This window comes from Sphingobacterium detergens (genome assembly GCF_003610355.1).
GTDB lineage: Bacteria > Bacteroidota > Bacteroidia > Sphingobacteriales > Sphingobacteriaceae > Sphingobacterium > Sphingobacterium detergens.
Genome location: NZ_RAPY01000002.1, coordinates 1 through 115,343 on the forward strand (window position 1 = coordinate 1; position 115,343 = coordinate 115,343).

At 40.6% G+C, this 115,343-nt stretch carries 94 protein-coding genes and 2 tRNA genes (1 of these 96 running past the window's edge); 61 read left to right on the plus strand and 35 right to left on the minus strand.

Annotated elements, in window-relative coordinates:
• The 3 genes from DFQ12_RS28290 to DFQ12_RS12070 all read left to right on the plus strand — a co-directional run.
• The coding region (locus tag DFQ12_RS28290) for a hypothetical protein (protein ID WP_208642542.1) at positions 1–270 on the plus strand (270 nt) is incomplete at its 5' end.
• Positions 271–630: 360 nt separating this feature from the next.
• Entirely contained in the window at positions 631–1,518 is an 888-nt protein-coding gene (locus tag DFQ12_RS12065; protein WP_244211733.1) for a DUF4886 domain-containing protein, read from the plus strand.
• Positions 1,519–1,527: 9 nt separating this feature from the next.
• Complete coding sequence (locus DFQ12_RS12070; protein WP_120259329.1) at positions 1,528–2,031, plus strand: DinB family protein; 504 nt, start codon at positions 1,528–1,530, stop codon at positions 2,029–2,031.
• An 89-nt stretch (positions 2,032–2,120) separates the two neighbouring features.
• Here DFQ12_RS12070 and sucD read toward each other — a convergent pair whose 3' ends face one another.
• Together sucD and DFQ12_RS12080 are read right to left on the minus strand one after the other, a co-directional pair.
• Positions 2,121–2,993: a succinate--CoA ligase subunit alpha gene (sucD, locus tag DFQ12_RS12075; RefSeq protein WP_077438675.1), complete on the minus strand. Its 873-nt coding sequence runs from the start codon at positions 2,991–2,993 to the stop codon at positions 2,121–2,123.
• A 90-nt stretch (positions 2,994–3,083) separates the two neighbouring features.
• Positions 3,084–3,617 carry an RNA methyltransferase gene (locus DFQ12_RS12080; protein WP_120259330.1) on the minus strand — a complete coding sequence of 178 codons (534 nt, stop codon included), beginning with the start codon at positions 3,615–3,617 and terminating at the stop codon, positions 3,084–3,086.
• Positions 3,618–3,730: 113 nt separating this feature from the next.
• Here DFQ12_RS12080 and rpsT point away from each other — a divergent pair, with 113 nt between their 5' ends.
• A complete protein-coding gene (gene rpsT, locus DFQ12_RS12085; RefSeq protein ID WP_046671646.1) occupies positions 3,731–3,985 on the plus strand; it encodes a 30S ribosomal protein S20 in 255 nt (84 codons plus the stop codon).
• 142 nt (positions 3,986–4,127) lie between these two features.
• Here the strand turns inward: rpsT and DFQ12_RS12090 are convergent, their stop codons facing one another.
• Both DFQ12_RS12090 and DFQ12_RS12095 read right to left on the minus strand, forming a co-directional pair.
• Positions 4,128–4,979, minus strand: a complete 852-nt coding sequence (locus DFQ12_RS12090; RefSeq protein ID WP_120259331.1) for a 3-keto-disaccharide hydrolase — start codon at positions 4,977–4,979, stop codon at positions 4,128–4,130.
• A 39-nt stretch (positions 4,980–5,018) separates the two neighbouring features.
• Positions 5,019–5,852 (minus strand): AraC family transcriptional regulator, encoded by an 834-nt coding sequence (locus DFQ12_RS12095; RefSeq protein WP_120259332.1) that lies wholly within the window; start codon positions 5,850–5,852, stop codon positions 5,019–5,021.
• A 434-nt stretch (positions 5,853–6,286) separates the two neighbouring features.
• On the opposite strand from DFQ12_RS12095, the gene DFQ12_RS12100 reads away from it, so the two are divergent.
• Entirely contained in the window at positions 6,287–7,780 is a 1,494-nt protein-coding gene (locus DFQ12_RS12100; protein WP_120259333.1) for a succinate CoA transferase, read from the plus strand.
• Positions 7,781–8,101: 321 nt separating this feature from the next.
• Here DFQ12_RS12100 and DFQ12_RS12105 read toward each other — a convergent pair whose 3' ends face one another.
• Both DFQ12_RS12105 and DFQ12_RS12110 read right to left on the minus strand, forming a co-directional pair.
• Positions 8,102–8,821: a DNA alkylation repair protein gene (locus DFQ12_RS12105; protein ID WP_208642543.1), complete on the minus strand. Its 720-nt coding sequence runs from the start codon at positions 8,819–8,821 to the stop codon at positions 8,102–8,104.
• A gap of 17 nt (positions 8,822–8,838) precedes the next feature.
• On the minus strand, positions 8,839–9,336 hold the full coding sequence (locus tag DFQ12_RS12110; protein WP_120259334.1) for a DinB family protein: 498 nt from the start codon (positions 9,334–9,336) through the stop codon (positions 8,839–8,841).
• A gap of 214 nt (positions 9,337–9,550) precedes the next feature.
• Between DFQ12_RS12110 and DFQ12_RS12115 the strand changes: the two genes are divergently transcribed.
• Complete coding sequence (locus tag DFQ12_RS12115) at positions 9,551–10,612, plus strand: alpha-L-fucosidase (protein ID WP_120259335.1); 1,062 nt, start codon at positions 9,551–9,553, stop codon at positions 10,610–10,612.
• Between the two features lie 141 nt (positions 10,613–10,753).
• Here the strand turns inward: DFQ12_RS12115 and DFQ12_RS12120 are convergent, their stop codons facing one another.
• Positions 10,754–12,238 (minus strand): alpha-L-fucosidase, encoded by a 1,485-nt coding sequence (locus DFQ12_RS12120; protein ID WP_120259336.1) that lies wholly within the window; start codon positions 12,236–12,238, stop codon positions 10,754–10,756.
• Positions 12,239–12,673: 435 nt separating this feature from the next.
• Here DFQ12_RS12120 and DFQ12_RS12125 point away from each other — a divergent pair, with 435 nt between their 5' ends.
• The 6 genes from DFQ12_RS12125 (at position 12,674) to DFQ12_RS12150 (ending at position 22,881) form a co-directional block, all read left to right on the plus strand.
• Positions 12,674–13,192, plus strand: a complete 519-nt coding sequence (locus DFQ12_RS12125) for a hypothetical protein (protein WP_120259337.1) — start codon at positions 12,674–12,676, stop codon at positions 13,190–13,192.
• Between the two features lie 69 nt (positions 13,193–13,261).
• Complete coding sequence (locus DFQ12_RS12130) at positions 13,262–13,840, plus strand: RNA polymerase sigma factor (RefSeq protein ID WP_120259338.1); 579 nt, start codon at positions 13,262–13,264, stop codon at positions 13,838–13,840.
• Between the two features lie 62 nt (positions 13,841–13,902).
• Complete coding sequence (locus DFQ12_RS12135; protein WP_120259339.1) at positions 13,903–15,150, plus strand: FecR family protein; 1,248 nt, start codon at positions 13,903–13,905, stop codon at positions 15,148–15,150.
• 189 nt (positions 15,151–15,339) lie between these two features.
• Positions 15,340–18,717 (plus strand): SusC/RagA family TonB-linked outer membrane protein, encoded by a 3,378-nt coding sequence (locus tag DFQ12_RS12140; RefSeq protein WP_120259340.1) that lies wholly within the window; start codon positions 15,340–15,342, stop codon positions 18,715–18,717.
• Positions 18,718–18,729: 12 nt separating this feature from the next.
• Positions 18,730–20,163, plus strand: coding sequence for a RagB/SusD family nutrient uptake outer membrane protein (locus DFQ12_RS12145; RefSeq protein WP_120259341.1), 1,434 nt, complete (start codon positions 18,730–18,732; stop codon positions 20,161–20,163).
• A 327-nt stretch (positions 20,164–20,490) separates the two neighbouring features.
• Positions 20,491–22,881, plus strand: coding sequence for a PDZ domain-containing protein (locus tag DFQ12_RS12150; protein WP_120259342.1), 2,391 nt, complete (start codon positions 20,491–20,493; stop codon positions 22,879–22,881).
• A gap of 220 nt (positions 22,882–23,101) precedes the next feature.
• Here DFQ12_RS12150 and DFQ12_RS12155 read toward each other — a convergent pair whose 3' ends face one another.
• Positions 23,102–23,734, minus strand: a complete 633-nt coding sequence (locus tag DFQ12_RS12155; protein WP_120259343.1) for an MgtC/SapB family protein — start codon at positions 23,732–23,734, stop codon at positions 23,102–23,104.
• Positions 23,735–24,006: 272 nt separating this feature from the next.
• Between DFQ12_RS12155 and DFQ12_RS12160 the strand changes: the two genes are divergently transcribed.
• The 3 genes from DFQ12_RS12160 (at position 24,007) to DFQ12_RS12170 (ending at position 31,251) form a co-directional block, all read left to right on the plus strand.
• A complete protein-coding gene (locus DFQ12_RS12160) occupies positions 24,007–26,061 on the plus strand; it encodes a CBM96 family carbohydrate-binding protein (protein WP_120259344.1) in 2,055 nt (684 codons plus the stop codon).
• A gap of 548 nt (positions 26,062–26,609) precedes the next feature.
• The gene (locus DFQ12_RS12165; RefSeq protein ID WP_120259345.1) at positions 26,610–29,690 is read left to right on the plus strand and encodes a SusC/RagA family TonB-linked outer membrane protein; all 3,081 of its coding nucleotides are present in this window, start codon (positions 26,610–26,612) and stop codon (positions 29,688–29,690) included.
• Between the two features lie 49 nt (positions 29,691–29,739).
• The gene (locus DFQ12_RS12170; RefSeq protein WP_208642544.1) at positions 29,740–31,251 is read left to right on the plus strand and encodes a RagB/SusD family nutrient uptake outer membrane protein; all 1,512 of its coding nucleotides are present in this window, start codon (positions 29,740–29,742) and stop codon (positions 31,249–31,251) included.
• 276 nt (positions 31,252–31,527) lie between these two features.
• On the opposite strand, the gene DFQ12_RS12175 is transcribed toward DFQ12_RS12170, so the two are convergent.
• Positions 31,528–32,670, minus strand: coding sequence for a peptide-N-glycosidase F-related protein (locus DFQ12_RS12175; RefSeq protein ID WP_120259346.1), 1,143 nt, complete (start codon positions 32,668–32,670; stop codon positions 31,528–31,530).
• A 649-nt stretch (positions 32,671–33,319) separates the two neighbouring features.
• Here DFQ12_RS12175 and DFQ12_RS12185 point away from each other — a divergent pair.
• The gene (locus DFQ12_RS12185; protein WP_120259348.1) at positions 33,320–34,927 is read left to right on the plus strand and encodes a TlpA family protein disulfide reductase; all 1,608 of its coding nucleotides are present in this window, start codon (positions 33,320–33,322) and stop codon (positions 34,925–34,927) included.
• A 132-nt stretch (positions 34,928–35,059) separates the two neighbouring features.
• On the opposite strand, the gene DFQ12_RS12190 is transcribed toward DFQ12_RS12185, so the two are convergent.
• Both DFQ12_RS12190 and DFQ12_RS12195 read right to left on the minus strand, forming a co-directional pair.
• Entirely contained in the window at positions 35,060–36,259 is a 1,200-nt protein-coding gene (locus DFQ12_RS12190; protein WP_120259349.1) for a hypothetical protein, read from the minus strand.
• Between the two features lie 23 nt (positions 36,260–36,282).
• Positions 36,283–38,691, minus strand: coding sequence for a TonB-dependent receptor (locus DFQ12_RS12195; protein WP_120259350.1), 2,409 nt, complete (start codon positions 38,689–38,691; stop codon positions 36,283–36,285).
• Between the two features lie 396 nt (positions 38,692–39,087).
• On the opposite strand from DFQ12_RS12195, the gene DFQ12_RS12200 reads away from it, so the two are divergent.
• Both DFQ12_RS12200 and DFQ12_RS12205 read left to right on the plus strand, forming a co-directional pair.
• Positions 39,088–40,857 carry an erythromycin esterase family protein gene (locus tag DFQ12_RS12200; protein WP_120259351.1) on the plus strand — a complete coding sequence of 590 codons (1,770 nt, stop codon included), beginning with the start codon at positions 39,088–39,090 and terminating at the stop codon, positions 40,855–40,857.
• 74 nt (positions 40,858–40,931) lie between these two features.
• The gene (locus DFQ12_RS12205) at positions 40,932–42,119 is read left to right on the plus strand and encodes a hypothetical protein (RefSeq protein WP_120259352.1); all 1,188 of its coding nucleotides are present in this window, start codon (positions 40,932–40,934) and stop codon (positions 42,117–42,119) included.
• 76 nt (positions 42,120–42,195) lie between these two features.
• Here the strand turns inward: DFQ12_RS12205 and DFQ12_RS12210 are convergent, their stop codons facing one another.
• A complete protein-coding gene (locus DFQ12_RS12210) occupies positions 42,196–42,801 on the minus strand; it encodes a helix-turn-helix domain-containing protein (RefSeq protein WP_120259353.1) in 606 nt (201 codons plus the stop codon).
• A 1,424-nt stretch (positions 42,802–44,225) separates the two neighbouring features.
• Between DFQ12_RS12210 and DFQ12_RS12220 the strand changes: the two genes are divergently transcribed.
• From DFQ12_RS12220 to DFQ12_RS12230, 3 genes are read left to right on the plus strand one after another with little or no spacing between them, the layout of a single operon-like run.
• A complete protein-coding gene (locus DFQ12_RS12220; protein ID WP_120259355.1) occupies positions 44,226–45,089 on the plus strand; it encodes a TlpA family protein disulfide reductase in 864 nt (287 codons plus the stop codon).
• A 12-nt stretch (positions 45,090–45,101) separates the two neighbouring features.
• Entirely contained in the window at positions 45,102–48,302 is a 3,201-nt protein-coding gene (locus tag DFQ12_RS12225; protein ID WP_120259356.1) for a SusC/RagA family TonB-linked outer membrane protein, read from the plus strand.
• 10 nt (positions 48,303–48,312) lie between these two features.
• A complete protein-coding gene (locus DFQ12_RS12230; protein ID WP_167457262.1) occupies positions 48,313–49,659 on the plus strand; it encodes a RagB/SusD family nutrient uptake outer membrane protein in 1,347 nt (448 codons plus the stop codon).
• Positions 49,660–49,749: 90 nt separating this feature from the next.
• Here DFQ12_RS12230 and DFQ12_RS12235 read toward each other — a convergent pair whose 3' ends face one another.
• The 4 genes from DFQ12_RS12235 to DFQ12_RS12250 form a co-directional block, all read right to left on the minus strand.
• Positions 49,750–50,097: a hypothetical protein gene (locus tag DFQ12_RS12235; RefSeq protein ID WP_120259358.1), complete on the minus strand. Its 348-nt coding sequence runs from the start codon at positions 50,095–50,097 to the stop codon at positions 49,750–49,752.
• Positions 50,098–50,242: 145 nt separating this feature from the next.
• On the minus strand, positions 50,243–50,713 hold the full coding sequence (locus DFQ12_RS12240; protein ID WP_120259359.1) for a MauE/DoxX family redox-associated membrane protein: 471 nt from the start codon (positions 50,711–50,713) through the stop codon (positions 50,243–50,245).
• Positions 50,714–50,861: 148 nt separating this feature from the next.
• Complete coding sequence (locus DFQ12_RS12245) at positions 50,862–51,485, minus strand: Crp/Fnr family transcriptional regulator (protein WP_120259360.1); 624 nt, start codon at positions 51,483–51,485, stop codon at positions 50,862–50,864.
• Between the two features lie 503 nt (positions 51,486–51,988).
• Positions 51,989–52,996, minus strand: a complete 1,008-nt coding sequence (locus DFQ12_RS12250) for a helix-turn-helix domain-containing protein (protein WP_120259361.1) — start codon at positions 52,994–52,996, stop codon at positions 51,989–51,991.
• Positions 52,997–53,692: 696 nt separating this feature from the next.
• On the opposite strand from DFQ12_RS12250, the gene DFQ12_RS12255 reads away from it, so the two are divergent.
• The 8 genes from DFQ12_RS12255 to DFQ12_RS12285 all read left to right on the plus strand — a co-directional run bounded on the left by DFQ12_RS12255 (position 53,693) and on the right by DFQ12_RS12285 (position 59,283).
• Entirely contained in the window at positions 53,693–54,622 is a 930-nt protein-coding gene (locus DFQ12_RS12255; RefSeq protein WP_147420400.1) for a hypothetical protein, read from the plus strand.
• 124 nt (positions 54,623–54,746) lie between these two features.
• Entirely contained in the window at positions 54,747–55,193 is a 447-nt protein-coding gene (locus DFQ12_RS12260; protein WP_120259363.1) for a hypothetical protein, read from the plus strand.
• Positions 55,194–55,943: 750 nt separating this feature from the next.
• Positions 55,944–56,576, plus strand: a complete 633-nt coding sequence (locus DFQ12_RS12265; RefSeq protein ID WP_120259364.1) for a fibronectin type III domain-containing protein — start codon at positions 55,944–55,946, stop codon at positions 56,574–56,576.
• Positions 56,573–57,031, plus strand: coding sequence for a DUF5675 family protein (locus DFQ12_RS12270; protein WP_120259365.1), 459 nt, complete (start codon positions 56,573–56,575; stop codon positions 57,029–57,031). The genes DFQ12_RS12265 and DFQ12_RS12270 overlap by 4 nt, the downstream gene beginning before the upstream one ends.
• Before the next feature lie 28 nt (positions 57,032–57,059).
• Positions 57,060–57,434, plus strand: a complete 375-nt coding sequence (locus DFQ12_RS12275) for a hypothetical protein (protein WP_120259366.1) — start codon at positions 57,060–57,062, stop codon at positions 57,432–57,434.
• Positions 57,421–57,588 carry a hypothetical protein gene (locus tag DFQ12_RS28130; RefSeq protein ID WP_167457263.1) on the plus strand — a complete coding sequence of 56 codons (168 nt, stop codon included), beginning with the start codon at positions 57,421–57,423 and terminating at the stop codon, positions 57,586–57,588. Before DFQ12_RS12275 ends, DFQ12_RS28130 begins: the two co-directional genes overlap by 14 nt.
• A 370-nt stretch (positions 57,589–57,958) precedes the next feature.
• Positions 57,959–58,225 (plus strand): PqqD family protein, encoded by a 267-nt coding sequence (locus DFQ12_RS12280; RefSeq protein ID WP_120259367.1) that lies wholly within the window; start codon positions 57,959–57,961, stop codon positions 58,223–58,225.
• A 35-nt stretch (positions 58,226–58,260) separates the two neighbouring features.
• Positions 58,261–59,283 (plus strand): bestrophin family protein, encoded by a 1,023-nt coding sequence (locus DFQ12_RS12285; protein ID WP_120259368.1) that lies wholly within the window; start codon positions 58,261–58,263, stop codon positions 59,281–59,283.
• Between the two features lie 84 nt (positions 59,284–59,367).
• Here DFQ12_RS12285 and DFQ12_RS12290 read toward each other — a convergent pair whose 3' ends face one another.
• Positions 59,368–59,826 carry an Lrp/AsnC family transcriptional regulator gene (locus DFQ12_RS12290; RefSeq protein ID WP_120259369.1) on the minus strand — a complete coding sequence of 153 codons (459 nt, stop codon included), beginning with the start codon at positions 59,824–59,826 and terminating at the stop codon, positions 59,368–59,370.
• A gap of 174 nt (positions 59,827–60,000) precedes the next feature.
• On the opposite strand from DFQ12_RS12290, the gene DFQ12_RS12295 reads away from it, so the two are divergent.
• The 4 genes from DFQ12_RS12295 to DFQ12_RS12305 all read left to right on the plus strand — a co-directional run bounded on the left by DFQ12_RS12295 (position 60,001) and on the right by DFQ12_RS12305 (position 63,977).
• On the plus strand, positions 60,001–61,209 hold the full coding sequence (locus tag DFQ12_RS12295; protein ID WP_120259370.1) for an aminotransferase class I/II-fold pyridoxal phosphate-dependent enzyme: 1,209 nt from the start codon (positions 60,001–60,003) through the stop codon (positions 61,207–61,209).
• Positions 61,210–61,445: 236 nt separating this feature from the next.
• A complete protein-coding gene (locus DFQ12_RS28135) occupies positions 61,446–61,622 on the plus strand; it encodes a hypothetical protein (RefSeq protein ID WP_167457264.1) in 177 nt (58 codons plus the stop codon).
• Between the two features lie 37 nt (positions 61,623–61,659).
• Complete coding sequence (locus tag DFQ12_RS12300) at positions 61,660–63,318, plus strand: FISUMP domain-containing protein (RefSeq protein WP_120259371.1); 1,659 nt, start codon at positions 61,660–61,662, stop codon at positions 63,316–63,318.
• Between the two features lie 224 nt (positions 63,319–63,542).
• Complete coding sequence (locus DFQ12_RS12305; RefSeq protein ID WP_120259372.1) at positions 63,543–63,977, plus strand: DoxX family membrane protein; 435 nt, start codon at positions 63,543–63,545, stop codon at positions 63,975–63,977.
• Positions 63,978–64,121: 144 nt separating this feature from the next.
• Here DFQ12_RS12305 and DFQ12_RS12310 read toward each other — a convergent pair whose 3' ends face one another.
• The 3 genes from DFQ12_RS12310 to DFQ12_RS12320 form a co-directional block, all read right to left on the minus strand.
• A complete protein-coding gene (locus DFQ12_RS12310) occupies positions 64,122–65,414 on the minus strand; it encodes a DUF3108 domain-containing protein (protein WP_120259373.1) in 1,293 nt (430 codons plus the stop codon).
• A gap of 416 nt (positions 65,415–65,830) precedes the next feature.
• Positions 65,831–67,624: a cytochrome-c peroxidase gene (locus DFQ12_RS12315; protein ID WP_120259374.1), complete on the minus strand. Its 1,794-nt coding sequence runs from the start codon at positions 67,622–67,624 to the stop codon at positions 65,831–65,833.
• Between the two features lie 90 nt (positions 67,625–67,714).
• A complete protein-coding gene (locus DFQ12_RS12320; protein ID WP_120259375.1) occupies positions 67,715–69,193 on the minus strand; it encodes a PhoX family protein in 1,479 nt (492 codons plus the stop codon).
• Between the two features lie 294 nt (positions 69,194–69,487).
• On the opposite strand from DFQ12_RS12320, the gene DFQ12_RS12325 reads away from it, so the two are divergent.
• The 8 genes from DFQ12_RS12325 to DFQ12_RS12360 all read left to right on the plus strand — a co-directional run bounded on the left by DFQ12_RS12325 (position 69,488) and on the right by DFQ12_RS12360 (position 80,447).
• On the plus strand, positions 69,488–70,066 hold the full coding sequence (locus DFQ12_RS12325) for an RNA polymerase sigma factor (RefSeq protein WP_167457265.1): 579 nt from the start codon (positions 69,488–69,490) through the stop codon (positions 70,064–70,066).
• A gap of 71 nt (positions 70,067–70,137) precedes the next feature.
• Complete coding sequence (locus DFQ12_RS12330) at positions 70,138–71,172, plus strand: FecR family protein (protein ID WP_120259377.1); 1,035 nt, start codon at positions 70,138–70,140, stop codon at positions 71,170–71,172.
• A gap of 48 nt (positions 71,173–71,220) precedes the next feature.
• Positions 71,221–74,757, plus strand: a complete 3,537-nt coding sequence (locus tag DFQ12_RS12335; RefSeq protein WP_120259378.1) for a SusC/RagA family TonB-linked outer membrane protein — start codon at positions 71,221–71,223, stop codon at positions 74,755–74,757.
• A 12-nt stretch (positions 74,758–74,769) separates the two neighbouring features.
• On the plus strand, positions 74,770–76,254 hold the full coding sequence (locus DFQ12_RS12340; protein WP_120259379.1) for a RagB/SusD family nutrient uptake outer membrane protein: 1,485 nt from the start codon (positions 74,770–74,772) through the stop codon (positions 76,252–76,254).
• Between the two features lie 36 nt (positions 76,255–76,290).
• Positions 76,291–77,568 carry a M43 family zinc metalloprotease gene (locus tag DFQ12_RS12345; RefSeq protein WP_120259380.1) on the plus strand — a complete coding sequence of 426 codons (1,278 nt, stop codon included), beginning with the start codon at positions 76,291–76,293 and terminating at the stop codon, positions 77,566–77,568.
• Positions 77,569–77,590: 22 nt separating this feature from the next.
• Entirely contained in the window at positions 77,591–78,712 is a 1,122-nt protein-coding gene (locus DFQ12_RS12350; protein WP_120259381.1) for a TlpA family protein disulfide reductase, read from the plus strand.
• A gap of 19 nt (positions 78,713–78,731) precedes the next feature.
• Positions 78,732–79,898 (plus strand): TlpA family protein disulfide reductase, encoded by a 1,167-nt coding sequence (locus tag DFQ12_RS12355; protein WP_120259382.1) that lies wholly within the window; start codon positions 78,732–78,734, stop codon positions 79,896–79,898.
• Between the two features lie 3 nt (positions 79,899–79,901).
• On the plus strand, positions 79,902–80,447 hold the full coding sequence (locus DFQ12_RS12360; RefSeq protein ID WP_147420401.1) for an SRPBCC family protein: 546 nt from the start codon (positions 79,902–79,904) through the stop codon (positions 80,445–80,447).
• Positions 80,448–80,566: 119 nt separating this feature from the next.
• Here DFQ12_RS12360 and DFQ12_RS12365 read toward each other — a convergent pair whose 3' ends face one another.
• The 3 genes from DFQ12_RS12365 to DFQ12_RS12375 all read right to left on the minus strand — a co-directional run bounded on the left by DFQ12_RS12365 (position 80,567) and on the right by DFQ12_RS12375 (position 83,073).
• Positions 80,567–82,057: a M56 family metallopeptidase gene (locus DFQ12_RS12365; protein ID WP_120259384.1), complete on the minus strand. Its 1,491-nt coding sequence runs from the start codon at positions 82,055–82,057 to the stop codon at positions 80,567–80,569.
• Positions 82,054–82,428, minus strand: a complete 375-nt coding sequence (locus DFQ12_RS12370) for a BlaI/MecI/CopY family transcriptional regulator (protein ID WP_120259385.1) — start codon at positions 82,426–82,428, stop codon at positions 82,054–82,056. The genes DFQ12_RS12365 and DFQ12_RS12370 overlap by 4 nt, the downstream gene beginning before the upstream one ends.
• 252 nt (positions 82,429–82,680) lie before the next feature.
• The gene (locus tag DFQ12_RS12375) at positions 82,681–83,073 is read right to left on the minus strand and encodes a group III truncated hemoglobin (protein WP_120259386.1); all 393 of its coding nucleotides are present in this window, start codon (positions 83,071–83,073) and stop codon (positions 82,681–82,683) included.
• A 181-nt stretch (positions 83,074–83,254) separates the two neighbouring features.
• Here DFQ12_RS12375 and DFQ12_RS12380 point away from each other — a divergent pair, with 181 nt between their 5' ends.
• On the plus strand, positions 83,255–83,821 hold the full coding sequence (locus DFQ12_RS12380; protein ID WP_120259387.1) for a hypothetical protein: 567 nt from the start codon (positions 83,255–83,257) through the stop codon (positions 83,819–83,821).
• Positions 83,822–84,064: 243 nt separating this feature from the next.
• Here the strand turns inward: DFQ12_RS12380 and DFQ12_RS12385 are convergent, their stop codons facing one another.
• Complete coding sequence (locus DFQ12_RS12385) at positions 84,065–84,601, minus strand: ExbD/TolR family protein (RefSeq protein ID WP_120259388.1); 537 nt, start codon at positions 84,599–84,601, stop codon at positions 84,065–84,067.
• Between the two features lie 386 nt (positions 84,602–84,987).
• Between DFQ12_RS12385 and DFQ12_RS12390 the strand changes: the two genes are divergently transcribed.
• Entirely contained in the window at positions 84,988–85,503 is a 516-nt protein-coding gene (locus DFQ12_RS12390; RefSeq protein ID WP_120259389.1) for a methylated-DNA--[protein]-cysteine S-methyltransferase, read from the plus strand.
• A 14-nt stretch (positions 85,504–85,517) separates the two neighbouring features.
• Here the strand turns inward: DFQ12_RS12390 and DFQ12_RS12395 are convergent, their stop codons facing one another.
• The 5 genes from DFQ12_RS12395 to DFQ12_RS12415 form a co-directional block, all read right to left on the minus strand.
• Positions 85,518–86,297: a LuxR C-terminal-related transcriptional regulator gene (locus tag DFQ12_RS12395; protein ID WP_208642545.1), complete on the minus strand. Its 780-nt coding sequence runs from the start codon at positions 86,295–86,297 to the stop codon at positions 85,518–85,520.
• 368 nt (positions 86,298–86,665) lie between these two features.
• A tRNA-Ser gene (locus tag DFQ12_RS12400) sits at positions 86,666–86,753 on the minus strand.
• A 355-nt stretch (positions 86,754–87,108) separates the two neighbouring features.
• The gene (locus DFQ12_RS12405) at positions 87,109–87,324 is read right to left on the minus strand and encodes a bacteriocin microcin (RefSeq protein ID WP_147420402.1); all 216 of its coding nucleotides are present in this window, start codon (positions 87,322–87,324) and stop codon (positions 87,109–87,111) included.
• A 574-nt stretch (positions 87,325–87,898) separates the two neighbouring features.
• A tRNA-Ser gene (locus DFQ12_RS12410) sits at positions 87,899–87,983 on the minus strand.
• A 93-nt stretch (positions 87,984–88,076) separates the two neighbouring features.
• Complete coding sequence (locus DFQ12_RS12415) at positions 88,077–88,961, minus strand: bestrophin family protein (protein ID WP_120259391.1); 885 nt, start codon at positions 88,959–88,961, stop codon at positions 88,077–88,079.
• Positions 88,962–89,028: 67 nt separating this feature from the next.
• Between DFQ12_RS12415 and DFQ12_RS12420 the strand changes: the two genes are divergently transcribed.
• From DFQ12_RS12420 to trxA, 3 genes are read left to right on the plus strand one after another with little or no spacing between them, the layout of a single operon-like run.
• Entirely contained in the window at positions 89,029–89,877 is an 849-nt protein-coding gene (locus tag DFQ12_RS12420) for a glycoside hydrolase family 25 protein (RefSeq protein WP_120259392.1), read from the plus strand.
• A gap of 8 nt (positions 89,878–89,885) precedes the next feature.
• Positions 89,886–90,614, plus strand: coding sequence for a rhodanese-like domain-containing protein (locus DFQ12_RS12425; RefSeq protein WP_120259393.1), 729 nt, complete (start codon positions 89,886–89,888; stop codon positions 90,612–90,614).
• A 2-nt stretch (positions 90,615–90,616) separates the two neighbouring features.
• The gene (gene trxA / locus DFQ12_RS12430; protein WP_104385868.1) at positions 90,617–90,913 is read left to right on the plus strand and encodes a thioredoxin; all 297 of its coding nucleotides are present in this window, start codon (positions 90,617–90,619) and stop codon (positions 90,911–90,913) included.
• A gap of 99 nt (positions 90,914–91,012) precedes the next feature.
• On the opposite strand, the gene DFQ12_RS28140 is transcribed toward trxA, so the two are convergent.
• The 3 genes from DFQ12_RS28140 to mqnC form a co-directional block, all read right to left on the minus strand.
• Entirely contained in the window at positions 91,013–91,168 is a 156-nt protein-coding gene (locus tag DFQ12_RS28140) for a hypothetical protein (RefSeq protein WP_167457266.1), read from the minus strand.
• A gap of 153 nt (positions 91,169–91,321) precedes the next feature.
• Positions 91,322–91,882, minus strand: a complete 561-nt coding sequence (scpB, locus tag DFQ12_RS12435) for an SMC-Scp complex subunit ScpB (protein WP_120259394.1) — start codon at positions 91,880–91,882, stop codon at positions 91,322–91,324.
• A gap of 9 nt (positions 91,883–91,891) precedes the next feature.
• Positions 91,892–93,016 carry a cyclic dehypoxanthinyl futalosine synthase gene (mqnC, locus tag DFQ12_RS12440; protein ID WP_120259395.1) on the minus strand — a complete coding sequence of 375 codons (1,125 nt, stop codon included), beginning with the start codon at positions 93,014–93,016 and terminating at the stop codon, positions 91,892–91,894.
• 417 nt (positions 93,017–93,433) lie between these two features.
• Between mqnC and DFQ12_RS12445 the strand changes: the two genes are divergently transcribed.
• The 8 genes from DFQ12_RS12445 to DFQ12_RS12480 all read left to right on the plus strand — a co-directional run bounded on the left by DFQ12_RS12445 (position 93,434) and on the right by DFQ12_RS12480 (position 106,393).
• Positions 93,434–96,739, plus strand: a complete 3,306-nt coding sequence (locus DFQ12_RS12445; protein WP_244211734.1) for a SusC/RagA family TonB-linked outer membrane protein — start codon at positions 93,434–93,436, stop codon at positions 96,737–96,739.
• Between the two features lie 33 nt (positions 96,740–96,772).
• Complete coding sequence (locus tag DFQ12_RS12450; RefSeq protein WP_120259396.1) at positions 96,773–98,485, plus strand: RagB/SusD family nutrient uptake outer membrane protein; 1,713 nt, start codon at positions 96,773–96,775, stop codon at positions 98,483–98,485.
• A 123-nt stretch (positions 98,486–98,608) separates the two neighbouring features.
• The gene (locus DFQ12_RS12455) at positions 98,609–99,928 is read left to right on the plus strand and encodes a D-alanyl-D-alanine carboxypeptidase/D-alanyl-D-alanine-endopeptidase (protein ID WP_244211735.1); all 1,320 of its coding nucleotides are present in this window, start codon (positions 98,609–98,611) and stop codon (positions 99,926–99,928) included.
• Positions 99,929–99,938: 10 nt separating this feature from the next.
• On the plus strand, positions 99,939–101,237 hold the full coding sequence (locus tag DFQ12_RS12460) for an MFS transporter (protein ID WP_120259398.1): 1,299 nt from the start codon (positions 99,939–99,941) through the stop codon (positions 101,235–101,237).
• A gap of 20 nt (positions 101,238–101,257) precedes the next feature.
• On the plus strand, positions 101,258–101,986 hold the full coding sequence (locus DFQ12_RS12465) for a (Fe-S)-binding protein (RefSeq protein WP_120259399.1): 729 nt from the start codon (positions 101,258–101,260) through the stop codon (positions 101,984–101,986).
• 24 nt (positions 101,987–102,010) lie between these two features.
• A complete protein-coding gene (locus tag DFQ12_RS12470; RefSeq protein ID WP_120259400.1) occupies positions 102,011–102,901 on the plus strand; it encodes a TIM barrel protein in 891 nt (296 codons plus the stop codon).
• Positions 102,902–103,145: 244 nt separating this feature from the next.
• Complete coding sequence (locus tag DFQ12_RS12475) at positions 103,146–104,720, plus strand: peptide MFS transporter (protein ID WP_120259401.1); 1,575 nt, start codon at positions 103,146–103,148, stop codon at positions 104,718–104,720.
• A gap of 83 nt (positions 104,721–104,803) precedes the next feature.
• Positions 104,804–106,393 carry a peptide MFS transporter gene (locus tag DFQ12_RS12480; protein ID WP_120259402.1) on the plus strand — a complete coding sequence of 530 codons (1,590 nt, stop codon included), beginning with the start codon at positions 104,804–104,806 and terminating at the stop codon, positions 106,391–106,393.
• Positions 106,394–106,479: 86 nt separating this feature from the next.
• On the opposite strand, the gene DFQ12_RS12485 is transcribed toward DFQ12_RS12480, so the two are convergent.
• On the minus strand, positions 106,480–107,772 hold the full coding sequence (locus DFQ12_RS12485) for a hemolysin family protein (protein WP_120259403.1): 1,293 nt from the start codon (positions 107,770–107,772) through the stop codon (positions 106,480–106,482).
• A gap of 147 nt (positions 107,773–107,919) precedes the next feature.
• Positions 107,920–109,266: a Gfo/Idh/MocA family protein gene (locus tag DFQ12_RS12490; RefSeq protein WP_120259404.1), complete on the minus strand. Its 1,347-nt coding sequence runs from the start codon at positions 109,264–109,266 to the stop codon at positions 107,920–107,922.
• A 232-nt stretch (positions 109,267–109,498) separates the two neighbouring features.
• On the opposite strand from DFQ12_RS12490, the gene DFQ12_RS12495 reads away from it, so the two are divergent.
• A complete protein-coding gene (locus tag DFQ12_RS12495; protein WP_120259405.1) occupies positions 109,499–110,605 on the plus strand; it encodes a phosphotransferase enzyme family protein in 1,107 nt (368 codons plus the stop codon).
• Between the two features lie 73 nt (positions 110,606–110,678).
• On the plus strand, positions 110,679–111,326 hold the full coding sequence (locus DFQ12_RS12500; RefSeq protein WP_120259406.1) for a carbohydrate-binding family 9-like protein: 648 nt from the start codon (positions 110,679–110,681) through the stop codon (positions 111,324–111,326).
• A gap of 26 nt (positions 111,327–111,352) precedes the next feature.
• On the opposite strand, the gene DFQ12_RS12505 is transcribed toward DFQ12_RS12500, so the two are convergent.
• Positions 111,353–111,691: a DUF2853 family protein gene (locus DFQ12_RS12505; RefSeq protein WP_120259407.1), complete on the minus strand. Its 339-nt coding sequence runs from the start codon at positions 111,689–111,691 to the stop codon at positions 111,353–111,355.
• Positions 111,692–111,918: 227 nt separating this feature from the next.
• Between DFQ12_RS12505 and DFQ12_RS12510 the strand changes: the two genes are divergently transcribed.
• From DFQ12_RS12510 to DFQ12_RS12530, 5 genes are all read left to right on the plus strand, one after another.
• Positions 111,919–112,167: a type B 50S ribosomal protein L31 gene (locus DFQ12_RS12510; RefSeq protein ID WP_077437478.1), complete on the plus strand. Its 249-nt coding sequence runs from the start codon at positions 111,919–111,921 to the stop codon at positions 112,165–112,167.
• A 78-nt stretch (positions 112,168–112,245) separates the two neighbouring features.
• Entirely contained in the window at positions 112,246–113,412 is a 1,167-nt protein-coding gene (locus DFQ12_RS12515; protein WP_167457267.1) for a putative sugar nucleotidyl transferase, read from the plus strand.
• A 12-nt stretch (positions 113,413–113,424) separates the two neighbouring features.
• Positions 113,425–114,192, plus strand: coding sequence for a triose-phosphate isomerase (tpiA, locus tag DFQ12_RS12520; RefSeq protein WP_120259409.1), 768 nt, complete (start codon positions 113,425–113,427; stop codon positions 114,190–114,192).
• Between the two features lie 9 nt (positions 114,193–114,201).
• Positions 114,202–115,041, plus strand: coding sequence for a 50S ribosomal protein L11 methyltransferase (gene prmA, locus DFQ12_RS12525; RefSeq protein ID WP_120259410.1), 840 nt, complete (start codon positions 114,202–114,204; stop codon positions 115,039–115,041).
• Between the two features lie 7 nt (positions 115,042–115,048).
• Positions 115,049–115,343: the beginning of a Mur ligase family protein gene (locus DFQ12_RS12530; protein ID WP_120259411.1), read on the plus strand. 1,076 nt of this gene lie beyond the right edge of the window; 295 of the gene's 1,371 nt are visible here — the first part of the coding sequence; it begins with the start codon at positions 115,049–115,051; the stop codon falls past the right edge of the window.

Sequence of the window (115,343 nt, forward strand, 5' to 3'; positions counted from 1 at the left end):
AGGTGGGAGAGTAGGTCGGTGCCTTTTTTTACACGGAAGCCCTTGCTGGAAACAGTCAAGGGCTTCTTTCGTTTACATACTTCCCAAAAGGTTCCAGAAGGACAATGGCACCGCGATAAAGTCCACCGGGGTGACACTCGGAAAAGCGGCACAGATGTTCCGCAACCCTATTATCTGGTACAAAGCTGTATGGCTCTGGCCCAAAAGCCACACTGGAATCCACTCCCAAAAGCCACACAAAAGACTCAGCTCAGGAATAGTACTATCTAGTACAAACCTATATAACTATGATCTAAGGTGCTGCATTATACTTTCGTTTAGTGACTTTTCAAAAGGTATCCATTTAGATATTTTCCAACGAACAATGGCTCCGCTCCCGAAAGCTACACAGAGATAGGGCTCTTAAAAGCTATACAGATGTTCCGCAACCGTACTATCCGGTAGAAATCTGCATGGCCATGATCGAAGGTGCTGCGTAATACTTTCGTTTATATACTTTCCAGCAATCAATGGTTTGCAGCGGAAGTTTCGGTAAAAGTTTCATGCGCTACAGACTTTACTGTTTTTCCCTTTATACGATTAGCAATTCTACGAGATATTAGCTAATTTAGTCATTACAGCAATGTATATATGATGAAAGTTAAACAGATATCCTTACTCAGTATTTTACTTGTATTTTTCCTTATCGGCAATAGTCTAAAAGCGCAGGCACAGTCATTGGATGACGGTGTTTTGCGTATATTGGCTATTGGGAATAGCTTTTCGGAGGATGCGATTGAGCAGAATCTTTATGAATTAGCCAAAGCGGGTAAGAAAAAGATCGTTGTCGGTAATCTTTATATTGGTGGCGCCCCATTAAGCTTACATGTAAGTAATGCGAAAGGAGATAAACCGGCTTATCGCTACCGGAAGATCAATCTGGACGGTCGGATGTCAGAACGAGCAAACCAACGACTTTCTGAGGCTTTGGTGGATGAAGCTTGGGATTACATCAGTTTCCAGCAGGCGAGCCCTCTGTCGGGAGATTACGATTCCTATGCCAAGGATTTACCACTTTTGTATGATTATGTCACAAAGCATGTAAGCTATCCCGAGACAAAATATATCTTGCATCAAACATGGGCTTATCAAAATGGTTCGCCCCATGAAGGCTTTGTCCGCTATAACCGTAATCAGAATACGATGTACACGGCTATTGTAAACACTTCTCAGGAAGTTTTTAATTGGGGTAATTTTGATGTATTGGTGCCCTCGGGTACAGCTATACAAAATGCACGGTCAAGCTATTTAGGCGATCAATTCACACGGGATGGTTATCATCTTAATCTGGATTATGGACGTTTTGTCGCAGCCTGTGCCTGGTATGAGGCACTATTTAAAGAAAGTGTTGTCAGTAATGCATTTTTGCCACTTAAAGTGACCTATATTGAAGGGCAGATAGCAAGGGAGGCCGCACATCAAGCGGTGGAGTCTCCTTATGAGGTCACTGTATTGAAGGATTTTCAATTAATGAAATAATATATTTATATGAGTATCAAAAAAAGCTATTTGATCGAATTGGATCACGAAACAAAAAACACCAAGCGTATTTTGGATCGGATACCAGATGAAAAACTGGATTGGCGCCCGCATGAAAAATCGATGAGTCTAGGAGAGCTCGCGGCCCATGTTGTGGAGTTGCATAGTTGGGTGTCCAAAGCGATACCAAAGGATGCATTTGATTTTAAGGTAGATTATCATCCACTGAAAGTATCTTCGGTAGAAGAACTGAAATTGATTCTTTCCGAAGGGTTGGAAACCAACAAGACTACCATAGAAAATATAGCGGAAGAAGACTGGTTTAAGGACTGGGTATTAAAATCTGGAGATTATGAAATAGCACGGCTACCACGCGCTGGCGCGATACGTTTTATTGTTAACAACCATATTGTCCACCACCGTGGACAACTGACTGTATATTTGCGGTTACTTGGCATTCCGGTACCCGGTTTATATGGGCCTTCGGCAGATGAACCGATGCCCAGCATGTAATATCATTTTGGATATAATATAGAAAAGCAGATATAAAAATAAAGGGGATCAATTTGATCCCCTTTATTTTTATATGCTTGATTGCCTAGTTATTTAGCCAATTCTTCTGCGATTGCTTTTCCGATTTCAGCTGGAGATTCAACTACACGGATACCACACTCACGCATGATTTTCATTTTTGCAGCAGCAGTATCATCAGCACCACCAACGATTGCACCAGCATGGCCCATACGACGTCCCGGAGGCGCTGTTTGACCAGCGATAAATCCTACAACAGGTTTAGTACCGTGTTCTTTGATCCAACGTGCAGCTTCAGCTTCCATTCCACCACCGATCTCACCGATCATGATGATAGCTTCAGTTTCTGGGTCGTTCATTAATAATTCAACAGCTTCTTTAGTTGTTGTACCGATGATAGGGTCACCACCGATTCCGATAGCTGTTGTGATTCCTAATCCAGCTTTTACAGTTTGATCTACTGCTTCATAAGTTAAAGTTCCTGATTTAGAAACGACACCTACGTTACCTTTTTTGAAGATAAATCCTGGCATAATACCGATTTTAGCTTCACCTGCAGTGATGATACCAGGGCAGTTAGGACCGATCAAACGAGATTTTTTGTCGCTTAGGTAAGATTTTACCTGGATCATGTCTTTTGTAGGGATACCCTCAGTAATACATACAATCACTTCGATACCAGCAGCGGCAGCTTCCATGATTGCATCTGCAGCAAATGCTGGAGGTACGAAGATAATAGAAACATTAGCTCCTGTAGCGTCTACTGCATCTTGAACAGTGTTGAATACAGGACGGTCTAAGTGTTGTTGACCACCTTTACCAGGAGTCACACCACCAACTACATTTGTTCCGTACTCAATCATTTGAGTCGCATGGTAAGTACCTTCGTTTCCAGTGAAACCTTGAACGATTACTTTTGAATCTTTATTAACTAATACACTCATTTCTTCTTTAAATTTTGCACACAAATCTACTATTTTGCTTTCTAAAATGGAAGCAATGTGGATAGGAATATGACCTTTATTGATAAATTTTTAGTTCAGATTGCGTTTTTGGATAAAATCCCAAAGGATAATGCCAATTGCGACAGATACGTTAAGTGAATGCTTGGTGCCATATTGGGGAATTTCGATACAAGTATCGATTTTTTCCATGACTTCTTCATCAACACCATTGACCTCATTTCCAAAAATTAATGCATACTTTTTATCCGACTTTGGCTCAAATTGATGTAACATGACACTATCATCTGCTTGTTCAACGGCAATGATGGTATAACCTTCTGCTTTTAGCTGATCTACGACGTCAGTAGTATCTTTATGGTATTCCCAAGAGACGGATTGTGTAGCACCTAAAGCTGTTTTTTCGATTTCCCGATGTGGAGGGGTGCCGGTAATGCCACATAAATATATTTTTTCAATAGCAAATCCGTCTGCGGTACGGAAGGCCGAGCCGACATTGTGCATACTGCGAACATTGTCCAAAACGATTGCGATAGGCGTTTTTTCTTGTTTTTTAAACGATTCAACATCTGTACGTTGAAGTTCATCCATCGATAATTTTTGCATGTCGCAAATATACTAAACCTAAAAAACAAAATAGATTTTGAATATTGAAAATAAGGTGTTATTTTTGCAGTCCGAATTACAAGAAAAAATTGAATAAAAATTAGCTAAAAAAAATGGCAAATCATAAATCAGCGATCAAAAGAATTAGAGCAAACGCTACTAAACGTTTAAGAAACCGTTACCAAGCAAAAACAACGCGTAACGCAATCAAAAAATTACGTCATACAACTTCTGCAGAAGAAGCAAAAACATTGTTACCACGCGTAATTTCTATGCTTGATCGTTTGGCAAAGAAAAATGTGATCCACAAGAAAAAAGCTTCTAACAACAAATCTAAGTTAACTAAATTCGTTAACGGTTTAGCGTAAGCTTTCTGTATAGATATTGAGGGGTACAGCTCGCTGTATCCCTTTTCTTTATGTTATATACTTTGGATTTCTCTTTCCAAGCGAATAGTAATAAAAAAAGCATCAATAGTGATGCTTTTTTTATTTTATTAGTGATAGATGATTATTGCTTTAAATTAGGCAATAACTCTGCAATGACTTTTTTCAACTTATTGGGATCTTTCATATAAGGTTCCAGGTCATATAGCTCCACTTTTTTGAAGTCGATCGGATGACTTTCACTCTGCAGCGAAATACTCCCTTTCTTCAATAGTTGGCCATCTTTTTTTACAGCAGGATCAAAGGCTGTAACATTGCCGCCACCGATTTGAGGTTTAGTGTATTGCATTACCACTTTGTCCTCAAGGATATGTTGTACAAGTGAATCTCCCAATACCAGAAAATCTGCTGTTACCCATTGGTCACCAGCATAGGTTTTGGATGTAGAGCTGATACAATGTGGAGTAAATAATTTGTTATCGATGACAACATTTGTTCCTGGTGTACAGAGATTGCTCGTTGTACGTTCGTCCTTACCATTGCCACCTAGGAGTTGTCCTTCGATGGATATTGGGAAATCTTGATCTACACCCATTGTTTTTGGATCCTGTCCATGCAACATGGCACCGCTATTGCGCCAAGCCCAACCTTCACCACCTGGTGCCTGTTCGCCTACAAAACGATAGGTGACACGTAATAAATAAGCTGAAAATTCTTTATTAAAGAACAAATGGCCGTATTGAAAATTGAAGTTATCGTAACCATCGTATCTGACTTTCAATAAACCATCTTCGACACGGAATGTGTTTTTATAGTTATCTCCAACCTTGTGGTTTCGGATTTTTGGGGTCCAGTTTTTTAAATCTTTCCCATTGAACAATTGAATGGGTTTGGGTTTTTTGTCTTGAGAATTGCCAAATACGGAAGTGCTGAGTAATAAAATTCCAGCACCATAGATAATATGTTTGAATTTCATCCTGAATTAGGTTTATTGACCTAAATTAGGGAAACATTTTTAAATAAGCAATTCTTTTTGTTTGACATACTCACTGGGGCGAATACCTACGACTTTATTAAATGTATTACTAAATGTGGGCAAGCTGTTATATCCAACTTTCAAAGCCACTTCATTGACACTTAGTTTTTCATCCAATAACAACTTGAGTGCAGTCAACATTCTCAGGATGGTATAGTATTGGATAAATGACATATTCAATTCCTTCTGAAAGAGTCTCGCCAATGTACGTTCGCTGATATTAAAGAGGCTTGCAAGTTTTTTGAAGCTTACATTTTCTTCGATATTCTCTTCCAGATAAGTAACGATATCTTTTAATTTTGGATGGCTTGGATAAGGCAATGCCAAGGGAAGTTCGTGTAGCGATAATTCAGGGAGAATAAGTTTAAATGCCGTAGCTAAGCTATATTTAGGTTCTTCAACAGGGAATATATTACCATTCCAACGATTGGTAAACATGATCAATTCAATCAGTAGATCGTTTACTGGGTAGATGCCCATTTTGCTGTAGAATGCGGTATCATTATTCGTTTTTGGAAAATAGAGATTACGCATCACTACCTCAGGAGTACTTGGATGAATACTATGCTTTACACCAGCGGGAATCCATAGATAATGTCGGGCCGGCAGAAAATATGATTTTTCATCTGTTTTTATAAAGACGACTCCACCCTCTGTATATAAAAATTGATCCTTTTCATGACAATGCTCAGTGATATGATTTTCAGCTATGATGGCGTGATGGCAATAGATGCTATCTTGAAATGAATCAACCTCCGTCATATAGTAGCGGTTGACATATTTTGAATCGCTCGTTGTATCTTTTATGTTCATTTTTTCCTATAAAACTACGCTGCAAAGGTAAGACTTTTTTACTAGACCTGACCTTCTTACTGTTAAAGTGAGTGTATGCTTACAATAAAATTGCAATTAAATAGCTAGAGAGTTAGTATTTACTTACTTGGTTTTAAATTGATTTTTTTTAATTCGTTGAAAGCTAGGTTGATATGAATTATATTTCTGTTTTTATAAAAATAACTGGAAATATATTTTTATTTATTTCACTGAACAGCAGTGTATTACGGTTGTTTCGTCTCCATTGAATAATTTTGTGTCGAATGGTAATAAATTCACTGTATAAAAAAACGTTAAAATTGTTTGTTTAAGAAATGTTCACTGACGTTTAATATCTTTTAAAATAGCGGATATAAATAGGTTTCAATTTCTTAAGTTTACATGAATAGCATACAAAATAAAATTATAAGGATATGGCTTACGAAAGGATAAAAATTCAGAGCTTACACGATAAGGTTATTACAGCTGTCGAAGCTGCGAAATTATTTCAGGATGGTATGGTCGTCGGGTCGAGTGGTTTTACAAAGGCAGGCGATAGTAAAGTCGTATTACCAGCATTGGCAGATCGGGCCAAAGAAGATCCTTTGAAAATAACGTTGATTACAGGGGCTTCTTTAGGTCATGGTACAGACGGAAAACTGGCAGAAGCCGGAGCGCTATCCAAACGCATGCCTTTTCAAGTGGATCGTACCCTTCGCAATAAGATCAATGCTGGAGATGTTCTTTTTATAGATCAGCATTTAAGTGAGACTGCAGAGCTGTTACACAATAAAAATCTGCCACAGGTCGATATTGCCGTTTTGGAAGTTGCCGCGATCGAATCCGATGGTAGTATCGTTCCAACGACTTCGGTCGGTAACTCCGCTACTTTTGCCGCATTGGCTAAACAGGTTATTTTGGAAGTCAATACCGCTATACCGACCACGATTAAAGGGATACATGATATTTATCAGGCAGAAGATTATCCACGTCGTAATGTAATTCCTATTGTAGCGCCCGAAAATAAAATCGGTCGAAAAACAATTCCATTGGATCCCAGCAAGATCGTGGGTATCGTATTTACCAATGAGCTTGACAGTCCAGCAGATATTGCTGAGCCAGACGCCAAAACAACAGCAATAGCGAAACATATATTGGCGTTTTTTGAAAATGAAGTTGAATTGGGACATCTATCCGAAAGCTTGATGCCATTGCAGGCTGGGATCGGAAAAGTAGCCAATGCAGTACTTACAGGCTTTATACATAGTAAATTCCATAATTTAACAATGTTTTCTGAGGTATTGCAAGATAGTACATTTGATTTAATCGATGCTGGTAAGCTGGATTTTGCGTCAGCTTCTTCCATTACCGTATCAGAGGAATGTTACTCACGCGTATTTGATCATTTGGACAAATACCGTGACAAGATTGTACTCCGTCCTCAGAATATTTCAAATACACCGGGCTTAATCAAGCGCTTGGGTATTATTGCGATCAATACAGCAATTGAATTTGATATTTATGGGAATGTAAATTCGACACATACTTCGGGTACCAATATTATGAATGGTATTGGTGGATCAGGAGATTTCGCGCGAAATGCTTACTTAAGCATCTTCGTCACGCAAGCGGCTTCTAAGGGCGATGTCATTTCCCATATCGTTCCAATGGTGTCCCATGTGGATCATACAGAGCATGATGTTGATATTTTAGTGACAGATTATGGTTTGGCCGATTTACGTGGTTTGGCGCCGAGGGAACGCGCAAAAGTTATTATTGAAAATTGTGTACACCCTGACTTCAAAGCGCAACTATTGGATTATTACAATCGTGCCTGTGAAAGGGGAGGGCATACGCCACATTTATTGGAGGAAGCATTCAGTTGGCATATCAACTTAAGAGAAAAAGGAACCATGAAGAAAGACTAGCCGCACATATTGCTGCAGGTTATAAAAGAATAGGGCTAGCTGAATCCTCAGTAGCCCTATTCTTTTATAATTTGGTACATATCCTCCCGAGGGCATTTCAAATATTCTACTCCTTAGGATGCTGTTTTAGTTTTCCAACAGTATTACTAATAAAATCATTATTCCGCTTACTGTCTCGTTCTAAACCTTCGATTCCCAATAGCGAGGCAGTTTCGAGGGAGACCCATCTTACCTTTTGCGAGCTTTTTTCAAAAATAAGCGTAGTAGCTCTTTATGGTATCTGTATGTGTTTGCCTATCTGTGAGACTTTCTCGGCGTTATCTATAGTGATGTTGCTACTTTGTTCCGATTGAGACCGATGGTAATTTTCGTCCTGAACCATTGCCTGATCTCCGGCAATTCAATCTGTTTTCGGTAGCGTTCTATAATTGTCGGATGGAATTTTGCGATCGTTTTAGCTCCCCAACCGATTCCCTTTTTGATGTGGAAATCTGTAGCATCGGATAGCGAAAGCAAAAGCCTGAACATTATTTCCGTAAATTTTGGTGAAAGGCCTTTCTTTACCGCATAATGTGTCGCTACACCGATCGTACGGACAATCCACTTGTCGGAATATTGGGCCAGGTGTTTCAACAAAGGGATTGTTTTTTCTGGATAGGTAAGGAGGGCATGACCAAGTACACGCTCACCTACGATATCGCAGACATACCATTGGTCTCCGCCTACAATATAAGCGCATGCTCTTTGGATCGACTCTTCAAGATATAAAGGTAGGCGCAGTTGTAGCATCATACCCGCCAATACATAACTTCCCATTTCTTTGGTTGCGACCAGTATATCCATAACGTATAGTTGTTCATCCTCGGGTATCCATAATGCCATTTCCTTTGCTGCGAATTCCAAAAGAGGAAAGCTAACCTTCTTTTTCAATAAACCTTCATATATGACTACAAGGAGCGCATCCTGTCCCTGCTGTTCCCAACTTTGTTTAGCCTGCTCCAGGATTTCCCTTACACGAACCTTACTGGTCATTTTTTCCATTTGCACGATCTGATTTATTATTTTTGATCTTTATAGATATTCCAAAAATTATAATCCGTCATTGGAGCATCTGTTATACCGATATTCCGACCGATTGTGACGATCTGCCCACGATGGTAGGTACCATGGATGATTAGATGCTGAATATATTCATATTTTGAAAAATCGCACTGGAACCAAGGCGATTCGACTTTCACATTTTTTTCTAGATCCTGCTCCGATAGGCCTTCTACATAATCCTGGAGTTTCTGTGAACTGTCTTTGATGGCCTTGAAAATATCCTCTTTTGTACTGAATGTTTTTTCGAAATCAAAGTCATTACATTCTGAGATATGACTCCACCAATACTCCTGCGTCTGCCATATATGGTTCAATGTTTTTAAGATCGTCGGAAAGCTCGATGGGACTTCTTGATTGAGTTGCTCATCTGACTTGGTACCTAACCAATCTAGATACTTGTTGACTACCCAGTTGTTGTACTGTACGCTTTTGGTGATTAATGTTTTTAAGCTCATAATTATTGGTTTATAGTTTTGTAAATCTTTTAAAACTTTTTACGTAAATATAAATCTTTCCAAACAGATTTGCGATATTTAGATAAAGTATGGAATACTTCATGCTGATTATTATTCGTGAATTGATCAGGTATTTTCTTTGGTTAAAAAGGGAAACCCGCTAGCCTTATATTTGCTTTGACAATTCGTGTAACCAATTATAAATTACGAAATAATGAAAAAATTAACAGGTCTTGCACTCGCTCTTATTGCCTTGCTGTTTAATAGTAAGGTACAAGCTCAAATCAATTATTTAAACCAATCCAAAGCAGACTTTGACAAACATATGCAATGGTTTAGAGAAGCCAAATATGGAATGTTTATCCATTTTGGACTCTATAGCCAATTGGGTGGAGACTATAGGGGAAAGCCAATTGAAGGCTATGCCGAATGGATTCAGGCAGGGGCAGATATTCCTAAGGAAGAATATGCCCAGTTGATCCATAGCTGGAACCCGTCGCATTTTAATGCGGATCAAATCGTCCAGTTAGCCAAAGATGCAGGTATGAAATATCTGGTAGTTACGACCAAACACCATGAAGGGTTTTGCTTATGGGATTCAAAATATACAGATTATGATATTGCTTCAACACCAATGAAGGGGCGGGATCTCATACAGGAATTGGCTACTGCCTGTAAGAAAAAAGGAATCCGATTTGGTACTTATTATAGTATTATAGACTGGCACCACGATTCACAGTATCGTAATAGCGATGGAAAAAACGGTTGGGACAAATGGGGACAGGTCGCGATGAAACCAGATCAGAGGGCTGTTTATATACAGTATATGAAAAATCAGTTGAAAGAATTGATTGTCAAGTACGATACTGATATGCTCTGGTTTGATGGTGATTGGGTTAATTGGTGGGATATGGCTGCTGGACAGGAACTCTACCAATATTTACGTGAGTTAAAGCCATCTCTTATTATCAATAATCGCGTAGCCAAACGTGAGCAATTCAAACGTGACTTTGGTACACCAGAGCAAGAGCACCTCAGTGCGAAAGTAGATTATGATTGGGAGGCTTGTTATACCTTGAATAACTCATGGGGATTCAAACGATCGGACAGTGCCTGGAAGAGCCCGGAGGAAGTAAACAAAAAGTTGGTGGAGATTAATACACAGGGCGGAAATTTATTGTTGAATATAGGCCCAGACGGAAATGGTGAGGTTCCTGCGATAAGTAAAGAGATATTGCTGAAAGCGGCGGCGGAGCGAAAAGGTCAAGCAAAATAAACGATTAACAAACTGTATTAGAAAGAACCAGACTCATCGTGAATCTGGTTCTTTTTTATTACGCCCTCCCAATCTTAATTATCGAAAATAGCGTCATTTTCCTTATTTGAATACATCACAATAAGTTAGTTGACTATTCCGTTATTTGTCAATAACATTAATCTCATAAATGGACGGTAAGCCGCTTGCTTTTGTGATATTCAATCGTAGCTTTTCTGTTTGATAAGCTCTCGGTAACCGAATGACCTTACAATCGCCCATAGATTCAGCACCCAAATAAATTGTCTCCCAGTTGCCCTTATTAAAAACTTGTATTTTATACTCCTGAATTCTATTGATTCTGATATTGGAAAACCCATCCCCTAGATTTTTGGTATCCTGATATTCAAAGATGCTGATTTTGTTAAATTTTTTCTTAGGATCCAATTGAATGTCAACTGTTGCTATTGTATCGCTGGCCATCCAGCGGCTTTCTAGGCTTCCATCAGTAATATTTGAAGCGGCGTAGTTCACTTTTGTATCCTGTGCGGTTGAGCTTGCGGTCACGGGTGCTTTTGCCGAAACAAACTGACCGTTTTTAGGCAAGGGTTGTCCTTTTTTTAGCCCCAGTCGTTTTCCTAATTCAATAACGGCATTCGCTTCATATTCGCGGATACGACCCGTTTGATCAGGAGGGACATTGACGACTAGGCAGTTGTCATTATCTGTACTCCAGTAGAACAGTTCTTCCAGTTCGTCGACCGACCGGATCGGCAATTCTGTCGATTTTTGAAACCAGTTCCAGCGACTGCTCAAACAGATCGTATGCTCATAAGGGAGATAATAGGACTGGCCCTTATGCAGATATTGTTTTTTGTCATAACGGGTGATCAACTTAGGATCCCAAAGACGGAAATCGGAGGGAAAATATTGAAAATAATATTTATTATCCTCGGTCATAGTTGATGGTAAGGCGGCATTTCGTTCACCTTCTTTATAAACGATCGTATGGTTAACGCTGATGGCGCAGTTCGGACTATAGGATTTTACCAGCTTGTACAGTTGGTCTAGCCCCCAATTATCAGGTTGACGATCCCAACCACCATCCAACCATAGTTCACTAATGTTGCCATATTTGGTAAAGAGTTCTGTCAGCTGGTTTTTCATATAATCAATATACTTTTGGGGATCTTTGTCTTTGTAAGATGGTTCTTTGCGATCCCACAGGGAATAATAGATTGCGAAATCCAGACCATATTTTTTACAGGCATCGGATACAGCCTTGACCACATCTGTTTTCACCGGTGAGGCGGCGACATCATAATCAGTGTATTTACTATCCCATAAACAGAAACCGTCATGATGTTTTGTAATTAATAGGACATAACGGAATCCCGCATCCCGAGCTGTACGTACCCATTGATCCGGATCGAGCTGTGTTGGGTTATATTTTTCTACGGGAATGCTTCCATCTGACCATTCCATATCAGTAAAGGTGTTGACGCCAAAATGCATAAACATGCCATAGCCACGTTTGATCATTTCTTTCTGGGCTTGATTCGGCTTGTTCCCGGGTTGTTGTACCTGTGCCTGACCTAGGGTGGCTAGACCAAGACATAGCGCGATGAAAAATAGTGTTTTGTTCATAATTTATTTGGTATACATTTAATTTCTTCAAACTTAGGTCTATTCTTTTTCAGATCACCGTATTCGACTGGATACCGGATTTCTATATAGAAAGACGATTGGAAGTCGAGATTGTCCCTGAAAAAGTGAAAATAACTTAAAAAATGAATAACAATATCTTTTTATCACTTTTTACGGGACATTTTGAACATTCAACCGTCAATAAGAGAGTAAGATACTAAAAATATGGAATCATTATCAAAGCTTCGGATGTATGCAAATTCCAGAAATGGAGTTAGGGAGAAATTTGTTCCTGATCTATTGTTTTCTCTTAATTATTTTAAAATTAAGACCTGAAGAAAGTCGTTTGTAAAAAGCAAACGACTTTTATTTTTATCTTTATTTTCAGCATGATTTTATTTGCCTCTCTTAAAATAATAAGCAATTTATCTACAGATGGAAATAGAAGAGATTTTTCAAGACAAATCGATAAAATTAAAAAGTAAGGTGGCAATTCTTGGAGCAGGTTTGCTCGATGGTGGTCTATCCCTCCAATTGCTATTGGAATATGCAGATCAACAAAATGCTGTTGACAAAGCGACTTGTCTAGAAGCTATTGAATATGCGACGAAAAATAACCCGGGAATCGGTAACAGCGCACTATTGAAATACTTGACAAATGTATTAGGGGGCAGTGAACCGAGAATAAAATGGGAAAGTGCTAAAATCATCGGTAATATCATTCGGCTTTTCCCAGATCAATTGGATAATACTGTCGCTAGTTTATTGAAAAATACGCGTAATAGTGGAACGGTTGTTCGTTGGGCTACGGCCTATGCCCTAGCCGAAATAATCAAGTTAAAAACTGTTCAAAATGATTTTTTAATCCCCGAAGTGGAACTCCTTTGTGAGTTGGAGGAAGATAATGGTGTAAAGAAAAAATACTTGGATGTTTTAAAAAAGATAAAAAAGTAGCATTTTTAACAGGAAAATACCTTATTTCAATCGTCTTACTATGATAAATTGCTTTATTGATTAGCTCAAATGGATTACAATTATTTTGAAGACTTTAAGGCTGGAAACCAGCGGGTGCTAGAATTTTGCATTCAGCAAAATAGGTCATCCCTATTGTTTTTCGCCTACAAATTTATTCGAGATGAAACCGTATGTGAAGAAATTGTTGCTGATAGTTTCTTTAAACTTTGGCAGCATCGTGCACGGATGACTGATCTGAGCCATATTCAATATTTCCTGTTTAAAACCACGAAGAATGCCTGTCTGAACCATATTGAAAAGGAAAAATCATCGCCCTTTGTCTACCATGGGCTTGAGGGGATAGACCAACAAGACGATCGAAATATACAATTCGATATGATTTATGCTGAGTTTATTCAATTATTATGTGCCGAGTTGGATAAACTGCCAACACAGCAAGCACAAATCTTTAGATTGAGTTATTTGGAAGGTTACAGTACGGAGGAAATCTGTACATTATTAAACACCACCGCTAATAATGTGTTTTACGCCAAATCTAAGGTGCTAAGTCATCTTAGACAGCGATTTGGACGGAATGATATGTTATTGGCATTGTTCCTAGCCCCCTATCTTTTTCAGCATCTTTAAAAAAAGTAAAATATTCACTAAGGTTTTGCTCAGTTTCCGGTTTATCTATAAAAACCACGATTATGACTGTGCCTAGAGATATTGCATACCTTATTTTTCATCACTTTCAGGGCGACCTTACGGATTTGGAGCAGCATGAGCTGCAGACTTGGCTCAATTCGGATCCACAACATCGTGTGTTCTTTGAGCAACTCGCAGAAAATAGCGGATGGAAGCAAGATCTAGCGATTTGGCATCGTCTGAACAATAACACGAAAAAAAGCCAAGATGATCAGATGCTCCTGACAAAAGTGATGGAGAAAGTCCAAGCAATGGAAGAGCCTGTGCAAACTATGAAAGTCTCCGCTTTGTGGTGGTATACGGCTGCGGCGATTTTGCTTTGCTGTTTCTCCATTTACTTCATCGTACAAAAGGGACAATCGGATAAACAGGACCAAACATTGACCTATAAAAATACCGAAGATATAAAACCGGGAAAAAGCGGTGCTCGCTTGACCTTACCAGATGGTACTGTTATCGCACTAAAGTCAGACGATCAAGGCATCCAAATGGGGGAGGAAATTCAGTATGTAAATGGTGATAGACTTGCCACGACAGATTTGACTAATACAAAGATCGCAGCTAATACGCCACTAACATTGGAGGTTCCTGTAAAGAATTTTTATAAAATAATCCTTTCCGATGGTACTCAAGTCTGGGTTAACTCAGGTTCTAAGTTGCATTACCCGCTACGATTTGATAAAAATAATCGCGTGGTTGAACTTGAAGGGGAAGCTTATTTTGAAGTCGCCAAACTCACATCAAACAATGCTGTTCGTGGAGCTAAACCTACCCGTATCCCTTTTTTAGTAAAAACCAAGGGGCAGTTGTTGGAGGTTTTAGGGACGAAGTTTAATGTAACGGCTTATCCTAATATTAAGACCACGAAGACAACTTTATTGGAAGGTAAAGTAGCCGTATCCGCAGCAGGATATCCTTCGAAATCAGTCTTATTGATACCAGGGAAACAAAGTTCATTTGATGGTAATGCCTTTCAAATCAAAGAAGTTGATGTGGATCAGGCCATCGCTTGGAAAGATGGGTTATTCTATTTTGATGGCGAAGATGCAAAGGAAGCTTTTGAGCAATTGGGTAAATGGTATGATATCGATATACAATACATAGGCAAAGAACCGCGTGTTGCTTTTTTCGGAACAATTGAGCGAAATAAGAGTTTAAAAACAGTAGTTGAAATATTGCAAAAAAGCGGGGTCAAATTACGCTTGGAGGGGAAAGCCGACCGTACACGCCTGATGATTGAAGGGGAATAACAATAAAATAAGGGGAAATTCTATAGAAAGGAGGTCATTTCGGAAATACAATAACCAATCGAATAGGCCAAGAAAACAACTGAGCGATGCTGGACACATCACTCAGCTAAATTGTTTGACGGGCTTGCACCAGTGTATAACACTGGACTTATTAACGTGAATTAAATAACCAATCAAACACACAAAGATATGTTTTTTAAACCATATACTGGACGGGCTATGTATCGTCCAGCGATCCGATTATTACTCTATATGAAATTAACGGTTATGCTATGTATTGCTGCTGTCCTACAGACCTTCGCAAGTGTCAAAGCACAGAAGATTACCGTAAACGCGCAACATGAAACTTTAAAAAAAGTGATGAAATCCATTCAGAAGCAACAGGGGTATCGCTTCTTCTTTCGCGGGGCACAAATTGCCAATATTCCGATTACTGCGCGTATTGAGGAGGCCAGTTTACAACAAGCTATGGATATGATTGTCGCGGGAAAGAATTTGCAGTGGACGCTCGTCGATAAGATGATTGTGATCCGCGAAGCAGAAAAGACGGTTCCAGTCTATACCTATGTACAGCATGAAATCACAGGAGTCGTACAGGACAACAACGGTAAGCCGATTGCGGGGGTTACTGTGCAGATTAAAGGAACAAGCAATCGTACCCAGACGGATGCTAGTGGCCGATTTAAACTGAGTGGAGCGGCGCAGGCTATCTTGCAAATCTCTTCTGTGGGTTACATGACGCAGGAACTGTCGACAAACGGTAAGAATACAATACAAGTTGTGCTGCAAAATTCCAATATGGACATCGGTGAAGTTGTCGTCATAGGTTACGGGGCTGTCAAAAAGTCTGATTTGACAGGATCCGTATCGAGCATAGGATCCAGTCAAATTACACAGGTCAATACCGTTTCCAATGTGGCGCAGGCATTACAGGGGCAAGCCGCTGGTGTTCGGGTCAATCAGGCCTCAGGACAACCCGGTGAAGCAATGAAAATTCAGATCCGAGGTATCAATTCACTTTCCGCCAGCAATGATCCCTTATACGTAGTGGATGGTATGCCCTTGGATGGCCTATCGGCACAGTTGAACCCAGAGGATATCGAAAATATTTCTGTACTGAAAGATGCCTCTTCAACCGCGATCTATGGTTCCCGAGGAGCCAATGGGGTTATTATGATTACCACAAAAAAGGGAAAAAGTGGCAAGACACAAATTGGATATAGCAACTATTTCGGTGTACAAAACTTGCGGAAACGTATTGATGTGCTCAATGCACAGGATTTTGCCAATCTGCAAAACGAAGTAACCCAAAATAATAATATCACCAAAAATGAAAACAAACCTTTGCCATGGACTGACGAACAGATCCGCAACCTAGGTAAAGGGACCGATTGGCAAGATTTGGTGTATCGTTCGGCAATGGTCCAAAATCATGACCTTAACCTTAGTGGAGGTAATGATGCGACAAAGTATTACACTTCTTTTGGTTATCTTAACCAAGATGGTATTATCCGAAATTCTGGATTTCAACGTTTATCCTTTCGGGGTAATATCGAGCACCGACTTTGGGACCGGGTGACCTTTGCGACATCAATGTCTTTGCAGAATTCGAAATATAATAAAGCACAATATCAAAGTGCCGATGGAGGTGGTGGGATCCCTTGGTCCAGTATGGTGCTGCCTCCGACAATGCAGGTTTATGACCAAAATGGAAATTATACCAAGTTTACGGGGGTATCCTGGGGCGAGACAAACCCTGTTGGATTATCCGAGAATTGGAATAATACCTCCAATAATCTTCGCATTATTGGAAATGCAAGTTTGGCGGTGGATATTATGGATGGTTTAAAATTGAAAAGTAGTATTGGAATAGATCAGGGAACAACCAAAAATGATATTTATTATCCAGGTAATATTAGTTTAGGACAACGGACAGATGAAAATAAAAACCCAATATTTGGTGTCGCTCGGAAAGAATATGGAAGCTCTGTTACCATAATTAATGAGAACATATTGGAGTATCAAAAGAATGTTGGGCAGCACAGCATCAATGCCGTTGCCGGATTTACCTATCAGAAGAGCAAGAGTGACAATCTCAACAGTAGAGAGGCGAGTGGGTTTGTCAATGATCTCTTTGAAAATAATGCTATTGGCTCCGCTATTGTCAAAGCACAACCCACAAGCGACTATCTAGACAACAAACTGATATCTTATCTTGGGCGGATCAATTATGGTTTCGCAGACCGTTATTTTCTGACATTGACGGGTCGATATGATGGCTCTTCACGTTTTGGCTTTAATCAAAAGTTCGCCTTTTTCCCTTCTGCAGCCTTGGCTTGGAATGTTCATAAGGAAGAATTCTTAAAGGACCAGGAGCTGATTTCTCAATTTAAAATCCGCGGATCTTATGGGAAATCCGGGAATCAGGGTATAGGTAATTACCAGACATTGGCCAATGTGCGTGCAAGGGATGTAATATTTGATAGTAAGATCGGAACAGGCTTTTTCCTGTCTTCGATGGCTAATCCAAATCTCAAATGGGAATCAACCAAGCAGATGGACTTGGGCTTGGAGTTGGGATTCTTGGACAACAGGATTCAGGTTGTGGCAGACTACTATAACAAACGAACAGAAGACCTATTGCTCAATGTGACCTTGCCAGGATCAAGTGGCTTTAGCTCCGTATTGCAAAATATAGGTGTTGTTCAAAATCGTGGATTTGAATTTCAGGTTTCTGCCCGACCCAATATAGGGGAGGGATTTACTTGGAATACCTCACTCAATCTATCCGCCAATCGTACCAAAGTATTAGACATCGGACTCGACGCGTATGGACAGCCGATTACCTACAAGGAAATCGGGACTGGTGGCAACTGGTTTCCAACCATTGTAGGCCAATCCATGATGCAGTTGTATGGTTTTACCGTGGAAGGTACCTACAAGACCGATCAGGAGGCGAAAGATAATGGAGAGCCAGATAAGCGCGCAGGAGATTACCGTTTTAAAAACTGGGACGGTCAGGGCCTTGTTTCGGCAAGTGAGGATCGGACGGTAATTAGTCATTTGGAACCCAAATTTACTTTTGGATTTAATAACCACTTTACCTACAAAAATATTGATTTTTCCTTTTTGATCGTCGGAAGTTATGGCAATGATATTGTCAATGAGTTTCGTAAGTACAACATCTCACTCAATGGCAATTGGAATCCTACCTATGAAGCCTACAATAACCGATGGAGGGGTACAGGAGATGCACAGTTTGATCGTCCAAGTGAAAAAAGTGGCAGTGCAATCCGTGACTATGCCAACTCGCTGTGGGTAGAAAATGGCTCTTATTTGCGTCTGCGTGATGTGACCATAGGTTATACTTTTCCCAAGAGCCTATTGCAATCTTGGCATTTGTCCAACCTTCGGGTGTATCTCAGTGCACAGAATTATTTGACCATAACCAAGTATAGTGGTTATGATCCGGAGGTATCCTGGGGAGAGGCTTCAGTTAACGGATGGGACCGTGGCAACTATCCTGCCTTTAAGTCCATTACCGCAGGTTTAAGAGTTAATTTTTAAATACGAGCAATTATGAAATCAAATTATATCCTTTGCGTTCTGTTGGCAGCCGGTCTGTTACAGAGCTGTGAAAAATCCTTGCAAGAGACGCCAAAGACGGTGATTTCACCGGATGAATTTTTTAAGAACCCGAGCAGCTATGAATCAGCAGTAACAGGTATCTACGCTGATTTTCCACTGTATGTAGTATATACGCATGAGATGATTACCGATCTCTATGCAACACCTTCTGCATCAGCCGAACAAGCCTTGCCAATTTATAATAATCAACCTACACCTGATTATTACAATGCAGGTGGTGCATGGAATACACCCTATGCAGTGATTAAGAATGCTAATTTTATTTTGCAATATCTTCCCAATGCGCCATTGGATGATAGTAAAAAGGCACAATTAATTGCCGAGGCCAGCTTCTTGCGGGGGTATGCTTTCTTTAATCTGGTACAATTGTTTGGTGATGTTCCGTTACCATTGAAGATTCCTCAAGATTACAACAGTCTTAGATTGCCCCGAACTGGACAGGCTCAGGTTTACGAGCAGGTGTTAAAAGATTTACTGTACGCTGAGCAGAATCTGCCTGACAAAGCCGCACAGCAGGGACGGGTGGATAAAAACGTGGCTACTGCACTTCTGGCACGCGTATACCTGACTATGGCCGGCAATCCGCTCAAGCAGACCCAATATTATAAAGATGCGCTACAAAAGTCTACAGCAGTGATCAACTCCGGAAAATACAAACTTATGGATGATTATGCGCAGGTATTTCACAATACGAAGTATACCAGCGAATCCATTTGGGAGAAGTTATATGAACCAGGTCGTGGTTCCAATTTCTTGAACGGTTCATCCAATACTTCTCCTGGTTATAATCCGACCCTTGTTCCATCAAACAATTTTATGGCGAGTTTTTCAAAAGGTGATCGCCGTTTTTCCTGGGGGATCATCAGCAACTACATCAAGCCTGATAAAAAGGTTCTGGATCGCCCATTTTTTCAGAAATTTGTGGATACCGTCTCTATCAATCGAGGAGATTTACCCTCACAGGCAAGTATTCCATATACTGTTCCCATTATACGTCTAGCGGAGATGTACCTCATTGCCGCTGAAGCCGAAAATGCAATCAATGGTCCTGCAAATGCCTATAGGTATATTAATGCTATTCGTAAAAGAGCACGTATGGATAAAAATGATCCCACACAAGTACCTGATTTGAGTGGATTATCCAAGGAACAATTCCAACAGGCAGTTTGGAGAGAGTTTGATTGGGAATTGCATGAGGAGGGACAGTCTTGGACGATTATGAAGCGAACCAATACATTTGACCGTATTCAGAAACAACGGGGAGCCTCGCTGAACGTTCCGGTCGGACCATACAACCAGACCTGGCTGATTCCGACCACCGAAGTGACTAACAATAATATACCACAGAATCCCTTATATAAATAACAATATTTGACTAGGGGCAGAAAAAGTGCAAATTAATTGGACAACTAGAAAGAGTATGAAACAACAAACTGTCCCAAAAGAAAAGCGAGCCCCTGAAAAATGAATAGTTAAAAAGAGATCAAGGGAGATTAGAGCAAATTAAATAAAAGGGGCCGCAGTTTTATGGGCCTCTGAAAAATAAAACAACTAAAATAAACGGATTTGTAGGGACAAATTCGTTTATTAGTCGTCGTGTAGAATAAGAGGTTAATATAGTAAGAGGTTGAAATTGAATTATAATAAGAAGCTAAAATTGACCGAACGATAACCAAATGAAATATTGAAATTATGAAGATAAAACCAAGTCTAGTACCCAAATTATTGTTTATTGGTATGAGCTGTGTACCTGTTTTTGCTGCACAAGGGCAACAGTCTGGTGCGATCAAGCGAGTTTACGTAAGTACAAAGGGCAATGACCAAAATCCGGGAACGGTAGCGCGGCCGTTTGCTACCGCCGAGGCAGCCTTGCGTGCCGTTGAAAAATCCAAACAGGGAAAAGCGACAACTGGAATTGAAATTATTTTTACTGGTGGCACTTATTATCTTGACAAACCGATTCAATTATCAGCGGCACTTTCAGGTACAAAGAAACTACCATTGCGGATCAAAGCCGCAGACGGAAATCAAGTTATCTTCAGTGGAGCTAAACCGCTTGATCTGAAATGGGAGCAGGGAGATAAAGGGATCTGGAAAGCCAAAGTTCCAGCGGGAACGAGTTTCCAAAGTTTATATGCCAATGATGCACACTTGATCCGTGCACGGTATCCAAATTATGACGCCTCCGTACTACCCTTTCAGGGCTACGCTGCCGACGCACTGAGTCCAGAACGCGTTGCCACCTGGAAAAATCCGACAGGAGGTATTGTACATGCTTTACATTCAGGTCGCTGGGGTGGATTCCATTACCGTATTACCGGAAAAGATGGAGCATCAAAGGTAACATTGGAAGGCGGAGAGCAAAATAACCGGCCAAGCCCAATGCATGAAACCTACCGCTATGTCGAGAATATAGTTGAAGAACTTGACAGTGCACAAGAATGGTATTTGGATGAGGGGACAGCGACGCTGTATTACATGCCATCTAAAGGTAAAGACCCCAATCAATTGAAATTTGTAGCACCACAGCTGGAAAATTTGATTACAATTGCTGGATCTGCCAACAATCCAGTGCACGATATCGAAGTCAGCGGTATCCGCTTTATGCATACTGCACCTACGTTTATGAAAACAGCCGAACCTTTGTTGCGTAGCGACTGGACCATCTATCGTCAAGGAGCAGTGAAGATCGAAGGTGCTGAAAACTGTATCCTTCGTGCCAATGATTTTATCGAATTGGGTGGAAATGCGATCTTCGTTAACAATTACAACCGTGGAGTTAAAGTTAGTGGTAATCGTATCGAACAGATCGGTGCCGGTGCCATCAACTTTGTAGGTGATCCCGAGGCTGTACGTTCACCAGCGTTTCGCTATGAAAAATTTGTTCCACTCGATCAGATGGACACCCTCAAAGGTCCTAAAAGTAATAATTACCCCATGGATTGTGAAGCCAGTGACAATTTGATCCACAGCATCGGTCTGATCGAAAAACAAGTGGCAGGTGTACAAGTGTCTATGGCAGAGTCTTTGCGTATTTTGCACAATACAATTTACAATGTACCCCGCGCAGGGATCAATGTAGGTGACGGTACCTGGGGCGGTCATGAGATCGCTTACAATGATGTTTTTAGCACCGTGCTGGAAACCAGCGACCATGGCGCGTTTAATTCCTGGGGACGTGATCGTTTTTGGCATCCCGATAGAAACAAGATGGATCAGCTGACAGCAGCTCACCCAAGCTTGATCTTACTGGATGCGGTCAAAACAACCAAAATTCACGACAACCGTTTTCGCTGTGATCACGGATGGGACATTGATCTGGATGATGGATCCTCCAACTATGAAATATACAATAACTTGTGTTTAAGTGGCGGGTTGAAATTGAGGGAGGGCTTTTACCGCAAAGTATATAACAATGTGATGCTCAACAATGGTTTTCATCCCCATGTCTGGTTCCAAAATAGCCATGATGTCTTTCGCAATAATATTGTGATGCATGCTCATCAAGATATTCAGGTGAAGTATTGGGGCGATGAGGTGGATTACAATATTTACGCACGACAAGAAGATCTTCAAAAAGATCAGGCCAAAGGCATAGAAAAACATGGGCGTGTTGTTGCAATGAGTTTTGTCGCACCTGCTCTAGGCGATTTTCGGTTGAAGAACTGGAAAGACCAAGGTTTCAAAAATTTTGATATGTTGCATTTTGGTGTGACCAGCAAAAGATTGAAAAGCCTCGCTGCCAGCCCTGAGATACCGGAGCTGATTCAAAAAGACACAAAAGAGCAGGGCGTGAAGTGGGCTTGGAAAGGCGGACAATTTAAGACTGTTGAAACATTGGGCGAACAATCAGCGGCAGGTCTGCCATCGATCGCTGGTGTATTGGTCCTTCAATTGGATGAAAAGAGTACACTCTATAAAAGCGGTTTGCGGACAGGCGATGTGGTGCTAAACTATCAAGGTGAGAAGACAGATAAATTAACAGATCTTCAGCAAGCGATTAAAAAACATGTCCACGCCGATCAACCAAAAGTTAATGTCTTTAGAAATCAGCAACAGCAGGAATTGAATTTGCAACTTTAGTAAGTCATCTACTGTATGATTAATAGCCTGGTACAATAATAAAATGAGGTTGTCTAAAGTGTGAAGTGACAACCTCATTTTTATTTCATATTCGTCTTCCGAAAATAGTATTGTTGAAGAAAATTATTGCTTGGCTAATAAGTTATAGATAGGAAAGAATAACGTTAGTACCTCACTTCTAAAATCAATAGCCTCGCCAAAGTCAGGAGGGGTAAAAGACTTAGAATTTAAACTCGTCGATTGTCGGATCATTAAATAACAGCTTTGCACAATTTTCATGATTCTGGGTCGTGCCCTGTACATACCAGATGACGGTATATTTCCCACCACGTCGGATCTGTTTGCCACGTTTTGCTTTTAGGGAATGTTGCCTAAAGATCCCTTCATATTTGGTCAGAACAGCCTCATCATATGGAAGTGTAATTTCATAGGTATAGCGCATACTGATCCGGTCGATAATGTTCTGAATGTATTTAAAGACAATAAGCATTAGGAACACGGCAATGGAGCCAATTGTTGCTTCTTTGTAGTAACCCGCACCAATGGTCATGCCCAGTGATGCACAGATCCAGATCGTGACCGCTGTGGTAAGACCCGATACACGGTTTTCCTCTTTAAAGATGACACCTGCGCCTACAAAACCTATTCCCGTAATTATATTGGCAGCGATACGGTCGGGACTTCCCGGTCCACCCAGACTCAAGGAGAGCATCGTAAACATACAGGATCCCAAGGTAACCAATATCATGGTCCGCAACCCCGCTGATTTCAGCTGGTACTCCCGTTCAAGCCCAATAATGCCACCCACAATAATGGAAAATAGGATGGGATGGATGTCGTCAATAAAATTCATATTCTCGCTTTTACCTACCGTAAAAGTAGCGTGTTTCGGCTTTATTTACAAAGCGCTTTTGTCTGTCCGCTAAAATTATTTTCACTTATGGACTGAAAATAAAGTATTGGCGGCAATAGGGGCCTCAATCATGGGATGAATGACAGTAAAGCTGAGGGTTCAGTAAAGAAAATATATAATTTTTGAAAATAGTTCAGGACAATTTTTGATTTTATATGTTATGTACTAAGTGTTAATGAATAACCTTTACGATAAAAGTTTAAACCAAAATTATGAAACAAATTATTATCCTGATTTCAATTGCCTTGCTGGGCTTGTTGAGCTGCAAGGAATCCGACAAACTCGTTGCAAATGATGTACTTAAAGCAAAGGCGTTCGCCAATGGCACGGCATCGGGCACAACCTACTATGTCGACCCATCCGGGAGCGATGACAGTGTCGGCACAAGTGCCGGATCCGCATGGAAGACCCTCGCGAAAATTAATGCCTCAGTGTTCAGTCCGGGGGACAGGATCCTTTTCAAGAGTGGCGGCGTATGGAATGACACCCTGCATATCAAAAGTTCTGGAGCCAGCGGGGCTGCGATTGTGCTTGACAAATATGATGGTGAGGTGCGACCGGTCATCCACGGTGGTGGGAAAAGAAATGGTTCCAATACCCTATTTTTAAATAAGGTATCTTATATTGAAGTGAATAACCTGGAACTGACCAATACCGTGCCCAGTGGAACCAGTTATGCGGCAACAGGAATCCGGGTCAATGGTGGTACCGATATTGCTATCAAGAATTGTTATATCCACGATGTCAATGCCGCATTTGATGGCAAGCCAAATTTTGTGAAAGCGACCGGTGGTATTATTATTGATGGCACGGTGAGTAATGTTTTAGTACAAAGCTGCCATATAGCCAACTCTTCTGTCACGGGTATACGCACCACCGGCACAGCGACAAATGTACTTTTTGACGATAATCTGCTGGAATATATCTACGGCGATGGTATTATTATGGCCGGGGCGACAGGCGGCTGTAAGATTACCCATAATACGGTCTATAAAGCCTGTATGAATACAACCAATTATAATTATGCTGGTATCTGGACCGTAAAGAGCAAAAACACAGTCGTTGCGTATAATGAGGTATATGGATTGACCGGTGGTGGAGCCAATGACGGTATGGCCTTTGATGCCGATGGCTACGATGCCAATTCCCCGACCAATGGGGATATTTTTGAATACAACTATTCCCATGACAACAACGGCGGCTTTATGCTGTTTATGTACAATTCGCAGAATATTACTGTACGCTATAATGTCAGTGTCAATGATATCGGGACGACCGGTAAGAAAAAACTATTTCTTTTCAACGGTAGCACAAACCGCAATCACCAGATTTATAACAATGTATTCTACATTAAGAATCCGGGAGGTACCATCTTCCATAGTGCGCCATACGGAACCTATTCAAATAATATTTTTTATGTGGCACCTTCGGCCACGGGTTTGGTTTTGGCCCGCAATGATGCTGGCGCATCTATTCCCTTAACAACCCAGACAAGATTTAATAACAATAACCTTTACCCCGGCAATGTCTTTACGGCATTCAACTGGGGAACCGCACCATTGAGCAATAATTTTTATACAGATCCTGCTTTCTTAAATCCGGCTACCGGAACGGGTTTTGATGTTGCGAAGGGCTATGATGTTGATCCCAATTCCCCAGTGCGCAATGCGGGGATATTGATTGCGGGCAATGGCGGAAAAGATTTTGTCGGCAATGTTTTACCAGCGGGCAATCCAGATGTCGGTGCTTTTCAACACACAGTAATTTCACAGGCCGGCAGTAGTCTTGCCGATGCCTATGTGCGCAATGGTACCTATGCTGGTACCAATTATGGTACATTGCCGGATCTGATCGTAAAATCTGATGCGGTATCTTATGCGCGCAAATCGTATGTCAAATTTGATATCGCCGCAGTTACGCGGCCAAAAGTAAGTTCGGCGGTTTTAAAAATGTATGTCAGTGGCGTCAATACAGCACCGCAGCGTACAATTAATATCTATACGACAAGTACCAGCTCCTGGCTGGAAAATACCATTAACTGGAATAATGCACCGATGGACACCGTATCGGCCGGGAAGATCGTTGTTTCGGGCGTGGGTCTTCAAAGCATTGATGTTACCAATGCCATCAACAGACAGCTGACGGGTACAGATCGTAAAGTATCGTTTCTATTTCTGAACACCGGAGCTGTTTCGTCAACCAATGATATGGCATTTAGTAGCAAGGAAGCTGCGGCAAACAGACCAGTACTGGAACTGCAATATTAGTATATTTTAAAGAAATTTCATTTTCTTCGGGACAATTCGACGTTTCGACCGTCATATTATAGAGGCGTGTTTGCGAAGGGAACGGAAGGGAAAAACTTGTTTAATAGTAATCGCCAGCGTATCATATCCTTTAGGGTATGAAATAGAAGAGTAAATGGAATAAATTAGCATTGAGAAGGATGTCAACTTATAATTGACATCCTTTTTTTTGTTTCGGTCCGACGAAAACAATATGGCTAAATATTTGTAAAATTCTTGGGACAAATCACTAAACCAACCGTCTCTACTAATTTAAGAGGGCGTTAAGATTAATGATAGCCAACTCGCATTGCGGAGGGTGAGCATTAATGATGAGGAACTCAAATTTTTTATAAATCTAAAAGATATGACAATGAGAAAAATCTATGTTACAAGGAGGCAATCCCATGCCTTCAATTTTTGGTATCAGCCCATAGCGAAAGACCCTCCGTCTATGTACTACCTTCATCTAAGGGCAGTATTTGCTTAAGATCTTGTACAAATTAAAACACATTTATAAAACAAAAATTATGATCAAAACTATTCGAAAAATAGTGGGATGCATGTTATTGCTTTTCTCGCTATGCTTCCAAGCCTTTGCGCAGACGCATACGGTTTCAGGAGCGGTTTCAAATGAGCAGGGAGCACCCATTCCTGGTGCATCAGTCAGCATTAAAAATAGTGCTAACCCTGCAGGGACAAAAACGGATGAAAAGGGCACATTTACGTTGAAGACAGCCCCCACAGATACATTATTGGTATCTTTTGTTGGATACGACATGGCAACCGTAGCTATTGCAGGGAAAAGCAACATACGTATTGTATTGAAACAATCCAATAATGTGATCGAAGATGTTGTTGTGATTGGCTACGGAAGTAGACGGAAAACCGATTTGACGGGTGCGGTAGGTAGTGTGAAGGGCGATGTTTTGCAGGAACGGCCTTCATCTTCCCTTAACCAGGCATTATCAGGCCGTATTTCCGGGGTCAATGTATCCTCCAATTCAGGACGACCCGGTGGGCGGGCCAATATCCGGATTCGTGGTATCAGCTCCATCAGTGTCTCCAATAACCCACTGTATGTGGTAGATGGGGTGATCTTAAATACAACAGGAATGGCGAATGGTAGTTCACCGATTGATTACATCAATCCAAACGAAATTGAGTCCATTGATGTACTGAAAGATGCTTCTTCAACGGCTATCTATGGTGCTAGGGGAGCCAATGGTGTCATTCTTGTGACCACCAAACGGGGAACGGCTGGCGGCGGTAAGGTGAACTACGAACCTTATTTCAGTGTTGGTGTGGCACCAAAGAAGCTACCTGTACTTAATTCAGCGGAATTTTTACGTGTTGAAGAGGAAATTTATAAAAATGCGCAGAAGTACGATCCCGTAGGCTGGGCCAATGGGGACAAATATACCGATCCGCGGACCAAAAGAACCGATCCGCGCTTATTTGACAAAAATGGTAATCCCTTGTACGATACCGACTGGCAGGATGTGATGTTTAAAAAAGCATTTACACAAAATCATCAATTAGGCTTTACTAACGGCAATGAACAGGGCAACTACGGGATTTTTCTGAATTATCGCAATGAAAATGGAATTATTTATGGTTCGTCCCAAAAACGGTATTCGGGTCGTTTTACAGCCGAGTCCAATATCAAAAGCTGGCTAAAGGTAGGTGGAAATCTAAGTTATACAGACCAGACCGAAAAACAAGTGGATGAGTTAAACGGTGGCGGTATTGTAACCATGCGGCAGGTATTGGAAGCGATTCCGATTATTCCGGTTCGTTATCCCGATGGCACCTGGGCTGCGAATAAGGATTATCCGGGCATGGAAGGTGGCGATAATCCGGTTCGGGTAGCAGATGATAGACTTTATTACCTACGCACCCAAACGATGCTGGGCAATGTGTTTGCGACATTTAAATTGGCTGAGGGATTGGAGCTACGCTCGGTGCTTGGAACCAATATTATTAACCAGCGCACGGATTATTTTGCGGCCAAGGGGATGAAATATATCTCCGATAATGGTAATGCCTCAGTGACCAATGATCGGTATAACTCCTGGCAGTTTGAAAACTACCTGACCTATAATAAGACTTTCGCCGACATACATGCGATCAACGTCATGGCTGGTCTTTCCTGGCAGCATGTTGATTATTTTGGGAGTGTTGCCAATTCGGAAGGTTATGTCGATGATTTTTTCAAATATAACAACCTCGGTGCTGCAGCAACAGCCTTACAACCCGGTTCTTCGGCCAATGCTTATGGTCTGAATTCCTATTTTGCACGTATTAATTATACCCTTAAAGATCGATATCTATTGACCCTGACTGGGCGTACAGATGGTTCGTCCAAATTCGGTAAAAATAATCGCTATGCCTTTTTCCCTTCGGCAGCATTGGCATGGAAAGTCAATGAAGAGGAGTTTTTGAAAGATCATGCTTTCATATCCAATCTAAAAGTAAGGACCAGCATCGGCTATACCGGCAATTCTGAAATCCCGGCTTATCGCGCCGAGCCGGGAATGAATAACTATGGTGTTATTTTTAGTGGTGCTCGAGTGAATGGTGTAGGCGTTGGCACCATTGCTAATCCTGACCTCAAATGGGAAAAAACTCAGCAGATTGATTTTGGATTGGAACTTGGGTTATTTCAAAACCGGATTGCTGTAGAATTAGATCTTTATCGCCGGAAAGTAGATAATATGCTGCTCAATGCAACAATACCCTATACTTCCGGTTACCGCAGTGTCTTCACCAACATAGGGAGTATGGAAAATAAAGGAATAGAATTCTCTTTGAATACAGTCAATGTGAAGAACGAAAATTTTACATGGAGTACCAATTTTAATATTTCGGTCAACAAAAACAAAGTGCTGGCTTTGGCGGGAGGAAGTGATCTCTATGCCGGTAATACGGTGATTCGTGTTGGCGAACCAATCGGCGCATTCTTTGGCCGTATTGCTGAAGGGACCTATGGAACTGGGGAAGCTGAATTGGCCAAAAAATATGGTCGATTGCCGGGAGATATTAAATATCGCGATCTCAATGGCGATGATGTCATCAATGATAATGACCGCACGATTATCGGTTACGGTACACCAAAAGGTTATGGTAGTTTTATCAATACATTCACCTATAAAGACTGGTCTCTTTCAGTAGATCTACAATATATGTACGGTAATGATGTATTGGACCGGAGTCTTCATTCTTTAGAAGACAGACAGGGCATGGCGAATAGTTATAAAACCGTGTTAAATGCCTGGACTGAAACCAATCAAAATACAGCAATTGCACAGGTAAGACCAAACAATGCCTATTATGACACATTCAATGACAGTCACAAGATTACTGACGCATCATTTATACGTGGACGCAATTTGCTTTTATCTTATAATTTACCCAAAGATCTTGTTAACCGATGGAAACTTGAACGTGTTCGTTTTTATGGCTCAGTACAGAATTTCTTTGTTGCGACCAAGTACAAAGGCTATGATCCCGAGGTGTCCAATTCGAGTTCTCCTTTGGAGCAAGGATTTGCTTTGTATGACTATCCTAGACCACGGACATTTATGCTGGGCTTGAATGTGACTTTTTAGGGGGAGTGAATTACATGAATAAACGTTAAGAAAATTAAAATTTAGACAGATGAAACCAATATATATAAAATACCTGTATTTGGTCGTCGGAGCGATGACCTGCTTTTCTTTATTTTCAGGTTGTAACAAATTTTTGGATGAATCCAACCCTTCCAATTATACGATTGACACCTATTATACCAAACCGGAACATGCCCAAGCCGCAGTAGATGCGACCTATCCCTCACTTCGTGAAATTACTGGAAGTGGGTTTGGTGGTGGTGCCTGGACCATGACGGAGTTTGCGACGGGATTAGCCAATACCGATCTTGGACAGGCCGTAGATAGCTATTATGTGAAGGATCTTCGTAATACCTCCGAAAATGGCTATGGAACCAATTATTGGGGCAACTATTATACAGGCATAGCAAATGCCAATCTCGCAATTGCCAAGATCCCGGGGATCACCATGGATGCGGTGACAAAGAAACGTCTTTTGGGTGAAGCGCGTTTTATGCGTGCTTGGTATTACTTTACATTGGTTCGATTATTTGGGAATATTCCATTGTTAACCGAGCCGGTACTTTCCACCACAGATCCCAATTTTAAACCAAAACAAGCCAAGACGGAGGAAGTGTATACCCAAATTGTCGAAGATTTAAAGCAAGCCGAAGCTGCGGGGCTTTCGTGGACTAGTCCCGAAGGTCGGGCCAGTTTGGGAGCCGCAAAGTCGTTGTTGGCCAATGTTTATTTGACGATGGCGGGCTTTCCGCTGCAAAAGGGAAAAGAGTACTACACGCTTGCAGCCCAGAAAGCTGCCGAGGTGATCGATTCCAAGCAATTTAAACTGTTTGCCAGCTACGAAGATTTGCACACGCCAGCAAAGAAAAATACGGAGGAACATATCTTTATGATCCAATTCAAGACAGGTGTAATTCCAGGCAATTGGCAGGAACTGATTATTCCTTATAACAAAGGGATTTCGGCCTATTCTGCTGAGACTGGAGGGATATACGCCAACCCTGATTTTGTAAAGACCTTCGAAGCCAATGATCTACGTACAAAAGAAAAGCAGTTCTTTTTTACCAAATTTACAGATGAGAAAGACCGGACGAAAACTGTCGATTTAGGTGGTTATTTTATCTATAAGCTTTTCGATGTGGCAGCACAGACCACCGGTGCCAATAGCGATCTTAACTATGGATTGATCCGATATGCCGACGTCCTTCTTACCTATGCCGAAGCCATCAATGAAGTTGGAGGACCAAGTGAAAAAGCCTATGAGGCAGTCAATGCAATTCGGAAGCGTGCTACGCTGACTCCGCTTAGCGGATTGTCTGCAAATGATTTTAGGGAAGCAGTTTGGCGCGAACGCTGGTATGAACTCTGTTATGAGAATAAAACTTGGTTTGATATGGTAAGATTGCGTAAAGCCTTTAATCTAAGCACAAAGAAGTTTGACGATTATGTTGGTCATAAATTCTCCTATGGTCCGGTGTTACGGGAACGAGAACTGTTGTTTCCGATTCCTTCTACTGATATCTTAAACAATACCAATCTGGTACAGAATCCAGGGTATTGATCAAAGAATTATGATTAAGGTTAGTTCAGGAGGCCGCCTTATAAGTAATTATGGGGCGGTTTTTTTGCTAAGATGGATGTTTCGGTACCTAGCATTTAATTCTGACGAACAGAAGAGGTATAAGTACTATCGAGAGATGATCCAGACATTAAATCCCGCAAACACGAATTGGTCTAATGAATAGGAAACCAAGTAAACGATGTAAATAGTAAAGGTAAAATGGAGTGTAATTTTCTTTACACTCCATTTTTAGTATCTACAGTTTTTATCGAACGATTAAGGTCTATTGCTCACGACAGGTGACCCGCTTATCGGAGAATTACTTTCGATGATCATATAGGTAGAGAGGGCATAATAAGCACCACCAGTGTCAACGCCGTTATCCCGCCATTTTTCGGTTAGATTATTTGGATTCCACTGATCTTCCTGGAGTACATAATTGAAGTTGAAAGAGCCACCAGCTTTTGGTGATGCCAATACATTTGTGCGCACAGGTACTTCTAGACCAGGACACCAGCCCGCTCTGTCAGGTGTCCAGTTCCCAGCTTGGTTTTTGACAACTTTAGGATTCACAGCACATCCAAGCCCATTCATATCATGTACAAAAGTTGGGCTGTCATCGATACTGATTCCATGTTTGCGAAACGCCCATTCAGCGAATCTTCGGCCACCTGGAGCGGCAGGATAGGCTTGACCCCATCCCGAAATAATGCTTCTGAATGAAGTACGCTCAACATTTGAAGGCATGCCACTGATGTTAAAGCCCGTTTGTTTTCCGTTGTAGTTATTTGCTGTCACTGTACCTTTGCCAAAGTTAATTCCAGTCCAGGACCAGTCGTTGTATTGCATGATCGGGACGACAGCACTATATTTATAGGTTGGCGTTCCCCTCTGAAACTCGAAATCTATGGAAACTTCCCATGTACCGCTCCATACTTCCGCTCGTGTTTCTAAGGTAACATCTCCGATAAGTAGTGACCGAAAATCTGTTACATCGATGACCCAGCCACCAGGGATACTTGTATTATCTTTCCCGTAAGGCGTAATCCATCGTCCCAATTCATAACCGTAGGTCTTGTTGTCGTCACCATTGCTTTTCATCAATCGGACATTGGCATAGACATCCCAGGGAGGGCAGCCCCCCGACGGACAGGTCAAGTAAACATGCATGAGAATTTTTTTGACATCGGTACTCGAGCTCGGAAATTTAAATTTCTTTGCCACTACAGCAGCATTTGCTACAGGTTCTTTTGAAAATGTTTTAACGGTTGTGTCAGTCGCATTTACGATCGCTTTTTTTGCCAATTTTTCTCCTGCGAGATCCGTAGGTGCAAGTTCTCCAGTCGGTTTCTGACAACCGGAAATACTCCAAAAAATTGCCATAACCATTGGAATGATAATAAGGAATTTTGTTTTCATGCTAATTAAGTTTATAAGTTCTATATATAGACAATCGAAATTGAAAATTGTCTTAAAAAAGACGAAATAAAATTTCTGTTCTTCAGATAGATCCAAAAACTTTAATTGTTTCGCTTTTGATGCTATTGAGCTGCTGCTGCAGTCTTTAAAAGATCTATCTGAATAGGTGAGGGTAGATGCCTAGTTTCATGTTGGTCAGTGTATTAGTCAGTCTTCAAAAGACCAGATGATTTGTCTAGGTTAAATTACTATTGTTCTTGACCTTAGTTGTAAAAAGGAAAATCAGGCTACCGAATAGCGGTACAAGGACAATCATTAAAAAAGACGGAAGCAGAAAAGGCCGGTTCCGTTCGCGGTGTTTGAAAAGCATATATAGCGAATAGATTTTTAGCATAAATTCCAGAACAGCGAGCAACTGCCACAGCACAATATCGGCTACAAATAAAAAGGTGAAAGCCCACATAAATAAAAAATTAAGTCTATATACTATATGACGGCTGAGCGAGCGAATTGTCCCAAAGAAAATGAAAAAGTAGTTCTTAGGAGAGAGGAATCGGGTTATCCGTCACATTTTAAGGGTTGTATCCTTGAAACTTTTGGTTTGTTTGGTGTAAAATGCTTAACTTAAAGGGATTAAAAGCCATTAGTTATGAAATATCCACTCATAGTCTTTTTTATTTTTTTGAATTTTTCGTTTGCAGTGGCGCAAACATCTTCGAAAAAAACAGCAACCATTGATCCCGATGGTTGGATGAAGCAGGAACTCGCTAAGGCGAAGATCAAAACAGTACTAAAAAACTATGATAAAAATTTTTTTAGACCAGATACTGTGCGTATTATTGGTTATATTGAAGGTTATAGTTCTAAGCTTGGTTTTGCAAGTGGTATTATCTACAGTGGTAATCAATTGACCACGGAGCAGTATCCAGCGGCAATCCGTATTTATCCCGATGGCCGTTTTGAGACCAGTTATCTGGCTACTAATCCGGAAATGTCTTATGTGTATTTTAATGATGAGATTTATAAGTATTATATTGAACCCGGTCAAACCTTAGCCCTGATTTTTAAGACTTCCCAAGACAAAAAGATGGAATTAATCCGGTACGGTGGGCCACTTGCATTGGACAACCAACAGCTAAAAGATTTTAAATGGGAGGACAACCAACAGAAATTTTATCGAAATTTCGATAAGCTATTAACGGAAAAGCCAATACAACAGATCAAAGACCAGATCGTAGCCACTTGGGATTCCGTACAAGGGGATGTAAATAGCCGTCTGGCGAAATCAAAATATACGGCGAAAGTAAAACATCTGATCCAGAGTGAGGTGGCAATCAATTATGCTTCACAGCTTTTTAACTCCGAAATGTATAGAGGGTATTTTGCAAAGCAGGATACAGCCAGTCCGAACCTTAAAGGAAAGATTCCAGCAGATTATTTTGATTTTATAAAACGCTTGGATCTGAATGATCCTTCACTTTTTGTTACTAGGCAATTTTCGACATTTATCAATCGTTTTGAGTACTCTCCGCTGTTTCGTCTAGATGGATTTAATAAGGTAATAATGAATCAGCGAAAAGGGGATATGTATCAGGCATTGGATTCATCTAATCGACAGGCCAATGCAGCGATAGCCGGAACATTGGTTACTGAAGTCGCAAAACTACGGACCTTGAAAAACAGATTGTCAGTTGCTGGGGATACCGCTCGGATGACGACGATTTCTAACAGCCTATTGGCGGTTCTGACCAATAGTGAACTAAAAAGGGAAGTGCTGGCTTTAAAGACCAGAATAAAGAAAACCATGGATGGTTATGCGTTGCCGCAGACTGCATCTGCTACCGTATTTAAAAAGCTGACGGATAAGTACCGTGGTAAAGTTGTTCTTGTAGACTTTTGGGCGGAATCCTGTGGCCCCTGCCGTGCTGGAATCGAAAGGATGAAAGAGGAACGATTAAAACTCAAGGATAATCCCAATCTTGTATTTGTTTTTGTGACGGACAGCAGTGGTACCCCAGATATGAATTTTTACAAGGATTATGTCGTTAAAAACCATATGTTCGAAAGTTATATTGTTTCGTCAGACGAATACCTGGCACTACGGGAGCTATTTAAATTCAATGGAATACCGCGGTATATCCTGATGGATCCCGATGGCAAGATCCGGAATGATGATTTTCCGATGCATAACTGGCGTTTTGAACTGCCCAAGAACTACCCACAGTTATTTAATAATATGTTTATGCCGGGAAGTTAGTGGTCGGTTATTTTCTGTTAAGGAAGCAGTGAAAACGAGAAGAAGAAAATATGACTAAAGGCCTCAATTTAAATTACATAAAAATCCGCTCCCTACAAGGAGCGGATTTTTACACCGACAGTGTGATCTATCTTATTTTAATTTATTGATGTGATAAACCTGGGTTACACCCGGATCAATCTCAGCACCTTTTTTTACACTGTTATTCTTGATATTATACTCGTAAATAAACCATTTTGATGCCGTAGTTTTTACAGCAGTATACAGGTTACCATTTTCGATCAGGTTGATTGTTGTCGTCGGATCTCCGCCTGTCATTTCAGCTAGGTTGGCAACGATTCTTTTATTAGCAACATCGATCACATAAGGTCTGATGTATGCTTTTCCATCACCCAACCAAGCAAGGTCACCACCTTTTACTGCGTAGTCTTTTAGGTCAAATAGATAGTTTTTATCAAATTGAGTCTGACCATTATTGACACGCATCAATGCATAGGTACCATCCGTTTTACCACGGGTCAATATATATAGATTATTGTTATCATCCAGGAACGAATAGTTCTCTCTTTGCCAGTGACCCGCTACATAACTCGCTCTGTCGTCGCTCATCACATGACCGTTTTGCATGCTTGGGTAATCACAGATATAGACGTAAGCTTTCTTGTCTACTGGTTTGTAATCGTAGTTATAGTAGAAGAAACCAAAATACGCTTTTCCACCGCCAATGCGCATACTGGTGACGTTGAGTATCGTCGGATCAACACTGCCATCGGGTTTGTAAACGGTATAGTCTAACGTTGGAATCTGCGCTTTTAAGGTTTTTGAGATCGTCATATCCTTGGTATTCATAAAGTAGATGTCCTTTTCAAATACTTTTTTCTCCAGGTTTGCGTCACTCGCTCCTGTTCCCGTAAAAACAATTTCGTCCGTGCTGCTAAACTGGGCTGCAACTTTCCCCAGATAGAAATCGGTTGGGAAAGCATAATTATCGACTTCTTTGAATTGCCCGTTGTCTGTCAGTTGGTGTTTACTAAAACGGGTTCCGTCATTGGATAAGTAATAGTAGCCATTAAAAATATAGGCATAACCTGCATATCGGGCTTGCGGCAGGTTGCCCGTGATGTCAACCCCTTTGTTATTCGCAGGCGACAATAAGGTATCCTTCATGATTTTATCGGTCGTCAACAGGTACGATCCATTGGCGGTAGCCACCCAGACAGAATACGCCGATGGTATGGTTTCTGTCACTTCAGGGATGCTCGGGCTATCTTTGCAGGAAGATAATAACAGTCCTGCTAATGCACAATAGCCAAATAGTCTATTTGTTTTCATGATTATTGATGGTATTTGATGAATTATAGTAATGATATTCTAAATTTTACGTAAAATGCTCTTCCGGGCTTTTGGAGACGAAAGTTGTCATAGGCGCGTTCATCAAAGATGTTGCGGGCCTCAGCAGAGATATTGTATCTGTTGCGGTTCCAGGAATAGCTCACCAGCAAGGAGTGAACAAGCTGTGTGGGGATGTAATTTTTTGAAGCCAGCGAACCAAGATGGCTATCGCTCAGATAAAACCATTTGGTATACTGCGTTGTCCAGTTAAATTGTGTGCGGCTGCCTTTGCTGAACCAGTCATTTTGAGCAAAACCAAGATCTAGATTGCCGTATGTCCAAGGTCGGTTGGGTATTTGATAGCCATAGGACAAGCTAACCTCCTGACTGGTTTCGTTGGTATATTTTTGGTTGTCGATGGCTTTATCATAACTTCCATTTAACGCGGCGGTGATGATATCTTTATAGCCATAGCGAAATTCGAAACTTCCACCATATATTTTTACGCCCGGAATATTATAGTACTGAAATTTGTCGCGTTCATCGTTTGTGACGATACGTACATTTTGATAATCTTTTGCCAGGCGGTAGAATCCCGAAACGTCAAGATTTATAAAATGGTTTTCATTAAAAAATGTATTATAATAGAAACCCGTGTTGAGGTTGTCGCTACGCTCAGGCTTGAGATCCCAATTGGCAAGATAGTTTTGATCATCACCATACATGGCAATCATTTCGGGCATATTATAAGCCCGCTCGGCAGAGAATTTAACTCCGCCATCTTTGAAAATCCGGTAACGGGAAGCAAAGCTATAGCCTTTGTAGCCTAGATATTTTGATTGTGTGATAATAGCACCACTCAAGATTTCATTATTATCTCCGAATTTGCGCTGATCAACCTGCTGATCGGTATCTATGCCGTAGTATTTGATCGCAATATTGGTGACCAAACGCTTGTCAAACCATTGACTCTGCCAGGCCAGCCCTGCAATATGCTTAACCATGTTTTTGGGCAAACCTGAGGTATTATTGTTTGCTATTTTATCAAAGGTTTTGCGGTAATTGCTGCTGATATTATAGTTGAGGTTCAAACTATGGTTGCGACTTTCGTCGAAGTCATAGTTCAGATTTATCCTTCCGAGTACACTATTGGTGTTTTGTTTGTTGTAGACCTCCTTTCGCCTGTTCTGACCATTGGGGTTGCTGATCGGATTACCAGTCCATTCATAGTTATATTGTGCTGTATCCCTGTTGCGGGTGATATCAAAGCCATAGTTTGCGTAGATATCCGCATATAGCCGGTCAACAATGAAATTTTGCTTTTTATAGCTCAGGGTAGGCATGATATAAGCCGATTCTCGCCAGCTGCCACCATAAGGCTTGTTGATCGTGGCGCCGAGCTGATTTTGTTTATTATTTCCGGAATAGGTCAGACCAACGAAAAACTGATCGGCCCAGCTTTTATCGCGGAGGCCAATCTCAACTTGGGCCATAGACGAATAATAGCGGTCATTGAAGCGCCTCACCACATCAATGGGGACGAATTTATTATTTACTACTTTTTCAAAGACAATACCGTATTTTTCCTCGGTATACATTTTGTAGTCATTGTCCGAATAGTTGTAAAAAGCATTTGTTCGGACAGATAGTTTATTTTTGGGATTGGTATACATCCCGACTAAAGATGCCTGGTGGGTATTGAAGGAACCATAGCTATAGCTAAGATCCAAGAAATGTCTATTCCGTTGTTTGGTAATGATGTTGACAGCTCCCCCGAGGGCATCCGATCCTAAAAATGCAGGAACAACCCCTTTATAGATTTCTATTCGGTCGACCAAATTAACCGGGATATTATTTAAAGACATAGCAGATCCGAAATCATCCATCGGGACACCGTCGATATAGATCTTGGCGGCAAGACCATTGATACGGAAGACAAAATTGGAACCCAGTCCACCGTCTTCCCGAAAGGTCACGCCGGGAGCTGTACGGAGAATCTGGCTCACATTGGCGGTCTGGTTGGCATATCGGTTCATGTCAACAACACTCACATTGAATCCTGATCTTTTTATTTCGTTGACTTTTTTTTGGTTTTCCGTTTGCCCTTTTACATGGACAATTTCCAGCATGTGGTCATCCTTTTTGAGCTGAAAGTCTTTGTAAGTTTCATTACTTTTCAATGAGACGCTTTGCGTGATATAACCGACAGAGGTTACCTCAATTTTAAGGTTCTGTTTGGAATCAATTTTTAATTTATAAAACCCATCGATATCAGTTGATGTGCTGAGGTTGGTGCCGACAACGGTAACGGTGGCGCTTTCGATTGCTTTTCCGAAGGCATCTTTCACATACCCTGAAAAGGACGTTTGAGCTTGTGCTATGGAGGTAAGGAAAAATACCGAGATGAAAAAAATGTAGGTTGACTTGAACATGCTATTAACGTTATGTATGTTTTTTATAGTGACATATGATTAGATCGTTTAACTATACTCCTGCCAATCAGCTTTATAAGGAGTATAAGTTTTTCAAAGCGGGACAAATATAAGTTTATTTAGATTAAATACAAATAATAGTTTTTACATTTTTTAACAATATCATGTTAAGGGGACTACTGTAGGCTGAGTTATTGCCAGGCAGTGAAGGGAAAAACAGAGGGATTTAGGACGGAATGACTAGATCGGAAAGGCAAAAGTTTTTTGTGTCATTTTTTTTCTCGTATAAGGGTGTTTTTTTTCATTACATGGATAGTTTTTTTTGTATCTTTAATTTAAAGAAAATAATTATATTGAAATAATGCTTTTTACAATTTATCAATTCTAACCAGCCCTATGAACGGAATTTCAAAAATTCTAATTGCCTTTACATCATTATGCTTGTCTAGCATTGTTGGCTTTGCACAGAAAAGTCAGAACTTGAGCTTTGAACTCAAAAACTATAACACGTCATTGCCCAAATATTGGATTGTCGGTGGGAAAGGTTTCAGCTATTTGTTGGACAGCGTAGAAAACCACGCTGGAAAATATAGTCTAAAAATGGAAAAGACTGGTGACCTGAATGGAGATTTTGGAGTTTATACAGGCACACTTCCCATCGAAACTTATGCAGGTAAAAGCGTGGAATATCGAGGTTGGGTAAAAACGAAAGGTGTCAAGAACGGCTATGCCGGACTATGGCTTAGGGTTGATGGCGAGAATGGTGCTACATTGGGATTCGATAATATGGAAGACCGGGGACTGAAAGGGGATAACAATTGGACACAGGTTTCCATCAAGATGGATGTTAACAAGGACGCAAAAAACATAATTTTTGGTGGATTATTTCCAGGAGAAGGAACTGTATGGTTCGACGACCTCGAATTGTATATTAACGGTGAGAAATTTGTTGACATTGTAGAGGCTGCTCCCAAAACGTCGCTCTCGCCAAGTGAGCTAGCTGCGCTTAAAAAATATAGCTATCCATTACGAACATACGAGCCCGATAGTGGCGATACAAAAGATCTTAAACCGCTAGATAAATTAATTGGTAGCAGTAAAGTAGTTGCTTTGGGTGAAGTGACCCATGGTTCGAGCGAGATCTTCAAGATGAAGAACCGTATCATCCAATATTTAGCCGTAAATAAGGGATTCGATCTGTTTTCCATGGAGGCGAATATGCCCGAATCATATAAGCTGAATGATTATACAGTCAGGGGAGAGGGCGACCCCAAAAAGCTGATTGCAGGTATGTATTTTTGGACCTGGCAGACCGACGAAGTATTGAATATGGTCGAATGGATGCGAAGGTTTAACCAGCCAAAACAACGCATAACATTCACAGGTTTCGATATGCAATTTTACGCAGGAGCTGTAAATGAAATTCTAAATGCATTCAAAGAAAATAAGGAAATAAAAGATAAAATAGACAGTCTGAAAAACCAGCTAGACGTTGTAAGAAGTAATGCCCAAAAAAACAGCGGTATGATCGTCGTCGATGCTAGCGCGAAGAAGGAAATCAATGACATGATCTCATTCTTAAAGAACAGCGTCGAAATATCTTCGTTTAAAACTGCCGAAAAAGCATGGTTACAGCAGAATATCGTTATTATTGAGCAATATCTGGCTATGAATAACTATTCGTGGCGCGACGAGTGTATGGCAGACAACTTTATGTGGATAAAAGAGCAAAATCCGCAATCAAAATTTGTCATTTGGGCGCATAATGCACACATCATGGAAACAAACCAAATGCAAGGGGATCGCCTTGCACAGAAACTCAAGGATGATTATGTAACTTTTGGATTTTCTTTTTATGATGGAAGTTATACTGCCGTTGGCAAAAAAGGCCTTACTAGTTATGACGCGGTAAAAGCTTACCCCGGAACCTTGGAATATTTGCTTGAGCAAGTACAGGAACCGATGTTTATTCTTGATCTAAAAAAAGCCAAATCTGATAAGCATAAAGATATCGAATGGTTATTGGGCAAATTAGAATATAGAAGAACTGGCGCAGGAGGAGGTAACCCGATAGAGTTCTCAGAAGGCAAGATTTCTGAAGATTTTGACTATTTGATTTTCATAAAAACATCATCACCTTCCACCCTTTTGCCAGCGAATAGATGAAGTGTTTTAAGAACGGAGAAAAATGAAAATACTTCGGGACAGTCCCAGGTAATCGACTTTAAAAAAGAGAATGTATGAAATATCTTGTATTCAGAATTATTGTTTTTATTTTTTCGTTTACAGTATTATGTCAGTCCTGCAAAAAAGATAAAGTAACAACACCCGAACCGACGTCCAAGGAAACAAAAAAAAATGGCGTTAGTAAAGCTTGGCGGGTAGACTCCCTACAACAGGTTCTAGAAAAAAAAGGGGTTGTCGTTCGGTCCTTAAAGATAAATACAGACAGTACGCAGGTATCGTTTGACATCTCCAGAGTTTTGAAGGGGGCTGAAGAATATGGTGTATATCAGCCAGGTGTTACCAATGATATGAGTACCTATCCAGATCATTATATCGGCAAATACCTTGATGGAAGATCCTTTTTGGAAGATGGAAAATTTATTACACCAGGTTGGACCAATGGGAAGTCTATCGCGCAAGATGTACAGATTGTTGGTGGTAATGGAACCGTGCTACAACGGGGAACCTTGCCCGAATTAAGAAATTCAGACGTGAAAGTTTGGAAATCGCAAGTGACGAATGCGCTGGGAGAAGCAAGGATCAATGAAAATAGGGGCACTACTGTTGTCAAGATCGGCAAGTTTGCGAAATATAAAGACATCAAGGATCAATTCCTCTTCAATCATTCCGATATCGGAGCGGCTTTTGAACCCGGCTATCCCAAATTTGACTATAAGACAGATGATGAACCAATTGAAAGCCGAAATGGTGTCTTCGTCTTCTTTAGACAAGATTATTATTCGATGTCTATTGATTCAAGCAAGATAAATTGGAATGTATATAAAGATGTTTTCCACGATTCAGTTTATGTAAAAACAGATCCAGTCATGATGAATTCGATTACTTATGGAAGATATGGAATATTGGCTATTGATAGTTGGGCCACAACAGAACTGATGGAACTTTTACAAAAAGCGATGTCCGATTTTACACAGTTGACAGATGCCGAAAAGAAAGTTCTGAGTCGAGTAGATGCGGCACGTTGTTTCTTCTTCGGATTACCCGAAGACTGGCGTTATAAGGCCTTTGTCCACAAATCTCCATTGGAAAAGATTCAATTATTTGCTGAAATCGTTAAGGATAATCGCTATAGATTTCGGCCCTGGGGTGATGCACCAACCTTTTATCGCTTATCTACAGTTCGGGGTAATAGCCCATATAATAGTAGAATAAAAAATGAAATATTGGCCTTCGATTTATAAGTTCGGGTAATATAACCAGATTCCATTTTTACAATAGCATAGATCCGCTTCCGGTGGGGAGCGGATTTTTTATGTATTAGCTCTTTTTCTTGTATAGGAATATCTTTTTCGTTGAGACACTATTATCATTGTTGACCCGAGGGGTTGGGATCTTTTCAATAGTCCCGTTATCCACATGTTTTTTGAGCAGTTCGTATAATCGCCCAGATTCGAGTTCAAGGTCATATTCATTAGCGAAATCAACAAGCATCATAGCGACGGTTTTTGCGGCGTCGAAATAATCTGTATATTTTACGATATAGGCAATGTATTCCCTTTCGCGTTTGAGGCCTGTACTGGTTGGAAGTTGAACAAATTCCGTTTCTTCCTCTTGCGAATAATTCATGCTCTCTTGTAAGAGTTTTGTTTTAAAGTTTTCCAATTCAGGTAATGCTGCTGTCCCTATACTAAGCGTTTTATCAAAATCAAAGAAGTCTTTTAGCACAATAGAAAGTGATTCACATATTTTACTTACAGTTTCGACAGAAATTGGGATAGTCCTACTGTAATAACTCCGTATGGCACTTTCGCCGATTCCGGCAAATTTTGCCAGTCCAGTAATTGTTAATCCACTTAATGTAAGAATCTCTTTAATACGGGCTGAAATAAGTGTTGCTAGTCCTTTATTGGTTACTTTTCCCATTTAGTGATCTGTATGAATATATTTTTTAAAAACTTTATTTGTTTGTTTTATTACAGTTTTGTATATTTGTATTAGCCTTTCATGCTGCTGTCCGACGAGACAGTCAATGGAAAACTTACTTTAAAAAAAGCAAGTTGTTTACCACAGGTTATCAATTGACATCGGTTAGCGGAAGACTTGTTATAACCAATACATAAAATTTAAATAATGAAAACAATAACATCTGAAACCGCTAGAAAGAAGCGCTCGCCGCCAGCGTAACACCCAACAATACTAAAACCATGAATGGCCGATGCTCTTGGTATCGGAATGCCAATAAGAAAAGCTGATAATAAGCTCACTTAAAGCATATCATGATTGGTTTTGCCGATCTGATTTTTTTCAAAATCAATGTCCAGCAATTGTTTGGTTCTACTTCTTTTAGATTTGCACCTTAAAAGTAGGGGATTTATAATTAATAAACAACGATTTTGAATTAAATCGCATAGATTTTCTATATGCTAAGGGTCGGTTTTTTTACTTCCCAACTGAATGCGGTAGTTTTTATATCTATTCCCGTGTAACTGTCTTGAACCGCATCTAAGATCTATAAGTTCTATTTAACAATGGAGTGACCTAACGAAGTTTAGGAACCTGGAATCGCTGATTTCGATCGGACCGGGCAAGCTATGCACTTGGGTCACTCTTTAAAAGACAGAAAAACAATGCTTAATTATCTCAGCTTTGTTCGGTTGGATGCGGCATGCTATGAGCTACATGAACATGGGTATGCCCCCCTTAAAAACATCGTGGATTTTTGGAAGACTTATTCCCTTACGACTGTTCGGAAGTATATTTTGGGCTTATATATTTGATATTGATCACAGATGGGATGATTTCGATAATACATTTAATATAACTTTAATTATAATTACACCTTTAAACTTTAGAGAATTATGAGAGCAGTAGTTTATTACAATTCGACATAAAAAGACTAAATTTGTAGCCTATTTAGTAGCGGCTATCATCAAGACGTATCTGTATCCCATAACTCGCAAAGCAAAGGAAACACAGATGCAACGGGTGAAGCCCCATACCGTGTATTTATTCTCTTCAAGATAGATAAAAGCATAAGGTGTGGGCAGCTCACCCGCCTTTTCCGAACATGCGAGTTATGGGGGGCGGGCAGAGAACCACATCTTTATTTTTTTACTGATTTCCTCTACCGCCTATAATCTAATTTATTAACCGATTATATTATAGACGATTAGGATTTCCTCGCAAAGGTATATCGCCATTATATTTCTACAATTTTTTTGGTACATACTGTACAAACCATTACTTCGTTATGGACAAAATTGAGGTACACCAGTTTGTAAATAACATGGGCGAAATGGATATTGCGATCTATTCGATCGTCTGTAATAATCACAATTTAACCGATTATGCAGACCTTAAAAGTGTTGGCGGTAAAAGAAAGTTTTAACAATAAATGTCATATATCCCCCCAAAAAATAGTAACCGTAAAATCCACAGTTTCAAAGAATACAATATTATTGAACAAGAGTACGACGTTGCTTTCGCTAACCATACTGTTTCAAATGTTTAGTTTATCCTTCGCGCAGTCCGTGGAAACACGGACTGATAGCGGAGTTATGCCGAAGATTACTAGGGAGAATGTACCCTATTTTGTAGAAATTAAGGATGATTCAAGGAAAAATGAATCAGTATTGTTTTATGATCCAAAAGCCAATATAAAAAAGTATCCACTATATGAATACAAGGCAAATGTAGATCGTATAGCACCGATCAAACTAAATAAAACTGTTCCTGATGAAATATGGGATCTTCCAGTAAGAATTGTAAATGACATTCATAAAAGGGATAGTATTACACTACGAGAATTAGCGAAAGATAAAATATTGGTACTTGACTTTTGGGCAAGGTGGTGTTCACCCTGTTTAGAATCTATGCATAAATGGCAAGAACTACAACCTAAATATGCAGACCAAGTGCAGGTCGTTGGCCTCATGATGGATTACGAGTATAAAGCCGAAATGATTATAGCCCAAAAAGCCTGGACAATGCCCCAACTGGTTGGTCCTGAGGTTTATTTGATTAATGCCTGCTTTCTTGATAGCCCTGTTTTAGGGCCATCGGCTTGGATTCGTGACGGAAAATTTATAGGTACAACAGAAACTAGAGCAAATAAAGAAGAATTACTTGAAGAGTTAATAGTCAACAATATTCCCACTATTCCTGAAAAATTTAGATGGAAAATGAATGATAAGAAGGTGAAAGGAAACTAGAAAGGGGGATACATGAAGAATTATATATTGTTAGTATTTCTGCTAGCTTGCTGTTCCGTAAATGCTCAAATTACTGGATATGTGTTTGATGAAGACGGTAACCCACTGGGCGGAGCAACCGTGAAATTTTTAAAAAGCAGGAGTTCTGTTCAGACCAGACAGGACGGCTACTTTTCCTCTGTAAATGCAACAACACCGGACAGCCTATTGATTCAATTTATTGGTTATCATGACAGAAAAACCTTGATCATGTCGAATAGCGGTAATTTACGTATTCAGTTGGAAAAGAATCCATATGCACTTGAAGAGGTGCAGGTCGTAAATACAGGATTTTATAAGATACCGAAGGAACGGGCGACAGGATCTTTCACAACAATAGACAATAAATTGCTCAATCGTTCAGTGGGAGGGGACATCTTGCAACGGCTGGATGGTGTCGCTTCCGGGGTGCAATTTGTCACACCCAATGGAACCAAGACATCAGATATTCGGGTGCGTGGGTTAGCAACGATCCAGTCTGATGCAAGCCCGCTGATCGTAGTCGACAACTTTCCATATGATGGCGATATTACCTCTATTAACCCTAATGATATTGAGAATATTACTGTACTTAAAGACGGTGCTTCTGCCTCGATTTGGGGTGCAAGAGCAGGCAATGGTGTCATCGTTATCACCACAAAAAAGGGTCAGTATAATCAGTCAGGAAGGTTGTCATTAAATAGCAACGTGACTTTAGGGCAAAAGCCGGATCTGCTCTATAATCGGAAACGCCTACTGAGCGAAGCAGTTATGGAGATTGAAAAGGAGAAGTACGAAAATGGAGGGTATTATATAGAGGATGGTTCCCAAACCTCATTTCCTGAATACGTGGAGATGTTGATCGCATTAAACAATGGTAGTATAACCCAACAGGAGTTTGACCGTAAAGAAGCTATATTAAAAAGCACGGAAGTTCGCAAGGAAGCTATGAAATATTTGTACCAATCTTCCATTTACCAACAGTACGCGTTGAATGCTAGGGGCGGTGGTGAGCGTTTCACTTATTATGTTTCAGGGGGATACGATCATAATCGAGCCAATGTTATCGGAGATAAAAATAACCGTATAAACCTGAACTCACAAAATACATTCAAACCTTTCAAGCAAATCGAAATATCCTCCTCATTCTGGTTTACACAGCAGGGTAGTTATGGCAATGGAATATCGTTAAGTGAGTTAGCGGGGGCAGCAAAACATGTAGGCATGTCACCGTATAACCGGCTGATGGACGAAAATGGTATTGCTTTACCGATTATCTATGAATACCGAAAGCCATATATCGAAGATGCGACTAAAAACGGATTACTGGATTGGGAATATAGACCCTTGGATGAACGTGGTCTTACTGAGCGAAAGGTATCTGATCAGGAAATTCGTGCAAATATGAGTGTCAAGTATAGTTTTATGAAATTATTCGATTTTACCGGTACTTATCAATATCTCAAAGGAAGTCGCGATAATGCAATAGAATACGATGAGAAGAGTTACTATGTCCGTAATTTGGTAAATAGCTTTACCCAAATGGATGGTAGCAAGGTTATCCCGGAAGGTGGAATATTCAGATACTTAAGTCCTGAAAATACGGTAAGCCACTCTGGCCGTATGCAGTTAAACTATAATCAGGATTTTGGAGCAGAACATCAGGTAAACGCACTAATAGGAAGTGAGATAAGAGAAACAGTAGTTAAAACTTCTCCAGGTTCTACACTTTATGGTTACGATCCTGAGCTGTTAATGGGTAGTTCAAATTTTGATTATACCAAAAGCTATCCGGTACGGCCTGATAGTTATTCTGGAATCCCTTCATTGTCCGTTGAAAACGCACAGTTTACGGATCGTTATCTCTCTTATTTCGGTAATGCAAGTTATACTTATAGGATGAGATATATTTTGTCCGGTTCATTGCGTTGGGACGGTTCAAACCTTTTCGGTGTTAAAACTAACCAAAAAGGAACGCCTTTATGGTCAATCGGGGCAAGCTGGGAAGTATCGAAGGAGTCTTGGTTTGAACCAACCTACATAAATTATCTGCGTTTAAGAACCACGTTTGGAAGTGCAGGGAATGTTAATAAAACTGTCAGTGCATATCCAACAATTAGACATTCTGTGAATGATAGGATTACAGGTTATAACTGGGCAAATCTAACAACAATAGGCAATCCTTCCCTTCGGTGGGAACGCGTGAATACCCTTAATATCGGGCTGGATTTCAGAGCACTCCGAGAAAGAATATCTGGTAGTTTAGAATATTATGTTAAAGACGCAAATGATCTGATCGGGGCTGATGTTCTCTTGCCGAATACCGGGGTAAGTAGAGGAGGAACGGCAATAAACTCAAACTTGATAAATTACGCTAACCTTAGAACAAGGGGTTTTGATTTGCAGATCAATTCGCTTAACCTTAACGGTGTTTTTCAATGGAATACGAATTTTTTGTTCAGTTATACCAAAAACAAAATCCGTGATTACAAGGCCAATAAGAGTACAATGCTCTTTAGCTATTTCGAGAACTCGCCTGTTCCTGTAGAAGGCAAAAGCAGAGATATTTTATATGCTTTACCTGAATATCGTCTTGATCCCGATGATGGTACAGTGCTGATGTATCTTAACGGCGAGCGAGAGAGGAATGCGATCGAGTACTACAATAGTTTTACTGTGGACCAATTGGTTAATATGGGAGTCTCGGTACCTCCTCTTTTCGGATCTTTACGAAATGATTTCAGTTGGAAAGGCTTGGCTTTGTCTGTTCTTGTATCATGGAAATCAGGCTATGTGTTTCGGCGGAGTACACACTCCCCGGGACTGGAACATACTATAGTTTATAGTTATCATATGGACTATCTCGATAGGTGGCGAAAGAAGGGAGATGAAGCACATACATATATCCCTGCAACATCATCTATTTCTACGGAAAATTTCGGACCAGACATAAATAAATTTGCAAATTTTGTTTCCAAGGGAGACCATATCCGCTTACAGGATATTAGGCTCTCCTATGTTTTTCCTAAGCATGCACGCTTATTTTCTGGCATCAGAAATATGAGCATAAATGCGTATGCCCGAAATCTTGGAATATTATGGAAATCCAATAAGCAGGGCATAGATCCAGATTATGTGGAAAGTGATTATATCGCTCCGCGCACATTTGCCCTTGGACTGCAGGTTGATTTTTAATACAATGATTATGGAAAAGAAATTATTACTTAAAATCGTCTTATTGTTGTCACTTATTTTGAATGGCTGTGGCAAAGAGTTTTTGGAGAAGAAGAGAAATGCTAATCAGGTTGTTCCATCCAAAGTTGCCGATTATCAGGCTATCTTGGATAATCGTACCAACATAAATAACAATTATTCTGCGCAACTTATGATAATCGGCACAGACGAATATATCCTTACCGATGAGGCATGGAATGCTATAGGATCTACATATTCCTATTTGAAAAATGGATATATATGGGCCGATAATGTATATGAAGCGAATGATGTTAATGACTGGAACAAAGGTTACCAGCTGATATTATATGCAAACATGGCATTGGATGTTGAGAAGGTCAAGCCAACTAATACTGAAGAAATAAAGGAATGGAATAATGTGAAGGGACAGGCGCTTTTTCATCGCGCATTTGCATTTTACCAATTGGCCCAAACCTTTTGTGCGCCTTATGATCTAATGACAGCAGACAAGAAACAGGGCATACCATTGCGTACAAACTATGACGTATCGGTAAAACCTGAAAGAGGAACATTAAAACAGGTATATGACATGATCCTTCAAGACCTTAATAAGAGTGTCGACCTCCTCCCAGATTTGCAGCCCAACAATTATAGACCATCAAAGATAGCTGCATATGCCTTATTGGCGAGGATATATCGGGAAATAGACCAATGGAACGAGGCGTTAGCCTGCGCTGAAAAAGTTCTGCAAGTCAAAAATCAACTTCTGGATTATAACGATTTTAGAAATGTTAATCGGTATACTTTTGGAGGATTAAAAAATGGACTGGACAATAAGGAAATTATCTTTTATTGCTTTAGTAGTTCTGGATACTTGAGGCTTATCGCAAAATTACCTGAAAATTGGCACGATGAGGTATTTGGAGAAGATGGCGATTTAAGGCCGAGCCTGTTTTTCAAAGATAATGGTCTGTATTTTGGTTCCTATGCAGGAGGTGAATATTTTACAGGGTTAGCTATAGATGAGGTCCTATTGATTCGGGCAGAATGTTATGTGAGAATGAACGAAATACCCAAAGCAGTCCAAGATCTCAATAATCTCAGGAAGAACAGGTTTACAAAAGAATCCTATCGCAGTATTTCTGACCAGACAAAAGAAAGCCTGTTGGCTAGTGTTTTACTCGAACGAAAAAGAGAACTATATATGCGAGGAAACAGGTGGAGCGATCTGCGCCAGCTAAATCTAGATGACCCAAAAAATAGAGTAACATTGGAACGAAAGATCAATGGTACTGAATATCGGCTTGAACCTAATGGTCCAAAATGGATATGGCCTTTTCCCGATGTTGAACAATAATAAAAAAGGGAGGAAAACTTATTTGATTTAGTTTATCCTCCCCTCATATATTGACCCAATGCAACATTCAGTTAATTAACGTGAATCCCCTCAGGGATTGGTTTTGTATAGGCTTTCCACAATTTCAATCTGCCCACTCGCTTCAAGCGCATTAGCTTGAGCTAGGTTAGTTGGTCTTGGGCCTGTATAGCTTTTGAAATCAATCTGCACAGCACACATTCTGTCTGTCGTTTGATCACATTCGCCACCAGGGGTACCTCCAGGATAATTTCCAACAATCTGTTGATTGCTTGGAGTTCCTGGGGTTCCTGTATCATTTACCTCAAGCCATACTGGAGCAAGTTTGCTTTCATGGTTCTTCCATGAAACAGTCAAGCCGACAATTCCAACAAGGGCTGCGATAGCGCCTAAGTTCAATTTTTTTAATAATGAGTTCATAACAAAAAAAATTAAATAGTTAACGTGTTCTGATTTCATCAGGTCCATTACATGACCTGTCCTCTGCACCATCCCGAGGTCTTGGGAGAGGGTATATCCTTTGATCTTTGGCGGAGCAGACCTATACTCCGCCTTTTCAGTTCATTCACGATGAGACCATATCCTCCTTTCTGCCAAGATCAGGTTTGACGTCCCTACCTGCTCGACTTCTATGGGCCAATATCAAATATATAATACCAATAATTATAAATATGCTGTTCAATGCTATATGCAGCCAGTGATTGTTCGTAGGCCATAGTCCTGCACAAGCGCACGGCGTATATCCGAATACTTTTGCGATGCCAGCGATCAAATAAAGTGTGAATACTGTAATTAAAGCTGTCGAAAGCCGGATACCCAGATTTACGGTCGGTCTATAGATCAGTAAACCAATCAATAGGACGAAAACCAAAGGTAAACCCCAGAGCACTGTTTCGGTCAGCCAGAGCGGAAAACCCTGCATCTGTATTTCGCTGGTCGTTTCCTGCCAGCTCCGTAATTTTAGCGCTATGGTACCTCCCCATAACAGAATAAAGGTATACTGTGCAACGTAGCTGATGTATTTTTTCGTTTTCATATCTTCATTAATTTTATAATACCAAATTAGAAAACGAAATACCCCAAAAATGACGCAGTATTATTGCGCTATTTTTGGGGTAAAACTATCTTTTGAAGGGAAATATCTTTAATAAACCGGAAAGATGCTCTAAAATGAATATGAAATGCTATTGATCCGGATGTCTGGCCAGATAAGAAGAGACAGCTTGTACTGTTCTTTTAGAGATACTGAGGATATCCGCAATCTCCTGATGGGAGAGTAGCTGAAAAAATAGGGGAAATTCTTTGGTGAATAGTAGACACTTGTCAAATGCGCTCTCTTCGAGGGCTATCCTCCTGAACGCATTTAACTGTTCCTTTTTTTTATTGGTAAATACGCCAATCAATATGTCGGTATTTCTTTCGATTATTCTAAATTCTAAAATCGAACGGTATTTAAAAGAAACTATTTCTGTGCCAGAACGCAGAACAATGAGACTTCCTATACTGGGGGTTGATGAATAAAGATGCTTTGTCGTCATCAGCGCCATACCCGGTATTCCTACACTGATAATTTTCCTTTTACCTGTTTTCTCGCTTTCGGTAACCCGTCCCACCAACCCTTTGGTCACAATGAATACGATTTTCTGTGGATCCCCGTCAAAATGTAACACCTGACCTCTCTTTAAATTGGAGCGTATATCGGCATGCTTTTTTAACCATTGAAGATGGATGTCTTCCAAGTCACAGTATTTTGACCAGAAACGGACCATATATTGGTAACTGGGGTTATTTTTTCGTGGAAAAGGCATTGTTAGTGGACTGTTAGATTCATGGATATTTTGCAAATGAATAACTTGTAGGCTATCGCTGTGCCCTCGTCTCTGTGTCCGGATATCCTTATTTGCCAATACTGATAAGCGTAAAGTATGGAGTCTTCGGGCAATTTTAATAAATAGGATCTGTCAATACTTTTTCTCATAAAAAACGATCATGGTTCTGTTAAATCTGATTTATCAGTCTATCATTTGATAATTTGGTGGCGGAGCTGTTTCTGCTCCGCCGATCCAAATAATATAATTGTACTATAACGCAGTACCAGCGTTCCCTGTCCCTGATTTTTCCCAGAATACCAGCCCATGATTACAGGGACTCTAGCCCAGGGAATGGTGGCTGTAAGGCCGGTATGACCCCGCAAAGGATATGAACTGTCAGTTAGTTAAGCGAATTTAACGTTGGTTTTTCAGTAAATTATCATGATTTTCTGAGTAGAAACCATCGATTTTCGTCCATGTTCCTCCAAAAAGATACTATGCTAATCGGGGTCAGTTTCTCTGCTTGATTCGCGGTATCGCTGTGGTGATATACCAAAGCAGGAGCGGAAAGCACGGTAGAAATAGGTCGGGGTTGTATAACCTACACTTTCGGCAATGCTGCGGACTGGCATATTTGTTTTTTTCAATAGACTGACCACGACGCGCATGCGTAAATCTCTTACCTGTTTATGAAGAGATTTTCCGAACAGCAGCTGCGCGTATTCCTTCATCTTCCACTCGGATATGCCCATGGTGCGGGCTATAGCAGTAATCGATAGACGGCCATCATTGTTGAAGTTTTCTTGTACGTAGACGAAGATCTTATTTGCCAATTCGGGAGATAATTGGGATTTGATAAAACTATCGTTTTCCAATTTGGCTGAATAGCCTTTTAAGAGGTCAGCTAATAATATAGCAAGTTCTGCCTCCCGTACGAATGAATCTACTTTCAACATACGAAGTGTGTTTAAAAATGTGGTTATCTGTCGGTCGTTTCTACACATGGGGACTGTGGAAAGTTTTTGACTGTAATCGAACAGACTATTGATAAGTGATGTCAATTTCGTATCTGGCTTACCAACGTCTTGCAATAACTGTTTTCCGATGTCGATGACCAACAGACTGTGCTTTCCCTTGTTTACACGGAGTTCAAGTGTGATCTCCGGACAATAGAGCATATACGTGGCTCCGCCCACAGCATAGAAATTCAGCCGATCCTCCCTGTAATACCGATAAAATCCCTCGAGCATGATGACCATAAATATGCTGGGCTTTTGTATGTTCAGATCCAATGCTACTTCATGGTAAACTGACATTTCCACCAGTTGGAGATGATTATCCAAAAAAGTAAATTCCTGTGTGGATAACAGACAATCTTCGTATTCGTTGATCTCCCATTTTGCGCCCCTTAATAGAAAATCACAATGAGCCGGTCTTTGATCGGTCATATAGATAGTAGGGGGCTTGTCTGCTTTTATAGTTACGTTTATTGGATTCGCTCTTTCCATTGATTATTCCTTGGTTATCCTTTTTTTTGATGATTTATTCGTCTTGGTTTTTTTTACTACAAAAATCGGGAGACGAGATAAGATAGAAAAGTGCCGAAACCGCCAAAATTTCTCCAAAAAGACCAATATTTGGCGGTTTCGGCACTATTTTGTTTGATTTCTGGTATTAACCCTCTTTTTCCGCTAAAAAATTTTCTGAACCCTGTTTCCAATGCCATGTATAAGCTCGGCTTCTTACCCCAAAGGTTGGTTCGGAAAAACGAGTGGGGGTTCGATTAAATAATTCTGGGTAGGACTGTTGCTACCCAGAATCGATGCTTGGGTTTTACCTGGTTAATTAGTTATTGACGATGAAAATCTGCTGTTATTTTTAAGTTTTTATTAACTGGATTTTCATAATCGAAATTAAGTTGAAGTAGAGGGGAATCCTAGGCACAACAAAACTCCTGCACTGAAATGTTTTTATCTAGCACTGAAATGCTGCGGTAGGATCTCGGGAATTTTCCGAGTTTTTTACGGTTTTTCTGTTTTTGGGCGAAATATTTTCATTTTTCGTTGAATTGTCCTATTGATTCTACGAACTGTCCTGCAATAATTCGCAGTAATACAGTTATTTTTATCCAGCCGATTAATAGTGGTTTGTATTAAGCCGAAATTAACTTTTAAACTGATGGTATTAACTTTTACACCGAAAATTTGAACGCTGCACCGAAATTGTTAAAAAAGTATTGGTCTTCCAGTTCGGGACACCGCAAATACTACGGGATTGTTGCCTTACAGCTCTCTTTTATGGCCGGAGTTGGCACCTATGACCTGGTCAGACAACATGATGAAATCTATTATGTCGCTGATGAGCTTTTCGATAAACATTTTCGCTGGATAGTAGCCGGTATCTTCGCTTATCTAATGGGGATACAGTTGTTGTGTATTAAGCTATTCCTATGGGTATGCGATCTGTTAAGGAAGCGGCAGCCGATTTTGCCTGTATTTCTGATGCAAATTGTACTTTTTACATGCTTGTTTTCTTTTATTCTCCCTTTCCTGAACCAGAAATTGATGGAATTGATCATGTTAAAGGTTTTGGATATGGCGCAACCGGATATCGCCTTTCTCCATGATAAGTATAATAGGAGCCGTCTGTGGCTCACGCTATATCCTCTTACCTGGATTCTGTTGATTTATTGGCGATCCAATAAAAGGAAGCGGCAACAGATCCATTATCTTGAAAAGAGCAATGCGCAACTGCGATTGGATATCGAACAGTTACTATTTGCGGAATATCTGAGTACAGCATTTCTGGTGATCCGCAAGCAGGGTGGTATTGCTTACGAACTCACTTCAAAGGGAGAATTGTTACTTATTGCGCGTGGGAACTATGCAATGCATCGTTTTATAGCTATGTACTGTACACAGATTTCAAAAGCCGTATTTATCTATACACCGGATATTATCGGAGTCAATAGAGAGGAATCCTATATTGAGATTCCCAACCATCTATTTCAAGTGATGAAAGCCGCGATTAAAAAATATGCGAAGCTTGCGGAAATTGTTCAGGACATTAAAAGCCGTCATGGCCTGTTGCATTTGTCTAAAATATATATGGATCATATTGATCCAAAAAAATAGTGTAAAAAATTGACGATCCCGAAAGGGAAAATAGTTTGGGTTTACCTGTAGGATTTACCCGCAGGTCATCAGGACTACCAAAATGTAGTCTGGCTGTTTGTTGCCTTGCCTCAACTAAAAAACTATGTCAAGAGTTGTGCTTATCACGCAATTGCAACAGACATTGATGCAATTATGGGATCTGGAGATCCAAGCCACATTATCCGAGATTCCGACCCAACAATTATTGGAGACCCTAAAGGAACGGCTGACCGCCAGTCCTGCCACAGCCGAGGAGCAGGCTACACTAAAAACACTTTTTCAGCCCATTGGACATGTACCTGACGAAGAGCCCTTGTTGACGGATATTCCCGAACATGTCAGTGTCGGCTGGATCGTCACCAAACTGGGCATCGCACATTCTTCCTTCTACCGATCGGTGCATAATATCCTGTTATTTCCTATCCTGAGGATCGGTAATAGGCCTTATTATTTGAAAGCTGATGTATTGGTTTTATTTGATAAAGTGAGGGGAAAAGGATCCTATTTTTTGGGAAGAATGGCCAGTAAATTAAAGTCCGGAGGAGGCTAAACTGAAAAAAGTCCGGCAAAAGCTGATCGGTTTTTGCCTTTTGCTAGTCACTCTTCCAAAAAAACTGAACAGTTTTTACCTCAGACCGTCCGGTTTTGGCTAAGGACTGGTCAGTTTTTACCAGGGACTGAACAGACTTTGGAAGAAACCGTTTGGTATTGCCAAAATAGTTACCGGTCTGTGGAGACGACTGTTCAGACTTTGGGTGTAACTGTACACTTTGTTTGAAATCCCGATCAGTTTCTTGCAGCTAGTGATCAGGTTTTCCTCCAGACTGATCAGTTTTCAGTAGAAAGCGAACAGCTTTTTCTGGAAACCGTTCACCTTTTCGAACGGACTGTGCAGTTGTTACTGATAACTGATCAGTTTGTGCCTGGTACTGTTTGGTTTTTAACAAATGCTGGACACTTCTTGCTAAATACTGAACAGTATAGGCCAACTACTGAATACCTTTTATTAGAAACTGGACAGTATTTACTAAAAACTGATCACTTTTTTGAAAGAACTGATCACTTGTTGTGAAATACCAATCACTTTTTTCGAATAAGTGGTTGGCAAAAGCGAAGAAGTAGTCCCAGATTGGGGCAAATGTTGAAAATATTCACCCAAATGTTGTCCCAGTTCGTCCCAGTTTGTCCCACATTTCGTTAGGCCTCTTTCCCTGCAGCTATGTTTGTGTCAAGATGTTCGTCCGGAAGCGCATCGAAACAGAATTTTAAACTGGGAGCAATCCCACAAAAAACAATTAACATGAGAAAGAAAAAACTAATATTAGATTACAAAGGCGTAAATGATGATGAATTCAATACGCTAATCGGGAAGGTGATCGACTGTCTGACGGGGCACCCTGTGCTCAGCACACCTCCTGTCGCGTTGGTGGATCTTAAAACACAGGCTGATGATTTTGCAACGAAATGGCAACGTGCCAGTCGTGGTGGCAGTATATTGGAAATCGCAGAAAAAAATGCCGCGAAGGAGACACTTGCCCTAAGTCTCAAGGATCTTGCCTTTTATGTCAACAAAGTGGCTGATGGCTCACGTGCCATCTTGCTGAGCTCGGGATTAATCCTCGAAGCAGATCCCAAAAGTACAGATACGCCAGAGGTCGTTACTGAGGTGAGTCTGGTGGATGGTAGACAACGAAATCAATTGTTGGTCAAGTTTAAAGCTCAGAAATCTGCGATCATGTACGAGTATCAGGTGGCAAATGCGATGGACGCTGACGGTGAACCGCTCTGGGGTGACAGCTTTGATACCAGTAAAAGTTATGGAAATGTGTTTTCACCGGTTTTTCCAGGGCAGATCTATTATTTGCGCGTCCGTGGCCGTAATAAAAAAGGGGTAGGGGACTGGAGTGCTGTAGCTAGCTTACGTACAAGATGACACAGCTGATCGTCAAACGAATCAGACAGGGGAATAATAGTACCCTGTCTGAACTCTCTATCGCGGGGCAGTTTGTCTGCTTTGGATTGGAGGATCGGATCCGCAAAGAGAAAATCCCTGGGCAGACAGCCATTCCCGCAGGAACCTATCCGCTCAAGCTACGAAAGGCAGGTGGTATGCATGATCGGTATACGAGACTGGTCCCCAAGATACATCAGGGCATGATCGAGATCTGTGCGATCCCCAATTTCACTTATGTCTACATCCATATGGGCAACAATCATCACCACACCGCTGGTTGCCTGCTTGTGGGCAATATATGGATCCGGGATCTAGGAGATTATATGGTACATGAATCCAGACTCGCTTATCTGGCCCTATATCAACGCATTTTGCAGCTGATGGAGGAGGGGGAACTATGGATCAGTATTCATGATCCAGAACAATTGTTTTAATCATAAATAATCGTAAAAGGAAATTAACATGAAATCAATAGTAAAAAAAATAAGTAGTGCCTTGCAAGTCATCCTTATGGCCCCGGTAAAATTGCCTGCGAAAATAGTGGGAATTGTCAAATATCTGGCTCTCGGGCTGGGGATTGTCGAATCTGTGCTCGATGGAGACGAAAAGCCTGACAGCGAGGTAACGAAGGAAAGTCCGAAGCTGGTGGAGGACCGTACTGATAAAGACCAACAGCCAGATCAAGCAGCACTGGAAGAGGAATCAACTATGCCGGAGAATAATACTTATAGAGACCCGCAGATAAAAAAAGCGAAACTGAGTGAGGAGTCGGCTCTGCTCGAGGAAACATCGGAACTGCATGATCCGGGAAAGGAGGTCAGGCATGCGGATCAATGATATTCGGCTGGGGACGATCGGTGGTACAGTATGCTCGGTCTGGGCCAGTGTCTCGCTAGGTGATCTTGGCCAGACTGTCCTGACTGCCGCTATCGGAACCTTGGTGAGCTTTGGCCTAGGTCGGCTACTGGCACAATGGCGCCGGCGAAAATAGCTGAATTACCGACAACAGAAGGTCCGTGTGATCTCCTGTTGTCAATTTTTGATTTTTTCTTAGGCCTTTTGCTGGGTATAGTCGTCCTATAGAATAGAGGTTATAAATACACCTTTAAAAATTGCCGATATGTTTAATAAAATTGTTAACTTTTGCTATCCACTATTCCATTTACATTTTTTTATTGCGGGATATGATAATATAATAAATAGAGTGCGGTATTTTCCACTGTCTTTTCTATCTTTGATAGGAAGCCGCCTTGGAGACGAAAATGCCATTCGAATTCATTGGATAAGTATATATTTTTTCGTAATAGGACAAACCAAACAGACGATTTGAATGTCATAGAAATAAAAAGAAGAATAGCCAGATGAAACTTAGAGGAGATTTACAACTACGCAAATTGGGCGATGAGCATATTCTAGTCTATCCAGGGCAAGATCAACAGGATGCATCGAAGGTATATACGTTTAATGAGACAGCTGTACAGATCTGGTTGGAACTGCAGGGAAAGGAATTTAATGTCGAAAGTGTAACAGCCGTTTTGTTGGATAATTATGAGGTGGAGGAGAACGAGGCTGAAAAAGATGCTGCAAAATTGGTCAAGCAATTTGAAAAACAAGGATTTTTGATTTAACTGATATTGGAAGGGCTTAATGACATATATCTTTTATGATTACAACAAAGTATTTTAATTACAAACAGATTTTCAACCTTGCTGGTGTCCACTTGATCTGGCTGACAGCTTGGTGTTCCCTCGTTGCTGTGGTCTATTATTTCTTTCAATGGGAATGGATGATCATTCCCTGGGTTCCTTTAGCACTGATTGGTACAGCAGAAGCTTTTTATGTGGGCTTTAAAAATAACCAAGCTTATGATAGGTTATGGGAGGCACGCAAGATCTGGGGTGGGATCGTCAACTCCAGCCGCTCCTTTGTATCTATGCTTTATGCTTTTAATACAGAACAGGGGGACCAGCAAAATCTGGAAGAAATTAGAAAGAAAATAACCTACCGGCATATTGCCTGGTTGTATCAATTTCGTGAGCAGCTGCTTGTTCCGACCGAATGGGAGCACATCAGCTTGAAAAGGCATATTGGCGCGTTGAATGTCAAACGGCATAGATTGATCAAGGCGGGTTTTCCGGATTATAGCCGAACGCCTATTTTTTTACATAAATATCTTTCAACAGAGGAGTTTACGTTGCAATCAAGTTATCGGAACTTTGCAACTTATCTAAATGCCCAACAGGCAAAAGATATCAATGCCTTGAAAAATGATGGGGTCATATCGGATTTTAATCAAACACAATTGCAGGCTTGTCTCAATCAATTTTATGATTTTCAGGGACAGGCCGAACGGATCAAAAAGTTTCCTTCGCCAAGGCAGTTTGCGAGTACAGCATTTGTTTTTAATGTTATTTTGATCATGTTATTGCCCTTGGGGCTGGTCAATGAATTTGCCAAGTTGGGGCATTGGGGAATCTGGACAAGTATTCCCTTTTGTGTGGTGATCGGATGGATTTATATTGTGATGGAACTGGTGGGGGATTATACCGAAAATCCATTTGGGGGACTGATGTTTGATATCCCGATGCTGTCGATCTGTCGGACGATCGAAATCGACTTGTTACAGATGATGGGCGAAGAAAATCTTCCGGAGCCAATTGCCTCAAAAAATGGCGTATTGGTTTAACAATACATATTGGTATTAACGATATCCGAATTAAGCACAGCATTGTCGATTAATTGGCAATACATTCTCGTTTAAACAGCTTGTTTAAACGAGAATGGTCAATGTGTTTTTTACCTCGGCGATCATAAACGAACTGTGTGTACTGGCAATATGCTGTAACGAGGTCAGCTTGCTCAACATAAAATGGCGATAGTCTTCCATATCGCGTACACAGATTTTTAAGATATAGTCATAATCTCCACTGACATGAAAGCATTCGGTGACTTCCTGTAAATCCATGACCTCCCGTTCGAACTGTTGAATATACTCTTTCTTATGCTGTGTGAGCTTGACATGGCAGAGTACCATAAAATCTTTCGCGATCTTCTGCTTATTGAGCAGTGCGACATATCTGGAGATCACCCCGCTGTTTTCAAGTTTACGTACACGCTCATAGACCGCTGTAACAGATAGAGCAAGCTTGTGTGAGAGCTCTTTGCTGGTCTGCTTGGCATCTTCCTGTAGCAATCGCAGTAGTTTTTTGTCGATTTCGTCCAGTTGCATAGATTATTTTTTGGTGAAAAGATGTTGTATTTAATTGTTTTAGATTTATTATCTAAAATAGTTTTAAATACTAGATTTATAATCTAATATACTGATAAAGTGTTGTAATAAAACTTAAAATATCTCAATTTTATAGATAAAAATAGAATTGTCAATAAACCAAATTATATTCAGATGGAAGATTTTAATGCAGCAAACGAAATACAGGACTTGCAATATTTTGGAGAATTCGGTGGTGTAAATCCGTCGATATCGGATAGTTCAACCTATACTTTTCTGTCGGCTAAAACCATGTTTGACACTTTTGAGGGCAATGCGGATGGTTGCTACCTCTATTCGCGGCATTCATCACCGATGAATCTATATTTGGCGCAGGCGCTGGCCAAGCTGGAAAATACGGCTGCAGCGAATGTCACGGCTTCAGGAATGGGGGCGATAACGACGGTGCTTTTGCAGCTCTGCAAAAGTGGCGACCATATTATCTCAAGCCGTACGATCTATGGGGGGACTTATGCTTTCCTTAAAAATTTTCTACCGCCTTTTCAAATCGAGACAAGTTTTGTTGATATCAGTAATTTCGAAGCGATTGAGCGTGCAATAGGTCCGACCACGAAAATAATCTATTGCGAAAGTGTCAGCAACCCGTTGTTGGAGGTCGCGGATTTAAGAAAACTGTCAGCGCTCTGCAAGAAACATAATCTCAAACTGGTGGTGGATAATACCTTCTCGCCATTATCTGTTTCACCGGGACTTCTGGGAGCTGATGTTGTGATCCATAGCCTGACCAAATTTATCAATGGTAGCAGTGATACGGTCGGCGGTGTCTACTGTGGGACACAGGAGTTTATCAATGACACCAAAAATGTAAACTCCGGGGCCTGTATGTTGCTGGGACCAACGATGGACAGCCTGCGCTCATCCAGTATTCTGAAAAACCTACGGACCCTCCATATCCGCATGAAGCAGCATAGTTGCAATGCCTTGTACTTGGCTGAGCGTTTTGAGCGGGATGGACTGAAAGTTTCCTATCCCGGATTGTCCTCTCATAAGCAGCATGAACTGCTAAAAAGCATGATGCATGCGGAATATGGCTTTGGTGGTATATTGACTTTGGATGCCGGAACGACAGCGAAAGCCAATGAACTCATGGAACTCATGCAAAAGGAGAATCTGGGCTATTTGGCGGTAAGTCTCGGGTTTTATAAAACGCTATTTTCCTGCTCGGGTAGTTCGACTTCATCCGAAATCCCTGAAGAGGAACGGGTGAGTATGGGGATCTCCGATGGACTGATTCGCTTTTCGATCGGTTTGGATCATGATATTGAACGTACCTATCAACGGATGAAAGCCTGTATGCTGAAAACGGGAGTACTAGCACCTTAAAATAGCTGATTACAGGATTTCTTCCTGATTTTTAATTGTCTTACTTACTGTTTGTGAAGCCTTGTATTTATTTGAAATACAAGGCTTTGTTGTTTTTGTGTGTTGGACCTCCCTTAGGTCTGTAATTTTTTTTCATTTTCCTCGGGACAATTGAGATTCCTAACCGTCATGTTATTGTATGCAGTGTAATCTTTACACGATGTACCTATGAATTAAACAAAATAAAAACTCACAAAATGAAAAAGAAAGAAATCTATCTAAGCCCCGTGCTAGGGGTCTATCATGTTGAAATGGAACATGGAATTGCCGCAGGATCTACCAATTCACTAAGCCCTGGCGGCGCAAGCAACAATCCTCAAATCGAAGACTGGCAGGACAACGGAAGCGTTGGTGAAAACAGTGTAGAACTGTAAGAATCAATCATCTTAACAAATTTTAGAAAAAACAGACATGAAGATAACATTAAAAAATGTAGTTAATCGCATGGTCGTGATGACAATGCTTTTTATGGGCACGGCAGTAATGTTCAGTTGCTCGAAAAAAGATGACCAGCCTATTGTACCAAATGAAACAGCAGTAATGAAAGTATCTGTTGCCGGTATTTTTGGTGACGATATCCTGGTGAACCAGTCAGAGGGAATTAAAATTGGCAGCACAAAAGCTAGATCTGTGAATGCTGTTACGAAAACAACAGATGCTGAAACTGTTAAATTACCGGCATTTGATATAGTGACTTCCTTTACACAGGACAGCTATGGTGATGCTCCGATCGCCAAATCGGCAAGTATAGCAAAAGGAACCCGTGCCAATGTACCGATGGGTATTGGTAAGAAGTACCGCTTGTTACTCTATAAGGACAACGGACAATTCAATAAATCCGTAGAGCTTACGGCAGGCACCCTGGCGAGCATACCTGTAGTTGCTGGCGCAAAATATACCTGGATTGCTTATTCCTACAATACAGATGAATCGCTTGCCGATGTGACGAACACAAGTAATCCGACGATCCCGACTTCGGTATCGAAAGAGCTTTTGTATGCGACTGGACAGATTACAATTTCATCCGTTATCGGTGCCAATGACCTGTTGCCTATTACCTTTAAACGTAAGCTTGGACGGGTAGCGGTAGAGATCGATGCGGCTGGTATGTTTGCGACCGATATCACACAAGCGAAAATCTCATTTGAAGAAAACTATTTTAAAGAAGGGACTTTTAACCTGAAAACTGGAATCACGTCCAATTTCACTGCACCAGTAATAACTACTACATTGACCGGTACTGCTCCGGCAGCAAATGTCAGAACGGTTTATTATTACACAGCAGATACAGCGACATTGATTGCTAATCTGAAAGTAAGATTACAGTCTATCAAACTGAAAAATGACCGTGCTGTAGAAACAGATTATCCAGTAAATGCAGTTTTCTCTTATACAAATAATAACGCTGGTTTTACACCTGCTGCAGGCGTATCTCACAAGGCTGTTCTTGATATCGTACAGGGTGGTGTCCCAATGGGCTCAACTATTTGGGCGACCGCAAATTTATATTATGATGCTACAGCTCCTGCCGGTTACAGATACAAATTCAGAAGTGAACCGTCAAATATCTATAACACGACGACAAATGTGGCCGAAATGAACAAGGAATATTGGCAATGGATGCCGGATGGATTGGTTCCTTATTCGGCGTCGTATCAGCCTACAAATTCAGGCCCGCATAAAGATCCATGTCGTGAGGTATATCCGGCTGGAAGATGGAGAATGCCTACAAGACAGGAGTTCGACAACCTAGTGGCTGTTTCATCCGAAGTTGGGGGGCTGAACAGTGCGGCCAGGAACCGTTATGTAACTTTTACAGCTGCGGGAAAATCAGTCACATTCCCTTCGCTAGGTTACCGTTCGCACGGCAATAGCAGTATCATCGACTGGGATCTTCATTCTCCTTATAAAGCAAAAGGTTACTATTGGAGCTCTACACCGGAGACTTCAAATGATGCTTATTATTTGCAAATGGAGCAACATCTTAGCAGTGCTTCGGATATCAATGTTCAAGTAACCGAAAATATTGATGTCAATCATGGGGTAACAGTACGTTGTGTAAGAAATTAAAAAATTTATTGGGACTATTCGGCAATTCGGTTGTCACTTAGATAGTGTATCACTTTTAATGGAGGGGATACACCATATAAATTCTTATTCGTATTAATTGATGTTTAAGGCCGCTCAGTACCCGATGTACTGGCGGCCTTATTGTTGTTAGTCAATTGATTTCTTAAACTGGTTTAAGTTGACACGATTATTGTTGTTTTATATTTGATCAAAAAATAAAGCATATGTATAGTCAACTTTTTGTTCGTCTGGCTGTGGCAACAGCCTTTTTATCTGCAGTGGCGGATCGTCTGGGTTTTTGGGGAGCACCGGGCACTGCGAATGCTTCCTGGGGAAACTGGGCCAATTTTGTCGCTTATTCCAATCAGCTCAATTTTTTTGCACCTGCTGCCATGGGCAATGTGCTCGCCATAGGGGCTACGATACTGGAAGTCATTTTTGCGCTATTGCTGCTAATCGGTTATCGGACACGTTTGGCGGCGCTACTATCGGGTAGCTTGCTGACTATTTTTGCATTGATGATGACCTTGTCTTTTGGCATCAAAGTGACATTTAACTATTCCGTTTGGGTGGGGGCCAGTGCTTGTTTTCTATTGGGCAGCTACCGGAATTTCGCCTTGAGTGTGGATACTTATTTGGAGCGACTCAAAAAGAAATAGCGGTAATTTATTTTTTTATTTTTCTCGGGACAATTGGGGTTTTCAACCGTCTTATAGATAGATACTTTTCATAAGTATATGTTTTTCATAAGTTCGTGTTAAAGCCGCAACAAATTCCCCCTTTGTGCGGCTTTCTATTTATGCTTACATTTCTTTTAAATTCACTTCTTTCTTCTCGCCATCCTTATCTATGCTAATGCGCTTCTCTATATTTGCTTTGTCAATATAGGAGGATCGCCCGGTGCCGTAATTTGTTGTCGATCCGGTATAACCCCAATAGTTGTAATAATTGGTGTAACCCGATACATAGGAGTAATTATAGGAGTTGGAAAAATCAAAGCTGGTCATAATGATATAATTGCCCGGCATGAGCTCCGCAAATTCAAAGTGTCCCTCATCATCATAGGTCTTTGTACGTTTGATGGAGTGGCCAAAATCGGGATCCAACGGAACCTCCGCAACTTTCTTTTGCTTTCGGATTTTTTTGTTTACCTCAAGCCATTCTTCGTAGTATGCTGAATTTGGAAAAAGCATAATCTCTGTTCCTTTTGGCGCATATTGTTTTTTCGCTGTATTGACAAGACCAGCCAGCCGCTTGCCGGAGCTGGACCGTGCATAAGCGGTGCCGACGATCACACTGTTACCATTGGATATCTGTTGAACAGCTTGCTCTTTGTTAAATCGGTTTTTGATGGGTTGGTAATCGAGCTCCTCGTTGACTGTAATTTCCCACTTACCATTGCCCATGGACATCTCCCGTTGCCACAAACGGCGGTCTTTCTTGTCCACGACATAATTATAGATGGCCCCCGTGTTCTCTTCCAATAGCGTGATTAACCAGCTGTCATGTTTGCCTGTTTTCGGTGAGCCATAACTATAGCTTTTGACTTCTTTAATGGTGTAGTATTCCACCTGAACATTGGACTCGTCATTGTAGTAAAACTGCGGAATCCGTGCCTTATAACCGACATCTAGGGGAAGTGTGCCCATCAGATGGTCTGTCCAGTTGAAGTCAATAAATGGTTCGTTGGATTTTAAATTCAGTTTTTTATCTTTTTTGGTCTCTTTGGAATAATAATTACCAGTGATGGTTTCGCCAAAATTGAGATTTAATTTTGTTTTCTTGGTGTCAGCCGCATAGCTGATGGATTTTAGTGTGCTTCCATCCACGACGCTGGTGCGGGCCGTGACCCAAGCATTGTCTTTGGGTGTATAAGAACTTGTCAGGCTCAGTTGATTGTTGGCCGCAACAATATCGTACGTTATTGTACCCTGCTTGTCCCAGTTGGTATCTTTGACATAATATACCGTGTAAAGCGATTTCTCAGGCTTTATATACTTGGTGTTGATATCCTGGCTGCCGGGGGCAACGATCTTCTGACACAAGGCAACAACCGGAAGCAGGCCCGCTGCTAAAACAAGTGCATATGATTTCATATAAAATATTACGTTAGTTAATGAAAAACAAGTTGGTTTTCCTCGTTTGATTTCTTTATCTAAGGTAGTAAAAAACTTTTTTAAAATTTTTCGGGACAATCGGGCTGCTGAACCGTCTTACTAATAACACAGATTTATTTTAATTACTATTCTTAGTTTGGTTACAGCCGCATTGAATTCCCCGTTCTTGCGGCTTCTTTTTTTGTATGCTGCACGTCTGATCAAGGTTTCTAAAACTTTTCTAAAATTTTTCGGGACAATTGCGGATTTCAATCGTCATATATATTCCTGATAATCTATACATACTTGAGCCGCATAGAACTCCCCGTTCATGCGGCTTATTATTGTATCTGAATTCTGATAGGCTCCCGATAGTGTGTATTTGCTACCCAGGAGATGATATATTACTTTTTGGATCAATCATCCAATGCTTTGAGAAAAGCAATAATTTTGGCCGTTTCTTTTGCTGTTAGACCTAATGTATCTGTCGGTAAGGTCTGATTGTCTAGCTTAAAGCCAAACTGTTGACCACCGCCTTTGTTGTAAAAATCCATGACCTGTTCTAAGGTGACATAACCACCATTGTGCATATAAGGCGCCGTCTTGCTGCTATTGCGTACTGTCGGTGTTTTAAAGGAATATTGCAATTGGGGTACCGTCTCATGATAGCGTCCTCTGCCGCGGTCGGGATCCAGTTGCTTATTACGATAGTCTACAGCCACGCCCAATACTTCAGATTCGGTCTTGGCATATTCTGGCGGTACTGTCCCGTTAAACAGGGGAACAAAATGACAGGTAGCACATTTGGCTTTGCCTACAAAGAGGTTAAACCCGGCTTTCTCATCTGCTGTCAATAGCTGGGTCTGACCGCGCATATAACGGTCAAAGCGGGAGTTAAATGTGCTTAATGAACGGACATAACTGGCCAATACATTCTGTACCTGCCAATTTTCAACAGTATCGGTCTTATAAATTTTGTTAAACTCTTTTGTATAGGTCTTATGCTGATTCAGGCGTTTGGCAATTTCCGTCATGGATCCGTGCATCTCGTCCTTATTGGTGATGACGTCCATGCTCTGTCCTTCCAGATCTTCGCGACGCATATCCCAAAATTGCCCATGTTGATAATTACTATAGGAAAGGGAGGGGGTATTGCGATCCATCTTCGCACCGGATAGGGTACTAGGTACTTTGACCCCATCCGCAAAGGCTTTGTCTGCATGATGACAGGAGATACAAGAACGGGTTTGATCCCCGGATAAGATATTGTCCCGGAATAATTTGGCGCCCAAAGTAACTTTTTCAGGACTCATTTTTTGTCGCTCTGAGGGAACAAAGAAATCGGGATTAAAGGCATCTTCGCTAAAAAGATTGGATGCATCGGGCGAGATAGGATGATTGACCTGCAAGGATGGGATACCTTCGGATTTTCGAAATTGATGCAGTGCATCGGAAATTTTATTCAAATGTTGATCCATCAAACCGAGGTAATCAAATTGGTTCCGATCTGCACTCTTGCCCAATATCGTATTGGTTGTTTTAATTAAGCCTAAGATGTTTTCGATCTCGCCAGGATGATTGACCTGTCCTTTGATCATACGCAATACATCAGCGACACCATCGAGGGCATGAGTCGATTCGACGAGACCTTTCCCCGAGATGGGGGTATCAAAACCTGTAACGCCTAATGTCGTGATTCTGAATACCTCATTGCGTAATGATTCCATGAGCTGTGGCAATGATAAGGTATTGACCTCAAAATAGGTATTGATCGCTAGGGATTTGTTTTTTAGCTTCTTTAAAAATCGAATAATCTGTTGTTTTTCTTCCTTTTGATAACTGGGATAGAAATATTCCTCCAAAGTTTGCAAACCTTCAGCTTCGATGACGGCATTTTCTTCCAGTTCGATTTCGTCCAGGTTGGGACCATTCAAAAAACGGGCGGTCTCGGGCATAAAATAGCCAACTGCCCATTCCATAGTTTTATAGGTGAGCCGCAACTGATCAAATCCTTGTTGCAACTGTTGGTCGCTACTATTGTTTTCGACGTTGGCGATCTGTTGGTCAATCTGTTTATCAAATGCGGTATTGATCTTTAACACCTGTTGTCTGATCGCTGGCAGATCTTGGGGATCTGTCTCCTGATTTCCCTTACACATGATAGCCAATAATACAATTGCTATCAGACCGCTCACAAGCCAATATTTCATTTATTTTTTATGTTTGAATAAAATAACAATAAGGGTATTCTCTCGCTATGAAAGAATACCCTTTTGAGTTTTAGTATTGATTTTTTTAAATTATCGTTGCACGTTACGGATAAGAACGACCTGACCACCTTCCTTGTTGGTAACCGCACCAGATCCATCCGCGTTGGCAAATTTATCATTCTGCCAAGTGTGAGAGTGGATATTGACAGCAAAGGTATTTGGAATGCCAACCAATTTGGATACATCTGTCATCGCTCCAAATTCCCAAGAGCCAAATTTCTGCAGGTTGCCGCTTTGGTTATAAGCTGTTTGCCAATCCTGGTTGTTGCGCTCATGTTTCATGTTTAACCAAGGCTTGTAGGTCTTGGTCGCCATATTGTATTGCCAGATATAAGAATCGTGTTTGGCATCAGTATAATAAGAATCACCATCTTCCTGTATGTACACGTAGTTTTCGGTCACACATAGGTTATCCGGATTGATCAGGTTATTTCCCGGATCGGAATCTCCCTCAGCTATAACTTCTAATTTGCCCTTCAACATATCTTTAGCGTCCATATTCAGTTTATAGACGCGGCCCCACATGGTTAACCCTTCTGTTGGGGTCTTGCCATCACTTGATTGCCCAGTTGCGGTAAAATAGACTTCACGTCCATTACCAGCACCTTTACGGTAATCCACATCTTCTACCCGAGAGAAACGGATGGCTTTGTTGTCTATGTTTGCCTGGTTGATTTCTTTACCAGTTTTATTTTTGGCATTTGGAATTTCGACAAACTCGACATCATAAGAACTACCCTTTTTCATATTCGTTTCGGTATAGTCATTATTGCTACGCTTTAGGGCGTATAGCTTGCCATTATCCAAGTCACCTTGTTGATCAGCGACGTATAGGATCAATTGACCAGCAGATTGATGGCTTGAACCGTATGATTGATCTTCTCCGATCAGGATATAAGTCTTGCCATTGGATACATCTTTAGGTAGAGGAACCGCATTTTCCATAGAAGCTTTACCTAAAGCTGGTTTAACACGGTTTTTGTCTGAGCGTTGTGCTACAGATCCCAGTGGATCCAGCTTGTGAACCATACTCTCTTCGCCAGATTCTCCAGCTGTTAGAAAAGCGGAAAACCCATGCTCCTCAGGTGTGGCAAGTGTAGCCGAACACAGTCTGGTGCTACCACCGGTACCATCCATGATATATTCGCCTTTAATAGGTTTGAAGTTTTTATCAAGATAAACACGGGATACCGATTGCGTGATTTCGTGGTTACTGATCATCAGGAAACCATCTGATTTGTCATCCTTCATAAATCCAGCACCATCAGGTTGACCAGCGAATACGAATTCAGGACTGCCGGATAATTTATCTGAACTTGAGATCAGGGTGGTGATCTTTAAATTTTCAAAACCGGGCATGCCAAAGACAAAAGCGGGTTCTTTTGAATAGTTTTCTAAATTTTCCACCGGCGGATTCTCTCCACCATCTCCGATTTTGTCGTTGTCTTTACAGCCAGCTATTGCCACTGACAATAGTAAACTCAGGATTGTAATTTGGTTTCTTCTCATACCGCAAAGGTATTCTAGCGATATTAGCTGTATATTAACTCTATTTTAAATAAACAATTTATCTTTTGTCTATACTTTTTAGTTTAATTTATCTGTTTGGATAGGTTGTTCTAGTGTACTTTAATCTATTTAATTTAATCAGTTATTTTATTCGCATACAGGAACTTGAGTTCGCTATTTTTTTTAAAGGTAGCTGTCTTAAAAAGAGGTTTTAGAAATTGCTTTCTAAGTTTTTTTTTCTATACTTGGAAATTATAAATTCTAAACAAGTACCTTTTAACGAAAAACCTAGCTGTGAACAGAGACGATGTTGAACTGATTGAGGCGATTAATAATGCCGATCCCATTGCTTTTAAAAGGCTGTTTGACACGTATTGGAAAAAAATCTATCGGACAGCCCTGCAAAAACTACCTACAGAAGAAGATGCTTCTGACATTACACAAGATGTCTTTTACATTATTTGGAAAAATCGCGCTGGCTGGCAAGTGAAAAGCAATATCGCTGCTTACTTGATGTCCATGCTGCGTCATAAAATATACGATTTCTATGCCCAACGGGATCGACTCCCCATCTTTGTCCCCATTAATGAACAGGAGGAATACTGGGACTATAGTTTTCAAGAGGGGGAACAGCAGGATTTTGCCGCCGAAAATCAGCAAGTAAGAAAGGAAATTGATGCTATGCCCGAAAAAATGCGTGAAATATTTCTGCTCAGCCGATTTGAAAACCTATCTGCCCAACAGATTGCAGACAAATTGGGAATTACTGTACAGACTGTGAGAAACCAAATTTCTACTGCTTTAAAGCGTATTAAGAACCGTTTTGGTGATAAGGCTACCTGGCTCTTATTCCTGTTTTTTATCAAATTTTAATTTTTTTTATTTTTTATATAGTATGTTTTTGAAAAAGGACAGACTATATAGGTAGAAATCAAAATTTGATTATGCGTCTTCTATCCAATAAACCAAATAGGAATAAACAGAACGAGATCTGGAAAGGTATTGTCCGCAAAGCTGAGCAAGATCATGACTACAGTCTATCGGCTATTGATATGACTGTAAGATCAATGCCGTTCTATCGGAACGGCTGGGCAATTGGTGCAGCAGCGGTACTCGTGCTATTGCTGTTGGGCTCGCTATGGAAATTGTGGCTGCATTCATCCATCTCTTTTATGGACGAGAAGGAGCTCAAAGCAACCTATGTGGATGCTAGTTCATCGTCAAAACTCATTCTATCTACAGGTGATACCGTTTTATTGGATGGTGCGCGCCCATTGGATAGCAATTTGTCTCAATTGGCGCACAACGCCAGTTCACTGGATTTTAGAAAACTAAATCATACGAAACTGCAGGGGCAGCTTCAAACTCTGCAGACTGGACGCGGAAAGCAATTACATGTGACATTGTCTGATGGTTCAGAGGTGTGGCTGAATGCATCTTCGCAACTGAAATTTCCAGCACATTTTGAAGGGGCTGAGCGCCCAGTTTCGGTAACTGGTGAGGCTTACTTTGAGGTGGCGCACAACAAAAAATCTCCGTTTATCGTCACGATGGGACAACAGCAGGTGAAGGTATTGGGAACGCATTTTAATACCCGAGGGTATCACAATGAGCGAAGCAAGACCGTCACTTTATTGGAGGGCGCTGTAGCGGTGCGCGATAGCAGGAGAAAAGATGCGCCAACGGTACTGAAACCAGCTGAACAGTATGTGTCAGATGGGCAAGTGGGGACTGTTCATACATTGGCTAATCCGGAATCGGTCGTGGCTTGGCGTAATGGCGAATTCTACTTTGAAGATGCTGACGCACTCACAATCGTCAGGGAGCTTGAGCGCTGGTATCCAGTGTCTATAGGGTTAAAACAGCAGGATACTACGAAGAAAATCTCAGGAAGGATCAAGCGAACGGACTCCATGAAAGAAGTCGTGGAAATGCTGCGGTTTTTTGATATTGAGATTACGGTCACGAAAAACGAATAAGCAACAAAAGCAAACTAATCAATTTTCTAATATTTAACCTAAAACATTATGAAACACCATTTCATGAAGTATAGGCGTGTGAAATCCATTTTGCTCGGGGGAGGCGTATGGCTTTTGATACTTTCACCGCTTGGAGGGCTAAAGGCACAGATCAATATCGCCGCCAAACAAAAATCGCTGATAAGCGTCTTCCGTCAGGTCGAGAAACAGAGCAAGTATGTATTTCTCTACGACAAGGCCGTGGAAAACAGTCCTGCGATTTCCTTTGACTGTGCCAACTGTTCGATAGAACGGGTTATTCAGCTACTTGAACAGCAGACGAAATTGGAATTTAAGATTTCGGGACAGCAGGTTTTGGTGAAGAAAAGAACGACGAAAGGAACCGGGGAAACAAAAGCAGCAGCGTTAACCTTGCAGGCAGCACAAAAAGATACCATTCAAGGGAAGGTGGTTGACGAACGGGGCAATCCTGTTGTGGGAGCGACCTTGCTGATCAAAGGTACCAGGATCGGTACTGCCACTGATCGTACGGGGACTTTTAAGTTGCTCCGCCCTGCTGATGGGCAGCAGGTGCTCTGTAACTGCCTGGGCTATCACCCCGAAGAAATCCATGTCGCTGGACAAACAACACTGATGCTGACTTTGCGTGTCAAAGCACAACAGCTCGATGATGTGGTCATCTCCACGGGCTTTCAAAAACGTGAACGCAATAAATTGATCGGAAATATTTCCTCTATCAAGGGGGAGGATCTGCAGGCATCGGGGATAACGACCGTAGACAAGGCCCTGCGTGGAAAATTGACCGGTGTCTATGTTCGTTCCAATTCGGGCAGGCCGGGCGAAGCGGGATCAATTATCATTCGCGGGAGTAATACCATGACCGGGAGCAGTGAGCCGCTGATCATCCTGGATGGTATGCCGCTACAGAACGGTGGGGTTGCTGGAACAGATAAAACAAGTTCCAATATCAATAGCTTGCTGACTAATGGGATCGGAAATATTCCGCCGGAAGATATCGCCAGCATCGATATTCTACGAGATGCGACCGCAGCTTCTATCTACGGTGCCCGCGCGGCCAATGGCGTGATTGTGATCACGACCAAACGTGGGGAAGCTGGCAAGGATTATATCAATTATAGCACCAAACAGTCCTTGAATATGCAGCCGGGTAATGCATTCAATTTTATGAATTCGGCAGAAAAGCTGGCCTTCGAAACCCAATTGTACAAAGATTTTCATCCGGTCTATGGTGGACGTGCCAACCAATTGCTGCTGCAAGTGGATAATGGCGCTATTTCAGCAGCGGAAGCACAACAGCAGATCAACCAACTGTCAATGATCAATACAGACTGGATCAATGTACTATACAATCCGGCCTATCAGCAGTCTCATAATATTGCCATGAGTGGTGGAAGTACGAAACTCCAGTACAATGTCTCGTTGAACTATCAGGATGCCAATGGTACACTGATGGAAAATAACAACAAACAAGGGGGGATGAATGTCAAACTGACGCGTAATATCAACGATAAACTATTGGTAGATTTTAATCTGTATTCTACGATCAAGAAAAATAAGGAGGGGCAATCGGCCATGGATCCATTCCGTTATGCACTATTTGCCAATCCGTATGAACGACCTTATCAGGAAGATGGCTCGTATGCCTGGGATAAGACCTATCGGGATTTAAGTGGTAAAGTTGGTGAAACGGCCTATTTAAATTATGAGACTTTCAATATCATCAAAGAACTGCGGGAAAATACGTTGACCACGGATTATGCCAATGTACGGAGTCAGTTTGGACTGGAATGGAAGTTTTTAAATGGATTCCAATACCGTGGATCCGCTGTGGTGAATTATACCAATGTATCTACTGCGGATGAATCCCGTGCGGGCACCTACCGTTCCTTTGCTCAAAACTGGTTAAATGTGGCCCGGACGAGTGGATCTGGAGTATTACCGAAATTTAACTATGGCTTTTTGGAGGAAAATTCAGGCAGAACCCTCGATTACACGGTCCGGAATACCATCGAGTATAACAAGACTTTCGCAGACAAGCATTATGTACAGGCTTTTTTTGCCAATGAGGTCTCCGAGCGGACAAACAATCGTTTCTTTCACTACAATCCCATTTATTTGCAGGACTACCGTATGGCGGGCTATCCTTCCTGGGATGATGTGCCACCGGCGAACTATAAAAAGCTGGATTTGTCACGCTTAGGTGGGACGTATTATGAAAAAGATCGCTCCGTATCCTTTATCAGTTCCGCAACCTATAGTTATGCAAATCGTTATGTCTTTAATGCGAATTTCCGTTCGGACGGTGTGGATATCATTGGCTCAAAAAATCAGTTTACACCACTCTGGTCGGTGGGTGCCAAATGGAACGGACATGAAGAGAAGTTTGTCAAGGAACAACTGCCCTGGTTGAACCGATTTGTACTCTCGGCAGGTTTTGGTTATACAGGCAGTATCAACCGTTCGGTCTATCCCTTCCATACCTATACCCTCAGCGCATTGGTCTATGATGATGTTGTAAAAGCACAAGCGTTTAAATACGGTAATCCTGTATTGAAATGGGAAAAGAAGCGAGATATAAATTATGGTGCCCAGATATCTGTCTTGAATAGCCGTCTGAATATCGAAGCCAACTATTACGATAATCGGGTGACCGATCTCTTGGACAATGTGGTATTACCAGTATCGGTAGGGCGTACGAGTTCTGTCGTGAATGCGGGAATACTTTCCAATAAAGGTTGGGAACTTTCGGCACGTGTGGAATTGCTCAAAAAGACAGACTGGCTCTGGGAGGTTGGTGGAAATTTGACGACAGTCAAAAATAACCTTGATAAGGTGTATTATAAGAAAGAACCGACAGTGTCTAATCTAACACCACAAAATGTAGAGAATTATGCGATGCGTTCTTGGTTTGGCTATAAATATGACCATATCGATCCGAATAATGGACACATGATGGTGAAGGCCCAACGTCTGGATGCGGCCGGAAATATCAGCGGCGAGGAAATTATTGATCTTTCAAAAATATCGTCGGCAGATTTGCAGAGCAAATACAGGACATATTACTTGGGACAGCAGGACCCTAAACTATATGGCGGCTTCAATACACGCTTGCGGTATAAAAGCATGACGTTCTCAACAAACTTTGTGTTTGCGGACGGTAATATGATCAAGGGATTTCAGGATCGTCGGGAGGGACCGAGTGGGATGACGGATGATGTGACAGCTGGACGTACAAACCGTCTCAAGGAGCAGCAATATCGCTGGCGTCAGTATGGTGATGTGACGGATATCCCTTATTATTCACCGACAGCTTCAAATTATGTCAATTACCTCATCGATAGGGATATTGAGTCAGGGATGTATATCAAATGTACCGAAATCGGTGTCAACTGGCGCGCAAATCCAGCAGTGCTCAAAAAAATGATCAAACAGCTGCAGATCGGCGTATTTGCCAATAACCTGTTTACGATTTCACCTTATTCAGGTTCGGATCCGGAGACACAGATGGCTTTTGGTTATCCAACCACACCGAGTTATTCATTTTCGTTAAATATTGGATTTTAATAGCTATTAAAGATGAAAAAGATAGTAATCTATATCGCATTATGCTGTACATTAATCAATAACGGTTGTAAGGACTTCTTGGATCTGCCACCGAAAAACCAACGGGCGGTAACAACCCTGGACGACGTAAAATCTGTATTGGCTGGTTATCTGGATATGTTTGCACGGTCAAACACCAGTCCAATTGTTGGGCAGGCTCCAATTATGAACGAAGCACAAAATATGATGTTTGAGGCCTATGCGGACAATTTCGATTTTGCTGGTAATATGGGGCAGTATATCAATCCAAAAAACATCCACGGTATCGAAAAATTGTATGCTAATAAGTTACTTTTTAACGATATGGAGACCTCGGATAATATCTGGAACAACTATTATGCTGTGATCGGGTTTCTAAATGCATTGATCGACCAGTCGGACGAATTAACGCAGGCTGATCCGAGTGAACTGAAACGCGTAAAAGGGGAGATGCTGGTACATCGGGCCTACTATATCTTCAAACTGCAGCAATATTTCGCACCTATGGATAAGGAAGACCGGGGAATTCCCTTGTATCTGCATACAGGAAAAGAGGTGGTAGGTATTGAAATGAAGAGGTGGAAATCGGCTGATGTATACAAAGTCCTTATTGACGATCTGAAACAGGCTTTGGCCTTCTACCAATCGGAAGGAGGGAACCCTGGTTACAGTCGCTTTTTCAATGGTCGTTTTATCCAGAATCTGTTGGCTCAGGTCTATTGGTTTAAGGCCGAGTCCTCGGCCAGACAAGCGGAAGATTATACAGAAGCGCGCAACTATGCACTGGCGGCTATTGATGGTGTGGATGCATATATTCCAAATACACTGACGGCTTTTCAAAATGTGCAGCGCAATCTCAATTCCGAGTATCCGGCAGTTTATATGCAATCGTTAAACTTTGGTAATGTCGGCGCCATCTACGGATCGCCTTACGATTATCTGGGTTTTGCTCCGGCAAATCTAAAAGTGGATCCCGGATTTTTGGAATCTTTTGACAACGATGACATACGGAAGGCGGCGTATTTCAATGGAACTGTATTGTCAAGTACCTGGCCAGACGGGATGCCCAATGGACCAAAATATGTGCGTATTCACTTGTTTACGCCAGAGGAAGCGTATCTGATATTGGCGGAGAGCTACTGCCGTTTAAATCAGAACGAGCAAGCGCTGGCAACCTTAAATAAGTTTAAAGGATTTAGAGGGGCAACAGCAAAAAACAATCTGAATAATGAGCAGCTGCTGCGCGAGATTATCAGCGAGCGACGCAAGGAATTCTTTTGTGATACGGATAAGCGTTGGTTAGATCTCAAACGTTACCGACTGGGCACGATGCAGCGTAAGCTCAAGTTTTTCGATAAGGAATTTGACATTAAGGTCGAGGCCGGAGACTATCACTATGCATTGCCGATTCCATTGACTGAATTGCAGGAAAATCCGCATATCGTACCAAATGAAGGCTGGAATCCAATTATTTTTTAAGTGTTATAGATGAATGAACGAAAAAAATAGATAAAGATGAAAAATATACTCTTTGTACTCATTGTCTTGCTGGGCCTGCAGGCCTGCAAAAAAGACACGTTTAATTACCAAACCTATGCAGCAGAAGTCGGAGATATCGATTCTATCTACTTTTCGACAGGAAGCACATCGCTGATCGCTGATGGCAAAGCGACATTGCAATTTGTGCTGGAGGCCTATCGTAAAGTGCAGATCAAGGATGCGGGGGGACAGCCAAGGGATACGATGATGTATGTGGACTACGCTAAGCTCCCGAAAGCTGAAGTCAAGATTTTTGCGGATGGACAGCTGGTCGAAGGAATGGAATATCAGGTAAAAGATCTTTCGAAGAACACACGAGAATTTTATGCGCAGATCGGTGGCCTGAAATCTAAGGTTAAATCAGTACAGATTAAAGCACCAAAGCCTTTGGAAGCAAAACGCTACATTGATGTGGTATTCCATGTGTTTGAGCTGAGTACGACGGACCCTGGCTATGATGCCCTGACCTATCAAGATATTCAGCAAAAGCAATTGGAGTCGGCTATAGCCTATGCGAATGCAGTATTTAACAATGTGTATGGTAAAGATCCAAATGGCGGGCAGGCAAATTTTGAATTCCGTCTGGCGAAGAAAAATCCGGCAGGGATGGCTTTAGCACTACCTGGTTACAATAAGATCCTGTATGATGCAAGTTGGAAAGCTTCACCCACGGCGCAGTTTTTACCCACAAATTTTACGGCGAAAATCAATGCGACTGCTGCCTACCAATGGAACAAGGATAAATTTTTGAATATCTATATCTATCCAACAGTAGCAAATACCAGTATTGGGAATAACCGAGCGGCTTATCAAATCGTATCTGCAGGACAGCAGGCAATCGAGGGGATTGCCAATATTGTTAACTCGGAAGCCGAAATCCCGACAACTGATTTTTATACAATCTACGGTCTGGGGATTCAGCGGTCAATTTTCTTTCCGGAGTCGAGTCTCAAAATAGAAATTGCTCCTCATCTGGGTATATATTATGGTCTGTATGCAACGAATTCAATAACCTTGCCTGTCAATGACTTTGTGGCGGATACGAAGAAATATTTTACGGGGAATACGCAGACGGCAAACCAATCTTCAGGTCTCCTGAAGACAGGCTTAGATGGTGAAAAGTTTCTGGCAAACAACGCTATGGATGATGTCCGCTTTGCTTCGCTACGGAATAGCTTCACCCAGGGACAGATAGAGCGGATGCGTTTGGTCATGGAACGCTGTCCCGTACGGAAAGCATGGCAGTCAGAGTAGCTTAATAATAAATTTTAGATAGATGAAGAAAATAATTTTTAGTGTTTTAGGGCTCTTGATCGCGCAGCTGGCCATCGGTCAGATTAAGGTCAAGGTCATTGGGAAGGTAACTGGTGATACGGAAGGGCATAACAAAGTATACCTGTACAATCGTATGGCGAAAGATTCGGCGGAAATAAAAAATGGCCACTTCGAAATAAATTTTGAAGATAAAAAAATTGGATCACGGGCGATTTCCATTGAATATGATCATGCCAAACGTCGTATGTATGCACCACTAGTCTTGTTTTACGATCAATCGGGTACCATAAACGTGGAATTTGATGTGCTGAAAGGTTTATCATCCGGTAAAGTGAGCGGTCTTGCCTCAGCGACTTCTTTTTACCAATACAATGAAGCGAAAATCAAGGTATTTCGGGAATCCATGCGTCTGACGCAGGAAAAATATGGTGCAGATGCCATGAAGACCGGAAATGCACAATTTGAAACCGCAAAAGCGTATAAAGAACAGCTTTTTGTGCACTTGAATGATTCTTTGCTGAATGTATTTGTGAAACCAAATGCATCGGTTTCGCCTGTCTTTATACAGTCGCAGGAAACGACATTACCACTCGAACGATTGGAATATTATTACAATAAATTATCGGATAAGGTCAAAAAAAGCGAAGAATCGCAGACCTTACACGCCAAGATCCAAGGGCAGAAAAATGCCTATATAGGCGCTACGGTCAAGAATTTTGAATTGCCTGATGCACTTGGAAAACTGCGTAACTTTAATGAGTTTAAGGGGAAATACATCCTGTTGGATTTTTGGGCTTCCTGGTGTTCCCCATGTCGGGCCTCGTTCCCAAGGATCCGTGAGGTCTATAGCAAGATCAAGGATAAGGATTTTATTGTGATCAATATTTCGATCGATCAAAATAAGGACGCATGGTTAAAAGCTGTAAAGGAGGAGTCCAATCCCTGGCCACAGTTATACGACGACCGCAAGGTTTCCTACTCCCTATTTAATGTCAATGCAGTGCCGACTTCTTATCTGATCGACCCCTCAGGTAAAATCATTATGAAGGAAATCGGATTCGAGCCCAAAGGTGGTGGCGCTATGGAGAAAAAATTAGAAGAATTATTCAAGGTTAAATTTTAAACATATAATTAGATACAACATGAAAAAAGTGGTATTAGGTATAGTCGCTGGACTATTGATGACTACAGCATTAATTGCGCAAACGCGAGATTACATTACCGTACGGGGAACAGTGAAATTTCCACCAGATAAAGAGAGTCAAGAGAAATATCCCTTTGTATTGAAAGACAAAGCGATGAAAGATGCAGAGGTTTTTCAGAAAATTCAATTAAAGGCAGATAATACCTATGAAATAAAAGTACCGGCAAAAACACCTCGTTTTTACAGCCTGGATGTTTTTGGTTGGGATAGAATCACCTTTTGGGCCGGTAATGATGATTTAAAAATTGATTTTAGAGGTTTGGATACCGCTAAAATCAAAATCAAAAATCCGCCTTATGTTTTTATTGAATCCGAAGGTAAAGACAATCAGTTGATCAATATGCTGAACTGGGAAAATTATCAAAACTATCAGAATACCATTGCTATTGGTAAAAGACAGTACATGGCTATGCAGAGCAAGGATACGGCAATGACTAAATCGTTGACGGATATGATGATGGAACAATATGATAATATGGCTACCCGCGCTAAATGGTACGTTAAGAACTATAAAAATGAACCGCAGGTGGTCTATGCTTTGGGCTATGTCAGTCCCAGACGTGATCAGGAATTTATCCTGAGCTATGTCAATCCCCTGATCGAAAAATACCCTTGGTTACAGGAAGCAAAGGAAGTGAAGGAAAATATCAACAAGGCTCTTGCTGCTGTGAAGAAAACAGAGGATGGTGCTAAATTTATCAATATCACACAGGCAGATGCCGCAGGAAAGAATGTCAACTTATACGACTACCTGAAAGGTAAGAAATATGTATTGGTCGATTTCTGGGCTTCTTGGTGTGGTCCTTGCCGGGCTGAGAACCCACATGTATTGAAAGCATACAATGCTTTTAAGGCAAAAGGTTTTGATGTCTTTGCCGTATCATTGGACGATAAGAAAGATAACTGGTTGAAAGCGGTAAAAGATGATAAAATGCCTTGGGCGCAAGTATCGGATCTGAAAGGCTGGAAAAATGAAGCCGCTCAGTATTACAATATCACAGCAATTCCTTCTAACTTCTTGTTAGACGGTGATGGTAAAGTGGTCGCTCGAAATCTTCGTGGTGCCGATCTTGAAAAAGAATTGGCCAAACTTTTAAACAAATAACCGATGAAACGTATTCTTTTCATGCTTGTTTTGCTGGTATCCGTTGCGATGCAAGGTAAGGCGCAAATGGCCACAGCAGCTGTTGTAAGCTGGGATATAGACCGACGGATCGAGGTTCCCGTAGCACGGGACTCGGTCTGGTCGTTGCTGAAGAATAACGGCTTGGTTGCCGTTCTTTCCAATGGCTATGTGAAGTCCATGGTTAACAAGGGTACTGAATTGCCTATTGCACGGGAGGTGACATTTAAGGACGGTTCCAAGCGCGATGAATTGCTGAAACAATTGGAGGAGCAGCATCGTTTTTTGGTGTATACGATTGAAAAAGATGCGCTGCCAACGGGCTTGAAAGCGGTTCAGGTAGCGATATTTACCAAAGAAAAAGGGGATGATAGCACTGAAATTAACTGGATGGTAAAACTGGATGGTGATAGCGGAGCAAAAAAGAAGTACATCGAAACCTTAAATGCGGAGATTGAACAGTATGCAACTGGGTTTAGGAACTACCTAACATCCAAGCCGAAAGTGATTCAGGCGGTACGTATGCAATAACAGCCTCATGGATTTCACGATTTTTCCATAGGCTTGGTTGAAAAACCGGAAGAACGATTGTTCCTCCGGTTTTTTGCATTTTGAATCAGACGTTTCATGTCACTTGACATAAATCCTGTTTAATTTGATGTAAGCTCTTTTTTTGCGGGTTGACCTTTAAGAACGATTTTTGCGGCTCGCTTTCCGTTGTTTTCCTTTGCTTCGGAGCTGATGGTACTAGTAGAACGCACGTTTACATTCGTTATGGTATGTGGTTCCGCCGACCTAATTTCCGTTGCCTTTGCCGATCCAGATGTGGCAGTTCCAGTTTTTACTATCGATACCGTTTTGGGATCATTGACTTGAACATTGTTTGCTTTTACCGATGTGACAGTGCTCACATTCGCTGTTCCACGCATAGTTATCCGTTTAGGTTCCTGAAATTTTACGTTTTCAACATACACCTCTTCTATTTTGGGTGCTGTTTCCACCTTCACTTCTTCAAGCATTGGTGGCTTATTTTTCATTGTTTTCTTGCTGTTTCCACCTGTTTTTTTGGGCTCTGGAAAGCGTATTGTTTCTTCTTTTGGAGTAGCATTTTTCTTGGGTTCCATTGCGGGAGCATCTGCTCTTCTGGGCGGATTAGGCCGTTCAGATACAGCTTTTGGGGCACCCGGTTTTTTGGAAGTGGGGGGAGTCTTGGCCGGTTTCGCTGGTTCAGTTTTTTCTGTTTTGGCCGGCGTTGTTTTCTGTGCTTCGACATGAGTCGAAAACAACAGGCTAATTGCTGTTGTCAGCAATAAGGTAAGCGCAGGCATCAGCAGGAGCTTACCACTGTTCGTTCTTTTCTGTAACATAATTAATCGTTTTTTTGTTGTTAAAAAATTAAAATTACTGGCCGGTAATGCGTTTATATCGGGGGAGGACATGCTCCACTGGATAATCAGATGTTGGTAACTAGCGCGTTCATAAACCTGTACTACGGCATCGTCTGCCAGGTATTCGTGGTTTTGTCGAACAGCTCTGTCGATCAGGTAAACCAAAGGGTTGAACCATAATACAATGCGCATAAGCTGCATGAGCATCACGTCTATGGAATGTCGCTGGTCTGCATGTGCCTGTTCATGGGCGATAATCGAAGCCTCAATCTCTCCTTGTAAATATGCGCCGCGGGGTACATAGATCCGTCTGAAAAATGAGAAGGGAGTTTTAAGGCCATGAATACTATAAATTGAAGGATTGTCTGTCGCTGATGCGCGACTGATGTAGGATGAAAACTTTTTATAGCTTACTATATACCTAATCAAAAGTGCAATCGCAATCAGTAGATAGGCAAGGAAAATAGCCGTGTTGGTTGATATCAACGGTTCTTGTTGGACGGCTGCAGGGGTTGTGATGGCAAGCTCCATATGCTCCGGAGCTACTTCCGGTTGAACCCTATTAAAATGAAAAAAATCAGGGATAAATGACGGCAGAGCAGTTTGCACCAATGGTGCAAAAAGAGCGATAGGTATAATGGCAAGCAGATAAAAGCGGTTAAATACCAAGAGCTTTTGCTGTTGCAAAAGAGAAATGTATACCAGATACAGTAAGCCTGAACAGGCGATCAATTTTCCCAGATAGATAATCATGTCGCTTTGTTTTTAATTTCTGAATCAATTATTTTTTTCAGTTCTTCCAATTGCTCCTTGTTCAACTGCGATTGTTTTGTAAAAAAAGAAGCAAATTTTAAAGCTGAATTATCAAAATACGTTTCAACAATATCATTGACGTGTGCGAGATAATAACTGTCCTTATCGAATAGGGGATAGTACTCTCTTGAATTGCCATATAATACATACGATATGGCTCCCTTTTCGGTCATTCGTTTTAATAATGTTGCAATCGTCGTCGGAGCAGGTTTGGGGTCAGGATAGGCTTCCATAAGATCTTTCATAAAGGCCTTTTTCATGTCCCAGATGTACCCCATCAATTGTTCTTCAGTCGCTGATAATTTATTCATACTACAAATATAGAATCTATTCTACATTGTGTAGAATATAAAATGTTAAAATTTGTTATTAACATGTATTTAATTGATTTTTAGTACTTTATTTTTGTTTTCGTGCTTGTGGTAAGCAATTTTTGTTACAAAATAAAAGAGAATGGCGACTGCTAAAATAATGAGCCTATCAGATATTGGGGGGGGACTTTATCTGGAATGCTAGTAGAAAATGAAGTGGGACTGCATATCGAACCTGGAATACAAAATGTCTTATATCAGCGGTTTCTTTTTCGGGTTGGCATTAAAATATTCTTTTTTAAACTGGAACATCTGTGCCATTTTTTGTGCGCGCCATTTGGCTTCGTCAGCCTTTTCACCTGTATATAACCGATCGACGGTCGCTTCAAACAGAAGGAGCCATTGATCGAAATGTTTTGCCTCAATGGGGAGGGGGATATGGGGTGGAAATGGACTGCCAAAGTAGGTATGTTCATCCAGCAGGATCGTCTGCCAGAAGCGATACATTTTTTCCAGGTGTATGCCCCAATTGTCCTGAATACGTTCCTGAAAAATAGGGCCTAGGAGATTGTCCTGACGAACGGTGCTGTAAAACTGATCGACTAATATTTTTATGTCCGCGATGGTTTGAATGTCCTGTTTCATGGGTTTAATGCCTGCTTTTGTGAAACGGATACCTCATCTGTAGCTGTTGCACGGTGTATGAATAAGATAAATTTAGCGAGAATATAGGAGAATTGAATCAGGTTGATGTAAAGATGCATGTTAAAAATATTGGATTTTTCTTTTATTGTCAGTAATTTGAATAGATATTTAGGGAAAACACATGGGAAAATACACTTTTTTTGTCCTGCTGCTGCTGGGATGTTACACCGCGCAGGCACAAATCACCGATATTACAGTCAACAAAGAAAATTTTGAATCTTCGGGTTTTCCATTTAAAGGCAAGCGTGTGCTGCAGGTGGAGCATATTCAGACCGAAAAAGAAGATAATTATATCATTTTTTCAAAAGAGGAACGCGGAGCAGATCCGGATAAACTATATGCACAGCAATTTCAGCGAAAAGATGGTATGTGGGTACCTATTGTGGAGGAAACTATCGTTGAAGATGGTATTATTACTTCGGTGTGGGAATCCAGAAAAGCCTTCTTTGACGCTGACAAAGATGGGAAACTGGATGCGGTGTTTATCTATTCCAGGCATCCAAAGGATCACGTCGAAAAGCAGCTGAGCTGTATTGCTTTGGTTTTATATAAGGGACAATTTTATCGTCTGCGTGCGGAGGCGGAGGATGGATATACTAAGACTTCCTATTCAGACAATTATGCTTCTTTGCCTACCGAGGTAAAAGAGAACGTGGAACGCTATTGGGAAAATCTGGACAAAAGATAATAGATTGCAATACTGAACACAAAGACAAAAGGGCCATTCAATTTTGGAATGGCCCTTTTGTCTTTGATTATGCTCGGATCGCTACAGTCCTTTTTTGAATACATAGGCTTTTTTTTCTGAATTGCCTATTTTTATTGATTCGCATTTTTCATTAAGACATCAATGAACTCGTTACGCTCGGTTTATTGACTAGAAAGAACTTTAGTCGATTTTCATTGCTATTGGTGCTTTCCCTTTCGTATTTTACTGAATGGAAACTAATAACTGTTTTTCCTCTTCTTCTTGCGTTTTGCCAATGACATAGCGTGTGATGTTTTGGTGTTTGATCTCATCAATTGTATGGATCACATCTTTCGTCCTTGCTTCTTTACTCGGCTTGATCAGTACGATCATATCCTTGCTGTTGGGCATGTTACTGATCTTTGCTTTCAACTGTGCGAGTACCTGCGGTAATGTTTTCTCTATATCGCTTGGTTTTTCAGAAAAGGCAATGGGCTTCTTGAAGTCGCCATGATACCACATAAATTTTCCATCCCCAAGAATCAATGTCGCTGCCCGGTTTTCGTCAATGAGCACTGGAGGTGTCGCCTCACCTTTTGTTTTGTCTGGCATGGCAATATCCATTGCTGCAGGTTTGTTTAGTGTTGTGGTCAGCATGAAGAAGGTGATCAAAAGAAAAGCAAGGTCTACCATCGCTGTCAGATCTACCTTTGGGGCCATTTTCCGGCTTCTAATTTTTTTCTTTCCGCTTTCTTGTGTTTTTTGGTTTAATTCTGCCATGATGCTTTGTCTTTAGGTTATAACTCTTGTTCATACACATTGATATGATGCCCCGACGAGAACTATTCCATATTTTTTTTGACAATGGGAGCCGTTTTTTTCTTTGATTTTTTTCAGTCGGTTCAATTACAATAGGTTAAAGAATTGTCTAGTAGAAGATGATAGACCAAGATTTGCTGGTGCTAATAATCGTGTTGTGGTGATACTAGCTTTTAAGATTGAGAATTTGTCTTCTTTGGTTGTGGCTATCGCATAAAGGTGAAGCAGTGTTCAAATGGTAGTGGCGGTTGTATAATATAGGTCGTCAGTTAAGTGAAATTGTTGAGGAACATATTTTCGTTGCGGGAAATGAAATAAAAAAGATTAGTAACTTGCCAATAAAAAATATGGAGCAGGATAACGGGCTTGTCTATACAGATATCGCATCGCCAGTAGGGAACATAAGGCTTGTGGCGACCAGGCGTGGTCTTACTGCCGTATTGTGGGAAGGTGAGGACTATACCCGGACGAAGTTGTCTCAACCGGATAGAGAGGACCATGCACCATTACTTTTACTCGCTCAACAACAGCTTTTGGAGTATTTTGACCGCAAGCGCACTGTTTTTGACCTACCGCTGGATATGCAGGGAACTCCCTTTCAGCTTAAGGTGTGGGAAGCTTTGCTCACTATTCCTTATGGCCAGACAAAAACCTATGGAGATCTGGCACGCCAACTAGGTGATATCAAAGCTGTACGTGCAGTCGGTGGTGCATTGAACAAGAATCCGATATCCATTATTGTACCCTGTCATCGGGTCATCGGTGGATCTGGGAAACTCGTTGGTTTTGCAGGTGGTCTGAAAAATAAATCTATTCTTATTGATCTGGAAAAGAAAGATCGGACTCCGACATTGTTTGATTGAAAGTAGGCCCTAACCTATAACCAGCCTTCCTTTATCGCTTTGGCTATTAGATCCACGGGTGTTTTTACGCCAGCTTTAGCAAGAATATTTTTCCTGTGCGTGTTTATCGTGTGGAGACTGACACACAGCTCATCGGCAATTGTTTTGCTCATCTTGCCCTCGACGATACATTTTAAAATTTCTCGCTCTCGCTTTGTAAACATATCATAGGATTTTGTGAACGCTTGATCAAGTTGAATATTAAAAAAAGAAGGTTCGTCATCAAGTCCAATAAGTGAGAAACAGGGTTTTCCTTCTTGTTTTATATGCGATATGTCGGTATGCAGAGAGAGCGTCCGGTAGAAGTTGTTTTCATCATAATCTATCTGAATAGCTTGATGCAGGATCCTGATGTAATGCCCATCTTTTCTTTTGAACCTGAAATCATATTGGACCTTATAGCTTTTTACCTTTTCATAAGGTAAACTTTTAAAAAACTCCACGACTTTATATTCAAAGTTGAGGAAATAGGCTTTGTCGTCGGGATGGATGCGTTCCATGAGAAATGGAAGAGAAAGCTCTTCTGGTTTATAGCCGATCAGGTTTTCGCATTCTTCGCTAATGATCTCGACTTCCCCGATATACATATTGAAGACTAGATAATAGAAATTGCCTGCTTGAAATATATTTAACAAGCGTTTATGAAATTCGATCTGTTGTTGTAATTCCGAGGTATCCGCTGTTTTCTCAATGTCTACAACTGTCCTCCAGAACTTCTTTGCTGTAAGATAATATTTGGATTTAGGTGACTCCATAAATTTAATCGGTTAATAGCATAAATCTACAAAATGTACAGGAATATCTGAATGAAAGGACTTCAATTTTTTACCAAAAAAGCCACTTTTTATTAGTCTAAGGGACGATAGGGAAGATGAAGAAGTTCGAACCCCGGCCACCCCTTCTGGTTCGAATCCGAATACCACAAAAAAAGCCTTTCATTTCTGAAAGGCTTGTTCTGCGGAGAGTGAGGGATAATAAGATGATCCCAAAGGGGGTGGCTTCACCATAAAATAAAGCCATTCACTCCGTTCATTTTTTTTCGTCGTTTAATACTTTTGATCAAACATTGTTTGCAAAAGTCTATAAACGACAAAACCCGACTATCGTCGGGCTTTATTTTTGGTGGCGGAGAGTGAGGGATTCGAACCCCCGAACCTGTGACAGTTAACGGTTTTCAAGACCGCCGCATTCGACCACTCTGCCAACTCTCCGCGACAAAAGTAGAAATTCTGAACAGATTTACAAAACTTATTTTACATTTTTCTTTGTTTAATGTGCCTTTTGGACGATTTGTGCTAAAAATGTTGCTGGATATCAGGTTTTTATTAAATGCTTTTTTTTGTAAACAATGCCAATGTATAGGACAAAAAAACAGTCCTTTATTGGAATCGGGGATGATAACGATCAAATGTGATATTATCTTGGGTAAAAATATTCTGGATTATGATTGATGAGTAAGGTTGGGGATTAACTATATGAGCAAAAATAGCATAGATTAATTTTAATAAAGTATTCTTGGAATAGTTGGAATATGGAAAAATAGGTTGTGCAGAGGCACAACCTATTTTATAGACTTCCACTTCCCCATCCACCGCCATCATCACCGCCACGACCCGGGTCATCTGGTCCTCCACCGGTACCACCACCACCACCACCACCACCACCACCACCACCACCTCCACCGTTACTACCACTACCTCCTGATCCAGCAGCAATACCATTTTCCAGTTCGATTTCCATTGCATTTATTAATGGTGCAATGTACTGCATTTTCTTGTTCATAATGATTTTGTTTAGTACTACAATATTTATGATTTTTAAATTTAAGGCATTGTCTCTCCAGAAAATGATGAGAATTATATCATTAGAGATGAAAATCATTCATTTGTGGAATTGAAAATATCCTATGTAAACTTGGGATTGTAATAAGAGCAGAGTAAGAAAATAATCAGGTGTTGCTTCAAGGAGGAAGTGGAATTAAAGGAATGGGTAGTTCGAATCCGAATACAACGAAAGAAGCCTTTCATTTCTGAAAGGCTTGTTCTGCGGAGAGTGAGGGATAATAAGATGATCCCAAAGGGGGTGGCTTCACCATAAAATAAAGCCATTCACTCCGTTCATTTTTTTCGTCGTTTATCACTTTTGATCAAACATTGTTTGCAAAAGTCTATAAACGACAAAACCCGACTATCGTCGGGCTTTATTTTGGTGGCGGAGAGTGAGGGATTTATCGCGTCCCACATCCCCATGCTATAACCCGCGATGATAAAGTTCGAACCCCGGCCAACCCTTCTGGTTCGAATCAACTTATCTGTAAAATAAAAGATCCCTCATCTTGCGATGAAGGATCTTTCTGCGGAGAGTGAGGGATTCGAACCCCCGAACCTGTGACAGTTAACGGTTTTCAAGACCGCCGCATTCGACCACTCTGCCAACTCTCCGCGACAAAAGTAGAAATTCTGAATAGATTTGCAAAACTTATTTTTGCAGCAATGTCTTATGGTTTGAAAATGAGCTAGATTATTTTAAAAATGCTATGCTGGAATAATCTCGTGGCAGTGTTTTTTGATATTGGCAGCTATTTTATCAATCGGTAGATCGTCCTGGTCTATACCAAAAGGCTCCTCGATGGATTCGCCGATCAATTCAAGTGAAGCTAATACGTAGAGGATAAACGGAACGGCAACAACAACAAAATATCCGATCGAAAAAACATAACCTACAGGAAGTGTCATTGTATAGAAGATAATGAACTTCTTGATAAACGCGCTATAAGCTAATGGAATTGGCGTATTTTTTATCCGTTCACAGGCACCACATACATTGGTCATGGACACAATCTCTTCATTGAGTATAATCAATTGGTCCCCACTGATAATTCCTTCTTTGTAAAGATCGTTTATCTTCTGGAAAATCATATTGGAAACCTGATTTGGACCATGCTTCTTGCTGTCCAATGCCCTAAGTTCGGGATGCTCATTTTCATCGAGCATAAACTTGGTGTAGTCGGATCGCAAAAAATCGTATAGGGTCTCTGCAAACAGGGGAATAGTTTTTCGGAAGAAACTGCGATTGACCTTGTCCTCCGCATCGAGCATAGCGTTGAGCTTATAGGCCAAGGCCCGGCTTATATTGGTCAATGTACCCCATTGCTTGCGTGCCTCCCACCAACGGTCATAGGCCGAGTTGGTTCTAAAGACCAACAATAAGGAGATCACAAAACCCAACAGGTTATGGACGATGGTAATGTTTTTAACCCAGCTTCTTTCATTTAATTTGAGATATTCCATTTCGAGGTAGGCTATCCCCCAGGAATAGATAGCTATTAAGATAAGAAAAGGTAATAGCTTTATAAAAGTGTCTGATTTATGCAGTTTGAAAGTTGCTGACAGCCAATCTTTAGGGTTGTATACGATCATATACAAAAATATAAATTGTTACGAAAACTTTGCGAGTTAATTGTGATTGCCGTAACTTCATCATCGTATGGCGCAACAGCAATCAAAAAGAACAAAAGGGAGTGGAAAGAAACAGCAACCTCGCGAGGCCAAATGGATATGGATGATCGTGGGGATGTTAATGTTTTTCTTATTTCTTGTTGCATGGCACTATAAAGCCGGAATAATGTATTACTTCCGTGTGGCAACATCCAAAAATAAATCCTTAACAAAGGAGGCTAAGTATGATATCCGTAATATCGAAATCATGAGTAAGCATGATGACAAAGTGTTTGGTATTGATGTTTCGACCTATCAGGAAGATATCGACTGGCAGAAAGTGAATACGATCAACGATCAATTTCCCATTGACTTTGTATTTATCCGGGCGACAATGGGGGAGAAGGGTATAGATGATAAATTTAGCCGCAATTGGTCCAAAATACGTAACCGGGCTATTTTACGGGGTGCATACCATTATTTTCGGCCAAATGAAAACTCGGTCAAACAGGCCAAAAATTTTATCCGTAAGGTTCAGCTCCATCCAGGCGATCTTCCCCCTGTACTCGATATCGAGGAGCATCCAAAACAGCAATCCATGGATAGCCTGAAAGTGGGATTGAAACGTTGGCTCGACGAGGTGGAAGCACATTATAAAGTCAAACCTATCCTATACTCCGGGGATAAGTTCTATAGTGATTTTTTAGAAAAGGAATTCGCAAACTATACCCTCTGGATCGCCAACTATAATTTTTGGATCGAAAATCCAAAAGAGCATTGGGCATTTTGGCAATTCTCAGAAAAAGGCTCGGTGGCCGGTATCCGTGGAAATGTCGATTTAAATATCTACAATGGTAAAATAACGGAATTGGAAAAATTACTTATTCCCTTTAAATAGCAAATAAGATGAACAGAATTTTAGTAGCCGCATTGATAGGGGTTGTTTTTATATGTCCTGGTGCTCTGCCAGCTAACGCAAAATCAAAGCTACAGCAAAAAGAATCACATTATACCACAGCTGATTTACCATTACTTGCCTTGAAGCAATTTAAAAAACTGCGTAAACAGCATGGTGTGGTGGTTTTGGATACACGGTCAGGCGATGATTTCTTAAAGGCTTTCATTCCAGGATCGATCAATGTGGGTTTTAAGGGGCCATTTGATACTTTCTTGAAACAGGTTGTCCCTGATAAAAACCAAAAGCTCTTAATTGTTGCTGAGGAGCAAGATCGTACTGCGGTGGTGGAGCGTCTAGCGGAATTGGGCTATACAGGTGCTATCGGTATATTGGACGGTGGTATAGACCGTTGGAAAGAACGGGAACCTGTAGATGCTGTCACAAACCTAAGCGCAGGAAGATTTGGAGAAAGATCAGATCCAGGTCATATTGTGGATGTACGCACAGTGAAAGAATTTGATAAAGGACATATTGACAATGCAATGAACATTCCTTTGACGGATTTCATTAATTTTGGTAACACGCTAGAAAAAGATAATAAGCCACTTTATGTGCATTGTCAATCAGGGTATCGCAGTGCGGTTGCCGTTTCTATTTTGCGTGCAAAAGGATTTAAAAATGTGTGCAATATTCAGGGTGGATATAAGGCATTGAAAGATGAAATAAAGGAGAATTAATAATGGCAACTTTTGACCAGATTATTCAATCAAATTCGCTGGTTTTAGTGGATTTTTTTGCGACGTGGTGCGGTCCATGCCAGACGATGGCGCCGGTGTTACAGGATGTAAAGGAATTTTATCAGGAGGATCTATCGATTATAAAAATAGATGTGGATAAGAATCCAAAAATTGCTTCCATTTATAAAGTAAGTGGAGTACCTACTTTTATATTATTTAAAAATGGTCAACAGCTGTGGCGCCAGAGTGGGATGATCCCAAAGATGGAATTGCATAAGCTAATCGACCAGGCGAAATAAATCGATGGGTAAAAAAAATAAGGCGTTCAATTTGATTGAACGCCTTATTTTTTTAATGATTCTCTGGTTTTGATAGGTAGTGTTATATAGCACTAAATATTAAAACTCATCATCATCGTCGAAGTCATCCAATCCTTCAATTTCAGGAATTTCGAAATCATCGTTTTCGAAATCATCATCGTCGTCATCAGGTCCATTGAAAGACGCGAATTTTACTTCTTCAAGATCTTCGTTAGCTAATATTGCCGTGTTCATAAAATAATACTTTATTGTTGCTTATTCAATGTTGTAAAATTAGAGAAGAAAACTATTTTTTAAAACTTTTTTTAAAAAAAATATAGCCCTTTATTTTTCTGCTAATCAATATGTTGAATTGTTTTTTAAAAATAAAAATTTATTTTATTTTATTTACTCATTTGTTTCGCCAATTGCATTGTCTTCTGTAACGATATCTTTTAGCTGCGGAAGATCACGAACACCATTGATTCCGAAATGATCCATAAACTGTTGGCTGGTCGCGTACAACAATGGTTTGCCTATTGTATCGGCTTTTCCAGCTATTTTGATCAGTTTCTTTTCCAGTAGTCTTTGGATAGAATAATCACAACTGACACCTCTGATCTGCTCAACTTCCAGTTTGGTAATCGGCTGTCTGTATGCGATAATGGCAAGTGTTTCCAGAGCCGATTGACTGAGCTTGCGCTTGTTGTTGTGATTTTGTAATTGCTGTATCGCTTCGTGATAGACCGCTTTGGTCAGAAACTGATACGAATTATTGATATACCGCAACTCCAATACCTGATCTTCATCCTGATATTTGTCTTCAATCTTTTTGATCAATTCACGCAACTCTTCTTTCGATACTTCAATAGCCAAGGCTTCTTGTAGAATCTGTTTGATATCGGCAAGATCTATTCCTTCTGCAGAAGCAAAAATAATTGCTTCGATATTTCTAATGACGTCTTTCAATGTAGGGTATTAATAGTTAATGACTTGTTCGACCATGTGCGCAGGCAGTTCTCTGAAATCATATTTTTGCGTTCTCAATTGCGGTTCAAAACCCGCTTCCAGAATCGCTTCCTGTATTGACTTAGAGGTGAACCGATGGGGAGCACCCGCTGCCGAAACGACATTTTCCTCGATCATAATGGATCCAAAATCGTTAGCGCCAGCATGCAAGCACAACTGGGCGGTACGTTTTCCAACCGTAAGCCAGGAAGCCTGGATATTTTTGATATTCGGTAACATGATTCGGCTCAAAGCGATCATACGGATATACTCTTCACTGGTAACATCATTGGTAATGCCACGGAGTCTCTTTAATAATGTGCCATCATCTTGGAATGGCCAAGGTATAAAGGCGATAAAACCATAAGAATCGGCCGGTTTTTCATCTTGCACTTCTCTGATCCATACCAGATGTTCGAAACGCTCTTCAATAGTTTCAATATGTCCAAACATCATGGTAGCGGAACTAGGTAGATTGATTTTGTGCGCCGCACGCATCACATCGAGCCATTCCTTACCACCACATTTTCCTTTGGATATCAAACGTCTCACACGGTCATTGAGAATTTCGGCCCCAGCACCAGGCAGTGAATCCAGACCCGCTTCTTTCAGCTGGGTCAACACCTCGATATGGCTCATATTTTCCAGCTTAGAAATATGGGCGATTTCCGGTGGGCCGAGTGAATGGAGTTTCAGTGTAGGGTAAAGTTCCTTTAACTGTCTATATAGATTTTTGTAGAATTCAATACCTAAATCCGGATGGTGCCCTCCCTGTAGCAAAAGTTGGTCGCCTCCAAATTTAAATGTCTCTTCGATCTTTTGTTTGTAACTCTCGATATCGGTGATGTAACTGTCTTCATGCCCGGGGCGACGAAAGAAATTGCAGAACTTGCAGTTTGCAATACAGACATTGGTCGTATTGACATTCCTATCGATCTGCCAGGTTACCTTGCCATGTGGCACTTGTATCTTGCGCAATTCATTGGCTACGAAAGTCAAATCAGCTGTAGGTGCATTCTGATATAAAAAAACACCCTCTTCCTTGGAAAGGAACTCAAATCGGAGCGCCCGTTCTAATAAACTACTTACATTCATCAAAACAAATATAAGTACCTTTTGGCGGATTTAAATGTATTTGGCGAATATTTGACATTCCGACTTGATATTGAGCGGAAAGGAGATGACCTAAATTTCTTTAAGTTTCTTTTGTAACAAAAATATAGCTATTTAGCTTAGTGTAAGAATTACAATAACTTGATTTATAGTATTTTGTGATTTAAAGTAAGAATTTTCTTTTTTTTATATTTTTTATTCTTTACATTTATTTAACAGATTTTAACATTTCTGGAAATAACCAAACTAAAATTGAAAATGATAACCAAAGTGACTCATAATCAGTGATAATGTATGTTGTCTCTGTTGGAGTCGAACGACCAAAACTTAAATAAACCAATACCAAGCTAAACAAACAGATAAATAAACATAAATTTTTTAAACCACCTATTTAAAATTATGATGAAAAAAACGGACAAAAATTGCTGTTTTGATCTCATATTGGGCCAAAAGTTCAATAAGAGGTTCTTGCTGATGAGTTCTCTACTCATCGCAGGCGGAATGACTGCTCAGGTATCTGCCAAAGGAGCTGTTGCTCATGGTCGAGTTGAAGTCGTTTCGTTGGTGAAAACTAAAGGGTTGCAGGAGATACCCATTAAGGGTGTGGTAAAAGATGCCACCACAGGCCAGGTAATTACCGGTGTATCGGTTAAAATCAAAGGAACAAGTAAGGGAACATCGACAGACGCGGATGGTGCATTTACGATCCAGGGAAAAGTCGGTGATGTATTGGTCGTGAGTTACATCGGTTACTCAAGTGCTGAAGTCACTGTCACTGGAAAAGCGGATCTGACAATTTCGTTAAATTCTGCTGAGGGTGCACTGGAAGAGGTTGTGGTCACAGGTTATTCCTCACAACGTAAGAAAGATTTGACCGGTGCCGTTGCAGTTGTCAGTGTGAAAGACCTTAAAACCACACCTGCTGCCAGTGCTGTAGAATCATTGCAGGGACGGGCGACAGGGGTTCAGATTGTTGTAGATGGTGCGCCAGGATCAACTCCGCAAATTAAGATCCGGGGTTATAGTACGATCAACAATAATGAACCACTCTATATTATAGATGGTGTTCCTTATGAAGGCAAATTAAGCTGGCTTAATCAAAACGATATCGAATCCATGCAAGTGCTGAAAGATGCCTCGGCAGCCTCAATCTATGGTTCACGCGCAAATAATGGTGTGGTTATCATTACCACGAAGATCGGAAAGGAGGGAAAACCTCAATTTAACCTTGATTCATACTATGGTGTACAAGTACCAAATAGCTCTCGTTTTCCAAAGATGTTGTCTCCACAACAGACCTTGGATATCGAAAATTTATTAAACGGCGAAAGTAAAAAGTTACCAGATTATCTTATAAACGGTCCGAAAGTAGGCGGAAAAGATATAATTACAGACGCTGATATCGACATGTCAAAGTATAAATTTGACGCCGGTAGTCGTGCTGATTTTTTCCAGATCACAAAAGCAAATAAGGCGGGTACCAACTGGTTTGATGCATTGTCCCAAAACGCACCCACACAATCACATCAGTTAAGTGTGCTTGGTGGTGGAGAGAATGCTTCATACGCGATTTCCGGAGGTTATCTGAAACAAAAAGGTACCATTATCCATACCGGTTTTGAAAAATATAATCTTCGTTCAAATACACGGTTCTCTGCTTTCAATAACAAGTTGCGCTTTGGAGAAAACATGCAATATAGTTTTACAGAAGGCTTTGGTGTTGGGGTGAATACAAATACTGCGGGTGATTATATCGGTGAAGGAAGTGCCCTGGGCTTCGCTTATCGTATCCATAATATTATTCCGGTCTATGATATGGGCGGAAATTTTGCTGGATCCGTTGGGGGACAATTTGGTAATGGGGAAAATCCGGTCGCTATCGCCTACCGCGCAAAAGATAATAAGAATAAGAGTAATATGTTCTTCGGAAACGTCTTTGGGGAATACGATATCTTTTCTGGACTGACATTCCGTAGTAGTTTTGGTATGAAGTATGAAAACTACAATGGCATATCCTATACCTACCCTAATCCCGAATTTACAGAGGGAAGTTTTAATAATGGGATCAATGAGTTCTTTGGGTTAAATAAAGAATGGACTTGGACAAATACCTTAAATTATAAAGCAACATTTAATGAAGATCACAGTCTGGCTATCTTAGCAGGTACTGAGGCTATCCAAAATAGAAACAGACAGATCAGGGGTAAAGGAAATGGATTCTTTACTATGTCGACTCTGGATTACCTTTATTTGGACGCCGCATCAACAGGCCGTGTGAGTGAAGGCGGTGGCTCGGTAGGCTCCTTATTTTCTATTTTTGGAAAAGTTGACTATTCATTCAAAGACCGCTATATCTTAAGCGCGACAGTACGTCGGGACGGGTCGTCCAATTTTGGTCCGAACAATAAATATGGTACTTTCCCAGGTGCCAGTGCAGCTTGGCGTTTGTCACAAGAGGAATTCATGAAAGGCATATCTTGGCTTTCTGATCTGAAAATTAGAGCTGGTTATGGGGTGACAGGTAATCAACGTATTCCTGCCAATCAATATTTAGATCGTTATCAAGTTGCGGTAAATTCTTCATCTTACCCAATTGATGGAAGCTTGACATCAGGAATGTGGCACAACGCCTATAGCAACCCAAATGTTAAATGGGAACAGGTGTCTGCGTTGAACCTTGGTTTGGACTTTACCTTATTACAAGGTGATTTTGATGGATCCTTCGATTGGTACAATAAGAAGACCAAAGACATGTTGTATCTACTTCCTTTGCCAGCCGTTGCCGCAGGTCGTGCCGCATCACCATATGTCAACATCGGGGATATGGAAAATAAAGGGATCGAGCTGTCTTTAAATTATCATTACGGGAGACGCCAACAAAGCGCCTTTACATTGGATTTGTCGGGTACTATTTCACGTAACGTGAATAAGATCGTATCATTGGCCCCTTCTGTTAGCCAACAGGTGTACGGAAGTTTTAGAAGTATGGAAACCTCTATCCTTAAACCCGGCGAAGCAATAGGTGCTTTTTATGGCTATAAGGTAATCGGAATCTATTCTGATGCGGATATGGCCAACACTGCTGTAGCGAAGTATGAAGATGGAAAATCCAGAGCAGGAGCGCTTAAATATGAAGATGTCAATGGTGATGGAAAAATTGATGCCAATGACCGTACAATAATCGGAAGCCCACATCCTGATTTTGTTTATTCATTCAATATCAACGCCGGTTATAAGAATTTTGACTTTATGGCTTATTTCTATGGGTCAAAAGGAAATAAAAACTATGAGGCGACACGTTATTTTACCGATTTCGGTGTTTTCAGAGGGCAAAAAAGTGAACGGGTGCTGGATGCGTGGGATGCAAAGAACAATCCCTCAAGCATGATTCCTTCGCAGGTAAACAATGCATCAGCGTATGAATATGCTTCTTCTAGCTATTATGTGCAAGATGCTAGTTTCTTAAAGCTAAAGAACCTTCAGGTCGGCTATAATTTTGATACCAATAAGGTTTTTGGTAACAATACTGGAATTAAGAAACTGAGAGCCTATGTAGGGGTTACGAATCTGTTTACCATTACGAAATACCAAGGTTTGGATCCAGAGGTAAGTGCAACACCGTCAACATATTCCGCATTGGGGGTTGACTTTGGTGTGTACCCGCAGGCACGTCAATATATGTTGGGTGTGAGTCTTGGATTTTAAGCACGGAATGAATTACGATAAAATTTGATTGAAATGAAAAAAAGAAATATAATTACAGTTCTAGGTATATCATTGATGTTATTGAGCTCATGTGGTAAATCTTTTCTAGAAAGAGATCCGCAGGGTGAGCTGCCTGAGAGTCAGGTCATCAATTCGAAAGGGATCGAAGCATCATTAATAGGTGCTTATGGAATCCTGAATGGTAATGTGAACGGAACCTGGGGGAACTATGCTTCAGCGCCGAGCCAATGGTTATTTGGTGAAGTAGGTGCCGATAATGCGCATAAAGGCTCTGAGGCGACAGATCAGCCCAATATGAATATGATCGAATTCCATACACCAAATAGCTCTAATGACAATCTGAGCACCATGTGGGAAGTGTATTATGAAGGGGTGTCACGTGCAAATAATACATTGCGCCTACTGAAATTGGATCAGGCAGGAGGAAAAACCGTTACTACTGCCAGAGCAACGGAAATTGAAGCCGAGGCAAAAGTGTTACGTGCACATTATTACTTCTTCCTGTGGCGAGTTTTCAAAAATTTGGCTTATGTCGATGAGAATACCTCAGTTGATGATGCTAAAGTAAAACCAAACACAGATGATGTTGTTCCTAAAATTATCGATGACCTGAAATTTGGCATCGCTAACCTCCCACAAACAAAAATCAATAAGCAGTCGGGGCGTATGGATAAAGGAATAGCGCAAGCTTATTTGGGTAAAGTGTATTTATATCAAAAGAAATATGCTGATGCCTTGGCTTTATTTAAAGATGTCATCGGAAGTAAAGATATCCGTACAATGCCTTATCAGAACAATTTCGATGTACTTACGAAAGATGGACCAGAGGCGCTTTTGTTAGCAAAGCATGCTATCAATCCTGATGGAAGCGGCGATAACGCTAACGTAGGGGATATGTTGTCTGGTTTGAACGGGAGCAATCCTGTTGGCTGTTGTGGATTCTATCAACCAACAATCGATCTGGTCAATGCTTATAAAGTCGATGCTAAAGGCTTACCAATGTTAGATACTTACCGTAATAATCCGTATAAATCTGATTTTGGTTTATCTACAGCAGAGAAAGAAAAATACAAATTAGATGTGAGCTTACGTTTCGATCCCCGTTTGGATTATACGGTAGGTCGTAGAGGTGTACATTTCTATGATTATGGTGTAATGCCGGGAGATGCCTGGATCCGTGAAGTAGGTTCAGGAGGACCTTTTGTGGGTATAAAAACAATGATCCCAAAAAGTTTACACAGTGGACACACGGCAGCTGGTGCGGCTTATATCACTGATTTGGATGTAAATATCATCCGCTTAGCTGACGTGATCCTCATGGCAGCCGAGTGCCAGGTTGAACTTGGTGATCTGGACGGTGCTTTGAAATCGGTCAATGCTATTCGCGAAAGAGCTGCTAAATTACCTCCAAAACTAACAGGAGATGATGTTCCGGCTGCAGCGTATGATGTGAAACCTTACCCTGCTTTCCCTGATCAAAATTTTGCACGTAAAGCTGTCCGTTTTGAACGTCGTTTGGAATTGGCGATGGAGGGACACCGGTTTTATGATTTGGTGAGATGGGGCGAAGCTAAAACCGTTCTGGAAAGCTATGCTAATTTTGAAGGCGGTTTTATGGCTCGTTATAAAGGCTTAAACTTTAAGGATCATAATGTATATCTGCCAATTCCACAGACGCAAATTGATAGAAGTGGTGGCGCCCTAAAACAAAACCCCGGTTATTAATAGTTGATATAAAACAGCAAAAGGAGGAGTGAATTTCCTCCTTTTGCCGTTTTAAATGATTTGTATCTTAATTTTGGCAATAGGAGAAAAGGAGTTGTTGCTCTTTTTTGTATGTTTGAACCAATGAAAAATTTCTTGCGCACGATATTGCTGCTTTGGCTTATCCCATTTTCTACCCTTATTGTAAAGTCACAGGATTTTGAAGACGTCTATCGGATGCTTCAGGAATCCAAAATATTAAATGATCATTTCTATGGATTTTCACTGTACGACTTAAATGCCAATAAGTTTGTCTTGGACGTCAATGGCAATAAGCATTTTACGCCAGCTTCAAATACCAAAATGTATACAACCTATGCCGCGTTGGAGCTATTAGGTGACTCCATCCCCGGATTGGAGTATGCGGAAAGGGGCGACTCCCTGTTGATTTGGGGAACAGGAGATCCGACCTTTTTGCATAATAGACTCGATACGCGGGTGGTCTATAATTTTCTGAAAAGAACGAACAAAACGATCTATGTTGTGCCCGGAACAATGAAAAATAAGTTCTATGCCCACGGTTGGGCGATGGAGGATTTCGAAGCATACTATCAGCCTGAGATAAGTACTTTTCCGATTTATGGCAATGTGGTCACTTTCCGTCAAAGAGGGTATAATCATTTAAATACTTCTCCTGGGATTTTTCAGAAAGACCTTGATTTTTTACCTGAACCTAAAACAGGTGATTTTGAACTTTCCCGCTCGTTTCGGAGCAATGTTTTTTGGATGTCGAAACGCCCTGTGCCAAACGATTATGTTAATGAAGTACCGTTTATCTATTCGGATAGTCTATTTGTGAAATTACTGTCAGATACACTAGGCAAGAAGGTAAATCTGCTGACCTATAAAAAGCCAAATGATACAAAAATATTGTATTCTGGAGAGACCAAAAATCTGATCCGGGAGATGATGTTGCCAAGTGATAATTTTATCGCCGAACAATTTTTGATGATGTGCTCTTGGAAGCAATATGGTCAATTTGATACCTATCTGGTTCGAGACTGGATGAAAAATAAAGTCTATAAGTTTTTTTCGAACGAAGTGGCGATTTTTGATGGATCGGGACTGTCTTCCTATAACAAGGTCACACCACAGAATAATGTTGACCTGCTAGTACTTCTGAAAAATAAGATCCCAGATGAGCGGGTGCGTTTTCGACTGTTTCCTGCCGGTGGGGTGGATGGTACACTGAAAAGGACCTATAGTAAAGACCAGGGTGAACCTTTTGTTTTTGCAAAGACCGGAACAATTACGTCTGTCTATAACCAGAGTGGTTATCTGGTCACAAGGTCAGGAAGACGGCTTGCTTTCTCTTTTATGAACAATAATTATATTGATGATCGCGCAAGTGAAATTCGTAAAGAAATGGCTAAAATAATTACTTATATTCGTCAAACTTATTAAGCCAATTTAAATGGAAGCAATTGTAAAAAACAATAAAAAACTGATTCGTTCATGGGCGATGTTTGATTGGGCCAATTCCGCTTACAACCTCGTGATTACCTCAACCATTTTCCCCGTATACTATACCGCAATTACAACGACAAAGGAAAATGGTGATGTTGTTGAATTCTTTGGTTTGAAGATTGTTAATACTGCGCTTTCCAATTTTGCTCTGGCAGCGGCTTATTTGTTGATGTCATTTTCCTTGCCTTTTATATCGTCCTATGCGGATGCTAAAGGATTGAAAAAACCGATTATGAAATTCTTTACTTATGTGGGAGCAATTTCATGTATGTGTCTGTTTTTCTTCAAACTCGATACCCTGGAGATTGGTATTATCTGTTTCGCTTTGGCTGCAATGGGTTATATCGGTGGGGTGCTGTTTAATAATTCCTACTTACCGCTGTTAGCAACTGTAGATCAACAGGATCGGGTGAGCGCGCAAGGATTTGCTTTTGGCTACATCGGTTGTGTGACCTTACAGATACTTTGTTTTATCGTAGTATTGAAACCGGAGTGGTTTGGTATTACCGATCCGTCTTTGCCTGCCCGGATTTCTTTTCTGATGGTAGGACTGTGGTGGTTGGGCTTTTCCATGATTCCATTTAAATATTTGCCTAAAATTGAAGCCACGGGCAATAATATCGGTAAAAGCTTTGTACAGAATGTGCGGGATGAGTTTAGCCATGTGATCCATAAAATTAAAGGTATACCCGAAATAAAGCAGTTTCTACCCGCTTTTTTCTTCTATGCGATCGGGGTGCAGACATTGATGATCGTCGCATCCTCATTTGGAGAGAAAATTCTTCATCTGGGGGCTGAGCGATTAATTGCAACAATTCTTTTAATTCAACTTGTAGCGATCTTAGGTGCATTTTTGATGTCATACCTATCCAAGCTTTTTGGAAATATTAAGGTGCTGATCGTCGTTGTGATGATCTGGATTGCAATTTGTATTGCTGCATTCTACTTGGCTACAGCAATGCAGTTTTATATTATTGCCGCATTGGTCGGCTTGGTTATGGGCGGAATTCAATCTTTATCACGGTCAACCTATTCCAAATTGATCCCAACGGATATCAAGGATACGACGGCTTTTTTCTCCTTTTATGATGTTACAGAAAAGGTGGCTATCGTCATTGGCTTGTTCTCCTTTGGCCTGATAGAACAGATCACACATAATATTCGCTATTCTGCACTGGTACTTTCTTTATTTTTTGTAATTGGATTGTTACTTTTGGTGCGGATATTAATATCCAATAAATCTTAATTTTATTGATTGAATTAAATATGAAGGTAGAACTTTTTGTTCCTTGTTTTATAGATCAGCTTTATCCAGAAACCGCTTTTAACACGATCCGTTTATTGGAGAAAGTGGGTTGTGAGGTGAGTTATAATCCTGATCAGACTTGCTGTGGGCAACCAGCTTATAACGCTGGTTTTTGGGACGATGCGAAGCAGGTAGGAAAGAAGTTTTTAGAAGATTTTTCGGGAGATCATGTTATTATTTCTCCTTCGGCCTCCTGTACCGGTATGGTCAGAAATGGTTATAGCGATCTGTTCGCAAATTCTGCAGATTCCCACCAATGTCATAAAATACAACAGCAGGTCATGGAGATTTCCGATTTCCTGGTCAATGTATTGAAAAAGGATTATTTTGGTGCTGAATTGGAAGGTGTTGGGGTGTATCATGACTCTTGTTCAGCCCTACGTGAGTGCAAGATCAAGGATGAGCCGAGAAAATTACTTAGCAAGGTGTTGGGATTGGAAATGGTGGAAGTAAAAGATAGTGAAACCTGTTGCGGTTTTGGTGGAAGTTTTGCTGTCAAGTTTGATGGGATATCGGCAGCCATGGCGGAACAGAAAGTCAGGAATGCCATGGCATTGAATGCTGATTATATTATTTCGACAGATTCGTCTTGCCTGTTGCAACTGCAGGCGTATATTGATAAACATAAATTACCCATCCAGACCATGCATCTCGTGGATGTACTGACTACCGGTTGGGGAAATATATAAATAACACACTTTAAATCTAAACACATGAATTCTAGAAGAGATTTTCTTAAAAACCTTGCATTAGCCTCTGCTGGTGTAGCATTGGCGCCATCATTGGAGAGCTTTGCTGTAGCAAAGAAAGACTGGTTTGACATTTCCTTGGCTGAATGGTCATTGCATAAAACTTTATTTAAAGGTGATCTGAACAATTTGGATTTCCCAGTTATAGCTGCAAAAAAATATGGTATCTATGGTGTAGAGTATGTGAATCAATTCTTTAAAGACAAGGCTAATGATAACAATTACCTGACTGAACTGAACATGCGTGCAAAGGATAATGGTGTAAGGAATGTGTTGATCATGGTTGATGGTGAGGGAAATCTTGGTGACGAAGATGAAACTAAAAGAAAACAGGCTGTACAAAATCACTATAAATGGATTTCTGCGGCGAACTTTTTGGGTTGCCATGCCATCCGCGTAAACGCTGCTGGTAAAGGTACGCCTGATGAAGTAAGCAAACGTGTGGTAGAGAGTTTAACTGCGCTGTCGGATATCGGAAAAAAAGCAGGTATCAGTATTATCGTTGAAAATCATGGTGGTATTTCCTCGCATGGTGACTGGTTGGCTAAAACCCTGAAAGCCGTAGGAAGCAAATATTGTGGAAGCTTACCTGATTTGGGTAATTTCTATGAATATGACCGTTATCAAGGTGTGACAGACTTAATGCCTTATGCGCATGGGGTAAGCGCGAAAACACATGATTTTGATGCGAATGGTAATGAAACTCAAATTGACTATGAGCGTATGTTGAAAATCGTGAAAAAGGCGAAATTCAAAGGATATGTTGGGATTGAGTACGAAGGAAGTAAATTGAGTGAAGAGGAAGGAATCTTCGCAACGAAAAAATTATTGGAACGTTTGCGTCCATTGATCTAATATAAAAGTATATAAACAAAGTTCTTTTCATGCTATTGAAAAGAACTTTGTTTTTAATCGAGAATTTAATTGATAGGAGATATCCTATTGAAGTAAATCTAAATTTTGTCCATATTATTGTGTCGACTAATTTGATTGCAGCACCTACTTTGGTGGCCTATGAACATAGGACGATCTGGTCTGGATAGCAATGGATAAATTGAAATCACACTACCTGATATTGAAAAATAACGATTAGAAAAACATGAATTTTGAAAAAGATGCTGTTCTGGAATCTCACTTAAATCAAGTGGGTGCTGAACGAGTATTGGTGAAAGGGCATCCCGCTGGATTATTTGTCTTGTTTTTTACGGAGATGTGGGAGCGTTTTAGTTATTATGGCATGCGTGCGCTATTGGTAAACTTTCTGGTTTCGACGATTGCGCAACATGGCTGGGGCTGGACAAATTCGGAGGCCATGAAGCTGTACGGTCTGTATACGGGGATGGTCTTTTTAACGCCTTTATTTGGTGGAATTATTGCGGATCGTCTGACAGGATATAAAAAGTCTATCATGGTGGGGGCGATCATCATGACTCTGGGCCATATTTCGATGGCCATGGAGGGATTCAATAAAAATTTCTTTCTGGCGGGATTGATCCTTATTGTCCTGGGAAATGGTTTGTTCAAACCCAATATATCTTCTATGGTGGGTAAACTATATCCTGATAAGGGCGGAAAAAAGGATGCCGGATATACGATTTTCTATATGGGGATCAATGGTGGTGCCTTTTTGGGCATGATGCTGTGCGGTTATATTGGTGAGAAAATAGGCTGGCATTATGGTTTTGGACTTGCCGGTATATTTATGTTTCTGGGCATGTTGCAGTTTTACTTTGCGCAGCGCATTTTTGGAAAAATAGGGGATACGCCAGAAAAAGAAAGCACAGTTTCGGAAAAATTGAATCAGGACGATGAACAGCCAAAGCATATTGTACGTGATCGGCTATTGGTCATCGCGATTTTTATGTTTTCAAGTATTGTGTTCCATTTGGCTTTTGAACAGGCGGGAGGTTCGATGACCATATTCGCCAAAAACTATACCCAACGTGTCTTGAGCGGAGAAGCTGCCACCATTTTTAAATGGGCAGATTTCGCGTTAACGATCGTCCCTATTGTTGTGATTACTGGAGTACTATTGGTATTGGCGAAGAAAATAATTCGTAAATACCCCTTAATCATACTCTTTTCCAGTATCTCATTTGTGATTATCTGGTCCTTGTGTCTATGGAAGGTTTACCGTGAATATCATGGTATGAATTCGGAAGTGACCGTGTCTTGGTTTCCCATGCTCAATTCTTTCTTTATCATAACGCTAGCAACTTCATTCAGTAAGATCTGGGAGCGTGTATGGAACCCTTCTGGCCCGATTAAGTTTGCGATGGGGCTAACCCTGGTCGGTGTTGGATTTGCGGCCTTAGCAATAGGTAGCGCGGAGATTCCAACAGGAGCAAAGACGGCTTCGGTCAGTATGATCTGGTTGGTGTTGGCTTACTTTTTTCATACAGTAGGTGAGCTTTGCATCGGCCCTGTGGGACTGTCTTATGTGAGTAAATTGTCGCCAAAGAAATTCCTGGGCCTGTTATTCGGTTTTTGGTTTTGTGCCAATGCCATCGCTAATTTTATCGGTGGATTTATTGGTTCTTACATTGATAAGATAACCGAATCACATTCCATGTCGTTTTTCTTTGCCGTGTTTACGGTCATACCAATGATAGCGGCTGTATTTCTGCTGCTTGGTAATAAAAAAATAAAAAAGATGATGCATGGGATTGATTAATTCATAGAAAAATAGTGTATCTTCATGCGATTTTTATCAAATTAAAAACAAAACCTGAGTTATAAAACAATTATTGAAATTATATGAATCAAGAAAAAGATCAAGTTCTTGTAGCACATCTGGCCAAGCAGGGGATAGATGACAAGATGGTAAATGGGCATCCTGCCGGATTATTTGTGCTGTTCTTTACGGAAATGTGGGAGCGTTTTAGTTATTATGGAATGCGTGCGCTATTGACCTTATTTTTAATCAGTACGATCGCTGATGGGGGATGGGAATGGAGCAATGAGCGCGCAATGAAGTTATATGGTTTATATACAGGTTTTGTTTATTTGACCCCGTTGATCGGTGGTATGATTGCAGATAAATTGACCGGTTTTAAAAAGGCCATCTTGATCGGTGCATTGATTATGACGCTGGGTCATCTATCCATGGCATTTGAGGCTGTCAATTCAGGTTTCTTTTTCTTAGGTCTACTCTTGATGATCTTAGGAAATGGGATGTTCAAACCGAATATCTCTTCAATGGTTGGAAATCTATACCCAGATAAAAGTGCAAAGAAAGATGCTGGTTACACGATTTTCTATATGGGTATCAATGCAGGATCATTTTTGGGAATGCTTTTGTGTGGTTATATCGGTGAGAAGATCGGTTGGCACTATGGATTTGGTTTAGCTGGGGTTTTCATGTTTTTTGGAATGTTACAATTCTATTTTGGACAGAAAATATTCGGAATTATTGGCGATACTCCCAAAGCTCTACAGGCTCATCATGACGAGAAAGTCAAAAATAAAGAAGAGGTTGATGAGGTTATACCTGGTCATGTCGTTAGAGACCGCCTTATTGTCGTTACAATATTCATGCTTGCCAGTGTGGTATTCTTTTTATCTTTTGAGCAAGCCGGAGGTTCAATGTCTATTTTTGCCAAAGATTATACACAGCGTGTACTTTCAGGGGACTCAGCAGTAGCATTTAAATGGATTGATACGATCCTAACGATTGTTCCCATTGTTATTGTAACGATTGTATTGACCGCACTGGCCAGAAAGATTTATAAACAATATCCATTGACGATTTTGTTTACGGCGATTTCCTTTGGTATTATCTGGTGCTTGGGCTTATGGAAAGTATTTCGTGAGATCGGTATAACAGGTTCTGAAGTTGGCGCCTCTTGGTTCCAGATATTAAATGCCTTTTTTATTATTTCGTTAGCATCCTCTTTCAGTAAATTCTGGGAAAAAATATGGAATCCTTCGGGACCCGTAAAATTCGCTATGGGTTTGATCTTGGTCGGTATTGGTTTTGCAGCCCTGGCTTACGGTGCAAATGATATTCCACAGGGAGCTAAAACAGCTTCAGTGAGTATGATATGGCTTGTTATCGCTTATTTCTTCCACTCAGCGGGAGAACTTTGTCTATCACCCGTAGGACTTTCTTATGTAAGTAAACTGTCTCCAAAGAAATTTTTAGGCTTACTTTTTGGCTGTTGGTTCTGTGCTTCAGCTATCGCTAATTTTATCGGTGGATTTTTAGGATCGTATATTGATAAAATTACAGCGGAGCATTCGATGTCTTATTTCTTCATGATCTTTGCTATCGTTCCAGCTGTGACAGCATTATTATTAATCGTTTTCAATCCTATTTTGAAAAAGATGATGCACGGCATCAACTAAGATAACTGTCTTAAAGTTAGAATAACAATAAAGGGCCGATCATAATTGATCGGCCCTTTATTGTTATTGAAGTGATAAGTTTCGTTTTATTCCTCGATTTTTAATAACAGCTTATCTATACGATTGCCATCCATGTCCAATACTTCAAATACCATATTTTTGAAGCGTACACGTTCGCCTTCCTCAGGGACGTGATCCAGTAATAAAAATACCAGACCTCCGACTGTCGTGACATTGTTGATGTCGTCCTCGTCTTCTTCAGAAAGACCTATTTCAAATTCATCCAAGAGATCCTCGATCTGATATTGGCCATCAACAACATAGTCACCACTTTCCAATTGACGCATTTTGGGGCGTACACTGATGTCGCTTTCGGTAATGTTACCAACCAGGTCGCCTACGATATCGCGTAGTGTAATAATACCTTGTGGAGAGCCATATTCGTCGATAACCACAGCTTGATGCACCTGCGATGTCCTCAGTGTATTCATAATACTATATGACGGACTGAATTCGTTGACGAACTTGATCGGCAACAGAAGTTCCCTGAGATTAAAGGGTTTGTCTTGAAAACATTGTCTAAGCAGCGATTTGACATGAACAACACCTTTGATATTATCCAGTCCACCTTCGCAAACAGGATAAATGGAATGGTCATTGTCAAGGATAATCTGTCTGTTCTCTTCAAAACTGTCTTCAAGATCCAGAAACACAATGTTCTTGCGGTGGGTCATCAGATTGATCGCTTTTTTGTCGCCTAAACTGAGGAGACGATCCACGATATCGTGTTCAATGCCTTCAATTACGCCACTATCGACTCCCTCGTCGACCAATGCCTTGATCTCTTCTTCGGTCACACTGTTTCCCGTACTTTTGATATTAAGGATCTTGACAATAAACTCAGTAGAGGCGCTCAATAACCAAACAAATGGTCTGACAATCTTGCTGAGCAAGTTCATGGGGTAAGCAATGAACATGGCGTATTTTTCAGGGATAGCCATTCCGATACGCTTGGGTACCAGCTCGCCAAGAACCAATGAAAAATAGGTAATGATCAGCACCACCAAAACAACCGCTAACTCCTGACTATAGGGTGCGAGTATGCTTGATTTGTTAAAAACTTCGATCAGGTAGGTGGAGATGCTACCACCCGAAAAGAAACCTGTTAAGATACCAATTAGCGTAATCCCAATCTGTACCGTGGATAGGAAGCTGTTAGGGGATTCTTTGAGATGTAGTGCAATCTTGGCTGCTGGATTATTCTTATCGCTCTCGGCCTGTAAGCGCGCCTTTCTGCTGGAAACAATTGAAATTTCGGAAGCAGATAGGATTCCATTTAAGATGATTAGTACTAAGATTATAATTGCTTCGGTGAGCATAATGTTATGGAAAAATTGTTTGTGAACGCTAATTTAAGAAAAAGGCAGCCTAAATGGTAGAACTATCGATATTATATTAAATACCATAACGAAAGAAGCTGTATCTTTTCGGGATACAGCTTCTATGGTTTATACTATTTTTTGATATTATATACCGCTATCGTCAAGCATAAAGGTATTTTTCTTTGTTTTCCATTTTCCTTTTGTGAAATCTGGGAACTCTAACGTTTTATTACCTTTTTTGATCGATTCTGTAGAAAGTGGGAATACTGCACTCATTGTTACTGAATCATAAACGTCAATTGGCGTTTGAACTTTTTGTTTTACAGCTTGGATAAATGCATTGAATACAAACCAGTCCATACCACCGTGACCTGAACCAGTTGCTAATTCTTCGTATTTCTTCCAGATAGGGTGATCATATTTTTTAACCCACTCGTCTGCCGGATCCCAAGTGTGGGGTTTTGATTTACCTTCGATATGGATACCTTTAGCGACGTCCATCCAGATACCGTCTGTACCCTGTACACGGAAACCGATAGAATATGGTCTTGGTAAATGGGTATCATGTGTCAACAACATTGTTTCACCATTCGCACATTGTAACATCGTTTGTGTAATGTCGCCGTTTTTATAGTTTAACTTGCTATTTGGGTGTCCTGGGGATACTTTATTCACATAAGCCGCCAAACCACGTGCCTTACTTGAGTAAGATGTGATATGTGTAAATCTATTGCCTTTGTTGATGTCAACAAATTGCATGATTGGACCTAGACCATGTGTTGGGTAAAGGTCACCATCTTGGTCGATGTTGAACTGTGTACGCCATTGTGCTTCAGAAAGTGCTTTAGGCCCGTATTCTACACCATGACCGTAATAACTCTTTCCATCATTGAATAGAACTTCACGTAAATCATGTTGATAGCCACCTTCAAGATGTAACAATTCGCCAAATAAACCTTGTCTGTGCATATTTAATACAGCAAGCACATCACGACGGAAAGCAACATTTTCCAATGTCATATAAGGTTTACCTGTTTCTTCAGAAGCTTTTACAACATCCCAGTGATCTTGTACTGTTAAGCCTGCGATAACCTCACAACCGACATATAAACCCGCTTTCATGGCATCAATAGCTTGGTCTTTGTGAAATTGCCAAGGTGTTGCGATGATAACGGCATCTAATTTTTCGCTGCTCAACATTTTTTTGTAAGCATCAACGCCTCCAGTATACTCTTTCGGAAGTTTGGTGCCTTTCTCATTGAACTGTTTACGGCATTGTGCAAGAGATTCTTCTTGTGTATCACATACTGCCACAATTTCTAAGTCGTCTCTATGTAAGGCAATCTGAACGTGATTACGTCCACGAAGGCCAACCCCGATAAAGCCGATTTTTATCTTCCCGTTTGTTTGAGCGAATAGGTCTGTGCTTGAAAGAACGCCGATTCCAGCGGTAGTGATGGCAGTTGATTTAATGAAATTTCTTCTATCCATTGTTTTGAGATATGAGGAGTTTGTATATTAGTTATTTATCTTACAATAAGAACCGTCTATGTGACTGGCTCTTATCAACAAATATATTATTTCATTTGCTATAAATGAAAGTGCAAACGATTGTTTAAATTTATTAAATTTCATGCAATCGTTTGATTGAAATAAAAATTATCATTTATTAATTCAATTTATGATATTGCAAGCACATTGATGATTTAAAAAACATAGTTTAATGTCTGATTTTAACCAATTAGTAGTAGAGAACGCAGCAAAACAATTCACATTAGAAGGAGATATCATTTCAGTGCAGCCTTTTGGTTCTGGTCATATCAATGATACTTATCGTGTAATTACCTCCATAGATAGTGGAATATCGCATTTATTGCAACGCATTAATCATCACGTTTTTCCAAATGTGGACGGTTTGATGCATAATATTGAAATCGTAACAAAACATCTTAGTAAAAAAGTAAAAGTTGCAGAAGGGAAGCAGGTTAGTGATCATGTTCTGACGATCATTCCTACACTGGAGGGCAAACTATATACAACGGATAGTACCGGGAATTACTGGCGTATGTTTATCCTGATCGAGGATACGAAGAGTTATGATATCGTGGAGACGGAAGTGCAGGCCGCAGAAGGTGGACGTGCTTTTGGACTGTTCCAGAAACAGCTTTCTGACCTGGATGCTTCCCGTATTGTGGAGGTACTTCCTAATTTTCATAATGTAGAATTCCGACTTGATAACCTGAGAAAGGCTATCGCAAAAGATGTCTGCCAACGTGTTCGTCTGGTGCAAGATAAACTGGATTTTATCTTTAATCGTGAAGACCGCATGAAGACGATTCTGGATTTGGGAAATAAAGGTGCATTGCCGCTACGTATCACACATAACGATACAAAGTTTAACAATGTATTGTTGGATGTTCATGATAAAATGCAGTGTGTAATCGATCTGGATACAGTTATGCCAGGGTATGTGGCTTATGATTTTGGGGATGCCATCCGTACCATTATAAATCCCGTAGCCGAAGATGAGAAGGATATATCGAAAATCGTGCTGAACCTTTCATTATATAAGGCTTATGCGGAAGGATATTTGGAAGAAGCAAACGAATTTTTGACGACACTGGAAAAAGAAACTTTGGTGGATGGCGCATTTTTGTTGCCTTATATGCAAGGTGTGCGTTTCTTGACCGATTATATCGAGGGTGACCACTATTATAAAACCAAATATGATGAACATAATTTGGTACGCACCAATACACAGCTGAAATTGGTAGAGGAGATGGAAAAGAATGAGGAATTTATGAGAAAGGTAATTTTTGATTGTATTTAACGATTTTATACCTTTAATATTTTGAGAAGCTTCCATCTGATGATGAAGCTTCTTTTTCTTAACTTTATTGTATATGAAGAAACTAACCATTCTGCCTATTGCATCAGATTTGACCGGCAGTCACAATTTTAATCAGCTTTCGGATCTTGTCAAAGATTTGGAATGGAATACATTGGAATATAGTAATTGGAGCGAGTCGTATCCTTACAAGCCGCAGGTGCGATTTAAAATTGGTTACACGCAAAAAGCATTGCTGTTGCAGTTTGATGTCGCAGAAGAGCAATTGCGTGGAAATTATGCGGAGGTGAATCAAAATGTATGGGAGGATAGCTGTGTAGAGCTTTTTGTTTCGTTTGATGATCGTCAGCATTATTATAATATTGAGTTTAATTTGATAGGAACAGGATTGATCGGCTACGGAACTCCTGATAAATCAACGAGAAACAGGCTCAGTGCGGCAGAGATTGAGACGGTACAGGCATTCTCCATGATTGAACGGCATAGTGGTACGGACAGACGTTGGAGCATGATCCAGGTCATTCCACTGGCTGTCTTTAAATTTAATGATACAAGTGATCTGAAAGGGAAGAAAATACATGGGAACTTTTACAAGTGTGGTGACAACCTAAAAAATCCGCATTTTCTGTCATGGAATAAAGTAGATAATCCAACTCCTAATTTCCATTTACCTCAATTCTTTGGGGAATTGATTTTTGGATAGAAGTTGGATTATTAAAATGTTGATGCTTATTGGTAAACAGATTCTTTTTTGAATTTTTTTGCCAATAAAGCATACACCAAAACACGGTATTTATTTTTATTGGATTTACCAATAGTGGTAATAACCTCTTCTAATGCCTTGTCTAAATCAGGACCATCTTTAAGACCTAATTTTTTGATCAGGAAATTTTGCTTGACACGATTAAGCTCCTCGGGATCTGATGCTGCAATAGTTTCTGAATCTGCATTGTAAATGGAAGGACCCATTCCTTTTGTCACTTTTGCAATGAATGCATCATCTAGTGATAGACCAAGTTTTTTGGATTCTGCAGTATATGCAGCAATTTTTTCATCTAATTTGCTCATAATTATGTAAATGATTTAATTGTAGTAAGTTAAGTTAGGAGAAAAAACTTGGAAAACAAAATAATTCTTGGGGGATAAATAAAGATTGTTACATTTGTAACCGTTTAAGTGCCGGTAACTGAAAGTGTGGAAAAATTCAGCGAATTATTCTTTGCAATTGTTGCAAATTACATTTTTATAAATTATCTTTGCACCTCAATAATTGAATATACGTAATCATAATAATAATGAAAAAAGATTTGCATCCTTCAAATTACAGATTAGTTGTATTTAAAGATATGTCAAACGACTATGCTTTTATTACTAAATCTTGTGTTGACACGAAAGAGACTATTCAGTGGGAAGATGGTAATGAGTATCCAGTTGTAAAATTAGAGATTTCTCATACATCACACCCTTTCTATACAGGTAAAATGAAATTGGTTGATACTGCTGGACGTATCGACAAATTCCGTAGCCGTTACAACAAAAAATAATTGTAGCAGATCTGTATATTACAATATTAAGAACTCGATAAATGCTATTTGTCGGGTTTTTTTTATTATTTTTATTTTGTGAAAATCTTTTTTGTAGATTGTTTTGATGCTATCCGACCGTTGGATAAGCTCACTTTCCCGCTGACTTCTTTTGATAAAAAGAGTTTATATCCTTTTACCTTTATTAAATCATGTCTTGACTTACGTGTCGGTATACTGACGCTAAGAGAGAAATGGAATAGGTTGGCCCAAATGTTCAATTTAGAGCTTGCTGAAGGTGATATTCTGGAAGATGGTATTCTATGTCTGTCCGAGAATATTATTCCATCTGAGGGCTTATTGCGGGCTATTGCTACAATGGAAGTGGGAGATGCCTTACAACAAAACGGAACAGTCTTCGCCTGGCGATATCATCAAGAAGGTGTCTTTAAACTAAAAGGTGCTGATGATACCATATCTTTGTTGAATGGGGTAGAGGATCTGTTTTTATTAACAGGCGCTGAAATTGTCAATGATTTCAATCTTTTAGCAAAAAAGACCGCTGCTGCGACTGTCTCTCCGACAAATCAGCTGCTGGGTACAGATTTTTACATTGCAGAACAGGTCACGATGGAGTGTGTGACACTCAACTCGACTACTGGGCCCATTTATATTGATGAAGGTGTTACAATTATGGAAGGGGCGCATCTTCGGGGACCTTTATACCTAGGGAAGGGCGCTGTCGTGAAAATGGGTGCAACAATCTATGGGAATGTATCTGTTGGTAAGCAGAGCGTTGTAGGTGGTGAAGTGGGTAATTCAGTTATTGGTGACTTCTCCGCAAAAGGTCATCACGGCTATTTGGGCTGTTCGGTCATTGGTGACTGGTGTAATCTCGGCGCAGGAACATCCAATTCAAATCTAAAAAACAATCTAAAAACGGTTACGATTTATGATTATAAACTGGAAGACTTTAGAGATACAGGTTTATTGAAGTGTGGTGTCTTTATAGGTGACTATACACGAGCGGGGATCAACTCATCTTTCAATACCGGAACCGTAATTGGAATTGCAAGTATGCTAGCAGATACAAGTTTTTATGCTAAATTTGTACCGTCGTTTGCCTGGGTGTTCAATGGGGATACACAGATCTATAACTTTGATAAGTTTATGGCGTATCTGGAAGCACTATATATATCGAAAAATGAGGAACTACCGGAACGGCTCATAAGGGAATTGAATCAACTTAACAAAAAATATAATTAAATCGTAAAAATCATGCGTAAGAAAATCGTAGCTGGTAATTGGAAAATGAATTTAGACTATCAATCAGGATTAAGTTTATTCTCTGAAATTATCAATATGGCCAAAGATGAGGTAATTGGAAATCAGGAACTGGTTGTTTGTAGCCCTTTCATCCACTTGTCAAGTCTTGGGCAATTATCTAAGAATGTTGCTAATGTGAATATTGGTGCACAAAATATTCATCAGGCGGAGTCTGGAGCATACACAGGTGAGATTTCAGCAGGTCAGGTAAAATCGGTGGGTGCTTCACATGTGATCTTAGGTCACTCTGAAAGACGTGCTTATTTTGGTGAAACAGATGCGTTGTTGGCTGCTAAAGTAGATATCGCGCTGAAACATGGCCTGACGCCTATATTTTGTATCGGCGAAACAAAAGAAGAACGTGAATCGGGTGATTTCTTTGAAATAATTAAAACACAATTGACAGCTGGATTGTTCCATTTGTCCAATGAAGATTTTGCTGCAGTCGTATTGGCTTATGAGCCAGTTTGGGCGATTGGGACAGGACTTACGGCTAGCCCAGAGCAAGCGCAGGAAGTTCATCAGTTTATTCGTCAGGTTGTCGCAGAAAAATACGGCCAAGAAGCAGCGGATAACACAAGTATCCTGTATGGTGGATCTTGTAATCCGGGCAATGCGAAGGATCTATTTGCACAGGCAGATATTGACGGTGGTTTGATTGGAGGAGCTTCATTGAAATCGAGAGATTTTATTGATATTGCCAAAGTGTTTAACGGCTAATTTTTAGAAATGAAATACATAGAGGTTATCTTTCAAATGCTATCGGGTGAGGAATGGCAAAAAGATCTATTGGTATCTGATTTGGCAGACATCGGCTTTGATACTTTTGAAGATACCGAATCAGGATTTGCAGCTTATATTCCAGCTGCAAATCTTGATTTGCAAGCATTAGAAACATTAATGCTAAATCTTGATGAGGGATTTGAAGTAGACTATAAGGTTCAGGAAATTGAAAACCAGAATTGGAACAAACTCTGGGAGAGTAATTTTAACCCTATTGAAGTCGGTGGACAGTGTTATGTACGTGCTACGTTTCATGACGCAAAACCTGATTTCCCTTATGAAATAGTCATTGATCCTAAAATGTCCTTCGGGACAGGACACCATCAGACCACATCGATGATGCTCCAATATATTTTGGAGAATGATTTTGAGGGTAAGCAGGTGTTGGATATGGGCTGTGGTACGGGTATTCTAGCAATCTTGGCATCCAAAAAAGGTGCTAATGCTGTCTTGGCAGTAGATTATGATGAAATCTGTGTGGACAGTGTGATCGAAAATAGACTACTTAATACCGTAGACAATATCGAGGCTATTTGTGGTTCCTTCGAAGTTTTAGAAGGTCGAATTTTCGATACTATCTTAGCAAATATCAATCGAAATATTCTATTGGAACAATTACCACAATATGCTTTAAGTATCAATAAAAATGGAGAGTTGTACTTAAGCGGATTTTATGAACAGGAAGATTTGGCGATGTTACGTGATACTGCTGAGTCTTTAGGTTTTGAATTTATCTCCAAAAAAGTTTTAAATAATTGGTGTGCAGCCAAGTTTGTGAAACGGTAATAGAGCGATGCGTATTCATTTTATAGCGATAGGTGGTAGTGTGATGCATAACCTTGCCATTTCTTTGGCAAAGCAAGGGCACCAAATTACTGGATCTGATGATCAGATTGTGGAACCTTCCCGTTCCCATCTCATCGAAGCTGGATTATTGCCAGATCAATTGGGATGGTTTGCCGACAAGGTGACCGAAGATATTGATGCCGTTATTTTGGGAGCACATGCGCAAGCAGATAATCCCGAATTGAAAAAGGCGCAGGAATTAGGCCTGAAGATCTATTCTTTTCCCGAGTTTATACAAGAAC

Bases quoted from the DNA above. Each gene is read 5' to 3' on its own strand.
- DFQ12_RS12065 (WP_244211733.1), top strand. From the start codon at position 631: ATGATGAAAGTTAAACAGATATCCTTACTCAGTATTTTACTTGTATTT.
- DFQ12_RS12070 (WP_120259329.1), top strand. From the start codon at position 1,528: ATGAGTATCAAAAAAAGCTATTTGATCGAATTGGATCACGAAACAAAA.
- sucD (WP_077438675.1), bottom strand. From the start codon at position 2,993: ATGAGTGTATTAGTTAATAAAGATTCAAAAGTAATCGTTCAAGGTTTC.
- DFQ12_RS12080 (WP_120259330.1), bottom strand. From the start codon at position 3,617: ATGCAAAAATTATCGATGGATGAACTTCAACGTACAGATGTTGAATCG.
- rpsT (WP_046671646.1), top strand. From the start codon at position 3,731: ATGGCAAATCATAAATCAGCGATCAAAAGAATTAGAGCAAACGCTACT.
- DFQ12_RS12090 (WP_120259331.1), bottom strand. From the start codon at position 4,979: ATGAAATTCAAACATATTATCTATGGTGCTGGAATTTTATTACTCAGC.
- DFQ12_RS12095 (WP_120259332.1), bottom strand. From the start codon at position 5,852: ATGAACATAAAAGATACAACGAGCGATTCAAAATATGTCAACCGCTAC.
- DFQ12_RS12100 (WP_120259333.1), top strand. From the start codon at position 6,287: ATGGCTTACGAAAGGATAAAAATTCAGAGCTTACACGATAAGGTTATT.
- DFQ12_RS12105 (WP_208642543.1), bottom strand. From the start codon at position 8,821: ATGGAAAAAATGACCAGTAAGGTTCGTGTAAGGGAAATCCTGGAGCAG.
- DFQ12_RS12110 (WP_120259334.1), bottom strand. From the start codon at position 9,336: ATGAGCTTAAAAACATTAATCACCAAAAGCGTACAGTACAACAACTGG.
- DFQ12_RS12115 (WP_120259335.1), top strand. From the start codon at position 9,551: ATGAAAAAATTAACAGGTCTTGCACTCGCTCTTATTGCCTTGCTGTTT.
- DFQ12_RS12120 (WP_120259336.1), bottom strand. From the start codon at position 12,238: ATGAACAAAACACTATTTTTCATCGCGCTATGTCTTGGTCTAGCCACC.
- DFQ12_RS12125 (WP_120259337.1), top strand. From the start codon at position 12,674: ATGGAAATAGAAGAGATTTTTCAAGACAAATCGATAAAATTAAAAAGT.
- DFQ12_RS12130 (WP_120259338.1), top strand. From the start codon at position 13,262: ATGGATTACAATTATTTTGAAGACTTTAAGGCTGGAAACCAGCGGGTG.
- DFQ12_RS12135 (WP_120259339.1), top strand. From the start codon at position 13,903: ATGACTGTGCCTAGAGATATTGCATACCTTATTTTTCATCACTTTCAG.
- DFQ12_RS12140 (WP_120259340.1), top strand. From the start codon at position 15,340: ATGTTTTTTAAACCATATACTGGACGGGCTATGTATCGTCCAGCGATC.
- DFQ12_RS12145 (WP_120259341.1), top strand. From the start codon at position 18,730: ATGAAATCAAATTATATCCTTTGCGTTCTGTTGGCAGCCGGTCTGTTA.
- DFQ12_RS12150 (WP_120259342.1), top strand. From the start codon at position 20,491: ATGAAGATAAAACCAAGTCTAGTACCCAAATTATTGTTTATTGGTATG.
- DFQ12_RS12155 (WP_120259343.1), bottom strand. From the start codon at position 23,734: ATGAATTTTATTGACGACATCCATCCCATCCTATTTTCCATTATTGTG.
- DFQ12_RS12160 (WP_120259344.1), top strand. From the start codon at position 24,007: ATGAAACAAATTATTATCCTGATTTCAATTGCCTTGCTGGGCTTGTTG.
- DFQ12_RS12165 (WP_120259345.1), top strand. From the start codon at position 26,610: ATGATCAAAACTATTCGAAAAATAGTGGGATGCATGTTATTGCTTTTC.
- DFQ12_RS12170 (WP_208642544.1), top strand. From the start codon at position 29,740: ATGAAACCAATATATATAAAATACCTGTATTTGGTCGTCGGAGCGATG.
- DFQ12_RS12175 (WP_120259346.1), bottom strand. From the start codon at position 32,670: ATGAAAACAAAATTCCTTATTATCATTCCAATGGTTATGGCAATTTTT.
- DFQ12_RS12185 (WP_120259348.1), top strand. From the start codon at position 33,320: ATGAAATATCCACTCATAGTCTTTTTTATTTTTTTGAATTTTTCGTTT.
- DFQ12_RS12190 (WP_120259349.1), bottom strand. From the start codon at position 36,259: ATGAAAACAAATAGACTATTTGGCTATTGTGCATTAGCAGGACTGTTA.
- DFQ12_RS12195 (WP_120259350.1), bottom strand. From the start codon at position 38,691: ATGTTCAAGTCAACCTACATTTTTTTCATCTCGGTATTTTTCCTTACC.
- DFQ12_RS12200 (WP_120259351.1), top strand. From the start codon at position 39,088: ATGAACGGAATTTCAAAAATTCTAATTGCCTTTACATCATTATGCTTG.
- DFQ12_RS12205 (WP_120259352.1), top strand. From the start codon at position 40,932: ATGAAATATCTTGTATTCAGAATTATTGTTTTTATTTTTTCGTTTACA.
- DFQ12_RS12210 (WP_120259353.1), bottom strand. From the start codon at position 42,801: ATGGGAAAAGTAACCAATAAAGGACTAGCAACACTTATTTCAGCCCGT.
- DFQ12_RS12220 (WP_120259355.1), top strand. From the start codon at position 44,226: ATGCAGACCTTAAAAGTGTTGGCGGTAAAAGAAAGTTTTAACAATAAA.
- DFQ12_RS12225 (WP_120259356.1), top strand. From the start codon at position 45,102: ATGAAGAATTATATATTGTTAGTATTTCTGCTAGCTTGCTGTTCCGTA.
- DFQ12_RS12230 (WP_167457262.1), top strand. From the start codon at position 48,313: ATGGAAAAGAAATTATTACTTAAAATCGTCTTATTGTTGTCACTTATT.
- DFQ12_RS12235 (WP_120259358.1), bottom strand. From the start codon at position 50,097: ATGAACTCATTATTAAAAAAATTGAACTTAGGCGCTATCGCAGCCCTT.
- DFQ12_RS12240 (WP_120259359.1), bottom strand. From the start codon at position 50,713: ATGAAAACGAAAAAATACATCAGCTACGTTGCACAGTATACCTTTATT.
- DFQ12_RS12245 (WP_120259360.1), bottom strand. From the start codon at position 51,485: ATGCCTTTTCCACGAAAAAATAACCCCAGTTACCAATATATGGTCCGT.
- DFQ12_RS12250 (WP_120259361.1), bottom strand. From the start codon at position 52,996: ATGGAAAGAGCGAATCCAATAAACGTAACTATAAAAGCAGACAAGCCC.
- DFQ12_RS12260 (WP_120259363.1), top strand. From the start codon at position 54,747: ATGTCAAGAGTTGTGCTTATCACGCAATTGCAACAGACATTGATGCAA.
- DFQ12_RS12265 (WP_120259364.1), top strand. From the start codon at position 55,944: ATGAGAAAGAAAAAACTAATATTAGATTACAAAGGCGTAAATGATGAT.
- DFQ12_RS12270 (WP_120259365.1), top strand. From the start codon at position 56,573: ATGACACAGCTGATCGTCAAACGAATCAGACAGGGGAATAATAGTACC.
- DFQ12_RS12275 (WP_120259366.1), top strand. From the start codon at position 57,060: ATGAAATCAATAGTAAAAAAAATAAGTAGTGCCTTGCAAGTCATCCTT.
- DFQ12_RS28130 (WP_167457263.1), top strand. From the start codon at position 57,421: ATGCGGATCAATGATATTCGGCTGGGGACGATCGGTGGTACAGTATGC.
- DFQ12_RS12280 (WP_120259367.1), top strand. From the start codon at position 57,959: ATGAAACTTAGAGGAGATTTACAACTACGCAAATTGGGCGATGAGCAT.
- DFQ12_RS12285 (WP_120259368.1), top strand. From the start codon at position 58,261: ATGATTACAACAAAGTATTTTAATTACAAACAGATTTTCAACCTTGCT.
- DFQ12_RS12290 (WP_120259369.1), bottom strand. From the start codon at position 59,826: ATGCAACTGGACGAAATCGACAAAAAACTACTGCGATTGCTACAGGAA.
- DFQ12_RS12295 (WP_120259370.1), top strand. From the start codon at position 60,001: ATGGAAGATTTTAATGCAGCAAACGAAATACAGGACTTGCAATATTTT.
- DFQ12_RS28135 (WP_167457264.1), top strand. From the start codon at position 61,446: ATGAAAAAGAAAGAAATCTATCTAAGCCCCGTGCTAGGGGTCTATCAT.
- DFQ12_RS12300 (WP_120259371.1), top strand. From the start codon at position 61,660: ATGAAGATAACATTAAAAAATGTAGTTAATCGCATGGTCGTGATGACA.
- DFQ12_RS12305 (WP_120259372.1), top strand. From the start codon at position 63,543: ATGTATAGTCAACTTTTTGTTCGTCTGGCTGTGGCAACAGCCTTTTTA.
- DFQ12_RS12310 (WP_120259373.1), bottom strand. From the start codon at position 65,414: ATGAAATCATATGCACTTGTTTTAGCAGCGGGCCTGCTTCCGGTTGTT.
- DFQ12_RS12315 (WP_120259374.1), bottom strand. From the start codon at position 67,624: ATGAAATATTGGCTTGTGAGCGGTCTGATAGCAATTGTATTATTGGCT.
- DFQ12_RS12320 (WP_120259375.1), bottom strand. From the start codon at position 69,193: ATGAGAAGAAACCAAATTACAATCCTGAGTTTACTATTGTCAGTGGCA.
- DFQ12_RS12330 (WP_120259377.1), top strand. From the start codon at position 70,138: ATGCGTCTTCTATCCAATAAACCAAATAGGAATAAACAGAACGAGATC.
- DFQ12_RS12335 (WP_120259378.1), top strand. From the start codon at position 71,221: ATGAAACACCATTTCATGAAGTATAGGCGTGTGAAATCCATTTTGCTC.
- DFQ12_RS12340 (WP_120259379.1), top strand. From the start codon at position 74,770: ATGAAAAAGATAGTAATCTATATCGCATTATGCTGTACATTAATCAAT.
- DFQ12_RS12345 (WP_120259380.1), top strand. From the start codon at position 76,291: ATGAAAAATATACTCTTTGTACTCATTGTCTTGCTGGGCCTGCAGGCC.
- DFQ12_RS12350 (WP_120259381.1), top strand. From the start codon at position 77,591: ATGAAGAAAATAATTTTTAGTGTTTTAGGGCTCTTGATCGCGCAGCTG.
- DFQ12_RS12355 (WP_120259382.1), top strand. From the start codon at position 78,732: ATGAAAAAAGTGGTATTAGGTATAGTCGCTGGACTATTGATGACTACA.
- DFQ12_RS12360 (WP_147420401.1), top strand. From the start codon at position 79,902: ATGAAACGTATTCTTTTCATGCTTGTTTTGCTGGTATCCGTTGCGATG.
- DFQ12_RS12365 (WP_120259384.1), bottom strand. From the start codon at position 82,057: ATGATTATCTATCTGGGAAAATTGATCGCCTGTTCAGGCTTACTGTAT.
- DFQ12_RS12370 (WP_120259385.1), bottom strand. From the start codon at position 82,428: ATGAATAAATTATCAGCGACTGAAGAACAATTGATGGGGTACATCTGG.
- DFQ12_RS12375 (WP_120259386.1), bottom strand. From the start codon at position 83,073: ATGAAACAGGACATTCAAACCATCGCGGACATAAAAATATTAGTCGAT.
- DFQ12_RS12380 (WP_120259387.1), top strand. From the start codon at position 83,255: ATGGGAAAATACACTTTTTTTGTCCTGCTGCTGCTGGGATGTTACACC.
- DFQ12_RS12385 (WP_120259388.1), bottom strand. From the start codon at position 84,601: ATGGCAGAATTAAACCAAAAAACACAAGAAAGCGGAAAGAAAAAAATT.
- DFQ12_RS12390 (WP_120259389.1), top strand. From the start codon at position 84,988: ATGGAGCAGGATAACGGGCTTGTCTATACAGATATCGCATCGCCAGTA.
- DFQ12_RS12395 (WP_208642545.1), bottom strand. From the start codon at position 86,297: ATGGAGTCACCTAAATCCAAATATTATCTTACAGCAAAGAAGTTCTGG.
- DFQ12_RS12405 (WP_147420402.1), bottom strand. From the start codon at position 87,324: ATGAACAAGAAAATGCAGTACATTGCACCATTAATAAATGCAATGGAA.
- DFQ12_RS12415 (WP_120259391.1), bottom strand. From the start codon at position 88,961: ATGATCGTATACAACCCTAAAGATTGGCTGTCAGCAACTTTCAAACTG.
- DFQ12_RS12420 (WP_120259392.1), top strand. From the start codon at position 89,029: ATGGCGCAACAGCAATCAAAAAGAACAAAAGGGAGTGGAAAGAAACAG.
- DFQ12_RS12425 (WP_120259393.1), top strand. From the start codon at position 89,886: ATGAACAGAATTTTAGTAGCCGCATTGATAGGGGTTGTTTTTATATGT.
- trxA (WP_104385868.1), top strand. From the start codon at position 90,617: ATGGCAACTTTTGACCAGATTATTCAATCAAATTCGCTGGTTTTAGTG.
- DFQ12_RS28140 (WP_167457266.1), bottom strand. From the start codon at position 91,168: ATGAACACGGCAATATTAGCTAACGAAGATCTTGAAGAAGTAAAATTC.
- mqnC (WP_120259395.1), bottom strand. From the start codon at position 93,016: ATGAATGTAAGTAGTTTATTAGAACGGGCGCTCCGATTTGAGTTCCTT.
- DFQ12_RS12445 (WP_244211734.1), top strand. From the start codon at position 93,434: ATGATGAAAAAAACGGACAAAAATTGCTGTTTTGATCTCATATTGGGC.
- DFQ12_RS12450 (WP_120259396.1), top strand. From the start codon at position 96,773: ATGAAAAAAAGAAATATAATTACAGTTCTAGGTATATCATTGATGTTA.
- DFQ12_RS12455 (WP_244211735.1), top strand. From the start codon at position 98,609: ATGAAAAATTTCTTGCGCACGATATTGCTGCTTTGGCTTATCCCATTT.
- DFQ12_RS12460 (WP_120259398.1), top strand. From the start codon at position 99,939: ATGGAAGCAATTGTAAAAAACAATAAAAAACTGATTCGTTCATGGGCG.
- DFQ12_RS12465 (WP_120259399.1), top strand. From the start codon at position 101,258: ATGAAGGTAGAACTTTTTGTTCCTTGTTTTATAGATCAGCTTTATCCA.
- DFQ12_RS12470 (WP_120259400.1), top strand. From the start codon at position 102,011: ATGAATTCTAGAAGAGATTTTCTTAAAAACCTTGCATTAGCCTCTGCT.
- DFQ12_RS12475 (WP_120259401.1), top strand. From the start codon at position 103,146: ATGAATTTTGAAAAAGATGCTGTTCTGGAATCTCACTTAAATCAAGTG.
- DFQ12_RS12480 (WP_120259402.1), top strand. From the start codon at position 104,804: ATGAATCAAGAAAAAGATCAAGTTCTTGTAGCACATCTGGCCAAGCAG.
- DFQ12_RS12485 (WP_120259403.1), bottom strand. From the start codon at position 107,772: ATGCTCACCGAAGCAATTATAATCTTAGTACTAATCATCTTAAATGGA.
- DFQ12_RS12490 (WP_120259404.1), bottom strand. From the start codon at position 109,266: ATGGATAGAAGAAATTTCATTAAATCAACTGCCATCACTACCGCTGGA.
- DFQ12_RS12495 (WP_120259405.1), top strand. From the start codon at position 109,499: ATGTCTGATTTTAACCAATTAGTAGTAGAGAACGCAGCAAAACAATTC.
- DFQ12_RS12500 (WP_120259406.1), top strand. From the start codon at position 110,679: ATGAAGAAACTAACCATTCTGCCTATTGCATCAGATTTGACCGGCAGT.
- DFQ12_RS12505 (WP_120259407.1), bottom strand. From the start codon at position 111,691: ATGAGCAAATTAGATGAAAAAATTGCTGCATATACTGCAGAATCCAAA.
- DFQ12_RS12510 (WP_077437478.1), top strand. From the start codon at position 111,919: ATGAAAAAAGATTTGCATCCTTCAAATTACAGATTAGTTGTATTTAAA.
- tpiA (WP_120259409.1), top strand. From the start codon at position 113,425: ATGCGTAAGAAAATCGTAGCTGGTAATTGGAAAATGAATTTAGACTAT.
- prmA (WP_120259410.1), top strand. From the start codon at position 114,202: ATGAAATACATAGAGGTTATCTTTCAAATGCTATCGGGTGAGGAATGG.